Source organism: Streptomyces triculaminicus, assembly GCF_017349075.1.
Classification (GTDB): domain Bacteria; phylum Actinomycetota; class Actinomycetes; order Streptomycetales; family Streptomycetaceae; genus Streptomyces; species Streptomyces triculaminicus.
Genome location: NZ_JAFMOF010000007.1, coordinates 1 through 115343 on the forward strand (window position 1 = coordinate 1; position 115343 = coordinate 115343).

At 67.2% G+C, this 115343-nt stretch carries 105 protein-coding genes, 4 pseudogenes and 7 CRISPR repeat arrays (1 of these 116 running past the window's edge); of the genes and pseudogenes, 53 read left to right on the top strand and 56 right to left on the bottom strand.

Annotated elements, in window-relative coordinates:
* From J1792_RS32040 to J1792_RS32050, 3 genes are all read right to left on the bottom strand, one after another.
* Positions 1-615: SDR family oxidoreductase (locus J1792_RS32040; protein WP_207248769.1), on the bottom strand; the 615-nt coding region annotated here is incomplete at its 3' end.
* A gap of 52 nt (positions 616-667) precedes the next feature.
* Positions 668-1129 carry a hypothetical protein gene (locus J1792_RS32045; RefSeq protein WP_207248770.1) on the bottom strand — a complete coding sequence of 154 codons (462 nt, stop codon included), beginning with the start codon at positions 1127-1129 and terminating at the stop codon, positions 668-670.
* Positions 1130-1248: 119 nt separating this feature from the next.
* The gene (locus J1792_RS32050; RefSeq protein ID WP_207248771.1) at positions 1249-1770 is read right to left on the bottom strand and encodes a MarR family winged helix-turn-helix transcriptional regulator; all 522 of its coding nucleotides are present in this window, start codon (positions 1768-1770) and stop codon (positions 1249-1251) included.
* 396 nt (positions 1771-2166) lie between these two features.
* Here J1792_RS32050 and J1792_RS32055 point away from each other — a divergent pair, with 396 nt between their 5' ends.
* On the top strand, positions 2167-2418 hold the full coding sequence (locus J1792_RS32055) for a hypothetical protein (protein ID WP_207248772.1): 252 nt from the start codon (positions 2167-2169) through the stop codon (positions 2416-2418).
* A 72-nt stretch (positions 2419-2490) separates the two neighbouring features.
* Here the strand turns inward: J1792_RS32055 and J1792_RS32060 are convergent, their stop codons facing one another.
* From J1792_RS32060 to J1792_RS32075, 4 genes are all read right to left on the bottom strand, one after another.
* Positions 2491-3804: an outer membrane protein assembly factor BamB family protein gene (locus J1792_RS32060; protein ID WP_207248773.1), complete on the bottom strand. Its 1314-nt coding sequence runs from the start codon at positions 3802-3804 to the stop codon at positions 2491-2493.
* Between the two features lie 950 nt (positions 3805-4754).
* Positions 4755-4964, bottom strand: coding sequence for a hypothetical protein (locus J1792_RS32065; RefSeq protein ID WP_207248774.1), 210 nt, complete (start codon positions 4962-4964; stop codon positions 4755-4757).
* 168 nt (positions 4965-5132) lie between these two features.
* Positions 5133-5741 (bottom strand): restriction endonuclease, encoded by a 609-nt coding sequence (locus J1792_RS32070; RefSeq protein ID WP_399542153.1) that lies wholly within the window; start codon positions 5739-5741, stop codon positions 5133-5135.
* 414 nt (positions 5742-6155) lie between these two features.
* Complete coding sequence (locus J1792_RS32075; protein ID WP_207248776.1) at positions 6156-6353, bottom strand: hypothetical protein; 198 nt, start codon at positions 6351-6353, stop codon at positions 6156-6158.
* 165 nt (positions 6354-6518) lie between these two features.
* Between J1792_RS32075 and J1792_RS32080 the strand changes: the two genes are divergently transcribed.
* The gene (locus J1792_RS32080; RefSeq protein ID WP_207248777.1) at positions 6519-6884 is read left to right on the top strand and encodes a hypothetical protein; all 366 of its coding nucleotides are present in this window, start codon (positions 6519-6521) and stop codon (positions 6882-6884) included.
* A gap of 177 nt (positions 6885-7061) precedes the next feature.
* Here J1792_RS32080 and J1792_RS32085 read toward each other — a convergent pair whose 3' ends face one another.
* The 3 genes from J1792_RS32085 to J1792_RS32090 form a co-directional block, all read right to left on the bottom strand.
* Positions 7062-7418: a hypothetical protein gene (locus tag J1792_RS32085; RefSeq protein WP_207248778.1), complete on the bottom strand. Its 357-nt coding sequence runs from the start codon at positions 7416-7418 to the stop codon at positions 7062-7064.
* A 12-nt stretch (positions 7419-7430) separates the two neighbouring features.
* The gene (locus tag J1792_RS35215; protein WP_278186467.1) at positions 7431-7559 is read right to left on the bottom strand and encodes a hypothetical protein; all 129 of its coding nucleotides are present in this window, start codon (positions 7557-7559) and stop codon (positions 7431-7433) included.
* 551 nt (positions 7560-8110) lie between these two features.
* Positions 8111-9628, bottom strand: a complete 1518-nt coding sequence (locus tag J1792_RS32090) for a serine/threonine-protein kinase (RefSeq protein ID WP_207248779.1) — start codon at positions 9626-9628, stop codon at positions 8111-8113.
* Positions 9629-9830: 202 nt separating this feature from the next.
* Here J1792_RS32090 and J1792_RS32095 point away from each other — a divergent pair, with 202 nt between their 5' ends.
* From J1792_RS32095 to J1792_RS32115, 5 genes and pseudogenes are all read left to right on the top strand, one after another.
* A complete protein-coding gene (locus J1792_RS32095) occupies positions 9831-10481 on the top strand; it encodes a hypothetical protein (RefSeq protein ID WP_207248780.1) in 651 nt (216 codons plus the stop codon).
* Positions 10474-11379, top strand: a complete 906-nt coding sequence (locus J1792_RS32100; protein ID WP_207248781.1) for a hypothetical protein — start codon at positions 10474-10476, stop codon at positions 11377-11379. The genes J1792_RS32095 and J1792_RS32100 overlap by 8 nt, the downstream gene beginning before the upstream one ends.
* Before the next feature lie 963 nt (positions 11380-12342).
* A complete protein-coding gene (locus tag J1792_RS32105) occupies positions 12343-12735 on the top strand; it encodes a hypothetical protein (RefSeq protein ID WP_207248782.1) in 393 nt (130 codons plus the stop codon).
* 15 nt (positions 12736-12750) lie between these two features.
* Positions 12751-12921 carry a hypothetical protein gene (locus J1792_RS32110; protein ID WP_207248783.1) on the top strand — a complete coding sequence of 57 codons (171 nt, stop codon included), beginning with the start codon at positions 12751-12753 and terminating at the stop codon, positions 12919-12921.
* A gap of 173 nt (positions 12922-13094) precedes the next feature.
* Positions 13095-13717: pseudogene (locus J1792_RS32115) on the top strand (SDR family NAD(P)-dependent oxidoreductase); the annotation flags it as partial.
* Between the two features lie 116 nt (positions 13718-13833).
* Here the strand turns inward: J1792_RS32115 and J1792_RS32120 are convergent.
* Entirely contained in the window at positions 13834-14679 is an 846-nt protein-coding gene (locus J1792_RS32120) for an SMI1/KNR4 family protein (protein WP_307843157.1), read from the bottom strand.
* On the opposite strand from J1792_RS32120, the gene istA reads away from it, so the two are divergent.
* Together istA and istB are read left to right on the top strand one after the other, a co-directional pair.
* A complete protein-coding gene (gene istA / locus J1792_RS32125) occupies positions 14645-16312 on the top strand; it encodes an IS21 family transposase (protein WP_372446211.1) in 1668 nt (555 codons plus the stop codon). The genes J1792_RS32120 and istA overlap by 35 nt on opposite strands.
* A gap of 65 nt (positions 16313-16377) precedes the next feature.
* Positions 16378-17151 carry an IS21-like element helper ATPase IstB gene (istB, locus tag J1792_RS32130; RefSeq protein ID WP_207248882.1) on the top strand — a complete coding sequence of 258 codons (774 nt, stop codon included), beginning with the start codon at positions 16378-16380 and terminating at the stop codon, positions 17149-17151.
* Positions 17152-17256: 105 nt separating this feature from the next.
* Here istB and J1792_RS32135 read toward each other — a convergent pair whose 3' ends face one another.
* Positions 17257-17997, bottom strand: coding sequence for a hypothetical protein (locus tag J1792_RS32135; RefSeq protein ID WP_242646991.1), 741 nt, complete (start codon positions 17995-17997; stop codon positions 17257-17259).
* A 728-nt stretch (positions 17998-18725) separates the two neighbouring features.
* The gene (locus J1792_RS32140; protein WP_207248784.1) at positions 18726-19088 is read right to left on the bottom strand and encodes a hypothetical protein; all 363 of its coding nucleotides are present in this window, start codon (positions 19086-19088) and stop codon (positions 18726-18728) included.
* 704 nt (positions 19089-19792) lie between these two features.
* On the opposite strand from J1792_RS32140, the gene J1792_RS32145 reads away from it, so the two are divergent.
* Genes J1792_RS32145 through J1792_RS32165 form a run of 5 tightly spaced genes read left to right on the top strand, consistent with a single transcriptional unit; the run spans position 19793 to position 24087 of the window.
* On the top strand, positions 19793-20155 hold the full coding sequence (locus tag J1792_RS32145) for a DUF418 domain-containing protein (protein WP_207248785.1): 363 nt from the start codon (positions 19793-19795) through the stop codon (positions 20153-20155).
* Positions 20156-20181: 26 nt separating this feature from the next.
* Positions 20182-20577 carry a hypothetical protein gene (locus tag J1792_RS32150; RefSeq protein ID WP_207248786.1) on the top strand — a complete coding sequence of 132 codons (396 nt, stop codon included), beginning with the start codon at positions 20182-20184 and terminating at the stop codon, positions 20575-20577.
* A complete protein-coding gene (locus J1792_RS32155) occupies positions 20570-21304 on the top strand; it encodes an ABC transporter ATP-binding protein (RefSeq protein WP_207248787.1) in 735 nt (244 codons plus the stop codon). Before J1792_RS32150 ends, J1792_RS32155 begins: the two co-directional genes overlap by 8 nt.
* Positions 21301-22824 carry a hypothetical protein gene (locus tag J1792_RS32160; protein ID WP_207248788.1) on the top strand — a complete coding sequence of 508 codons (1524 nt, stop codon included), beginning with the start codon at positions 21301-21303 and terminating at the stop codon, positions 22822-22824. Before J1792_RS32155 ends, J1792_RS32160 begins: the two co-directional genes overlap by 4 nt.
* A 54-nt stretch (positions 22825-22878) precedes the next feature.
* Positions 22879-24087: a cytochrome P450 gene (locus J1792_RS32165; RefSeq protein WP_207248789.1), complete on the top strand. Its 1209-nt coding sequence runs from the start codon at positions 22879-22881 to the stop codon at positions 24085-24087.
* A 229-nt stretch (positions 24088-24316) separates the two neighbouring features.
* On the opposite strand, the gene J1792_RS32170 is transcribed toward J1792_RS32165, so the two are convergent.
* Positions 24317-25345 (bottom strand): transposase family protein, encoded by a 1029-nt coding sequence (locus tag J1792_RS32170; protein WP_242646992.1) that lies wholly within the window; start codon positions 25343-25345, stop codon positions 24317-24319.
* On the opposite strand from J1792_RS32170, the gene J1792_RS32175 reads away from it, so the two are divergent.
* On the top strand, positions 25328-25654 hold the full coding sequence (locus J1792_RS32175) for a hypothetical protein (RefSeq protein ID WP_207248790.1): 327 nt from the start codon (positions 25328-25330) through the stop codon (positions 25652-25654). The genes J1792_RS32170 and J1792_RS32175 overlap by 18 nt on opposite strands.
* A 110-nt stretch (positions 25655-25764) precedes the next feature.
* Positions 25765-26490: a TetR/AcrR family transcriptional regulator gene (locus tag J1792_RS32180; RefSeq protein WP_207248791.1), complete on the top strand. Its 726-nt coding sequence runs from the start codon at positions 25765-25767 to the stop codon at positions 26488-26490.
* Between the two features lie 49 nt (positions 26491-26539).
* Here the strand turns inward: J1792_RS32180 and J1792_RS35580 are convergent.
* A pseudogene (locus J1792_RS35580) lies at positions 26540-27286 on the bottom strand (Tn3 family transposase); the annotation flags it as partial.
* 13 nt (positions 27287-27299) lie between these two features.
* On the opposite strand from J1792_RS35580, the gene J1792_RS32195 reads away from it, so the two are divergent.
* Entirely contained in the window at positions 27300-27581 is a 282-nt protein-coding gene (locus tag J1792_RS32195; protein WP_207248793.1) for a hypothetical protein, read from the top strand.
* Positions 27582-27628: 47 nt separating this feature from the next.
* Here the strand turns inward: J1792_RS32195 and J1792_RS35220 are convergent, their stop codons facing one another.
* Positions 27629-27757, bottom strand: coding sequence for a hypothetical protein (locus J1792_RS35220; RefSeq protein WP_278186474.1), 129 nt, complete (start codon positions 27755-27757; stop codon positions 27629-27631).
* A 699-nt stretch (positions 27758-28456) separates the two neighbouring features.
* Here J1792_RS35220 and J1792_RS32200 point away from each other — a divergent pair.
* The 10 genes and pseudogenes from J1792_RS32200 to J1792_RS32245 all read left to right on the top strand — a co-directional run.
* Entirely contained in the window at positions 28457-29632 is a 1176-nt protein-coding gene (locus J1792_RS32200; RefSeq protein ID WP_207248794.1) for an RICIN domain-containing protein, read from the top strand.
* A gap of 457 nt (positions 29633-30089) precedes the next feature.
* Entirely contained in the window at positions 30090-30587 is a 498-nt protein-coding gene (locus tag J1792_RS32205) for a hypothetical protein (RefSeq protein ID WP_207248795.1), read from the top strand.
* 63 nt (positions 30588-30650) lie between these two features.
* Entirely contained in the window at positions 30651-31397 is a 747-nt protein-coding gene (locus J1792_RS32210; protein ID WP_207248796.1) for a hypothetical protein, read from the top strand.
* A 117-nt stretch (positions 31398-31514) separates the two neighbouring features.
* Positions 31515-31922 (top strand): hypothetical protein, encoded by a 408-nt coding sequence (locus tag J1792_RS32215; protein WP_207248797.1) that lies wholly within the window; start codon positions 31515-31517, stop codon positions 31920-31922.
* Positions 31919-32686 carry an endonuclease domain-containing protein gene (locus J1792_RS35585; RefSeq protein WP_207248798.1) on the top strand — a complete coding sequence of 256 codons (768 nt, stop codon included), beginning with the start codon at positions 31919-31921 and terminating at the stop codon, positions 32684-32686. Before J1792_RS32215 ends, J1792_RS35585 begins: the two co-directional genes overlap by 4 nt.
* 9 nt (positions 32687-32695) lie before the next feature.
* Positions 32696-33283 (top strand): hypothetical protein, encoded by a 588-nt coding sequence (locus J1792_RS32225; protein WP_207248799.1) that lies wholly within the window; start codon positions 32696-32698, stop codon positions 33281-33283.
* A gap of 357 nt (positions 33284-33640) precedes the next feature.
* Positions 33641-34954, top strand: coding sequence for a site-specific integrase (locus J1792_RS32230; protein ID WP_207248800.1), 1314 nt, complete (start codon positions 33641-33643; stop codon positions 34952-34954).
* Between the two features lie 258 nt (positions 34955-35212).
* Positions 35213-35509, top strand: coding sequence for a type II toxin -antitoxin system TacA 1-like antitoxin (locus J1792_RS32235; RefSeq protein WP_242646993.1), 297 nt, complete (start codon positions 35213-35215; stop codon positions 35507-35509).
* Positions 35506-35892, top strand: coding sequence for a fic family toxin-antitoxin system, toxin component (locus tag J1792_RS32240; RefSeq protein WP_307843148.1), 387 nt, complete (start codon positions 35506-35508; stop codon positions 35890-35892). Before J1792_RS32235 ends, J1792_RS32240 begins: the two co-directional genes overlap by 4 nt.
* A 142-nt stretch (positions 35893-36034) precedes the next feature.
* Positions 36035-36426 (top strand): annotated as a pseudogene (locus J1792_RS32245) (NUDIX domain-containing protein); the annotation flags it as partial.
* A gap of 50 nt (positions 36427-36476) precedes the next feature.
* Here J1792_RS32245 and J1792_RS32250 read toward each other — a convergent pair.
* Positions 36477-37031: a hypothetical protein gene (locus tag J1792_RS32250; protein WP_207248801.1), complete on the bottom strand. Its 555-nt coding sequence runs from the start codon at positions 37029-37031 to the stop codon at positions 36477-36479.
* 44 nt (positions 37032-37075) lie between these two features.
* Between J1792_RS32250 and J1792_RS32255 the strand changes: the two genes are divergently transcribed.
* The 8 genes from J1792_RS32255 to J1792_RS32285 all read left to right on the top strand — a co-directional run bounded on the left by J1792_RS32255 (position 37076) and on the right by J1792_RS32285 (position 46710).
* The gene (locus tag J1792_RS32255) at positions 37076-40333 is read left to right on the top strand and encodes a hypothetical protein (protein WP_207248802.1); all 3258 of its coding nucleotides are present in this window, start codon (positions 37076-37078) and stop codon (positions 40331-40333) included.
* A 363-nt stretch (positions 40334-40696) separates the two neighbouring features.
* A CRISPR array of direct repeats spans positions 40697-42250; the repeat unit is 29 nt; unit sequence GTGAGCTCCGCGCGAGCGGAGGTGAGCCG.
* A 451-nt stretch (positions 42251-42701) separates the two neighbouring features.
* Positions 42702-42887, top strand: coding sequence for a hypothetical protein (locus J1792_RS34835; RefSeq protein ID WP_242646994.1), 186 nt, complete (start codon positions 42702-42704; stop codon positions 42885-42887).
* A 5-nt stretch (positions 42888-42892) separates the two neighbouring features.
* Entirely contained in the window at positions 42893-43135 is a 243-nt protein-coding gene (locus J1792_RS34840) for a peptide deformylase (protein WP_307843149.1), read from the top strand.
* A gap of 273 nt (positions 43136-43408) precedes the next feature.
* Positions 43409-43837, top strand: coding sequence for a hypothetical protein (locus J1792_RS32265; RefSeq protein ID WP_207248803.1), 429 nt, complete (start codon positions 43409-43411; stop codon positions 43835-43837).
* Positions 43834-44049, top strand: a complete 216-nt coding sequence (locus tag J1792_RS32270) for a hypothetical protein (RefSeq protein ID WP_207248804.1) — start codon at positions 43834-43836, stop codon at positions 44047-44049. Before J1792_RS32265 ends, J1792_RS32270 begins: the two co-directional genes overlap by 4 nt.
* Positions 44050-44463: 414 nt before the next feature.
* Complete coding sequence (locus J1792_RS32275) at positions 44464-44748, top strand: hypothetical protein (RefSeq protein ID WP_207248805.1); 285 nt, start codon at positions 44464-44466, stop codon at positions 44746-44748.
* Between the two features lie 338 nt (positions 44749-45086).
* Entirely contained in the window at positions 45087-45311 is a 225-nt protein-coding gene (locus tag J1792_RS32280; RefSeq protein WP_207248806.1) for a hypothetical protein, read from the top strand.
* A complete protein-coding gene (locus J1792_RS32285; protein ID WP_207248807.1) occupies positions 45304-46710 on the top strand; it encodes a zeta toxin family protein in 1407 nt (468 codons plus the stop codon). The genes J1792_RS32280 and J1792_RS32285 overlap by 8 nt, the downstream gene beginning before the upstream one ends.
* Before the next feature lie 307 nt (positions 46711-47017).
* Here J1792_RS32285 and J1792_RS32290 read toward each other — a convergent pair whose 3' ends face one another.
* The 4 genes from J1792_RS32290 to J1792_RS32305 form a co-directional block, all read right to left on the bottom strand.
* Positions 47018-47578 (bottom strand): XRE family transcriptional regulator, encoded by a 561-nt coding sequence (locus tag J1792_RS32290; protein WP_242646995.1) that lies wholly within the window; start codon positions 47576-47578, stop codon positions 47018-47020.
* Between the two features lie 289 nt (positions 47579-47867).
* Complete coding sequence (locus J1792_RS32295) at positions 47868-48314, bottom strand: hypothetical protein (RefSeq protein ID WP_207248809.1); 447 nt, start codon at positions 48312-48314, stop codon at positions 47868-47870.
* 219 nt (positions 48315-48533) lie between these two features.
* The gene (locus J1792_RS32300) at positions 48534-49013 is read right to left on the bottom strand and encodes a hypothetical protein (protein ID WP_207248810.1); all 480 of its coding nucleotides are present in this window, start codon (positions 49011-49013) and stop codon (positions 48534-48536) included.
* Positions 49014-50088: 1075 nt separating this feature from the next.
* Positions 50089-50955: a hypothetical protein gene (locus J1792_RS32305; RefSeq protein ID WP_207248811.1), complete on the bottom strand. Its 867-nt coding sequence runs from the start codon at positions 50953-50955 to the stop codon at positions 50089-50091.
* Positions 50956-51411: a CRISPR direct-repeat array (repeat unit 29 nt; unit sequence GTGGGCTCCGCGCGAGCGGAGGTGAGCCG).
* A gap of 492 nt (positions 51412-51903) precedes the next feature.
* On the opposite strand from J1792_RS32305, the gene J1792_RS32310 reads away from it, so the two are divergent.
* Positions 51904-52527: a hypothetical protein gene (locus J1792_RS32310; protein ID WP_242646996.1), complete on the top strand. Its 624-nt coding sequence runs from the start codon at positions 51904-51906 to the stop codon at positions 52525-52527.
* Between the two features lie 23 nt (positions 52528-52550).
* Here J1792_RS32310 and J1792_RS32315 read toward each other — a convergent pair whose 3' ends face one another.
* Positions 52551-53039 carry a hypothetical protein gene (locus J1792_RS32315; protein ID WP_207248893.1) on the bottom strand — a complete coding sequence of 163 codons (489 nt, stop codon included), beginning with the start codon at positions 53037-53039 and terminating at the stop codon, positions 52551-52553.
* 169 nt (positions 53040-53208) lie between these two features.
* Positions 53209-53643 carry a DUF6228 family protein gene (locus tag J1792_RS32320; protein WP_207248812.1) on the bottom strand — a complete coding sequence of 145 codons (435 nt, stop codon included), beginning with the start codon at positions 53641-53643 and terminating at the stop codon, positions 53209-53211.
* A 186-nt stretch (positions 53644-53829) separates the two neighbouring features.
* On the opposite strand from J1792_RS32320, the gene J1792_RS32325 reads away from it, so the two are divergent.
* Positions 53830-54219: a hypothetical protein gene (locus J1792_RS32325; RefSeq protein ID WP_207248813.1), complete on the top strand. Its 390-nt coding sequence runs from the start codon at positions 53830-53832 to the stop codon at positions 54217-54219.
* A gap of 388 nt (positions 54220-54607) precedes the next feature.
* Positions 54608-55430: a CRISPR direct-repeat array (repeat unit 29 nt; unit sequence GTGAGCTCCGCGCAGGCGGAGGTGAGCCG).
* Positions 55431-56128: 698 nt separating this feature from the next.
* On the opposite strand, the gene J1792_RS32330 is transcribed toward J1792_RS32325, so the two are convergent.
* The 15 genes from J1792_RS32330 to J1792_RS34845 all read right to left on the bottom strand — a co-directional run bounded on the left by J1792_RS32330 (position 56129) and on the right by J1792_RS34845 (position 74120).
* Positions 56129-56659 carry an HAD domain-containing protein gene (locus J1792_RS32330; protein ID WP_207248814.1) on the bottom strand — a complete coding sequence of 177 codons (531 nt, stop codon included), beginning with the start codon at positions 56657-56659 and terminating at the stop codon, positions 56129-56131.
* Positions 56660-56682: 23 nt separating this feature from the next.
* Positions 56683-57048, bottom strand: a complete 366-nt coding sequence (locus J1792_RS32335) for a class I SAM-dependent methyltransferase (protein WP_207248815.1) — start codon at positions 57046-57048, stop codon at positions 56683-56685.
* Between the two features lie 68 nt (positions 57049-57116).
* Positions 57117-58010, bottom strand: coding sequence for a phosphotransferase family protein (locus J1792_RS32340; RefSeq protein ID WP_207248816.1), 894 nt, complete (start codon positions 58008-58010; stop codon positions 57117-57119).
* Between the two features lie 15 nt (positions 58011-58025).
* Positions 58026-58769, bottom strand: a complete 744-nt coding sequence (locus J1792_RS32345; protein WP_207248817.1) for a hypothetical protein — start codon at positions 58767-58769, stop codon at positions 58026-58028.
* A 149-nt stretch (positions 58770-58918) separates the two neighbouring features.
* On the bottom strand, positions 58919-60145 hold the full coding sequence (locus J1792_RS32350; RefSeq protein ID WP_207248818.1) for a helix-turn-helix domain-containing protein: 1227 nt from the start codon (positions 60143-60145) through the stop codon (positions 58919-58921).
* Positions 60146-60185: 40 nt separating this feature from the next.
* Positions 60186-60635, bottom strand: a complete 450-nt coding sequence (locus J1792_RS32355; RefSeq protein WP_207248819.1) for an NUDIX hydrolase — start codon at positions 60633-60635, stop codon at positions 60186-60188.
* Positions 60636-61524: 889 nt separating this feature from the next.
* Positions 61525-61731 (bottom strand): hypothetical protein, encoded by a 207-nt coding sequence (locus J1792_RS36145; RefSeq protein WP_443742784.1) that lies wholly within the window; start codon positions 61729-61731, stop codon positions 61525-61527.
* Positions 61732-61933: 202 nt separating this feature from the next.
* Positions 61934-62938: a CRISPR direct-repeat array (repeat unit 29 nt; unit sequence GTGAGCTCCGCGCGAGCGGAGGTGAGCCG).
* Between the two features lie 107 nt (positions 62939-63045).
* Positions 63046-63402 carry a hypothetical protein gene (locus J1792_RS32365; protein WP_207248821.1) on the bottom strand — a complete coding sequence of 119 codons (357 nt, stop codon included), beginning with the start codon at positions 63400-63402 and terminating at the stop codon, positions 63046-63048.
* 188 nt (positions 63403-63590) lie between these two features.
* The gene (locus J1792_RS32370; protein ID WP_307843150.1) at positions 63591-64997 is read right to left on the bottom strand and encodes a replicative DNA helicase; all 1407 of its coding nucleotides are present in this window, start codon (positions 64995-64997) and stop codon (positions 63591-63593) included.
* Positions 64998-65183: 186 nt separating this feature from the next.
* On the bottom strand, positions 65184-65609 hold the full coding sequence (locus J1792_RS32375) for a hypothetical protein (protein WP_207248822.1): 426 nt from the start codon (positions 65607-65609) through the stop codon (positions 65184-65186).
* A 147-nt stretch (positions 65610-65756) separates the two neighbouring features.
* On the bottom strand, positions 65757-66434 hold the full coding sequence (locus J1792_RS32380) for a hypothetical protein (RefSeq protein ID WP_207248823.1): 678 nt from the start codon (positions 66432-66434) through the stop codon (positions 65757-65759).
* Between the two features lie 864 nt (positions 66435-67298).
* The gene (locus J1792_RS32385) at positions 67299-68357 is read right to left on the bottom strand and encodes a ParB/RepB/Spo0J family partition protein (protein WP_207248824.1); all 1059 of its coding nucleotides are present in this window, start codon (positions 68355-68357) and stop codon (positions 67299-67301) included.
* Positions 68354-69571 (bottom strand): ParA family protein, encoded by a 1218-nt coding sequence (locus J1792_RS32390; protein WP_207248825.1) that lies wholly within the window; start codon positions 69569-69571, stop codon positions 68354-68356. Before J1792_RS32390 ends, J1792_RS32385 begins: the two co-directional genes overlap by 4 nt.
* A 1035-nt stretch (positions 69572-70606) precedes the next feature.
* Positions 70607-71368: a CRISPR direct-repeat array (repeat unit 29 nt).
* Between the two features lie 312 nt (positions 71369-71680).
* A CRISPR array of direct repeats spans positions 71681-72075; the repeat unit is 29 nt.
* Between the two features lie 230 nt (positions 72076-72305).
* Positions 72306-73427, bottom strand: a complete 1122-nt coding sequence (locus tag J1792_RS32395) for an IS630 family transposase (protein ID WP_207248826.1) — start codon at positions 73425-73427, stop codon at positions 72306-72308.
* A 333-nt stretch (positions 73428-73760) separates the two neighbouring features.
* Positions 73761-74120, bottom strand: coding sequence for a hypothetical protein (locus J1792_RS34845; protein WP_242646997.1), 360 nt, complete (start codon positions 74118-74120; stop codon positions 73761-73763).
* Positions 74121-74507: 387 nt separating this feature from the next.
* Here J1792_RS34845 and J1792_RS32405 point away from each other — a divergent pair, with 387 nt between their 5' ends.
* Positions 74508-74918 carry a hypothetical protein gene (locus J1792_RS32405; RefSeq protein WP_207248828.1) on the top strand — a complete coding sequence of 137 codons (411 nt, stop codon included), beginning with the start codon at positions 74508-74510 and terminating at the stop codon, positions 74916-74918.
* A 412-nt stretch (positions 74919-75330) separates the two neighbouring features.
* Here the strand turns inward: J1792_RS32405 and J1792_RS32410 are convergent, their stop codons facing one another.
* Positions 75331-76122: a hypothetical protein gene (locus J1792_RS32410; protein WP_207248829.1), complete on the bottom strand. Its 792-nt coding sequence runs from the start codon at positions 76120-76122 to the stop codon at positions 75331-75333.
* Positions 76123-76646: 524 nt separating this feature from the next.
* Here J1792_RS32410 and J1792_RS32415 point away from each other — a divergent pair.
* Positions 76647-77437 (top strand): IS5 family transposase gene (locus tag J1792_RS32415; protein ID WP_372446212.1). Its coding sequence is split into 2 segments (ribosomal slippage): positions 76647-76968 and positions 76968-77437, totalling 792 coding nucleotides; the frame shifts between segments, so codons are not numbered across the junction.
* Between the two features lie 137 nt (positions 77438-77574).
* On the opposite strand, the gene J1792_RS32420 is transcribed toward J1792_RS32415, so the two are convergent.
* Positions 77575-77913, bottom strand: coding sequence for a DUF6193 family natural product biosynthesis protein (locus J1792_RS32420; RefSeq protein WP_207248831.1), 339 nt, complete (start codon positions 77911-77913; stop codon positions 77575-77577).
* 307 nt (positions 77914-78220) lie between these two features.
* Between J1792_RS32420 and J1792_RS32425 the strand changes: the two genes are divergently transcribed.
* Positions 78221-78865: a hypothetical protein gene (locus tag J1792_RS32425; protein ID WP_207248832.1), complete on the top strand. Its 645-nt coding sequence runs from the start codon at positions 78221-78223 to the stop codon at positions 78863-78865.
* Here J1792_RS32425 and J1792_RS35230 read toward each other — a convergent pair.
* Entirely contained in the window at positions 78840-78974 is a 135-nt protein-coding gene (locus J1792_RS35230) for a hypothetical protein (protein WP_278186469.1), read from the bottom strand. The genes J1792_RS32425 and J1792_RS35230 overlap by 26 nt on opposite strands.
* 1016 nt (positions 78975-79990) lie before the next feature.
* Complete coding sequence (locus tag J1792_RS32430; RefSeq protein ID WP_207248833.1) at positions 79991-80134, bottom strand: hypothetical protein; 144 nt, start codon at positions 80132-80134, stop codon at positions 79991-79993.
* A gap of 1524 nt (positions 80135-81658) precedes the next feature.
* On the opposite strand from J1792_RS32430, the gene J1792_RS32435 reads away from it, so the two are divergent.
* Positions 81659-82336 carry an SMI1/KNR4 family protein gene (locus J1792_RS32435; RefSeq protein ID WP_207248834.1) on the top strand — a complete coding sequence of 226 codons (678 nt, stop codon included), beginning with the start codon at positions 81659-81661 and terminating at the stop codon, positions 82334-82336.
* A 960-nt stretch (positions 82337-83296) separates the two neighbouring features.
* Here the strand turns inward: J1792_RS32435 and J1792_RS32440 are convergent.
* On the bottom strand, positions 83297-83575 hold the full coding sequence (locus J1792_RS32440) for a hypothetical protein (protein WP_207248835.1): 279 nt from the start codon (positions 83573-83575) through the stop codon (positions 83297-83299).
* 268 nt (positions 83576-83843) lie between these two features.
* On the opposite strand from J1792_RS32440, the gene J1792_RS32445 reads away from it, so the two are divergent.
* On the top strand, positions 83844-84365 hold the full coding sequence (locus tag J1792_RS32445) for a hypothetical protein (RefSeq protein WP_207248836.1): 522 nt from the start codon (positions 83844-83846) through the stop codon (positions 84363-84365).
* 2 nt (positions 84366-84367) lie between these two features.
* Positions 84368-84499, top strand: a complete 132-nt coding sequence (locus J1792_RS35235) for a hypothetical protein (RefSeq protein ID WP_278186470.1) — start codon at positions 84368-84370, stop codon at positions 84497-84499.
* Between the two features lie 34 nt (positions 84500-84533).
* Here the strand turns inward: J1792_RS35235 and J1792_RS32450 are convergent, their stop codons facing one another.
* The 4 genes from J1792_RS32450 to J1792_RS32465 form a co-directional block, all read right to left on the bottom strand.
* Complete coding sequence (locus J1792_RS32450; protein ID WP_207248837.1) at positions 84534-85757, bottom strand: cytochrome P450 family protein; 1224 nt, start codon at positions 85755-85757, stop codon at positions 84534-84536.
* Positions 85754-86944: an MAB_1171c family putative transporter gene (locus J1792_RS32455; protein WP_242646998.1), complete on the bottom strand. Its 1191-nt coding sequence runs from the start codon at positions 86942-86944 to the stop codon at positions 85754-85756. Before J1792_RS32455 ends, J1792_RS32450 begins: the two co-directional genes overlap by 4 nt.
* On the bottom strand, positions 86937-87446 hold the full coding sequence (locus J1792_RS32460) for a hypothetical protein (RefSeq protein WP_207248838.1): 510 nt from the start codon (positions 87444-87446) through the stop codon (positions 86937-86939). The genes J1792_RS32455 and J1792_RS32460 overlap by 8 nt, the downstream gene beginning before the upstream one ends.
* A 62-nt stretch (positions 87447-87508) precedes the next feature.
* Complete coding sequence (locus J1792_RS32465) at positions 87509-88027, bottom strand: helix-turn-helix domain-containing protein (RefSeq protein WP_207248839.1); 519 nt, start codon at positions 88025-88027, stop codon at positions 87509-87511.
* A gap of 4188 nt (positions 88028-92215) precedes the next feature.
* Here J1792_RS32465 and casA point away from each other — a divergent pair.
* The 6 genes from casA to cas3 all read left to right on the top strand — a co-directional run bounded on the left by casA (position 92216) and on the right by cas3 (position 99912).
* Positions 92216-93796, top strand: coding sequence for a type I-E CRISPR-associated protein Cse1/CasA (gene casA, locus J1792_RS32470; protein ID WP_207248840.1), 1581 nt, complete (start codon positions 92216-92218; stop codon positions 93794-93796).
* Positions 93793-94416: a type I-E CRISPR-associated protein Cse2/CasB gene (casB, locus tag J1792_RS32475; RefSeq protein WP_207248841.1), complete on the top strand. Its 624-nt coding sequence runs from the start codon at positions 93793-93795 to the stop codon at positions 94414-94416. Before casA ends, casB begins: the two co-directional genes overlap by 4 nt.
* Positions 94413-95669, top strand: coding sequence for a type I-E CRISPR-associated protein Cas7/Cse4/CasC (locus J1792_RS32480; protein ID WP_207248842.1), 1257 nt, complete (start codon positions 94413-94415; stop codon positions 95667-95669). The genes casB and J1792_RS32480 overlap by 4 nt, the downstream gene beginning before the upstream one ends.
* On the top strand, positions 95666-96406 hold the full coding sequence (gene cas5e, locus J1792_RS32485) for a type I-E CRISPR-associated protein Cas5/CasD (protein ID WP_207248843.1): 741 nt from the start codon (positions 95666-95668) through the stop codon (positions 96404-96406). The genes J1792_RS32480 and cas5e overlap by 4 nt, the downstream gene beginning before the upstream one ends.
* Complete coding sequence (cas6e, locus tag J1792_RS32490; RefSeq protein WP_207248844.1) at positions 96403-97065, top strand: type I-E CRISPR-associated protein Cas6/Cse3/CasE; 663 nt, start codon at positions 96403-96405, stop codon at positions 97063-97065. Before cas5e ends, cas6e begins: the two co-directional genes overlap by 4 nt.
* Before the next feature lie 75 nt (positions 97066-97140).
* On the top strand, positions 97141-99912 hold the full coding sequence (gene cas3 / locus J1792_RS32495; protein ID WP_207248845.1) for a CRISPR-associated helicase Cas3': 2772 nt from the start codon (positions 97141-97143) through the stop codon (positions 99910-99912).
* Positions 99913-100047: 135 nt separating this feature from the next.
* Positions 100048-100381: a CRISPR direct-repeat array (repeat unit 29 nt; unit sequence GTGCTCTCCGCGCAGGCGGAGGTGAGCCG).
* Positions 100382-100743: 362 nt separating this feature from the next.
* Here cas3 and J1792_RS32500 read toward each other — a convergent pair.
* Positions 100744-101343: an ALF repeat-containing protein gene (locus J1792_RS32500; RefSeq protein WP_207248846.1), complete on the bottom strand. Its 600-nt coding sequence runs from the start codon at positions 101341-101343 to the stop codon at positions 100744-100746.
* A 625-nt stretch (positions 101344-101968) separates the two neighbouring features.
* Between J1792_RS32500 and J1792_RS32505 the strand changes: the two genes are divergently transcribed.
* The gene (locus tag J1792_RS32505) at positions 101969-102622 is read left to right on the top strand and encodes an SMI1/KNR4 family protein (RefSeq protein WP_207248847.1); all 654 of its coding nucleotides are present in this window, start codon (positions 101969-101971) and stop codon (positions 102620-102622) included.
* 8 nt (positions 102623-102630) lie between these two features.
* Here J1792_RS32505 and J1792_RS36025 read toward each other — a convergent pair.
* From J1792_RS36025 to J1792_RS32540, 7 genes and pseudogenes are all read right to left on the bottom strand, one after another.
* Positions 102631-102887: pseudogene (locus J1792_RS36025) on the bottom strand (ISKra4 family transposase); the annotation flags it as partial.
* A gap of 288 nt (positions 102888-103175) precedes the next feature.
* Positions 103176-103736 carry a GNAT family N-acetyltransferase gene (locus J1792_RS32515; RefSeq protein WP_207248848.1) on the bottom strand — a complete coding sequence of 187 codons (561 nt, stop codon included), beginning with the start codon at positions 103734-103736 and terminating at the stop codon, positions 103176-103178.
* A gap of 131 nt (positions 103737-103867) precedes the next feature.
* Positions 103868-104224 carry a hypothetical protein gene (locus J1792_RS32520; RefSeq protein WP_207248849.1) on the bottom strand — a complete coding sequence of 119 codons (357 nt, stop codon included), beginning with the start codon at positions 104222-104224 and terminating at the stop codon, positions 103868-103870.
* A gap of 208 nt (positions 104225-104432) precedes the next feature.
* Positions 104433-105596 carry an NAD(P)/FAD-dependent oxidoreductase gene (locus tag J1792_RS32525; RefSeq protein ID WP_242647000.1) on the bottom strand — a complete coding sequence of 388 codons (1164 nt, stop codon included), beginning with the start codon at positions 105594-105596 and terminating at the stop codon, positions 104433-104435.
* A gap of 347 nt (positions 105597-105943) precedes the next feature.
* Positions 105944-107215: an MAB_1171c family putative transporter gene (locus J1792_RS32530; RefSeq protein ID WP_207248851.1), complete on the bottom strand. Its 1272-nt coding sequence runs from the start codon at positions 107213-107215 to the stop codon at positions 105944-105946.
* Complete coding sequence (locus tag J1792_RS32535; protein WP_207248852.1) at positions 107208-107843, bottom strand: hypothetical protein; 636 nt, start codon at positions 107841-107843, stop codon at positions 107208-107210. Before J1792_RS32535 ends, J1792_RS32530 begins: the two co-directional genes overlap by 8 nt.
* A gap of 820 nt (positions 107844-108663) precedes the next feature.
* A complete protein-coding gene (locus J1792_RS32540; protein WP_207248853.1) occupies positions 108664-109404 on the bottom strand; it encodes a helix-turn-helix domain-containing protein in 741 nt (246 codons plus the stop codon).
* A gap of 956 nt (positions 109405-110360) precedes the next feature.
* Between J1792_RS32540 and J1792_RS32545 the strand changes: the two genes are divergently transcribed.
* From J1792_RS32545 to J1792_RS32555, 3 genes are all read left to right on the top strand, one after another.
* Positions 110361-111713, top strand: a complete 1353-nt coding sequence (locus J1792_RS32545; RefSeq protein WP_307843152.1) for a helix-turn-helix domain-containing protein — start codon at positions 110361-110363, stop codon at positions 111711-111713.
* Positions 111714-112528: 815 nt separating this feature from the next.
* Positions 112529-113107 (top strand): hypothetical protein, encoded by a 579-nt coding sequence (locus tag J1792_RS32550; RefSeq protein ID WP_207248854.1) that lies wholly within the window; start codon positions 112529-112531, stop codon positions 113105-113107.
* A 294-nt stretch (positions 113108-113401) separates the two neighbouring features.
* Positions 113402-113563 (top strand): hypothetical protein, encoded by a 162-nt coding sequence (locus J1792_RS32555; protein ID WP_207248855.1) that lies wholly within the window; start codon positions 113402-113404, stop codon positions 113561-113563.
* 1414 nt (positions 113564-114977) lie between these two features.
* On the opposite strand, the gene J1792_RS32560 is transcribed toward J1792_RS32555, so the two are convergent.
* A protein-coding gene (locus J1792_RS32560; protein WP_307843153.1) for a PIN domain-containing protein crosses the window boundary here: on the bottom strand, positions 114978-115343 show its 3' portion. It continues 15 nt past the right edge of the window; 366 of the gene's 381 nt are visible here — the last part of the coding sequence; the start codon falls outside the window, past its right edge — the gene reads right to left on this strand; the stop codon is at positions 114978-114980.

Sequence of the window (115343 nt, forward strand, 5' to 3'; positions counted from 1 at the left end):
GGCGAGCTCGGGGTGGCTGAAGGCCCGCGGGCCGGTCAGGGTGTAGGTGGCGCCGGCAAGGCTGGGGCGCAGGAGGGTCTCGGCGGCGACGTCGGCGATGTCTCGGACGTCGATGTAGTTACAGGGCGCCTCGCGCATGGCCCCGATGAGTACGCCCTCGGCGATCGCTGGGGCGTTCAGGAGCAGCTTTTGCATGAATGCGTAGGGCCGGAGCAGCGTAGCCGTCATTTCGGTTTTCGCCAGGTGTTCCTCGACCCGCCAGTGGCTGCGCGAGATGGCCACCGGTGAGGCGGGCTCGGCTGCTGGGGCGGAGAGTTTGACCACGTGCCGTACCCCGCAGTGGGCTGCGGCGTCTATCACGTTGGTCTCAAGCTCGGCTTGACGCGGGCTGTTGGCCATGGCGAGGAACAGTTGCGTGGATCCCTGGAACGCGTCGCGGAGCATCTGAGGGTCTGCGGCGTCCGCACCGACGATCTCCACTGGCGTGTTTGTGCCGATGGCGGCGCGCAGATTGTCGGGCGTACGGCTGACGGCGCGGCAGGGGACTTCGAGTTCGATGAGCCGCCGGAGCAGGGCGCTGCCGGTGGCGCCGGTGGCGCCGATGATGGTGATCACAGTGTGCCTTTTGTGGGTGAGGGGTCTGGAGAATCGGGTGGGAAGGGCTGGGTCAGGCCGGTTGCCGGGATGTCGTGCCGTGCCACCGCCAGGTGACGATGGCGGCGGCCAGGCTGGCCGACAGCGGCAGGTCGATCCGCAGCCGCTCCAGCCATCCGGCATCGGGCACCGGTGTGTGCGACGGCAGCCAGTCGGATCCGAACCATCCGGCCAGGCCGGCGATTCCGGCCGCTGTCATGGCAAGTCCGAGGGTGAGTACCGGTCGCGGCGCCGAGGCTGTCCAGCGCCGGGGTCGGCCGCGGCGGTGCAGCCACACGCCGACGATGCAGGCCACCAAGGCCGATGTGGCCCCGATGGAGGTGAAGGCGGCCCTGGTCAGTTCGGGCTGGCCGCTGAGGAATCCGCCGAGCCCGGCGGTGAGCGCAGGGGCCAGGTAGGCGGTCGCGACTTCCTTCCACAGCGTGAACGGACGCGTGGCGAAACCGCGCTGGGCGGTTCTGGGAGGGGGGCTCATACGACTCCTCCAAAATAAATTAGCTGGCTAACCAGTTGATTAGGCGGCTAACTACCGGGGCGCAGGAAAGGGTGCCGCGCGGTCGAGGCAGCCGCCCCCGCGCGGAGGTGATGCCGCAGCTATTCGGCAGTCAATGCGTCGATCCGCTGAGTGATCCGCTCCAAAAGGTCGAGGAACAGCCCGCGTTCGTCGGCGGCCAGTCCACCGACCAGCGCCTCAAGCCGTGCGAAGTGGTCCGCGGCCATATCGCGCAACCGCTGGCTGCCGCGCGCCGTGAGTACGACTACTGCGCCCCGCCCGTCCTCCGTTGAGGCGCGGCGAGCCACCAGGCCCTCTCGCTCCAGGCCAACGACCAGGCCCGTCACTGTGGCGCGCGAGACGCCAAGAGTCTTTGCGAGCTGCGACGGCGACTTCTCCCCGTCACTGTCCTCGAGATCCACCAGGAGGCGGTAGCGCCCGGTCGACAGCCCGGAACGCGCAAAGTGCACTTCGGACGCCCGGTCCAGGCGCGCCCCGGCAGCCATCAGGCGCACCGCGACAAGCACCGCCTGCGGGTCGGCCTCAAGCCCGTACCGCGTGATCTGCTTCCGCGCCTGTTCGAGCGTGGGTGCAGCGCCGGGGTTCGCATCCTCGTCACTCATGAGAAGTAATATGGCGGCTAACTATCTGCCAGTCAATTCGCCGAGAGCCTCGCAGCCGCAGACTCCGGACGGCTCCGCCCCCGACTACAGCCCGCCGCGCCCGGGGGCCTCACCGCAGACCTGGTCATCGGTGCCCTGAACGAGCGTGACGTGCCCGGTCGTCTGCGGTACCCGGCCGACATTTGCGCGGGGCTGTCTTTCGGCACCCGTATCGGAGGCAGGGCGCCAGACCCCGCCGCCGCACCCCGGTCAGCGATCCAGCCGCCCATCGGCGACGCCGGGGGTACGGGCCTTCACGGATGCCGGCCCTGTCGCCCCGTACGCGACCGAACGGCTGGGCGCCTCGGGCGCAGTGCGGGAGCCGGGCACCATGGCCGATGCGGCGGAGAGGTCGAGGTGGGAGTTCATGTCCAGCTCGAACCGGGCCTCGCTGACGTCGGCGACGAGGCCGTCCGCGCGGCGCTCGCCTCCGGCCGGACCATCCGCCGCGGCCAGGGCCACTCCCTCCGCATCACCGCGCCGCTCGAACTCCACCGCACCGCGCTGCGGCAGGCCGCCGCCCTCGCCGCCGAAGCCGCCAGCTCCGCAGAGTGCAAGGCCCACCGGGTCTACGCCGCCCGCATCACAACCGCGGCGACCGCGCCCTGATCATCAGGTGCTTACCGCTAACCACGGCCTGATTGATCCCCGAGGCCGGATCTGACGGCAGGGGCTCGTGCGTCAGCCGACCGCGCGGTAGGCGCTGAGGCCGCGGCCGTCCTTGGTCTCGGTGATTCCCACGTAGCCGTCCGTGAGGTGCGGGGCGACCCCGGGCTGGTTTTCCTTGTCCTTGCCGCTGGCGGCGTCCAGGACGACAGGGTTGCCGTTGGCCATTCCGTATATCAGTCCCGCGCGGACGAGGTTGATCGACGGTGCCACCCGTGTGCCGGCCGCGTCGGGCAGACGCCATACCTCTTGGCCATTTTTGGGGTTATAGGCGGCGACCTTTCTGTCGGAACCTCGCCCGTCTGTGCACACGGTCACGGCAGCGCCGTCGTAGGCGCAGCCGGAGCTCGGAGCGTCCTTGGGAAGGATCGCCTGAGTCTCACCGGTGGCGGCGTTGAGGAGGTGGTGCCGGTCGCCGCCTTGCTGCTCCGCCTTTTCGTAGGTCATGACGGTGTCTGGCCCCGCGACCGAGAGCTCGTCCCTTGCCGCGCGTGGCGATGTCCACAGGTCCTTGCCGTCTGCCGTGCTGATCCCCACGACCTGATCGCCGCCCTCAGGTCTGTCGCGCAGCGCGATGACGCGGTCCCCGATGACGACTGCACCCTCGTCGTACGTGCCCTGGGCGGTCCACAGATGCCGGCGACTGGTGAGGTCGACGCCGAAGAGCTGGCCACGGGAAAGGATGACGACGGTGTTCCCGCCCCGGCCGACGACATGGGCGTCGCCCCGGTCCCTGGAGTACCGGTCTTCCACCGTCACTTTGGTCTCTGTGAACCAGGCTTTGGTTCTGGTGTTCGCGGTGTCTACCGCCATCAGCTCCACTACGTCGTGAGACTTGGTTGTTCCGGAGCCGGTCACCTCTGCCACCACCGCGCTCAGAACCCACGTCTTTCCACCGAAGGACGTGATGAGCGGCGCATGGGCGGGATTGTTGCCCACGAAGCCACCGCCCGTGCTCTCCAGCCTCAGTACAGGGGAGTGCTCAGGGGTGATCGTGGCCGGGAAGCTCTTGCCGTAGCTGCTCACCACATCGAGGCCGTCCGGCCGCGAGATGAAGACCGTCCCTTGATGCAGCGCTATCGGCAGCGGCGGCAGGTCACCGCCGATGTAGACCTTGCCCTGTGTCGCGGAGTCGGGCAGCGCGATGACCGGGTCCGGCGAGAATTTGGTCGGCGCGGTGAAGCCCTTAGGTGCAGGCGAGGCGTTGAGCTTCGCCTCATCGGAACCGCCCGGCATGTCTGGCACACCGCCGTCCCCGCCACTGCACGCGGTGAGCATGGTGAGCGTGATGGCTACAGTCGATAGAGCGATGATTTTCCGAAGCTTCATGGGCCCCCCTTGCATGATCATTTACTGGCCCAGGGAGCCTAGACCACACAAGTACCTGCGCTCGCACAGCTGCGGCAAAGGATATGCAGCTGTCAAAACCCGAACGGGAGCGGCACCTGGGTGAAGGCGGCAGGCCGACGGGATCTGTCACAGGCAGCCGTGGATCACACCCGAGTCCGCTGTCCGGCCCCTTCACCCGTGGAGTCAGTCGATCGTCAGGCCCCCTTGCCCTACGGCGCTGCAAGTCCAGCACTCCACAAGGCTCCCGACTGCGCCACAGCCGCCAGAGCGCGGCCAGAGGAGCACAGGGCGCCAGTCGCGCTTGCGGAGCACGTCGACCACGGCATTGCGCAGGATCTTGAACCATAGGCGTCAACGCTGTCGCTGCTGATCACTGTCGTCCACTGCACGTAGATGCGGTAGCGCCGTGTTCGCCGCCTCCCTCGCGTCCTTCCACGAGTACAGCCGTGAGTACCCCCATTTCACGTACTCCGGCGTCTTCTGCCGAACATGGGCCTGGTACGCCACCAGGTGGGCGCGGGCGGCCCTACCCTGCGCGGCGGATCGGACACCCATTTGGCGCCCGTCGCCGACGGGCGTCGCCAGGTCATCGGCGACGGGGGGCTGTCGGCCGGACGCCTAACTGCCCCGACATCAAAGCCTCCAGAACTGAAGCTGCCATGACTTTCGAGCGCTCGGTGCGTTCCCACATCCGCGCCGAGCGCCTCCACGACCGCGCCCTGCACAAGGCGGCTTGCGCCCTTGTACACAGAGGCCACGCGTTCGAACGCGGGGAGGATGGAGCGGCCATAGCGATGGTGATCGACATGCTGACCAACGCCATCGCGAACTGGCACAACAAACACCAGCAAGCGTCGAGTCGGGCACTCGAGCACCAATTCGGTCGGGTGCGGGTGCCGATGCTCGACAGCAGGGGACGATGCCGAAAGTCAGAAGCCACCGGACTGCGAGATGCTTCGCGCGAGCTGACCCACGAAACTGAGGATCCCTTGCCCGAAGCTGGTCGGAGCGACCAACACACCGAATACCAGCACGATGACCACCGTCAGCTTCTCGTCGAACCGGCTCCTGGCTTCCGTGCGCCGACGCAGTCGGACAACGATGATCACGGCCAGTAAAACCGCCACATTGATGGTCACCCCACCAGCCCTCCCCTCGGCACTTACTCCCCGCCTTTCTGCATAGCCCAAAGCGGGCACTGCGGCAGCCCCATCAGCAACGGATGGCCACAGGGCACTGGTCCCGTGGCTGGTTTCACGGCATACCGGCGCAGCCCCCCTCCGCATCCGCTGTTCCACCCCCGTGAGTCAGGACAAGGCAGTCGGACGACGTGGGGGCGGTATGCGGTCCAGCAGATCCCACAGGGGACGAGAGCCCGCAGCCCACTCAGCGAGCACGCGGCGATCGACGAGATGGATCCGGTGATCCTTCCCCCAAGGGATGGCCTTGGAGGTGAAGCGGCCGTTGGTCAGGATGACCGCGATGTCCGCCCCGTGAATCTGCCGAGCGGTGCCATTGACCTGCTGCAACACCCCAACACCGACAGCGGCGCCGCCGTCCCCGTCCCGCCGGTGTTTGCACTGGATCGCCCAGACGCGACCGGCAGGGTCAACAGCACGCACGTCGCAGGCGTTGTCGCCCGCACCTCCGAGCTGCTCGGCTTTACAGCCGTCCCGACGCATCAAATCCCGTATGGCGAACTCGAAGGCCCGGTGGTCCAATGCGTCGAGCTCGGCGATGCGCAGCCGCAGCGCCCGCGCCCGCACACGTTCCCACTCGGCCCGCTGCCGCGCCTGCCGAAGCCAAAGGCCACCGGCGACAACGATGACAACGGCAGCGAGGAGCAAGAGCCACCAGTGCGCGAGCAGCCACCGCACCACGGCAGCCACAAGGCCGACGGTCACGACCGCGGCCACCAACAATGCAACCTGCTCGTCCTTCTTCCTGGACCGGCGGGACGGCCGACGCCGCGCCGTACGCCGTACCGGCCGGCGGCTCATCGGGCACCGCCTGACTCAACGGGAGCGGCGAGAGTCCGCCGGTACCGCGGTGGGACTTCGAACTCTCCCTTGAACTTGCCGCCACCCTCCCGGGCGCCCCAGCCCAGGATCCCGCTGATGCCCATGATCGTGAGTTGACGTCCCGATCCGAGACATAACCGAGTATGCGCGGCCCGCACGGGAACGCCTCCCCGTACCTGCGTCTTCCCCTGCACCATCATGAAGGCGCCCCCACCCCAAGGTCATCGGCACATCCGTGTGCAGGTCGTATGAGAGCACGCACCACTGACAACCTGCCCCGCAAAGATCACCGACGGTAGCGATTTTCGGTCACTCAAACCCTTTGCCCCCTGCATACGACCACCGGCTACCAGCGCATTCACCGGTCACCCGACCAACTCCAGCCGTTTCGCAATGTGCGCCGGACATGGTGAAACGGATCAGGAACTCGTCCTCCTCCCGGACGATGTCGTCCTCGCTGAAGTCCTCAAGACGATCCCCAACCGCGCACAGCACCGCTGCGGTCATCAGAGCCTCGGCCCTTCTCCCCGGCCAGCAGCGCGAGCGTCCGAGCACACCGTGACGAGGCCAGGTGCAGGCCTCTTGTCCTGGTTCGTTGAGTACTTGTCGGCAGCCCGTCATGAGTACGGGGACGGATGTGGGTGATCAGCCACGCGGTGTGAGGTGTTCACCATGGACACCACCGCACCTACTTCCTGCGACGCCGTAGCAGGTCAGCAGCACGACGCACAGCCGGCCTATGTCCCCATGGGCCGCAAGATGGCCGCCATCGGGCTGCTCTTCTTCCTGCCCGCTCTCGCTCTGCTGGGCCTGGCCGATCTCACCAAGCAGGTATCCCACGACCGCTGCGAGTATCAGGGCTGCACCATCCCGCTGATGGAGGCAGCCCACGTGGCCTGGCGTGTGATGTGGCTGGCCGGCGCCACGGGTATGGTCGCCGTCCTCCTGCCCCGGCGCGTCGCTGCGCTCCGCTTCGGCCTGGCCTGCCTGCACATCACGCTGCTGATCGCCCCCTTCTTCATCCTCGGAGGGGTATGACCGACCCCGCGGCGCGCCAGCGGGCCGCCCGGCCGTTCCACGGCCCCCTGCCGTACCAGCCGGAAAGCACAGGCAACAGCAGCCCTGCGCCGTCCTCGCAGCCGATCCAGGTGGCGCAGTGCCTCGGGCGCGGTCGGACCTTGCCCGCCCGGGGCAGGGTGTGGTCCTGTGGTGACGTCAGTCGGTTGTGATCTTGCTCAGTGCTTTTTCGATGTGGTGGTCGACGAGCCCCGGGCTGCCCATGAGGAGCACCGACACGTTGCCCTTTCGGATCGCGATCTGCTTCATGATCATCGTGCCTCCGGGGCCGCTCATGGTGACGGTGACGCCGTAGCGCTCGTCTCCCAGTTCGGGGACGGTGATTTTGACGGCCTTGGCGCCGATCGGAGAGGAGCCTGAGGTGATGGTGAAGGACGGGCAAGCTGCGTAGGCGTCGCAGAGCGTGTGGAGCTGGGCGGACAGGGCGGTAGGAGAGTCGCTGTCGAGCTCCTCTCTCATGCCTGCCTCGCCCGCATAGGCGAATCCGGTCTTCACCTGGACCGCGGACTACAGCTCGCCATCGCCAGACAGCTTTTCCAGGGCCGGGCAGCCGGTGATGCCGTACTCATCCTTGTCGCGGCTGTCGCCGGGCTCCTCGGTATATCCGGCGCCCAGGTCGGCCGCCTTCAGCAGCATGGGCTTCAGCCGGGACTCGGAAAGGGACCCTTGGGACTGCGGAGCCTTCTGCGGGTCCGTAGCCTTCGCCGTCCTCGCGGGCTCAGCCGTTCCAGCGGATCCGCCATCACAGGCACTGGCGGCCAGGAGCGCCCCGGCGAGGGCCGGAAGGCCCCACGCCCTGCTGACGCGACGGCGACGGTGCATGTGCGGTATGCCCCCCTTGTTGATCACCAGACGACCCTGTCGCGGCCCCCGCTTCACGATTCTGCCCGCGCGGGCGGTACCGGCTGCGGTGAGATCAGCCCGTGTTTGCGCCGGCCATTGCCATCCCCGTCGGTACGTACAGGCGACCTCCATCAGGCCACCCTGCGGCAGGGGAGCCGCTCAATACCCGACTCGCAGGTGCATCACAAGGCGCTCGGCACGGTCCAGGGCATCCGCGCGGGTCGCAGCAAGGCCGCGTCTGAGCGGGCGCATGCACGTGAGCCCCGGCAGTGACCTCACCCGGCGACTACCTCACCGAGACCGGGCGCCGCTGTGCTTTCCGAGCGGCTACGGGCCGTCCGGTCTCAGGAGTCGGTCCATGCTTCCACGTGGAAGTCGACGGACGCCTCGCGGATGTCGGCGAGCGACTTGCTCTTGATGGTGAGCAGGCCGGCCCAGCCCTGCTGGTTGCGCACGCAGATCTGCGAGCCTTTGCTGAGTGTGTCGGTGTTGATGGAGGTGGTGGAGTCGGTCTTCTTCCGGCAGGTTTCGCGGGATCCCTTCACGCGGCTGTCCAGCCGGGTGAGGCGGGAGGTATCGGTGCCGAGGTAGCAGCTCCCGGACTCCGGGCAGTGCAGGAAGATGTCGTCCGTGTATCCCTGGCGCGGTGTGAGCGAGGTGTCGGCCAGCTCGAAGTGACTGCCGGCGGGCAGGGTCATCTTCTGGTAGTCCACCTGCGACTTTATCCTTGTCGTATCGTCGGAAGCAGTGCTGCCGCTGATCGTCAAGGTGTATCCCGCCACCACACTGGCGGTCACGGCGAGTACGCCGAGAGCCACGGACAGGACGGTACGCGTGGTGCGTTTCCGCGGCGGCTTCCGGGCGTACGAGGACGGCTTCGGGACGTACGAGGGCGATGGTGTGGGCGGGGACGGCGGCACCACTACGGTGAGCGGGGCCGTGAGCGCCGGGCCGGGAGCCGGTGGCCGCTGCGCGATGCCCGCCGCGACCCCGGCCGGCAGCCAGCCCTCGCCGCGGCGCAGCTGGGTGTCGTCGCCCGCGGCGCGGCACAGCTCGATGACCGTGGACAGCGCCGGGCGCTGTCCCGGGTCCTTGGCCAGGCACCGGGCTACGAGGGTTTGCAGTTCCGCCGGCACTGCGGACAGGTCCGGTTCCTGGTGGACGATGCGGTAGAGCACGGCGTGCGAGGGGCCGTCCCCGTAGGCGGGGGCGCCTGTCGCGGCGTAGACGGCCACCTGGCCGAGGGCGAAGACGTCCGTCGCTGCGGTGATCTCGGCACCGGATGCCTGCTCGGGGGCCATGAAGGACGGCGTCCCGACGGCCACTCCTGTCGCGGTCAGCGCCGTGGCGTCGGCGGCCCGCGCGATGCCGAAGTCGATGACGCGCGGGCCGTCGGGGGCGAGCAGCACGTTGGACGGTTTCAGGTCGCGGTGCACCAGGCCCGCGCCGTGGATCGCCTGCAGCGCCTCGGCCATGCCGGCGATGAGGAGCAGCACGGTGGGTACCGGGAGCGGGCCGTGGGCGGTGACCGCGGAGGAGAGCGTCGGGCCGGGCACGTATGCCGTGGCCAGCCAGGGCCGTGGGCCGTCGGTGTCGCTGTCGAGTACCGGTGCTGTGCACAGCCCTTGGACGCGTCGGGCGGCTGCCACCTCGTCGGCGAACCGCCGCCGGAACTCCGGGTCCTCGGCGAACTCCGGCCGGATCACCTTGATCGCCACAGGGCGGCCGGCCGGGGTGTAGGAGAGGTAGACCTTGCCCATACCACCGGAACCCAGCCGCGCCACGAGCCGGTAATCCCCGACCACCAACGGGGCGCCGTCCTCCAGTTCCTGGAAGACTCCCGCGGACCTGCTGTTTTCCATGATCTCCATACCCCCGGCCCGCACCCTAACCAAGCGCCTCGTCCGCCTCAACTTCGGGTGGCATCCGTTGGCCACCGGGCGGTCTTGTGGGCCCCTGGATCATCGGGCCGTGTCCGATGATGATTAGGCGATCGCCACCGCGGTCTCGCCGCGTCGCCGATGCCGGCGACGCGGCGCTCGGGCGCTGACCAAGCTCGACTAGGTGATCGACGATCAGCTGAGGGCACGCGGCCTGGACCACTCCGAGCATGACAAGCTCCGGCTCACCCGGACCAACGAGCTGAGCGAGGCGCAGGCCCGCGAGGTCGTCGGGGTCCGTGACGCGATCAAGCTCGACAAGGGCCGTATGGTGACCAAGGTGCTCCAGCCCGAGGTCGCGCAGGCCTACCTGGAGAACGTCACAGAGCTCGGCACGGACGAGTTCAATCCCGGTGAGTTCCGCGGCTCCATCGCGCGCGACACCGCCGACCTGCGCAGCATGGACCAACTGCGCGACGGGCTCGCTCTCGACGATGGCGGGGTCGGCTGGACCCCCATCCCTCCGGGCGCGTCCGAGGCGTACCAGCTGCGCTTCCCGGCACCGCACGACATGCGTGCCAAGCCGTCCCTCGGCTCTGTCGGCGACCAGGAGCTGGCCAACCACGTCGCTGGCATGGCTGGCCAGAGCGAGGGACGGGCCTGGCCTCATCCGTTCCTTGGCACCGGCTACACCGGCGGGGGTGTCCCGGAGTGCATTGCCCAGGGCACCGGCTTCCCCCACCATGCTGAGATCTGGCTTATGCATGACGACGGCACCGAAGAGGCCGTCGGCTTCTTCGACAAGAACGAAAGGCTGTGGAAATACTGTGGCTGACCCCGTGGGCCACCCCTCCCCGGTCAAGGGCGAGGTCGCTGTCTTCCGCGGCGAGCTCTACCGGGCCCGTGGCGCCGAGGGTCTGTGGCCGTGTGTCGAGCTGCTGCCCGAGCCCAGGCGCCCCGCACCCGAAGGGGTCGCGCCGCGCGAGGCCGCCGACGGGTCGGTGGGATACCCGGTTCCGCTGGAGCGCCTGGAAGCCTGGTACGCCGTCACGTGGACGTTCCGCTGGCGCCGCGAGCTCTTCGAGTGCACCGCCGCCACGCCCACCACACTCTCGGGCAACTACCTCGGCTCCGACGAACACTTCGCCAAGGAACACCTCAAGCGCCGGGTCATCGGCTACCGCGGCGTCTTCCCACGCGACGAGGTCACCGAGCTGGAGCAGCACCGCAAGGATCGCCTCCAGCCCCGGCACGCCCTGGTGCAGCGTCTGGCCGAGGTTGACCACTTCCGCCCCAAGACCTACGCGGTCCACCGCGGCCGGACGTATCCGGCCGCTGCCGAGGCCGACGCGTCGGGCCTCATCACACTGACCACCGGGGACGACCGACCTGAGGATCTCATCGCCGATCCCCGGGACCCGAGCGGCGAGCACTTCCTGGCCACCCCGGAGCAGCTGGACACCTGGTACCGGACCCACTGGACCTTCCGCTGGCAGCGCGGCCCCTTCGACGCCGTCGGAACGGTGGACGGCAGGATCAAGGGCGTCTACACAGGCGACAGCTGGGGCTTCGTCGCGAACAGCTTGCAGCTGACCCAGGAGACAGGTCCCGACGGGGTCCACACCCAGTACACGATCAAGGCGGGCCTCAAAGGCGTCACCGACCTCGAACAGCACCGCACCGACCTGTCGGCCAGCCCTTCCGTCTCTACGATCCGGGTCATTGCTCCTTGAAGGGGCGCCCTTGACCAGTTCCGGCCAGGGCCGGAATGGACCCTCAGCCAGCCGGGCTGAAGGGCAGACCGGCTGAGGAGACAGGGAAGGGTGACCTACTTGACGGCCCTTTGCGCGTGCGTGCGAGGAGCCAGGCCAGCCGACGGCGGTCGACGCGGCCGCGGGCGGCGGCGCGACGTCGGCTGGCACGGGCATAGGCACGGACTCGGGCGCGAGGATCCGCACCGCCTGTACGACCGTCCAGCCTGCTGCCGTGTTCGCGGCCTCGATCACGCAGGCCTGTTCCAGGCGTAGCTTCGTTGCTCAGGCCGTCGATTCCGGGCACAGGGTGAGCCGGCCGGAGTCCGCGTCGTAGCTGACCGCTGCGATATGCCTGGCGAGATCGGGGGCGATGGCCGCCCACCGCTTGCGCAGGATGGCGCCGGCTGCCGGGAGCTCCCAGGCCCGTTCGGTGACCAGTGTGCCGATCGGCGGCGCCCAGGCCCGTCAGCTCGCGCCCGTCGCGCCGCACTGTACGGACCACGCGTGATGGTTGATCAGTGTGTTGGCACCCACAGCCCTATTCGGTCAGGTCGTGGCGCGCAGCGCAGTAGTGGGCTGCGGGACGGCGGCCACCGTCCCGGCTCGTCGTCGAGTGCTGCAGCTCACACCGGCTTTGGCCACACAGTCGAGCCGTCGATGGCTGAGACGACACCTCTACCTTGCCGTTCCGATGGGATTGCGAGGCGCCCGTCATCCAACCGAATGGGGCAAATCCGAAATGGGGGTCACGCTAGGCATCCAGCGTGACCGCCCGATCTGGAATGGCGCAGACCTCTGAGGCGGCAATCCAGCCAAGATCGGATGATCCTCCGGTTCCCCTTCCTTTCTTGTCGATCTTGAACCTAGAGTCTTCGCTGTTGCACGGGAGCGGAGTCCCTGACCAGACCCGCTCCCTTGAAAAGGAATAGGGGAACTCCAGATATGAAGCGCATTTTATCGAGCGTTGTTTCCGCTGCCCTGCTCAGCGGTGCTCTCATCACCGGCGCTGCGGGCACCGCATCCGCCGCCACGGATCCGCTGCCTGTAGCGGAGACCGCCCCGCCCGTAGTTGAAGTTGCGCCGCCTGTCGTCCTGGTCGACCCGATCGGCGAGCAGCGGACGATGTGCACCTACTACAAGCAGAAGAACGCTTGCGCCTCTCTGCTGTCGGACCACAAGATGACCGGCATCGTCCAGAACTGTCTTATCAAGGCCGGCATCGGTGGCGCGGGCGCATTTGTCGTCGGCCGGTACGTCAGCAAGGACGTGGCCAAGGACATCGCCGCGAAGGTCGTGGCCGCTGGCGCGACGGCTTGCCTGGCCTCCCTCTCCTAATCTGGGGCACCACAAATGATGGCCAAGATCATTGCAACACTCGTCTGGGCAGCAGTGCTCGTCGCCGCCAATAAGCTGCTGAGCGGCACCGACTGGGCCCAGTACGCCGTCACGTTCATCCTGGGCGGCGTCTATGTCTTGCTGATCAATAAGATGCGCTCACCAAGCGCCCGGGACAGACACTAGATCACGGCCGTCAAAGTCGCTGCCCGGCACAGCGCCGTCCGGCTCTCCATGAGGCGAGCCGGACCCTGGCCGACAAAGAGCCCCGGATCGCCATCGGCACCCGGGGCTCATCTCGCTTCCCCTCGGCAGCTGCTCTCCGATCACTCTTTTCAAGCACATCTCCCCTGACACACGTCAGCAGCGTCCTGGCCGGCCTCGACCGCCTGGACGCGTTGGTCAACAATGCCGGCGCCGGCCACGTTGGCACGCTGGAGCAGGAGAGCATCGAGGACGTGCGCGTCGTCATGGAGGTCAACTTCTTCGGCGTCCTGCGCGTCACCAAGGCGGCCTGCCCATGCTGCGTGCGAGCAAGGGCCGCGTGCTGACCGTGACCAGCATCGGCGGCGTGGTCGGGCAGCCGTTCAACGAGGCGTACTGCGCGGCCAAGTTCGCGGTCGAGGGCTTCATGGAGTCGCTCGCCCCGGTCGCCGCGACGGTCGGCGTGGCCGTCAGCGTGGTCGAGCCGGGCGCGGTGGCCAGCGAGTTCATCAGCAACGTGGGTGACCGCGACGCCCTGGTGGCGCAGGCTGGCCCGGACGCGCCCGCGCTGGCCGCTTACCAGGCCCGCGTCCGCGACGCCTTCGCCACCGCGCAGACGCCGCAGGGCGCGGCCGCAAAGATCGTCGAGCTGCTGGAGACCGAGCGGCCCGCCTTCCGGGTGCAGACGTCGGATGCCACGCGCGCGTTCACCGCCGTGAAGCTCGCGGACGGCGACGGCTCGGCCGTGCAGGCGCTGACTGGCGCGTGGATCGCCTAGAACTGATGAGCTAGGGGATCGGGCAGCATCGGCTGGCGACGCGAAGGCCCCCACACCGACGGCTGGACAACGAAGCCCGGAAGGAAACCCGGGACGACCTCCGCAGGGACCGCAACTCAGCCTGCCGCCGGGACCGACGCCAGCTGACGTTCAACCTTCTCAAGCCACGTCAGATACCAGCGTGCGAAGGTCATCGACGCACCGTTGTCATCGAGGAGCGGCTTCAGGTCCTCGTCGTCTGCCCTGTTGTCGGACCAGATTCGCCCACGCTCCGGGCCACTGATAATCAGCCACTCGCGGGCGGCACACTCCAGCGTTGAGATCACGACCGCGCCGACAGTGCGGTCCGCCGACCACATCACGGACTCCCAGCGCTCTTCCCATGCCTCAATGGCGTCATCGAAGTCCTCGATGTCCTCGAAGCCGTCCTCTTCGGGGCGCTCGGACAGCAGCAGCTGGACAGCTTCAGGATCGGCACCTTCACGCTGAAACGGCTCGGCCAGTCGGGACAGGTCAGCCAGCTCGGCTCCATCTCCCTCCCACCGCCAGCGCCCCTGGATGAGTCGTACCGGGTACACCCCATACGAGGGCCCGGCACCTCCGGCGCCGACCTGTAGGAGGAAGTCGCGGTACTCCCCGGGTAGCGACACACCTGTCTGATCTTCGAGGTCGGCCAGCTCTGCCGGCGTCAGAGGGTCCTCGAGGAAGAACTTGTGCCCGATCGCGCCAAAAACACGGTTGTTTTTATCGGGGTGAAGTAGAGCCGCGACTCCGGTCTGTTCGGGAGCCGGTGGTTCTTCGGTGAGTTCGGGAGCCAGTCGGTGTGATGGTGTGGAACATGCCGCTTTCGGAGTTATCGCGGCTGCTTGGGCTGTTCGGCCGTCACGCTGTGCCTGTTGATCATGGTCCAGGTCAGGGAGACCACTGGTGCACAGGTCACGGGAGTGGCTGTTCGAGAGGATTCGCCGGGCTCATCGCGAGCAAGGGCTGTCGGGGCGGGAGCTCGCCGTACGGTTCAAGGTGTCGCGGAACACGGTGCGGAAGGCGTTGGAGTCGCCGGTGCCGCCGAAACGGAAGTCGCCGCCGCCGCGCAAGAGCGTGCTGGAGCCGGTGAAGGGCTTCATCGACGCGATGCTGCGCGAGGACCTGGACGCGCCAGCGAAGCAGAAGCACACGATCCCCCGGATCATGGAGCGTCTGGCCGCGGAGCACGACTTCGAGCTGGCCCGCCAGACCACGGTCTGGGAGTACGTGTCCAAGAGGCGGCCGCAGATCCGGGCGGAGGCCCTGGAGGGGCGCCGGCATCTGGACGGGATGGTGCCGCAGGCGAAGAGGCCGGGCGAGGAGGCGGAGGTCGACTTCGCGGACTTCTGGCTGGACCTGGCCGGGCAACGGCGCAAGTGCGTGCTGTTCACGCTGCGGCTGTCGTATTCGGGCAAGGCGGTGCACCGGGTCTACGCGACCGCGTCCCAGGAGGCATTCCTGGAAGGGCACGTGGAGGCGTTCACGGTGCTGGGCGGAGTGCCGTCGGTGCACATCCGGTACGACAACCTCAAGCCTGCGGTAAAGCAGGTGCTGTTCGGCCGTTCCAGGCTGGAGTCAGCCAGGTGGGCGTCGTTCAAGTCCTGGTATCAGTTCTCGGCGTTCTACTGCGCGCCTGGTGAGGACGGCGCCCATGAGAAGGGCGGGGTGGAGCACGAGGGCGGGCGTTTCCGTCGTAAGCATCTCGTTCCGCCACCTGAGGTGGACTCGCTGGCGGAGCTGAACGAGCGACTGGCCGCGATCGACGTCGCCGAGGACGCCCGGCACATCCACGGCCGGCCCACCTCGATCGGGTTCGACTTCGAGGCCGAGCGCGAGCGGCTGCGGCCGCTGCCGGCGGACGACTACGACTGCGGGATCGACCTGACGCCGACGGTCGCGCGGAACTCCCGGATCACGGTGAGGCAGTGCTACTACTCGGTGCCGGCGAAGTTCATCGGCACGAAGGTGCGCGTCAAACTGCGGGCGAACGAGTTGTGGGTGTTCGAAGGACGCAAGGTCGTCGCTCGCCATCCGCGGCTGACCAGGCGTTACACCTACCACGACATCCTGGACCACTACCTGGAGATCCTGCTGGTCAAGCCCGGTGCGTTCGCCGGAGCCTCCGCGCTCGCCCAGACCCGCGCGGAGGGCGGCTTCACCAAGGTCCACGAGGCGTTCTGGGCGGCGGCGAAGAAGAAGGCCGGCGACCGCGAGGGCACCCGGATGCTGATCGAAGTGCTGCTCTTGCACCGCCAGCTGCCGGACGAGGCACTGGTCACGGCGATGGAGACCTGTCTGCGGATCGGGTCGGTCTCCACCGACCTGGTCGCCATCGAGGCCCGCAAGGTGATGGAAGGCACCGACGCGGACGACGCCGAGCTGCTGGCCGACGCCGACGAGGAGCCCGAAGGCTCCGTGCTGCTGGATCGGGGGGCGCAGGTGATCTCCCTGCACGCTCGTCGCCTGCCGCCCGACCCGCGCCAGGGGATGCCCGACATGAGCAAGTACGACCGGCTGCTGAGCCCGGTCGCCGGCCGCGACAGCCAGACCCAGAAAGGCCACGGCGCATGAACCCGACCATCACCGTCACCGACCGGGACGACGAGCAGGACACCGGCAAGGTCCCCGCCCGCAGGATGTCGCTGCCCGGCGACCCGGAGGACATGCTCATCGACGAGGCATGCCGGGAGCTGCGGCTGCCGGCGTTTCGCGAGCGGTTCATCGACCTGGCCGCCACCGCCCGGCGCGAGCAGGCCACCTACAAGCAGTTCCTGCTGGACATGCTCCAGGCCGAGCAGGCCGACCGGGACCTGCGCCGTCAGCAGCGGCTGCTGCGGCTGGCCCGTTTCCCCAGGCCCAAGCGGCTGGAGGACTTCGACTTCGCGAAGAACCCGAACGTCACCCCCGAGGTCGTCGCCGATCTGAAGTCGCCGACCTGGGTCCGTGAGGGCCGGCCGCTGGTGCTGATCGGGGACTCCGGCACTGGTAAGTCCCACCTGCTGATCGGGATCGGCACCGCGATCGCCGAGACCGGCCTGTCGGTCCGCTACACCACCACCTCGGCGCTGGTGAACGAGCTTGCCGAGGCCGACGCGAACCGCCGCCTGTCCTCGGTCATCGCCCGCTACAGCAAGATCGATCTTCTCTGTCTGGACGAGTTCGGCTACCTCAACCTGGACCGCAAGGGCGCCAAGCTGCTGTTCCAGATTTTCACCGAGCGTGAGGAGCGCAAGGCCACCGCGGTCGCTACGAACTCACCCTTCACGGAGTGGGACAAGACCTTCGGCGACGCCCGCCTCTGCGCGGCCATCGCCGACCGGATCACCTTCCGCTGCACGCTGATCCAGACCGGCACCGAGTCCTACCGCTACCAGGCCACCCAGGAATCCCTCTTCACCGCTCAAAGCTGACAACCCGCCAGGCAGCACGAAGGACTGGCCCCCACTAATGGCTGGCTCTGCGTGTAAGAAGCGGTTCTGGCTCAGCTTTTGTTTGCGCCGTGAGGCGCCGTTGGTTCAGTGCTGGAGAGCGCAGTCATCCGCTGCCAGGTGCAGGTGACGAAGGGTTTCCAGTTCGGTGGTGGGGAAAGCGTGCAGGCGCCACTTCTGGAGGTAGCCGTCCTCGCCGTGGGTTCGCCGCACCTTCTCGGCAGCCATCAAGACCGCATGTGCCAGGGAGGTGCGAGGACGTGTGGACGTCCACACGAGGGTGCCCTTCCCGTCCGGTGCGTCGAAGCTCGTCGACATGTCCGGGAAGCGACGGATCGTGATGTGCACGTCGCTGTTCCGACGACGAAGAATCCACCGCGCCTCTGCCGGTTCGAGGTCGAACGAGAACCGCTGGATGCCATGGAGGCCGTAGAGGCCCGTCACGCCTTTCAACAAGTCAGCGAGCGCGTTTGTGCAGTAGCTGACGATGTCCCGGTGCTTCGTCGAGCCGTCCCAGATCCTGCACGTCGCCCAGCCGGAGCCGCTCAGTTCCCAGCTGAAGTGCAAGGACCTCGTCACTGAATCCCCCTGATCGTTTGCGGACAACGCTACAGCGGTGCTGAAGAGGTGGGATGGCCGGGTACGCCACTCATCCGTGCGTACCCAGTCGCCCTTCGCGGCTTCCGTGTGCAGTTCGGTGTCGCCGCTTTCGGGCATGTCGAACCAGTAGAAGTGGTCCGCCGCGTTCACGTTGCGGAAGTGCGCAACGATGATGGTCCTCTGCGACAGCAGGCTGGACCAGTGCGTCAGTCGCTCCGAGGAACCCACCGGGCTCGATCACGACCTGCTGTCGCAGTGCTCTCGCTTCGCGTGGGGCGGGCCCTGGCCACGACTTGTCAGGGAGGCAACCCGGGCCCGCGACCACACGCTATCGACGATACTGCCCGGTCTTTTCGGACACTCCGCCCAGACCCGCCCGGTCACCCGATCAGTGGCTCTCAATCCCGCCGAAGTGGCTACCGAACTCACCGAAGAACACCCGCCCCGGGCGAGTACACCACCGCCACGAACGGCCTACACCCGGCTCCCGTTCACACCGAAGCAGTGGCTCTCATACGACCCGACAAAATCACACGGTCACCGGCTGGCGCGGCGATGAGAGACTGCACCCGCTCCCGCACCCCCACCCATATCGAGTCATCCATGGGCCGAGCCTATGCGTGGCGAGGGGGGCCCTGGCGCAGCCTGTCTCCACATCTTGGTGCCGTTCCCACCCGGGCGCAGCATGGGCCGCTGGCCTGCGGGCAGGTGCGTCATGGGCAGGCCGGCGACCGGGCCGTCGTTGTCGCCTTCGTGCGATCTCGCGCTCGGATGCGGCCGCTGGAGGCGCTCTTCGCTGTCCCGCGGAATTTCGTCTCCGGCGGTCTCGCAATGGGACGGACGGCAGATGGTGTGACTCGACGACGGCGCAGGGCTGCTGTTGCCCGTGTTCTCCGGCCGGTACGGCAGAGAGCCGTGGAACGGCCGGGCGGCCCGCTGGCGCGCCGCGGGGTCGGTCATACCCCTCCGAGGATGAAGAAGGGGGCGATCAGCAACGCGATGTGCAGGCAGGCCAGGCCGAAGCGGAGCGCAGCGACGCGCCGGGGCAGGAGGACGGCGACCACGCCCGTGGCGCCGGCCAGCCACATCACACACCAGGCCACGTGGGCTGCCTCCATCAGCGGGATGGTGCAGCCCTGATACTCGCAGCGGTCGTGGGATACCTGCTTGGTGAGATCGGCCAGGCCCAGCAGAGCGAGAGCGGGCAGGAAGAAGAGCAGCCCGATGGCGGCCATCTTGCGGCCCATAGGGACATAGGCCGGCTGTGCGTCGTGCTGACCTGCCACGGCGTCGCAGGAAGTAGGTGCGATGGTGTCCATGGTGAACACCTCACACCGTATGGCTGATCAGCCACATCCGTCCCCGTACTCATGACGGACTGCCGACAAGTACTCAACAAACCAGGACAAGAGGCCTGCACCCGGCCTCGTCACAGTGGAACGCGCAGTCTGATTGATGGCGCGGTCGCGGGGGGTGGCGTGGCGGTCGGCGGCTTCTTTGAGACGGAGCATGACGGCGGCGTCTAAACTGCCGGGGCGTTGGTCGGGGTGAGACGTTGCTAGCTGCGCAGGAGTTCGACGCCCGCACCGACGCCACCCTCACACTCGGCCTGGCATCGTCCTGGCCACCGATTGGCCCGGGTACCAGCAGGCCAACCAACCCCGCACTCCTCATTGAGCTCCCGGCCAGCTTGCTGCTCGTCGACTGCCGCACCAACCCCGCCCCCAAGCCCTGGCGCGCGACGGGCTGGACCGTCCACCAGATCGGACGACCCGGCAAGGAGAACCGAGCCCGGCATGGTGGGGTTCTTGCGGGATGCCCCACCATGCGGGGCCTCATCAGGCGGTTCCGGTACCGCAGCTCAATCAGCGGCACCGGCCGCATCCTCGCGCATGCCCTCGACCTGCTCTGCCTGGCTGCCTACTCGACAGCGGAGAAGACAGCCGCCTGCTGTTGAGCCGGGCCAGCTCACCTCGCACGGTCTGGTGCTGGAGATGGCCCGGTTCCCGTATGGCTACGGCAGGTGGACGTGCAGCAGAAAAGCCGCTGCGCAGGAAAGATGGCTACGGACGCCACTGGGCAGTGGGCCGGGGCGCGGCCGACACCAAACGGCGAGCGGCTCACGCGCTCGCATGCCGGTCGCCGCCTGGCCGCCATCGGCCGGTACTCCCTCACCACTTACCTGGGGTGCAGCATGCTCGCCACTGCCGCGGCCTACGACCTGGGCCTGTACGGGATCGTCCCGTTGTGGATGCTGCAGCTCTTCGTCGTAGCCGCCATAGTGATCGCTGGAGAGCTGGCCCTGCCTGCACGAGACCGCGGCCGCACCGGTCCTGTGGAGGCAGTGGTCCACGCGTTGACCACCGTAGAAAGGCGATCCTCTTGAACGGGTTGAGCCTGTTGCAGGCCTCCGTGTCGCGTTCCCGTGCCCTGGCTGCCGCGGAAGGCACGAAGATCATCACCGCTGAGCACTTATTACTCGCCTGGCTCACCGACCCCTTGGCCGGGGACGGCCCGGCCAGGCGGCATCTGGCCGAGAGGATGTCCGGGCATCCCCGCTATCGGATGTCCGTGGGGGACATCGCTGTTCCTGGTCTGCTCACCCGCCTGCGTATGCGTCCCGAGCCGGACCTGCGCAGGGAATTGACCGCGGTACTGAGCCGGCCGGACGCCGCCTCATGCCCCAAGGTCCTTACGGCCTGCGCCTGGGCAGGACACCTGGACGGCTTGTTGTCACAGGCGGGCCTGGGGCGGGGCAAACTGCTTGACGTTCTGGCCACGGCGGCGCGGGACGGCGCCGATGGCTGAGGAAATCTCGCTGGTTGTGACCGGCCTGTGCAAGGACATCGATGGCGCCACCATCCTCGATGAGGTCGGTTTCCGGGCAGGTCCGGGAATCACCGGTCTGGTGGGACCGAACGGCGCGGGCAAGACCACCTTGATGCGGTGCATCGCGGGAATCCTCGCCCCGACCCGCGGAGGCGTCGCGGTCTGCGGACAACCGGCGGGCAGCGACCACGCCCGGCAGCTGACCAGTCTCATGCCGGAACACCCCGACCTGTACCCGGGCCTGACCGTCGCTGAGCACGTTGCCTTCATCGGCCGATTACACCGGGCGCCCCGCTGGAGGGACCACGCGGCTCAGCTTCTGGAGCGCTACCAGTTGACGGACAAGGCCGACAAGCTCCCACGTGAGCTGTCACAGGGGATGTGCCGCAAGCTGGCCCTGGTACTGGCGCTCCTCAAAGGCGCGCGCGTCCTGCTCTTCGACGAGCCGTTCAACGGGCTCGACCCGGAAGCTGCCATCGACCTGCGCGCGGAACTGGAGGCCTTGCGCGCCCAGGGCGCGCTGGTGCTGCTGTCGATGCACGCCCTGGCCGACCTGGAGCGGCTGGCGGACCGTCTGGTGTTCCTCCGGGAGGGACGGATCCGTGCCGCCGGTTCCCTGGACGACCTGCGGGCCGAAGGGGGTGCCGCCGGCCTTGAGGAGATCTATCTGCAGGTGATGCGTTCCGCTACCGGCGAGACGCGGTGAACGGCGCCTGGGCCGCCGGGCGGGCGGTGACGGAAGCGCGGATGCGGGCGCGGGCACGGCTGCTCGGCCAGGCCCTGCGCAATCCTTTCCTCCTGCTGGGATCCGCCCTCGGATTCGTCTTCGCCCTTGTCGTGCAGTACCAGTCCCGGCCCGGCACCGGGAACGGCGGCACCGACCCCCGGACGCTGAGCCTGTCAGTCACCGCCGCCGGCGTCGTGGCCGCACTGGTCATCCTCACCAGCCGCAGCAGCTCCCCTCTGCGGTGGACGCCCGCCGACGTCGCCTGGCCCCTGATGGCCCGCAACGGGCCCCGTATCCTCGTCACCGAGCAGGTATTCGCAAGCTCCGCCCTCACGCTGGTCACATCGCTGTGCACCGCCCCGGTGTCGCTGGCCCTCCAAAGCCGCAGCCCCTGGCACGGCCTGGCAACGGCCGTGGCCATGGCCACCGGAGTGCTCCTGCTGCGCTGCCTGTCCCTGACATCCCATCTGCTCGCCCTGCGCTCCCGGCCCGCTGCCCGGCTGACGACCGTAATGGCGGTGCTGTGGTGCGCGCTGTGGGCCGGCCACCGGTTCATCCCCGGCAGCCTTCCGGAACCGCTGGCCGACACGCTCGCCGTCGCGGACGACAAACTCGTGGGCATGCTGGTGCGGGCAGTCCTCGTCCCCGAGCACGCAGCGGCCTCGCCCATAGCGCTCACAGCCGTGACCGCCGTGCTGTGGGGGCTGCTGCTCACCCGCCCGGCCAACGCCTTCGTGGAACCAGCCGCTCGCGCCGCCTACGCCGGCGCCGAAATCCGCGCGGCCCTGTCCGAACGCGCCGGAGCGGGCACCACCACCATGGCAGGAACCGGCATCCGCACGGGCATCCCTTCCTGGCAACGCTGGCCCGAATCACCGTACGCGGCCATCTCCCTGCGCGGCTGGTGTCACCTGCGCCGGCGCCTGCGCACCGAACTGGGCTTCGCGCTCACACTGACCTGCGCCACAGCCGGGGCAGGCCTGGTGGACCCCAAGGCCATGGCAGCGCCGCTGGCGCTCGCCATCGCCGCCCGTTCCCTGGCCGCACCCTCCGACTCCCTGGCAGAGGACGTCTCCGCCCATCAGCACGTGTGGCTCGCCGGGCTACGACCCGTTCCCGTCACGGCTGCCGCGGCCCTGCCCGGCGCCGCCACGACCACGGCAGTGCTCGCCGTACCGGGATTCGCCGCGGCCATCGCCCTGGGCACACCGGCATGGGCCGTACTGACCGTCCTTGCCGGTGCACCTGCCATCGGAGCGCTCATCGTCACAGCCGGAGCCGTATCGGCCGTACTCACCCCCCACGTGCTCCTGCGCGCGGCAGCCTCCCTGATCCTGTCCACCGCACCGGTCGCCATCGCCGTCCTGGCACCGCTGGGCTACCGCACCTGGCAGACAACCGGCGTACTCGCGGCCACCCTTCTGCTCTGCTGCGGCCTGGCCACGTCCCTGTACGGACTCATCGTCACAGCGCACCTGCGGTCCCCGCTCCACCACTGACCCTCGCCAGCCCGTCACGACGCACCGGACCACAACCGACCGGCAAGGACTCCCATGCTCGAATTCAGCACGGCGCTGCTGGCCAGCCCAGCCTTTGCCAAGAACCCCTACCCGGCTCTCGCCCGTCTGCGCAGTCACGCACCGGTCGCCGCTCTCCACGGCCTGTTCCCTCGCACCTGCTGGTTCGTCGTCGACCACGAAACCGCCACCACGGCCCTCACAGACTCCCGCCTGGGCAAGACCCCACCCCCGTGGATGTCCGACGTCCTACCCAACTCCGGCAGCAACGCGGCGACGCTGCAGAACACCGACCCACCCGAGCACACCCGACTGCGCAAGGCCCTGCATCCGGGATTCGCTGGCACCCGCGTCGCCGCCTTGCGACCCCGCATCCAGCACCTCGTCGACACGGCACTGGACCGCGTCTCCCGGCAGCAGACATCAGACCTCATGACAGATGTCGCCCTGCCCGTCGCCCAGACAGTCATCGGCGACTTCCTCGGCATCGACGCCGGCGATGAAGGCCGCCTGTCGGCCCTGACCGACGCCCTGCACAGGCTGGACGGCGGAGCCGGAGATCTCGAGACCTACACCCAGGCCCTCCGGCAGATCCGGGACCTGATGCAAGACATCGTCCAGCGGCGGCGCTCCCGGCCGGGCAACGACCTCGCCACGCACCTCCTGCACGCGAGCACCGGCCAGGACCGGCTGAACACCGCGGAGGTCACCGCTGCCCTGGCAGGCATCGCCGTCGCCGGATACGCCACCACGGTCGCTCTCATCGGCACGGCGACGCACACGCTGCTCACACACCCCCAGCACCTCGCACATGTGCGTGCCGATCCAGCACTCGTCGGTCCGGCGGTGGAAGAAGCCCTGCGCTACGAAAGCCCCGTGGGATCGATCCTGCTCTTCGCGTCCGCCGACCTCCAGCTCGCCAACGCAGCGATACAGACCGGAGACCCGGTCATGATCTCCGTCCACGCGGCCAACCGCGATCCCCGGCGTTTTACGGACCCCGACGCCTTCGTCCCGGACCGATCACCCAATCCACACCTCGGAATGAGCCACGGCGCCCACTATTGCATCGGCGCCGCCCTGGCACGCCTCGAGGCGACCAGCGTCATCACCAGCCTGCTGGACCGCTTCCCTCACCTGGCTCTCGCCCCGGGCCGCGAGGCCCCGCGCTGGCAGACCAGCGGTCCCATGCGCTGCCTGGCCTCACTGCCCGTATGCCCGGCGCCGGCACCGGTCTCCGCTTGACCGCCCAGCAGTCAAACGGGCGGTCAGGCCGCCTCACCATCGTCATCTTCACCGACTGGCCGTGCCCGGGACGCGCGCGGGCCGCGGCCTATCGCGTGACTGGCGGGAGAGAACCACCGTCTCCAGACAATCCAGAACCGAATGCAGCAGCAGAACCAACCCGCTGCCCCACTAACGATCTCGTGCACGGTTGGCCGTGGCGCGTCGTCGACCGCGGACGTACCCGTCTTCAGGCCGCGTGTGTGAGGGGCCTGGTTGCGTTTTGCTGGTGAGATACCAGGGCGGCGACGGCTTGGACGGTCTCGGGCAGTTGTTCACGGCGGCCGTGGTGGCGGGCGAGGGCCTTCCAGTTTTTGAGGTGGGCGATGCCGTGCTCGACGCGGATCCGTCGGGAAGAGTGCGCGTGCTTGGCCTGTGCGTGCATCTCCTCGTACCAAGGCGGCGGGTTCTTTCGGAACTTGCGGTGTGGCGGGGTGACGACCTGGCCGCCGGTCTGGGCGCCGAGTCCCTGGTAGCCGGCGTCGGCCAGGATCTCAACCCAGGGTCCGGTATCGAGGAGGTCGATGAGCCCGGATTCGCGGGCCTGGGTGATGTCCGGGCAGCTGCCGGGCCGGGTCTCGCCGCAGAACAAGAGCCTGCCGGCGGCATCGGTGAGGACCATGGTCTTCACGGCGTTCTGCTTGCTCTTGCCCGAGATGAAGCGGTCCCGGCCGTCCGTTCCCTGGGCGGGGCGGCGGACCCGGATCTCGGTCGCGTCCAAGATGGCCGTGCGACCGCTCTCGCCCAGGTGGCTCACGACATCGGCCAGCGTTCGCAGCCGCATCCCGGGAGCGATAGTGCAGCCTCGCTCGGCCAGCAGTGGCCGGACTTCGCCGATCGCCCTGGTGATGGTGGAGCGGTCCACGCCGAACCAACAGGCCAGCACGTCGTGCGTGGCGCCGTGCCGGAGATGCACGAGTGTGGCCAGTAGCCGGTCGACGAAGACCAGCTTGTGCCGGGCCCCGGCACCCACAGCCCGCTTCCGGTCCCGGGAAACAAGCCGGGCCTGGTGTCGCTCGTGCCACAACGGCCCGAGCTCGGCAACGAGTTCAGCCAGCACCGTCGACGACAGGCCCGTGACCCGCTGGTTCCGAACGATCGCCGCCCTGATCCCCACCACGCTGAACACAACGATCAAGAAGCCGACGCGCCACGGCCAACCGTGCACGAGATCGTTACATCGGAAAGCAGGTCGGGTGACGTGAGCAGCAACTTCCATATCGGTGACTCCGTCACCCAGTACGGCGACCACAGCACCGGGATCATCAAGTACGAGGCGCCCGCTGACCCTGCTGCGGCGCTTCAGACGCTGGTCGCAGCGGTCCGGCTCATGCACGACCAAGTCCCCGCTGAGGACCAGCAGGTCATCGACGACGCACTCCAGACGATCGAGGCTAGCCCGGACGTCCCTCGCGGCACCCTACGCCGGGCGCTCTCGAACATTGCTGGGGTCGCCACGATGGTCGGAGGGGTCGGCGTCCCTGTCATCGAGGCTGTGAATGGCGTGAGAGCCGCCCTTGGGGCCTGATTCGTGACGGCCTGCCACGGTCCTACCCGCGCCACGCTCCAAGGCTGCGGGCCGTCAATGCACTTCTACGGTGCAATTGTCGCGAATTAGAGATCAGGAGGGGCGAGCGAATGGCGACACCGGGGCGTCGTGAACGGCTACGGGCCCAGATGTCCGCGGAAGTGCGATCCGCTGCTCGCCACGTCATCGCGCACCAGGGCGTCGAGGCCCTCACCTTGGCCGAGATCGCTCGGCGTGTCGAGGTGACCCCTGCTGCCCTTTACCATCACTTCGAGAGCGGACTTTCGGAGATCGTCTATCGGGTCGCCGAGGACATCGTCGACGACCTGGTACAAGCCCTTCAGTCCGCAGCCGATTCTCACCCCGCGAACAACTACGCGATGCGGATGATCGAGCCGGTGCGTGCGCTCCGCAGCTGGGCAATCACGCATCAGCCCGAATTCAACCTGCTGTTCGGTACACCATCCACAGCCGCCGGTGAGGCCCATGCCGAGCTGACCAGCGCCTGGGTGCGGCGGCTCGCCGCAGTCTGGGGTCCGATCTTCGTGCAGGCGTGGACGGAGCGCCAGTTCCCGGTTCTCGCTGAGGATGAGATGGCTCCGCGACTGCGGCAGCAGATGCTGGACTACCGGGAAGACACCGGCGTGGACCTTCCTCCCGGCGCGATGGTGGTGATGCTGAGCTGCTGGCGGTCGCTCTATGGCCAGATCGCGCTGGAGGTCTTCGGGCACTTTGCCCCCCTCTTTTCTGACCAGGAGCCCATGTTCGAGCTGCTGATGCAAGACCTGATGCGTGGCATGGGCCTTGAAGACCAGTACCAGCCGCCGACGCGATAAGCCGACAGCCTGGAATCGCCACTGTCACACCGGGGCGCGGCCGAAACGCGACGAAGCGCAGGCCGTCGACGGAGGCGAGCAGCCCGTTGCCCCAGAACTGGACGATCGGCACCTGGGACTGGGCCTCGATCAGGGCGGCATTGGCCGCGGCGATGGTGTCCGCGCGCAGGTACTACTGGTCGACGTGGACCAGCCGCGAGCGGGTCAGTGCCTCGTGGCCCGGGTTGACCACCGGGGTCATGCCGATGTTGCACGCCTCGGAAACCAGGAGCGCGACGACCGAGGTCGTCAGGTCCTTCATGCGGGTCTTGCCGTCGCCCAGGTGCACGAAGGCGTCCAGGAAGCCGGTCCAGGAGTGCACCTCAAACAGCAGGTCCGGGAGGTCGATCTTCGGGAGCATCCTCTCCACCCGCTTGCGCAGCCAGCTCAGCGACTTGGGCACCCCTAGCGCCCCGAGCGCGTCCACATTGAGCTTGGCCCGCCCGTTGGGCTGCACCTCGATGCTGACCTTCGCATCCGCGCCGGCCTCTTCGAGGCGTTCGGCCATCTGCTTCCACGCCGCATCCAGCACCCGCACCAGCTCCGCCAGATGCTCCTCGACCGGACGGTCCAGGCTCAGACCGGCCAGCACGTCCTCGCGCACCGCCAGCCACGGCTTGCCGTCCAGCAGCCGGGCCCGCGGATTGGAGAAGCGATGCGAGGGGGAAGCGAAGATGTCGCGGCTCATCAACGCGCGGTACAGCTGCTCCAGCACGCACACCACGTAGGCGTCGCGGTCCACCGCGCCCTGCGGCAGGGACCTGCGCCGGATGCCGGGGCTCGACGTCTCCTGGCGGCTGCGGGTGGACATCGCCTCCCGGTCCCTGGTCTGTCTGACCCACGTCACCGAGGAGGGCGACGACGTCCTGCCGCACCTGTGGGACGTGGCCGAGACCGTTCCCCTGCCCGAGCACTGGTGGGACCTCCTCGACCGCGCCCAGCACGTCCTGGTCGCCGGACCGGTCAAGGACGCCGCCGACGAGACGGTCCTGACGCAAGCGGCCCGCACCGGTGAGCTCCTGGCCGTCGTCGCACGTGTCTCTTTCGGGTGAGGGACATCGGGACGAGTCCCTGGTCAGCCTCTCGCATGATCGCGCGGCTAGCCGGCGTCGGCCGCGCCGCCGTGGGCCAACTGGCGCCGCCACCACGTCGACTTCCCGCCCGCCGTCGGCGGTACGGAGGAAAGCCCCCGGTTCCAGCTCGCCGCCGCTGAGGACTGGCTGCGCATCCACGGCAAGATCTTCGAAGCTGAGCCGCCGCCGGAGCCGGCCACGCTCGCCCTGGAGGGCGGGCGGACGATCACTCTGCACTTCCCCCGCCTGTCCCACTCCCCGTACGGCCAGGAGACGTTCGAGAAGCTCGGCGGGTTCATCGACGCAGACGCGCCGGTGCGCTGGCCCCGCGACGATGTGCAGCGGGCCGACGTGCCCGGCCACCCGCCGTTCCAGGTGGACGGCGCCGATGTGGACATCAGCTACGCCGCATCCCCGACGCACCGGCAACGTGAGCGGTGCGTCAGCAAGACGTGAGCGAAGCGTCAGCGGGGAATGGGAGTCTGATTTCTCTGTGCCAGATTGGCAGCTCACATCGGTACCTGCCAATCTCATGCACGCCGCAAGGAAACAGCTGGGACGGGAATCCTTCCGCGCCTGCCCTCCGATGCCGACCCGTGTTCTATTGATACGCATCTGAAGGTGGAGGCATGAAGTATAAAACCGCCAGGGAGAAGACGGCCCCGGGCTCTCGCTCGCCCTTTCCGGGCCCCTGCTCGTATTGCCGAACCTGGCACGCCGAAGGGGATCCGGTTTCCACGCCCAGTGAAGGATAGTCTAGTGCGGGATTTCTGGAGGGACTGGATTTGAGAACGACTGGATTGTTTTACATGCAAAAAAATACGAGAATTGTTGCCCTATTGGCAGCGTTCACAATGATCATCGGTGCGTTTGTGGGGTTGCCGACTTCTCCAGCGTACGCCGCAGACCTGAAGCCAGAGCAGATCAAGATGGCCACCTATAATTCTCAGGGTGCCAGGTGGACCGAGGTCGAGGTACTCAGCAGGGAAAACAGCATTGTCGCGGTGCAGGAGGCCGGAGCCGATCCCCGTCTGATGATGGTGCACCAAAACGACTACCAGATCCACGGATTCACGGTCAGACATTACCTCTGGCGGACAGGGCGGGGGGACCGGCACGTTTACTACCTGAATCCGTTCTCGGACGGTCGGGTCAACCTGGCAATGGTTACGCACCAGGCTGCCGATAACGTCCTGGTCGCTCCGGGACTCACCTCCGGGCGCGTCAGGGGTCGCCCTGCGCTGGGCCTGGTCTTCGGCACCAATGCCTACTTCAACCTGCACGCGCTCGCCAGCGGGGGTGGGGACGTTGCGGTGTTGCTGGACAGCATTCGGACCGAGGCGTCGATAGCTCATGTCTCGGCGTGGCATGCAATGGGCGACTTCAACCGGAGCCCGGATGAGGATTCGTTCGAAAGAGTGCTCCGTGACCTCCATGCGCATGTCTATCGCAGCGGAAACCCTACGCACCAAAGGGGTAACGAACTGGACTACCTGGTTTCATCGCAGGATATCGGAGGTAATTACTCCGCCGAACGGATGGGCGGCAGGGGGTCGGACCATTATCCAGTGCAGTTTTCTGCTCGCAGGTCCTCGGACGCCGTTGCTGTGACCAGCATCAGTAATAACGGACGCGTATTGGATGTGGCTGGCCAGTCAAGTACCAACGGAACACATATCATCACCTACGATGACCATCACGGCGGGAATCAGCAGTGGCGAATCGGTCAGGGCTCAGTATCCAGGTCGATGAAGTTCGTCAACAAGCAGACCGGCAAGTGCATTGACGCTTATGGCGGGCCCGATGCCGTAAGCGGTACTTACCTCAACGAATGGGACTGCCAGGGACAGAAGACCCAAGACTGGCGACCCGTCCCCGACCCTGTCCAGGTAGGCGTCTACTCGTACGTGCATCTCGCCACCGGCTTGTGCATGGACGTACTGAACTACGCGATGAGCAACGGTGCCTGGCTCGGCCTGTACAAGTGCAGCGGAGCCCCGAACCAGAAGTTTCTGCTTCAGTGGCGCTGACCGTGGCGTTCAGCACCGAGTCGGCGTAGCGGGCCGAAGTAGGAGTCGGGCTCGCGCAGGACCTGCCGCAGGCCTGGTGCGCGGTCGGCGAGCAGATCAAGCAGGGCAGGGTAGTTGACCAACGAGGCCCCCGAGCAGCGAGATTGAGACGTCAGACATCTCGATCAACAGCACGGGGGCCTCGCGCGTTCCGTCTCACCGCCCGTCGCTCGATCGGCGGACAACTCGAAGAAGCTCAGTGCAGGAAGCTCGGGGTAGTGCTGGGCGTTGCCGGATTCATGCACCTCGGGCCGAGCCGCGTCCGCGAGCGCTGACGTCCTGCCGATCGAGTGAACCAACCCCTGGTTGCAGGCCCCGGTGTCCTAGCCCAGACACCAGCTGCAAGGTAGCGAGACTTGCAGTCGAGTGTCCGTGGTGGCGCCTGTGTCCTTCGACGGCTGGGCGTTATGCCTGCGGCATGGCTACCTCCTCACAGTGGCCGCGGGCCCGGGGCTGGGAGGTCGAGGACCAGTTCACGGACTGGTGCGCCACCCGGCTGCGCAAGCGCGTCGACGCGCACGAAGAACTGCTCACCGGTGAGCAGCTGTTCCGCTACGGCTCGCACAAGGAGTACGACCCGCCCGGCCGCGGCGCCCCCGAAGAGGGTGGTCCAGCCGTAGATCAGCCGGCGTCAGGAGCGGAATCGGGCGCGGGTGGTCCAGGCGTGGGCCAGGATCCGTCAGAGGCGGTGCCGTCGGCGGCCGGTCTGGACGTAGACCACCCGCCGGGCGTGGAGGACGCGGTGGCCGGCGTGCTCGCCGCCAGAGCCGCCGAGGCGCGATGGCTCGAGCTGCTCGGGGTGGCACTGCGGGCGGAGGACGCGCCAGGCAAGCGGCGGGAACCCGCGCGGCGGGCGGCGCCGGCGATGTCGCGCACCCTGGTGCTGCGCGAGCTCGGCACGTCCAGCGGGGCGTAGAGCCCGGTGGTCGGCTTCGCTCGCCGGGGGCTGGGTGTCGGAGGCGGGCCGTAGGGTCGGCTCGTGATCGCCCCAAACGGCACATCAGATTCTCCGCAGGCACCGGGCCTTCCTGATCCCGAGACTGTCCTGCGCGAGGCGGACTGGGAAAGCCTGTGGCATTCCCAGGGCTCTGCCGTGGCGATACCGGACGCCTTGCGCGCGCTGCTCGACGCCGACCCCGCAGTCCAGGCCCGCGTCATGGACGAGGATCTGGCTCCTCTTCGGCTTGAAACCTTCATCTATCCCGCCGCCGTGCCAGCCGCCCAATACATGGCCGCGATCCTCCCCGATCCGCGCATCGCAGCCATCGGCGTGTACCGGCACGCGGTCGACGAATACCGGCAGCACCCGCTGCGCGCCATGCTGCTCATCTGGCTGGGGTATCTCCTCAGCCACACCGACGATAACGTCAAAGCCCGCGAGGAATTCGGAGGTAATCCTTCGCCAGATGAGGAAACCCTGTTCGCGCTCCGCCCGGCGTTCTACCAACAAGTCGCCGCGTTTCTCCACGACGATGAACACGAAGTGCGATACGCCGCCCTTTTCGCGGCCATTCCTCTCGCCGAGGCCCCTGGACTCACCCGCCACCAAACGGAACTCGCCGGCTGCGCCCGGCGCCTCCTGGCCACCGAGGAAGACACCTACCGTCGCGTGCGCGTTCTCAACGGCCTCATGGCCTGGGGCCATGACACCGCGGGCCTGGAGACCGATGACGACCGCCGTCTGCGCACCTTGCTGAACTCGATCACCACCGAGCCCTCGTTCTAAAGGGCCCGTCCCTCTGTCCGGGTGACGCGCTGCCGCGATATCAGCGGGGCGGCCATGTTGCGTCGGCGCCCGGCGGCCTCGCGGCGGTATGCCTGCGGGGTGACAGTCCATTCACAGATGTTCCGCCGCGAGATGGGCGGCCGTATTTTCGCGGAGTTCAGGGATCGCGCCTGCTGGCCTTCCGGCCTCGGGGCGGCCGCCTGGGTGTTGTGCGCCTTTTACGATCAGATGGAGCTTCGGAAGTTCTGCATCCTGATGGGCATCGCGGAAAAGGTTCCGCCGGAATCAGAGAAGGCATCCGGGGATCAGGAAGGGGATCTTCTGCTGGCCCGGGCCTTCCTTGAAGCTGCCCGTCAGACGCTCAGCGGAATTGCATTCGGCGTTCTGGTCAAGTATGCCAAAGAAGCCCTGGAGGTCGTTGTGAAGGAAGAGCAGCGACAGATTCAGTGGCGGTTGCGGGCCAGGGCCCTGCGCGAGCAAGGGCTGGTGGACGCCGCGCAACTGGAAGGAATTTTGGCACCGTGAGCAGGAAGAGCAGCGCGCAACGATCGGAGTTGCGGTGGGTCTGCCAGAACGTCATTTCCGAGAGATGGCCGGGGCGTCTGTGCAGTTTTCCCGGGATCGGCGGCCCGGACAAGCCCGGTCCGGTGAATTGCGTGCGTCACCGGACGGATGAGGAGCGGGCCCGCCACGGTTCGGCGACACCGGGCCCGGGCGATAACTACAACCTCCTGGATGAGGGATGGATGCTTCCCGAAGAACCGGCCTGCTGGTCGTGGGAGGTCCCGCCCGATCCGGTGGAAACCCTGGTGGCCGGGTACCGGGCCGAGTTCCGGATGGGGGAGGCACTGGCGAGGATGCTCGGCGCGGGCGGTGATCCGGAATTCCGGGGCGAAATGGCGCTGAATTTCTGGCAGGACGGCTGCTGTGCGGTGTGCAGCCGCCGGGACACTCTGGTCACCGACCACTGCCATACCAGCGGGCTCGTCCGCGGGCTGCTGTGCAAGTCCTGCAATGTGAAGGAAGGCCACCACTTCAGCGGCGGGGCAGTGTTCCGGCACTACCGGCAGCGCCCGGCGACGGTGCTGCTCGGCGTCCGGCTGCGCTACTACAACTCCGTCACCGGCTTCGCCGAGCCACTGCCGCCCCGCTACCGCCGCAGCGTGACCCCGTGGTGGGAGCAGCTGCCGCCCCCGCCGGAGGAATCTGGCACTGAAGAGGCCGAGACGTGCCGCACGGCACCGCAGGTCAGGCGGGGCCCGTCCAGGCCGCGTCCAGGGCCTCGGTGAGAGGACGCCATGTCAGCTACTGAAGCCGAGTTCGCCCGCGTGCTCGCTGCGGTCATCCCCCTCGTGCTGCTCGCCGCCGTCGTCGAAGGCCGAGGCCCCGGGCAAGCCCGTCAGAGCCTTGATGCGCGTGGCTGGCGGATCGTTTGGCCCTTCCTCAGCTCCGTTCTCGTGCTGACTTTCCTCGCGTTCCTTGAGGTAGCGGTGCTTCTCGCGGCGGCGGACCAGGTGGGGCCGTGCGTGAGTTGGCTGGCAGGCCCCCCTGGGGCGATTGGCGTGGGCATCATCATCGTCCTCACCGCACGCCTCGCTGCCGAAAACCTGGCTGCCGACAAATCCAATTCTCTCGATGCATTTAGCACCGCCCAATTTCATGAGATGGGAGCCGTCCTCTTGACGCTTTCCATTACCGCAGGCGTGTCGTGCATCATCGGTTATTGGCCGCCATCCACCGTCCAATGCAAGTCGCCCTGGCTGGATCAGGAATGCCTCGTTCTGTACGCGGCCCTCCTTGTCGGGTGGCGCATCTTCCAGCACATCAGATACTGGCCACGGCGAATGGACAAGCCTCCAGTGAATCCTGGAGACCACGGAGGCTGATCAGCTCCCGTTGGCCACCGAGGCCGAAGCCGGGTCCGGCGACGCCGGCACGCAACGGACTTCCAAGGGGAGCCGGGATGAAGATGCCCAAACATCCATTTTCGCCCGAGACCGCCAGAAAAGGTGGCCTGCAAAATGACCCCTCTCGCAGCCGAACGCGCGCGGCCCGGTGTGATCGAGTCCGGGCGGCCCCGGGAGCCCGCCAGCGGGCCGCACAGCGGTTCCGACCCCCTGGCGGGGCATCAGAATCGCGCCCCGCACCAGTTACTGACGAGTAGCCGGGTATTCTGCCTGGAATAACCGCCAACTCGCCGGACGGCGAAATCGCGGCGTGGACATGCCACTTCCGGGGGTTGTGTGAGCCGGCAGGACGAAGACGAGCAGACGAACGAGACGGGCCGTCCCGTCAGCGCCGGGGAACCGGCCGTCCCCCTCCAGCGCCTCGAGGTGACCGGGGCTACCGACGGCGACATCATCGACGCGGAACTCGTCCCGGCCGACCCGTCACTGCCCGCCGCGACGCCGGACGGCATCGCGGGTGCCGGACCGCGGTACCTCGTCACCCAGCACACCATGCTCGGCCCCGGCCAGCTGCCCCCGCTCGCCGACGCCCGCCCGCCGTGGACGGATGCCGACTTCCGGCTGTCCGAGGAGGACGTGGCGGACCTGGAGGAAGAGGACCTCGCGGAGAACACCCGCATCAACCGCGACTCCACGGTCCGGGCGTTCGAAGCGTGGTGCGCGACGCAGGACCCGCCGCGGCTGGCGTATCCGTGCACGACCGCCACCTACACCGCCTACGGTCTCCACCTCATCCGGCGTGGAAAAGCCGGGGAGTTCAAGCCGGATTCGGTCGGGCAGTACATGTCCCGGATCTACAACTGGCAGCCCGTCGACCTGCGCCCCGACCCGTCCCGCATCAAGGGCCGCATCCGCGCATGGAAGAAGACCTGGACCCAGGCCGGCGGCACCGTCGACCGCTCCGCCGCGGTCACCCTCGAGTACAACCTCCGCATCATCGCCGCCATCGACGAGTCCACGAACATCGGCAAACGCGACGCCTTCCTCGCTGCCCTCGCCTACTCCAACCTCCACCGCGAGATGGAGCTCGCCGACCAGCTCAACAAGCGGATCAGGGTCTACGACACCGGGCTGCTCGTCACCACCGCCGTCTCCAAGACCGACCAGGCCGGCCGGGGATCCAGCCGCTTCATCGAGGACCGCGAAGACCTCCAGCTCGTCCGCCGCGCCCGCGCCTGGCGCGCCGTACTCAAGGACCTCGGCGCCGCCGGCCCGGACGATCCGCTCTTCAGAGCGCTGACCCGCGGAGGCAACCTCGTGACGTACCCGGCCGACCGCAAGCGCGGCAACCGGATGCGGCCCGGCTCGCTCAACGAGCGTCTGCAGCACCTCGCCGAACAGGCAGGCGTGCCGTACATCGACGACAAGAAGGTAACCAGCCACTCCTGGCGCGCCGGCGCCAACACCGACCTCGCCGAAGCAGGCGTCCCCCTCGCCGAGCGCAACATCGCCGGCCGCTGGGCCGACGGCTCCCACACCGCCGACACCGTCTACGACCGCCGCCACGGAGTCGGCAAGCGAGACCCGCTCCAGCAGGTGCCGCTGTACGGCAGCCAGGCCAAAATGCCCCGTTTCATCCCGGAAACGTGAGCCTATCCGGAATCCATCGCGATGGCCGCTTTCTCCCCCATCGACAGCTCATTTATGTCCCGTCTCGGCGAACCTGCTCCGGTGTCACGGAATCTGCACCGGCTCGCGAACATGGGCCAGGTTCGGTGACACCGGCCGCGCGGTCGACGCGAGCTGGGGGGCCAGAGCAGCGTCGCTTGTGGGGGAGAACCGCCGGAACGGAGCAGATGAAGTAAGACGGGCTGGCAGGCCACCGGTATCACTGGTACCGTCGATATCATGGCAGATCCGAAGGCTATGAGCTTGCGTTTTCCTGACCCGGAGCAGCGTGCAGCTATCGCGGCTGCCGCGAAGGAAGCCGGGGTGAGCATGCAGGAATACATCCTCTCGGCTGCTTACGAGCGCGCTACGGCGGTCGAGGCGAGGTTCCTGGAAGCTTTCAAGGCCTCGGTCAGCCGCAGTAACGAGGCCTTCACCACTGAGCCGGGGGCGTCCGATCCGACTCCTGAGCAGCGTGCCGCCGAGCAGCAGGCCCACAGCACCCTTGAGACTGAGGGACAGGGTCGCGCCGCGTGAGTGACGAGCAGCAACCACCACTCCGGATCGACGTCCCCTTCCTCCTCCACGCCGCGGAACTCCTGCCCGGCGACCCTCAGGTCGACGACTACGGACCACTGTTCGGCGCTGTAGCCCGCATGTACGCCAGAGCGATGGACCGGGACATCTACAGCTCCGAGCACCTCAAAGCCGGGGCACTGCTGCACAGCCTCATACGGATACCGTGCCTGGAACACTCCAACGACGCATTCGCCTGGCACGCCACCGAGGCCTTCCTCGCACTGAACCGGCACCACCTCGAGTACCGGCCCAAGGACGCAGTCGCACTCGTCCGCGAAGCCGCCGCAGGCACCGCCGGCGTGGCCCAGATCGCCCGCCAACTGCACGCCTGGACCACCTAAGGCCAGTGCCGCCCATCGAAGTCGGCGCCATGGACGCCAACAGTCACACGACTTCCGCGTCAAGTACGTGTCGGCGACGAAGCTGATCAACGGGCTTCCCGAGGCAGTCGACAAGCGATCTGGTCACCGTCACGGCCTCACGCAACCCGACGGTCTCCGCAGCGACTATCACGTCGTTCGGCTTCGGGACCGCACCGTAGCAGCGGCCGTCGACGACCAGCAGCGCGTCCTGATGATGTGGCGCCGCCGCTTCGTCACGGACACCTCGCCGCCGCCCGGGAACTGGAGGAAGAAACCGGGCGGCGCCCGAAGAACTGATCTACGCCCAGCCTGCAGCAGGGATCACCGACTCCCAGCACTTCGTGTTCCGCGCGGACGGGGTCCGCTGCATCGGTGAACCGACGGAACGCAACGAGGTCGGACCGACTGGAGTGGATCCCGCTGGCTGACATCCCCGCCGGCATGATCACCCGACGGGAGATCGTCAGCAGCGCCACCCTGTTCGGCCTGATGGTCCCCTGCTGCTGGGCCTGAAGGCCTGATCCCCGTTTTCAGTGCCCGTCTGAGCGGCCTTGAGAGCCCTCTCAGTCTTGCGGCGGACTGAACCGGTCGATGCCGGCGAGGATCTCCCGCTTCAGCTCGAGGTGGGAGGTGATGCGCTTACGCGTGAACCGTGACGGGTCCTTGGCGTACATCTCACGCCCTCGTTCGGAGGTGAATCGGTCCTCCGGGATGCAGTCGGCGCCTTCGGGCAGGAACTTGGCCACCTCCTCGAATGCAGCGATCGCATACGCGGTGGCCGGACGGATCTCACGGTGCTCGGCAGGCGGAGTGTTCAGCAGCCGCAGCCCGGACTCGGTAGACACTCGGTCGCCGATCCACATGAACTCGCCCGGGTCGATGATTCGCGAGGGCTCCGGGCCACCGAACGCGGGTGGTGCGGGCGGACGCTCGCTGGACATCGTGAACTCGAACAAGCGCGTGCGACCGCACTGTGGGCACACGCCCTCGTACACGGAGGTCAGGACCCCATCACGGTCCTCCAGGCGGTGTTGCCGATCGAACTCCTCCGTGCCACACACACAGGGATGCAGATCCATGTACAGGTGGGCTTCCTGCATCGAACGAGTGATCAACATGCCATCATCCTAGGGGAAAGAAGACGCCAAACGGGGGGACGTCAGTGGACCAGGGTACCGACGCAGAACGGCTGCTTACCGAAGCCGAGGCCGCCCTGCCCACGGTCCTGCGAGCCTTATACGCCGACCGACTACGTGACAGCTTTGTGGCTGAGGAGAACGGCCGGCGCTTCTACGCACTGAGCGACTCCGAGGGCAAGCAGGTCGAGCTGCGCCTGGATACAGCCGCCTTGCCGCAGCCGCTCCTGGCGCGCACCTTCACCAACACAACGACCGATCGGTACGTCGTCCAGCTCGCCGACACCCTGGCGCCGACACGCGTCGGCGAGGTGCTCTCGCGCGAAGTGGGCGAGCTTCTCGCCGTGCGGGGACGGACCGCGGTGAACGGGAAGCCACCACTACGCAACCTGCTTGCCCCTGGCGCCGCGCTGCCCGCGCATCCGGAGCTGTCCGATCAGGACCTGGGCCGGGTGGGCCAGTTCAACTACCTTGCTGCCAGGATGAACGACGCGGCGCTCACCGCCCCGGAGCGTCGGGAGGCCCGTGACCGGTTCTCGACACTCATAGATGAGTCGGGGCTACGGCCGGTGGTGCCGGCCTCCGACGAACAGAAGCACACTGCCGAGACGTACACGGCCAAGGTGCGTATGGATATCGCGCTTCCGCATCTGCAGGCCCAGGCGAGTGATGCGTTGGAAGAACTCGCCATTCCCCTCGAGCGGTTGAGTACGGTGGACGCGCGGGCGCTGGGCGAAGCGAGGGCGACCCGGGCCGCTCAGGAACAGGCTCCACAGCCTCTGGGCGAGTTCCCCATGCCCGGGCTGCGGCCGGACGGAACGCCTCTACCGCGGGAGGAGCTGGGGCAGGCTGCCTCTGTGGCTGCCGAACAGCGGACCGCGCTCAGCCACCGGACGCTCGACCAACTGCGCGCGGAACAGGCCACGCTGCCTGAGGGCCGGTACCCGCAGCGCGAGGTCATGATCGGCGGCGGGGCCGTGTTAGCCGGGCGTGACCCGGACGTGTTGCTCGTCGACGCGCGCGGGCGCTGGCATGTGGATCCCATCAAGGCGATCGTCCAGTCCGCTGACCAGGTACGACATCTTCGGCAGAGCGGTATGGGCGATCCTTACCAGTTCGCGGATCCCAAACAGCGAGTGCCGCTCCCGGCTCTTCAGCTCTGGGAGGACACCGCCGCAGCCCGTGGTCCACTCGTCGACGGGCGGGCGAACCTGAGCATCAACGCGGCAGGCCGATTGATCGCCGAAATCTCCCCGGCCGACGGCTCGGAGCCCATCAGGATCGAGGTGAAGGGCTCCCCGCTCGTCGCCACCGGTATCCCGCCCGAGATCATCCCTGGCGCGAACCGCCAGGTGCCGACCGTGCCGGAAGCGACCGAGGTCCTCGCGGAGCACCTCAAGGCCGCAGGCACACCCCAGGCCTTCCGCGCCCGCGAACAGCTGCTCGAGCTGCCCCATGGCGAAGGCCGGGCAGCCTCATCACTCGCCGTGCTCACCGACCCGCTGGTGGCCGACGTCCTGCAGTCCTCGGGCGATCCGCGCGTGGCGGGCGCCGCTGAGACGCTCCGTGCCACCGCAGCGTGGGAGCACGCCCGCGCCGCGGCACCGGAGCGTGTCCTGATGGGCGACGAGGTCGGTGACGGCGCCTACGACCCGCTCGTCGCCAACGACTGGGTCATCGCCGGGGTCGGCGGCGCCGCCATCGCCAATGCCGAGATCATCCTGGAGGCCAATCCTGAAGCCAGGGTCTCCATGGTCGGCAAGGATGCGCCATTCGTCCTCCACAACGACGCCCAATACACGGAGCTGCGTCGCAAACACGACGCCCAGTACGGCGGAGACGGGCGCCTCGTGACGTACTCCGACCGCTACCTCGGTGCGGTCGGCACAGTGCCAGGACCCAATGGCCAGGTCCGTCTCGCAGCCCTCGACAGCGCGGGCAACCCCCTCGGCATCGAGGGAGACGCATACGTGGCGTGCCTCGGCCGGATCTCCCGGATACCCCAGACCCTCGACTCCCTGGAGTCCTGGGCTCGGTCGTCGGGCGGCCAGGTCCAAGGAGAGCTGCTTTTCGACAAGGATCGCCAGTACCTCGGCTACCGGCTGGAGTTCGAAGCAAGCGGCGAGCGTCACTCAGTCGACGTGACCGGCGCTGCATCCCGCATGCTCCCCAGCAACGTCTTCAGTCGAGACGACATGGCCCGTCTTGCTCTCCTTGACGCGAAGACAACCCCACCGGAGAGCGGCAACGTCGCAGCCGGCTTCATGGCCACCGCCCTGCAAGGATCTCACCTGGCCAGGCACCGCGCGACGGAAGGCGGTCTGGACGGCCCGCCCACGCAGCCTGGCCCGGATCCCCAGCAGACAGCGGAACGCCCATCGGTTCCAGCCTCTGCATCAGGCTTCCGAGCGTTGAGCGCTGCCGCCGCGCGGTCCAGGTCGACGACCACCCAAACCCCTGCTGAACAAGCAGAGAGGGCCGCCGCCCGCGCACGCGAGTCGGCCCGGCGGCTCACAGCCCAGGCCGATCAGCTGGGCGCGGTACTGGGTACCGACGCCGCCCCAGGCCGTCGGCAGTACGCTCTCGTCGTCGCTCGTCTGACCTCCGCCGAGGACTGCCTGGTCCGCGCCGATGCCGCCGACCAGCGCGCCGATACCCTTGACGGCCAGGTCCAGGCTCTACTTGACGCCAACCGTGAGCAGGCACGTCGCGAAGAGGACCTACGGGAGCGCGCCGCGCTCACACGGTCAGCGCTGCTCGGGCAACGCAAGAGGATGATGGCCGAAGCCGACGCACTCGCGGGGCAGATCTCCCAGCGCACCGAGCAGGTCAAAGCTCTGAGTCAGCAGGCCACCGACCAACGCGACGAGGCTAAGCACCTGCGGGGCCAGGCCCATGAGCACGTTAGCGTGGTCGCAGGCGGCACCTCACACCAGCCAGTGTCGGAACGGATCGCGCAGGGTCGCGCCCGGCTGCCAGAAATCGCCAAGCGCACTGAGCAGGTAGACCGTCAGGATTATGACCACCTGCTCAAGCAGGCCGCCGCCCAGAACCGCACCGCCGAGGGGCATACCCGCCGCGCGGCTGAACTGCGAAAGGAAGCCGCCCGGCAGGAGCAACTCCCACCCGCCCAACGTGCCCGGGAAGCCGCTCAGCACTCCGAAGCGCTGCGACAGCAGGCCCAACGCCGCGCCGCCGAACAGGCACGCCAGGTGCCAGGACCTCATCGCCGCCCCCCGGACTACGGCTCTGGAAGGGCAGGCTTCAAAGGCATCAGCCGGTAGAACAACTGGATCGAGGGAACGCAGCAGTGACGTCCGCAACGCATCTCCACTCGGCATCAGAGCGCCGCCCCCCTGACCAGGCACTCCCTGCTCATCGGCCTCGCCTTCGTCGGCCGCAGGAAGAACTAACGTGGCCCGTACGACGTTGGGCGAGCGACGGCCAAGTAAGGCCGGTCGGTGACCGGGACAAGCTCCGGGTGGCTATGCCGAAGGAGCTGAGCTTCAAAGGACCACTCTCATAACCATCCGCCCCCAGGCCCTTGAGTGTGTAAGCGTGTATCCATCATGTTCATGGATGCTGTGCCATATGCAGCTAAGCGTCAAGAAAGAGCAAAGCCCTTACAACGCTGCAGGTCGCGAAGGGTGAGCTCCGCGCGAGCGGAGGTGAGCCGGCCAGCATTCACCGCGCGACCGGGGTGGCCCGGTGAGCTCCGCGCGAGCGGAGGTGAGCCGTCCGTAAAGGGCCCTCTACGGGCCCCGCGTACGTGAGCTCCGCGCGAGCGGAGGTGAGCCTGACGGGTCCTGGTCCACACGTGGACCAGTCGGGTGAGCTCCGCGCGAGCGGAGGTGAGCCGACGACGATCAGCGGCCAGAGCAGCATGACCACGTGAGCTCCGCGCGAGCGGAGGTGAGCCGCCTAACCAGCGCTGACCGCTCCGGCTGGAGCCGTGAGCTCCGCGCGAGCGGAGGTGAGCCGCGGGCCACCGACCTTGACCTGAAGCTCATCCTGTGAGCTCCGCGCGAGCGGAGGTGAGCCGTAGCTGCGGATCGAGTGTGCACCTTCGCTGGCGTGAGCTCCGCGCGAGCGGAGGTGAGCCGCAGTGGGCCACCTGGGGCCAACCTCTCGAAGAGTGAGCTCCGCGCGAGCGGAGGTGAGCCGCAACAAAACCGCAGGTCACACCTAATGCCTCCGTGAGCTCCGCGCGAGCGGAGGTGAGCCGTCGTCGTAGGCTTCCCACCCGAGCTCGCTGTAGTGAGCTCCGCGCGAGCGGAGGTGAGCCGGCTTCAGGCTGTTTGCCGACGGCGGGGAAGCGGTGAGCTCCGCGCGAGCGGAGGTGAGCCGGCGACCGCCTCCTCGCCGAGGGCCGCCAGGAAGTGAGCTCCGCGCGAGCGGAGGTGAGCCGACGGCCACGGCGACGACAAGCACCACGCCGTCGTGAGCTCCGCGCGAGCGGAGGTGAGCCGGCCGACGACATCACCAGCGTGTTGGCAGGCCTGTGAGCTCCGCGCGAGCGGAGGTGAGCCGGCGGGGGCGTTCTTCTACCCGTTCACGGGAGCGTGAGCTCCGCGCGAGCGGAGGTGAGCCGCGCCCGGCTGTTCCGGGTGGACACGCCCCCTAGTGAGCTCCGCGCGAGCGGAGGTGAGCCGACCGTCGTGTGGCAGGGACCGAGCAACCTGGGGTGAGCTCCGCGCGAGCGGAGGTGAGCCGGTGGAGTTCATCCAGGTGACGGGAGGCTGATGGTGAGCTCCGCGCGAGCGGAGGTGAGCCGGTTTGTTGGGATGTCACTCGACGTCAGTTACCGTGAGCTCCGCGCGAGCGGAGGTGAGCCGCTGCTGTGCGGCTGCTCGGGCCTCGTCCCGGCGTGAGCTCCGCGCGAGCGGAGGTGAGCCGCAGCTTGGCCTCGTCGAGCCACTGCCTGCCCAGTGAGCTCCGCGCGAGCGGAGGTGAGCCGCGGGCGGCGGCCAGCGCGGCGAGCCCGAATACGTGAGCTCCGCGCGAGCGGAGGTGAGCCGACCCCATCGAGGCCGCCCGGCACGGCGGATGGGTGAGCTCCGCGCGAGCGGAGGTGAGCCGGTCGCCCAGTCCGCCGCCCGCCAGGGAGTCGAGTGAGCTCCGCGCGAGCGGAGGTGAGCCGTGGGTCAGCACGCCCGTGCCGATCGAGATTCCGTGAGCTCCGCGCGAGCGGAGGTGAACCAGCCGACAAGGCCCCAGAGTCCGCGGGGGCTGACCTCGCTGTTCTGGTCGAACATCAACCGTGCGACACCTTCAGCCTCGACATGGACATGCGGCTCGAACTGCTGTTGTCCGCAACCGTGCCTGGCCCTGCGCTGCGCCGAACCGCGCGCCGGATGATGGGGGCCCGCTGCGGACTGCCCCCGTCCGGCGGGACGAGAACGGAACGCGGTTGTTCTCCTGGACGACCTCCACACCGGCCCCCTTCACGCCCGGTACCGTCTCGAGTGGCAGTTCCGAGCCCGGCCCGAGACCAAAACGAGCGGCAGGGAGCCGGCGTGACGGCGGTGCGGCCCAGCGATCAGATGCGTGACCTCGGTGTCGCGCAGTACGGCGCTCCCCTCCTCGCCGAGGCCAGCTGGCCCTTCACCCCTGCCCGCTGAGAAAGAGACCGCCGAGCACACCGTCGAGACGTTGTTCACCTCGATGAAGCGCATCGCGCGCGTGCACCCCTTCGCCAAAGGCATGGGGATCGCCGCCCCACACACCGGCATCGGCCGGGCGGCGGCCCTCGCCCAGCCGGCCGACTCCGCCGCCGCGCCGATCGTCCTGCTCAGCCCTCGCATCGCCGCCCGCTCGGAGCAGACGGACGAGCAATAGGGGGGGTGCTTGTCGTTCTTCGACGTCCGCGGCATGGTCCCGCGCCCCCTGATGATCACGGTGGTGACCACCGCCTGGACGGCACCGAGGTCACCACGGTCTACGAGCAGGGCCTCGCCCGGCTAGTCGCTCACGAGATCGATCACCTCGACGGCCTGCTCTACACCGCCCGCATGCGACCCGGCGTCGAACCGATCCCAGCGGAGGAGTACCGGCAGACTGGCCGAGCATGGACCTACGACCAATAGCCTTCTCACCTCTACCGCCCTACCGTCCAGCGCTTCCTCCGCGTTGGGTGAGTCAGCGCGTCGTACCTGCCGCTCCGGCAGTCGTGCCGACACATTCACGTCCCCGGCAAGCCCGGTGCCGCCGCCGGCAAGCAGGGTCTCGGTCTCGGGAGGTTGGTCTTGCTCCAGCAACTGGACGTTGGCGAGAACCAAGAGCGAACCTACGCAAGCTTGGCTGATTTCGAACGATGAAATCTGTTGCGCTCATCGCAAAACATTGCGCAGGCTGAACCTATGAGTATGTACGAAGAGATTGCTGCGATCCTCCACCCGACGCCCGACCTTGAGGACTTCCCCGAGGAGGTCAGGAGCGAGGCCTGGACAGACATCCTTGAGGCACGCGAGCGCACCGCCTTCAATCTCGAAACCGCCTGGGACGCGCACGGCGACGACGCCGAGCCGCTGCTGTCAGCCCTCGCCGGTGCCCGGCGCCGCCGCGAAGAAGCCGAAGCCGAGATCCGCCGGCTCGTAGCCTACGGCCGAGAGTTCACCCGGCCCCGCCCCTACAAGCTCGCTGACCTCGCTGCAGCGGCCGGCATGTCCATTTCCGGCGTCCGCACCGCCTACGACCACGCCGAGGTCGCCGCCGTCCAGCACGCCACCGGCCTCAAGCCCCGCGAATGGCGAGCCGCCGACCCGCCCAACGACGGGAGCGACGAATGACCGCGCCGACTGACGAGGCGTTACCACCCGCCTGCACCTGCCCGACCCCGTGGACAGAACTCCTCGCCGTCATCGAGGGGCAGCGCCTACACGCCCGCCCGGCCGACACCCTCGGGCCGGCCGCCGCCCTCTACCGCGCACAGTGCGCGACTTGCAGCGCCGAATACCCGGGCCACTGGCGACTCGTCCCCGGCCAGCGCCGCATCCTCTGACCTGCGGTGAAGTCCTTCGCGCTCAGCAGTAATACCAGGGAGACCCGCAGTGACCACGACACGGTCGGGTGTCACACAGGGCTACTTCTCCTGGGGACAGATTACGAGTCCGAAGCCCGACAAGGCGAAGGCCAAGCTGGTCGAAAGTGAGCTCCGCGCGAGCGGAGGTAAGCCGAGCGTCTGGGCGCCGGGGCCTCAGCAGCGCAGATACAGAACCCGTCGAAGCGGGCGGTGATGGGCCGGGACCGGCGGGAAGCAGTCCGGCATCAACCACATGCCAAGCCTGCCTTGTCCCTTGTCCAGGGCCCGCCTTCTGCCTTCCGCCCCGCGTTCCGCAAGATCAACAGCTGGCAGCTGTGCAGCCGCCACCCCCGCGCTGTCCTCCGCACCACTATCGGCCCAAGGAGAACACCAATGAGCACACGCACCCAGCACTCAGAGCCCGATGACCCGTACCCCAATGTGCCGACAGCCATGGTCTACGACACCTTCGCCGAGACCGCTTCCCAGCTCACCGGCGCATACGTGGCCCGCATGGATGCCGCCGCCACCGAGCACGAGAGCGAGGAATGGTGGCAGAAGGTAATGACACTGCGCAACACCAAGCGGGCGGTGCCGGCTTACGACCGTGCCCAACTGATCGCGCACATCCGACTGTGGGCAGCTGAGCTGGCGGAACTGAAGGGTGAGCGCGGCTGAGGCAAGCGACTACTACCGGCGTACCGGCCGCGCATGGGCGTACAACCAATAGACCCTGTACCTCGCCGGGCTCGTTGGATGTCGAAGCGGGCGGTGATGGGGCCGGGACCGACGGGAAGCAGTCCGACATCAACCACATGCCGAGCCTGCCTTGCCCCTCTTGTCCAGGGGCCGCCGTCTGCCTTCCGCACCGCGTTCGGCAAGATCGACAACTGGCGGCTGAGCAGCCGCCGTCCCGCACGGTGCTGCGCACCACTACTGCCCCAAGGAGAACACCAATGAACACACACGCCCAGCGTCCAGAGCCCGATGACCCATACCCCAATGTGCCAACAGCCATGGTCTACGACACCTTCGCCGAGACCGCTTCCCAGCTCACCGGCCAGTACATCGCTCTATCGCGTGCTGCCTCCACGGAGGAGGAAAGCGAGGAGTGGTGGCAGAAGGTGATGACGCTGCGCGATACCCAGCACGCAGTGCCAGCCCGCGACCGAGCTCAGCTGATCGCGCATATCCGGATATGGAGGGCGGAGCTTGAGGCGCTGAAGGCTGCACGTGGCTGAGGCAAGCGACTACTTCCTAGCCGAGTCCGAGTTAGCGGCGATCTTCCACGAACGCCGCGGTGTCAAGAACTTCCTCTTCTCCAGGTTCTCACCGCAGAGCCAACCGGTGCTGGTGTTGCTGGGAGGACAGCCGGCGGCAGGCAAGAGCCAGGCGATGAAATCCGCACAGCAGCGGCACGCCGACCGCCAGCTGGTTCCGCTCACTGGCGATGAGCTCCGCCCCTTCCATCCTCAGCACCACGAGATACTGGAGAAGGAGCCTTGGCTCTTCCCCGATGCCACCGGACAGGCGTCCGGCGCATGGGTGCGGATGAGCATCGACCACGCGCTGGAGAACAGGTACAGCCTGATGCTCGAGGGGGTCTTCCGGGATCCGGCCATGACGCTCTCGACCGCCGAGCGCTTTGCTGAGGCCGGATACACCGTCGAGGTCGTCGGCTTGGCGGTGCGCGAGGAGCGGAGCCGGCTCGACAGCCTGCATCGGTACCTGGAGGGCGGGCGCTGGACGCCGCCGGACCTGCACGACCTTGCGCTGCGGATGATGCCCGAGACGATCGCGGCCGCCGAGGCCAGCCCCGCGGTGCACCGGATCACCATCACTGACCGGTCCGGTGCCGATCTGTACGTCAATGAACGCGGACCCGACGGCCTCTGGACGGGTGAGCCCGCCGCGGTGCAGGCTCTGGCGGCTGGACGTGCCCGGCCGTTACCGGCGGACGACGCAGGCAGATGGATGGAGCGCCGGCGCGAAGTCGTCATCGACTTGGCCGCTCGTGGGCAGATAGATGCCACTTCCCGGCCTGTTCTGCAGCGTGTGTCCCTCGACGCCGAGGCCGTCGCTGTGATGGCCGACCCTGATCCCCGCAGCGACCTGCGCGTCGCACACACCGCTGTCCAGTCCATGCTGGAGGCAGTGGTATCCGAGCCGCCGACGTCCGATATACCGCTCAAACTGGTGCCGGACGCACAGCTCGTTCAGTTGCACTCCCAGCTGGCGCGCGCGGAAGAGGCCGCCCTTCGGGTCGCCCGCCCGCCGGCCGGTCAGGAACCACTCGATGCCGTGCAACTACTCACGAAGCAAGGAGCAGCCCCGGAGGTCATAGACCGGGCCCGTAAGGCCGCCCAGGAAGACCAGCAGTACGCCCGGGGCCAGGCCCGGGCCGCACAGGCGCGGTCGGAGCAGCTGGGTGGTCACCGGCAGCAGGCAGCCGCCGAAATCATGAGGCGTAGAGGCCTGTCGCCTGTGCAGCGGCAGGCAGAGGATGGGCTGAGGCAGCAACTTCACGCTGCCCTGCGGCCGGCTCGGCCTTCGCAGGCCACGCCTCCGCCTCAGGCGGTAAGTGCTCCTCGTCTTCGGGGTCCGCAGCATCCTCCCCGTGGCCGGGGCCGCTCGCTCTAAAGCTCCACCAAGCGACATCGCAGTGGCGCTGGCCTGGATACACCTCAGATCAGCGCCACTGTTGCGTCACCACGCCGGGGTTCGGGGGGAGCGAGCCGTCGGCTGCGGAGCACCCGCCGCGCGCGGGCAGGGCGGGCCCTGTTGCTGAACAGCGTCGACGTGAGGTGCCGCGATGCGGCGGGGTGCGGTTGCGGCCGACGCTCCCCCAGCGGCGACGGGCTGTGTCGCGGCCAGACGCTTTGAAAGGACCATGGCAGCTACCTTTGGCATACCGGCAGGCGACTCTACGGCGACCAGTGGACCTTGATCATTCGCCAGTCAGCGTGGCAGGGCAGCCGCGCTCCCAAAGCTCCTCGACATGCTCGGCAAAACGGTCGAAGAGGCCGCCTTCCTGGAGCTTGCGCAGGTGCAACATCGGCGAATCGTGCCCAACCAACCGTGCGAGGTGCGGCGTAACAAGGGCCTGGTCGTCGAACCGGAAGACCGACAAGCCGACATGGTTCGTGGCATCCTCCTCGGATGAGAAGCGTACCTCCAGGCCCGGGAGGTCTGGCAGCTTGGCCAGCTCGTCCAGGCTGATGCGGATGCGCGTGGACACCTTGAAGGCCACGTCCTCGATACCTTCGCGCTGCTGAGTCACCCGGCCGTCAGGATCACCGAGCAGGAACCGTACGCGGCATCCTGCCTCGGCTTTCGCCCGCAGTGTGGCGTGGAACGCGGGCTGCTCGATCCAGAAGAAGTAGTTCGTGTAACCGGCGAGGACGATGTCCCGAGTGCTGTCGCCGATGAGCTGCCGCCACACGGAAGACGGGCACGTCGAACGGTACGGATAGGCCGAGATGATCTCTCGGTCCGGGCCAGTCTTCATGACTGCCCCTACTGCCTTGGGCCACAACACCGCTTCATCCACTCCCAACACACCTGATGCGTCCACGCGGTTTCGCGCGTGCGGGATCAGCTCCCCATCTGGCACGCGGCCGACGCACGCCACAGAGGCCCCGGCTGGCGAGCCGGGTGACCCTGCCTGGGACGGTCACCCGGCGGGCTGACCACGCGAGCCGTTCAGGGCAAGTGTCGATGTATCTCAGCCCAGACAAGAAGCTGATCCCGTGATGGGCTGGGGCGCAAGTGCTTCACAAGCCTGTCCACGTGGGCAGTCAGGTTCTTGTGCCGCCGTCTAGCTCGCCGATCTGATCGATGGCGAGGCTACGCCAGTGGCCTGCGAGAGCACGGGTATCAGAAGGGGCGAGAGTAAAGACCGCGGCAGTATCGGCCGCCAGTCTTTCTGGGTTCCAGTCCGGGTCCTCATCATCGGGACCGAGCTGGTCGATCACCCACATTCGGAGTATGAAATTCTGCTGCGCGAGGCGTGCTCGGTCCCACTGGGTGTCGCTGGGCAGCAGCTGGTTGACCTGCAACGAGAGCTTTGCCCACTGGCGTCGGGTTTCCTGCGGTTCCTCGCACCGGTCGGCGTGTGCCTGCGCGATGACACGCGCTGCCTCAAGCTCCTGGCCCTGAGCCTCCAGAGCGAACGCCCAGAGGCGTTCCATCGGCCAAGTACTCAAAGCGCGGCTCGGTTCTTCACGATCCGCGTCGCTGCTCATTGCCGCTTCGCTCCCGGCGGTGGGTATGTCAGGATCGACGGTGGTTGCCGTTTTGGGCACGCTGGTCGGCCTGGGCCATGGTGCCGCACCGCCCATAGGTGGAGGTCTTCGCCCCAGAACGTCGCCTTGACCTCATCGAGCCCCGCCACACACGCATCCTGAGGACCATCCGGCACCACACCGGGATCCGATCGGCCCCACCCCTGTCCAGACGCGCAGTTACCCGGTCTTCGATGCTCGCGACCGGACCTTGTCGAACGCTGTCGGCAGGGCGCTGTCTACTGCGGCGGGATCGCCGCTGAGCATGAGGATGACGCTGCCTTCTCGGATCGCCAGCGCCTTGATGGCGGTGGTACCGGAGGGCGCGGCTATGGTCATGACATAGCCGAACCGCTGGTCACCGAGTGCAGGTGGATCGATGACGTTGATGGTGGCTGTGACGCCGTTCACCGTGAACGACTGGCAGCTCCGGTAAGCCTGCGAGATCTTGCTGAGGGTCGCGTCCAGCTTCGCGGGGGTGTCGCTGCCAAGCGTCTCGTCAACCTGCTGGCGTGAGTTGCCTTGAGCGGAGAAGTCCTGCTCGACCTGAGCGGGGAAGGTGATGTTCTGCTGGTCCATTGCCTGCAGCGCCGGACAACCGTGGGCCTCGCTGCTCTCGTCGTCGGCACTGGGGGTAGCAGGATCGGCCAGCTGGGCCACGTAGCCGGGTCCCAGGTCGGAAGCCGTCAGGAGGAGAGGCTGTAGCGCTGAGCGGGTCAGCGGTGCGGCAGACGCTGCACTCTTCTTCTCCTGGCTACTGCCTGGGGCACCGGGGGACGGCGAGGCGGCCATGGGGTGATTTTGCGTTTGCGTTGTGCCGCATCCGACCGCTGCCATGCCCAGGGCCATAGCCGCACAGGCTGTTCGTGCGATCTTTCGGTACGGATTCATCGTGGACTCCCCCGCCTGTCTCTCAAGCCGGGCCACCCTATCGCCGACGCTGCGGCGGCGAATGATCAGCCTCGGCGGCGCTCCTCAGCCGTGAGCGGTGTGAGCGGACACCGGCACCTCCTTCCCCATGGACAGCTCGATCCCGTTCAGCGGACAGATCTGCTGACATGGTCCGGTTGCCGTTGGGGCGTGCAGGCGGTACAGCGTGGACGGGCTGATGTGGGTGTATGGGGGACCGGCGTTCCTAGCCGAGCAAGTGGCTGATGCCGCCCTGGCCGTCTTCGCCATTCCACAGCACGGCCACTAGCCAGATCGGTGCCCAACCCACAACCTCGCCGGCCTTTCCTGGCAGGAAAGCAGCGGCAAGGACCCAGACAACGGGTAAAAGGATGGGTAGCAGGCAGCACCAGCCACGCTTCCCCGCGGTGGGCTGTGATGATGTCGAGTCTGTGGGCACCCTCCGAAGGTAGGCGACACCAGCAGTCCCGCACATGAGTACCCGTACCTATGAGCCTGCCACTGACGGCGTCGGCGTCCTGTCCTACGGATGTGCCGACACGCGGGCGACTCATGTAGGGGTGCGGCCTGGTCACCAGCCTCTGATCCACCGCGAGCAGAGCGTGACATTCGAGGATCAAGCTGCGGGAGCCCGTCAGCGCCGGCCACCACCTGAATGAATCAGTCGACGGGTTGTCCGCTGAACGGGATCAAGCTGTCCATGGGGAAGGAGGTGCCGGTGTCCGCTCACAGAGCGGCAACGGCCTCTCGGTTCGCTGGTGATCGCTCCTTGTGTGGTGCTGGTCGGTGAGCTCTGCGGACCTCCGACCAGCACCACATGCCGTTGCTAAGCCGAGATACGAGGCGAGCTCGCCGGGGCTGGCGGCGGGGCGGTCGCCGCGCGCGGGCGCGGCGGTGCTTGCTGGGCGGCTGTGGGCATCGTGGCTGCAGCCTGCCGGGAGGGGGCAGCGGTCGCCGCACCACCGACAGGGGGTGCAGTGGCTCCCAGGCGCTGGGAGTGAGCTCTTGCCGTGTCGGCGATGGCACGCAGCACCGTGAGGTCGGCGTCGGCGAAACGGCCCGACGCTGCGGCCTCGCGCCACAGAGACCGGGCGCTGGCCGCTACATTCCCGTACGGAGCGGCGGCAGGGCCCGGTCCGTTGGGCATGTCTGCGGGTGGGAGTTCCTTCCACGCGTCCCGAAAGGCCACGAGCCTTGGGTGGTCACCGTGCACGAGCTCCTGCCCCATGGGGGTTTCGCACCATGCGCGGAAGTGGCGCACGATCTCGTGCGTGGCCTGAACCGCTTCGGCCTGCGAGGCGTACGGGGGCGGTCCTTCCGGCCGCTGGGCCTGGTGTACCTGCTGAGGTTCGACCGTCGCCTGATGAGGCTGATCGGCTTGCTGGACGGTGGTACCGGCCGCCATCTGCTGCGTGCCGACAGTCTGCTGGACCTTGGGCTGTTCCTTCGTCTGCGGGGCTGGTGCCACGCTCTCGCGCGCCGCGGTGCTGTAGGCGAGGCTGGTGTTGCTCAGCGTGAGAAGGGCGTCGGCGGTGGGGAGGTCGCCTGCGGTCGAGCGGTGGATCCGGTCAGCCGCGCTGATGGCGATCTCCGCGATCTTCTCGCATGCGCGTATCGAGACGGTCTTCCAGAACGTCTCGAAGCGGACGTCTTCACGGAAGGAGTTCCAGTACTCCCCGGCTCTCCCCTTCAAGTGGGCTCCGCGCGAGCGGAGGTGAGCCGCCGGGGCACATCCTCGGGGCTTGTGGTGCGGCGTGGGCTCCGCGCGAGCGGAGGTGAGCCGCACGGCAAACCGACTGAGAACGCCTACACCTGGTGGGCTCCGCGCGAGCGGAGGTGAGCCGTGCCGACGGGAGAAGGCGCAACGCATCCTCGCGTGGGCTCCGCGCGAGCGGAGGTGAGCCGTCGAACTCCAACGCCCGTGCGGCGACGAGGACGTGGGCTCCGCGCGAGCGGAGGTGAGCCGATCCTGGCCCCTCACCAGCCGGTTCTCCCCGAGTGGGCTCCGCGCGAGCGGAGGTGAGCCGACGAAGGCCGGCACCCGGTTCGAGGACGGAAGGTGGGCTCCGCGCAAGCGGAGGTGAGCCGGCGGGCAGGGGGCGTCCGACGGCCCCGGCGAGGTGGGCTCCGCGCGAGCGGAGGTGAGCCGTCGACCACGACGTCGCAGGTGAGATCGGCTGGGCCATCTCGGTCGACTCCACAATCGTCCGCGCATCAGTACGCGGCTGGCGCCCGCACCGCGCCGCCGCCAACGCCTGCTTCAAAGAGGGACGAAGTACTGGAACACCAGGGCGAAACCGTGGCAGAGCCTCATCGCCCGCCTGGTAGAGGTGGTGCTGAAAGAGAGGGCCTCAGCCACTCGCGTGACGGCTTCACCAGCAAGTTCCATCTGGGCGCGGAGAACGGCGCTGGACGGTGACCACCAGCTCCATGCCCGCCCTTTGAGCAGCTCATGTGCCATGGCCGACCACAAATGTATTCTCCGTCGCCCGCCCTGGCTTTGTTGATGAGTTTCGAGAGCGCCTGTAGCTCGGCGGCGAGAGCGGCTTCTTCCACGGGAGAGTGATGTCGTCGAGTTTTGAAAGCACCTGGATGCTTGCGTCGGGGCCATGGTTGTGCTCTGCACGACGAGGGGGCCCGGGTGCTGCCGAAGTCCAAGGTCGATCTGTACGCGGCGATCCGCTGTGATGCGCGTCAGGGGCTGTCGAACCGTGCTCTCCAGCGGAAGTACGGTGTCGGGTTCCTGACGGTGCAGAAGGCGTTGTCGTCGGCTTGGCCGGAGCCGCGAAAGCCGCTTCCGCCAAGGGTGACTCGGCTGGATCCGTTCAAGCCGTTGATCGACGAGATGCTGCGGGCGGACCTGGACGCGCCGCGAAAGCAGCGCCACACGGTGAAGCGGACCTTCGAGCGGCTGGTGGATGAGCACGGCGCGAACGACATTCCCTACCAGATGGTCCGCGGCTACGTCGCTGGCCGTCGTGAGGAGATCCGGGTTCAGGCCGGCCGGAGTGTGGTGGAGGCGTTCGTCCTGCAGACCCACAAGCCCGGGGCTGAGGCGGAGGTCGACTTCGGGGACGTGACCGTACGGTTGGGCAGCGAGGTGGTGACCTTGCTGCCTGTTCACGTTCCGCATGTCTTACTCGGGCAAGGCAGTGCACCGGATCTTCGCCCCGGCGGGGCAGGAGGCGTTCTTCGAGGGCCACGTTCACGCTCTCAACGTGCTGGGCGGAGTGCCGACCGGGAAGGTCCGCTACGACAACCTTAGGGCCGCGATGGCTTCGTTCACGTTCAGCAGCAGCGTTTGTCTGCGAGTTCCGGCAGCAGTTGGCGGGTGTCTGGCTCGTGGATGTTCACGAGAAATGACGGCATCAGGGTGTCGCCTCGGCCGAGCGCCGGCCTGGAGACTCCGATGCAGTCGGGGTCTGGCCTTGGTGCGATGATGCGTTCGTGGTGGCAGACGCGGAGTGGGCTCGGATCCGGGAAGGCCTGCACTTCGGGCAGGTGTTTGAAGGCACTGTTGTGAAGGTGCCCAGTCCAGGTGTGATTGGGATCTTCGTGGACATTGGCCTGAGCGTCGGGGGCTTCGTCGACGTCCTGCTGTTGCCCGAGTGGAGCGAGTCCTGGCCGACCGAAGGCACTGTGAGCGACTTCGAGGTCTGGTGGGCTGACAGCCGCAAGCAGATCCGGTTGAAGCCGACCGATCCCCAGTATCTGCGTGCGGACTTCGCTGACTTCGTAAATCGCGTCCGGCCCGGATGGCCATCCGAAGTTGGTCATCCGGTTCGGGATCCGGGGCCCCCGATGCTGGATGAGTTGCTGGCATTGTCTCGCCGGGGCGGACCTCCGGACGGGGAAGCCCGCCCTTCAAGAGCGGGGTGAGAGTCAGCCGGCCTTGGCTGGTTCCTCGGCTCGTGCCCGGGTGCTGGCGAGGCGGAAGGGCGATGGCCTACTCTTCGCGCAGGAATTCCCGCAGGTCAGCCGCTACAGTGGCCATTCCTTCACCGGCCTCGATCACGGTCGTCACGGTGCAGTTCCAGTCGCCGGGGAAGAAGCCAGATCGCAGGGTCCAGCTCAGATGCACATGGCCACCCGAGCCGAACGTCGCGGTCACAACCAGGTGGTTATTGCCCCAGACCCGCTCGCCCTCCCAACCACGGAAGTCGCGCGCGAGGCCATCGAAGAACTCGCTCATGTTGTCCCAGACCGTCACGGTCACGGTCTCAAGCCGTGCGCGCACACCGTCGTCGATGGCCTCCACCGCGAAAGCGAACTCGTACTCATCCGCCCGCGACCATTCAGACAACCGGACCGACGGCGCCTGCGCCCCCGACCCCCGAACGACGAGCTCGACCTGCCCTGGATCTACTTCGATCAGACTCACCCAGCGAAGCATACGGACGCCTCCGAGCCGACGTCACCAGCATTCCCGGGCGCCGGAGCCGCTGCTGCTTCTCATCAACATTCGACACGCCCACGGCCGCCTGGTGCTGCCAGCTCTCACCAACAAGCGCTCTTCTTTTTCACCTACGCAGCCACCCGCCCGGACGGCTCATGCGACGATCGTGCGGTGGCAAGCACTGATGATGATTCGTTTCGTTGGCGGCTGTTGTTCGAGTCGCTGACCGCGCTCTCAGCCGAGTCCTCAAGGCAGAGGGCCTGGGTCGAGGAGCACGGTGTTGCCGCCGACGAGTTGGCACTCGACTTCGATCACGCGTTGCGGACCGCCGCACCATTGGCTGAGGAAGGACGTGTCGAAGTGACTGTCATGGCTCGCCTGAGAGCGATCGATGCCCTCTTTACCGAGATGAGCGGCCGGAAGAATGCAGACCGCTGGACCCTGGAAGCCCTGGAGACGGACTCCGGCTGGAGCGAAGTCCGCGCGCTGGCCCGCCAGGCCATGCTCGAGCTGATAGGCGCATGGGATCACCTCATGCCAAAGATCGACGTAATCCGGTGACCCTCACCGCGGCTACAGTCCTCGTCACAAGATCAGCGCCAGACCCCATCGATGTCCACCCGTGGACGGCCGACGAGTATCCGTCGTTTCTTAGCGAGCAACTCGTGCGAGGTGTCGGGCCCTGCAGGCCTTGGGGTAGAAGGACGTTGCGTTTCGCAGAAGGAGGCGTGATGTGCCCGCTGGCAGAGTTGAGGGGCCTTGAGTGAAGTTCATGACGTGGGTGCCTCCTCGAGCAACTGGGAAGCGAGGCAAGGTCAACAGGCCTGCATAGTGGCGACTTGCCTCACCTCAGCAAGAACATGGGGCCATCGTGTTCAATGAGTGTGAGCCAGGCGTAGCTCTGCATCAAGGAATGGCAAAGCCATCACAACCCTGCAGGTCACGAAGGGTGAGCTCCGCGCAGGCGGAGGTGAGCCGACGCCGAGTGGCACCAGCTCCTGGCTGCCGTCGTGAGCTCCGCGCAGGCGGAGGTGAGCCGGCTTCGGTCATTTGCCGACGGCGGGGGAGTGGGTGAGCTCCGCGCAGGCGGAGGTGAGCCGCGCCGGCCGATCCGGCCCCGGCCCAGATCCCGGTGAGCTCCGCGCAGGCGGAGGTGAGCCGTCGGCACGGACGCGGCTGGTGTTCTCGGGCAGGTGAGCTCCGCGCAGGCGGAGGTGAGCCGGCACAGAAACACGCCCGAGGTGACCACGAGTAGTGAGCTCCGCGCAGGCGGAGGTGAGCCGCGGGAGTACGGGGGGGCCGTAGGGCGTGCCGCGTGAGCTCCGCGCAGGCGGAGGTGAGCCGGACTCTCTTGCAGCGCTCCATCGCACGTTTCGGTGAGCTCCGCGCAGGCGGAGGTGAGCCGCCGCAGGCCGTGCCCAGATGGCCCTGACACCTGTGAGCTCCGCGCAGACGGAGGTGAGCCGCGCAGCTCGACCCAGGTGACGCTTCCTGACGTGTGAGCTCCGCGCAGGCGGAGGTGAGCCGGGTGACGAGGTCGTTGACGGTGTCGAGGACAGGTGAGCTCCGCGCAGGCGGAGGTGAGCCGGAGGCCGCCCTGCTACTGAGGGGCTGGGCAACGTGAGCTCCGCGCAGGCGGAGGTGAGCCGTGAACGAACAGCTCACCGTTCGGTGCGAACCTGTGAGCTCCGCGCAGGCAGAGGTGAGCCGGCCCTTCTGCTCGGCCGAGATCGGCACGGTGACGTGAGCTCCGCGCAGGCAGAGGTGAGTCCCCGGATCCCTACATCGACTACCTGGAAGCCAGCTGGCAGGGCACGAAATGCGCAGTTGACGAAGACCCTTCTCGAAATGCTGCTGCCCGGCGTCGGACTGCCTGCCACTATCGCCCCGGGCAGCGTCGTCGAGGGCCGCGAGCTCGTAGAGGCGCGGCCCGGCTGCGCCCCGTAGTCACTCACCGTGCATACACCTTCGGGAGAGTTTCACTACGGGTTCCGCGCACCGGCCCGCACCTTTTGGCGCCTGCAAGCCGGGGCGCTCGGCTGGTAGCTCGACGTGCGCGCTGAATGTCCTACGCCGTGGCACCGGGCGCCGTCACCTGCGGTGGGGCCTGCTCGGCACGGCACGCTGGAAGACCGGACGGCTGCGCCCTCATCACCTGTTTCGCGCTCGTTCCTATCCAGCACGTCCAGGCTTCCGGACCAGGCGATGCGACGAGTGAGCGTTGCGACCGGTCGCAACGCTCTACGCGCGCGGGAAAGCCAGCATCAGAGGGCGGGAGGCTGCTCATCCGGTGTCGTGACCGGAACAGGCCAGGCATGCCCTACCCCATGGCTACTCAGGTCTTGCTGGCCGAGCGCTGCAAGGAGGACAAGCCCTGCGGCATTGCCCGCAGCCCACAGGGCGCTGAGGAATGTACCGAGCCTGTCCTGTCGGTGGGTCGACGCTCGGTGGCGAGGCCCGGTCGCCGTCCTCATGCGCTGCGTCGCAGGTCGCCCGCCGCAACCCATGACCGGACGGCGTACAGATGCTCGGGCAGGATGCCGACGCGGTGCTCGGGTTGCATGAGGAGCGTCGGGTGGCCGGCGGCGGTGCGTGCTGCTGCCCAGCCATGGTCGAGGGCGGTGAAATCGTCGTCTATCCAGGCGAACGGGGCGCCGGCCGCATGAACAGCGACGTGATCCCTTTTCCACAGGTACCCATCGGGGTGGCTTGTCGTCAGGGGTAAGCGCGGCAGCGGCACATGGGGCCAGACCGGCAACCCGAGGCGGGGACCGATCAAGCCGGACGCATCGGCACGCCAACTGCTACACCACACCGGCTCCAGGCCGGTGGCGTCGAGCAGTTCGAGAATCTGCGGCCCGTGATCGGGGTTGAGCCAGATTTTGACCGGCTCCGTGTACCCCTCGGGCGTGACGTTGTCGAGGCGGTGCGAGGCAGGGATGTGTCCCTGGCGGTCAGGGCCCGGGATGAGGACCCCGTCGATATCGAGGTACAGCAGCATGGGCGGGTGATCCCTTCCGGTGATCAACGACGCTTGAGCAAGGTCACTCGGTCGTGACGGTCGTCGGCACGGATGGTCATCAAGAGCAGTCCACCGGGTCGCAGGGTGGCGGCGGAGGCGATGAGCAGCGGCCGAGGGTCCGAGAAGCTGAACGCTCCGAAGATGGAGAGACAGGCGGTGACCGAGTGGGGTGGGAGATTCCGCAGATACTCGGCGGCATCCGCGCGGACGAAACTCAGCCGGTCGAGGTGGCCGTACAGGGCGCGTGCCCGGTCGATCTTGTGGGGGTCGTGGTCCACGCCGATGCCGACTGCTCCGGCGTGGACCACGAGGTGAGCGAGGTTGTGCCCGCTGCCGCAGCCCAGCTCGACGACCAGGGAGCCGCACAAGTCGCCGAGTAAGGCTGCGTCCGGGCCGATGCCGGGGGCTCGGGTGAGCTCGAGGCGTCGGGGTGGTTCTACGGTTTGAGCAGGGCGACGGCTTCGCCCACGTGACGCCTGATGGCGGTCATCCACTTGTCCTCGGCTCCCTTGGCCCAGCCGCGGTCGAGTTGCTCGGTGAACCACTCGGCAGCCCAGATGCGATGCCATCCGAGCGCCCATGAGGCGGCATCCAGCCCACCACGGACGTCCAGTGCTTCCCGGGCGCCGCCGGCTTCGACGTACCGTTCGAGTAGAGCGCTGGTGCGGTCAGGGTCCGGCGCGTCCAACGTGCCGTGCCAAGACGCAAGGTCGATCAGGCCAGGGCCGATGAAGGCGCGCGCGAGATCGAGAATGCGCAGCTCCCCAGCACCGATGTGGACGCTCGTGGGGTGGAACTCTGAGTGCACCAGGCCGAACGGCGGGAGCTGCGCACCCTGCGCCCTGGTCTCAGCGGCGCGGTACAGGGCGTCAGCGGCCCTGCGCAGCTCTTCGGCTGCTTCATGCCGCTCGAGGCGCTCACAGAGGCGCGTGGGGAGGGTCGCGAGCGCTGCCTCGTCGAGCATGCGCAGCCCAGGGTCATTGCTGACTCGGTGGATCGCTGCTGCTGCCGTAGCACCGTCGAGGTCGTCGGCGTCCCGGACCGAGGCGCCGAGGTCTTCGATCAGCATTCCGAGCAGCGGCCCGCGGTGCTGCGCGGCGTACAAGGCGGGGACAGGAAGCCCAGCCGCAGCAGCCACACCGAGGGCGTAATCCTCGCCGTCGAACGGTTCCTCGGCATACTTGAACACCGCGGACGCACCGTCCGGGAAGGTCAGGCGCTCCACGCCGGATCGGGCCCATACCCGGATGGGCGTTCGAGTGTGTGAGGGTTCGAGGCCGGCGTCTGCCAGCAGGCGCGGCAGCAGGGCGGTGACGTCCGTGGTGTCCACTGTCGTTCTCCCGTGTCAGCTCGTCGTGCCGCAGGCGTACACGGCGGTCAGCCACTCGGAGCGGAAGGCTCGCAGGTCCTCGCGAAATCGGTCGATGGACGCGCCGTAGGGGAGGCAGGCGCCGCCGGACTGGTCGGGCACGGATTGGCAGCCGTGCACCAGCCGGCCGCCGAGCGCAGCGTGCGCCTTGATGGACTCCACGCGCCGCGACTCGTTGAACCATGTGGAGTGGTACACCTCGTCGAGCATTCCGCCCGTTTCCTCGTCGAGGTCGAAGACGACCGAGGTCGCGGCGGGGAAGAACCAGCACGGTCCGACGTTGCTGATCGTGCCGTCGAGCTCGACCTTGTTGAGGGCCATGAGCGTGGCAGCCTCACGGAGCATCCGAAGCTCAGCGGAGCCGATCTGTTCGAGGCCGGCGACGGGCAGCAGTTCGTCACGGAAGAGGTAGGCGTAGACCTCCCATGCCGTGGTGAGAACCTTTGCCGGGTCGGTCGTGGTGCGCCCGTTGGCGCGGATGAAGTCGAGGGCATTCTGCTCGAGCGCTGCCTCGGCTGTCTCCTTGACGCTGAGGAGGCCAGCGCGGACGTGCTCCCAGTCACACACGAGCCACGACGCGGAGTCGAAGCGGAAGAAGTACTTCGCGGGGTCGATCGTGATTTCCGTGCCGTGGAGCTCGATGCCGGGCAGACGGGCCCAGCGCGGGTCGAATGCTTCGGGCAGTTTGACGCTGATGGGGGGCGGGGCGGTGACGGTCATGACGCAGCCTCCTTGCCGGTGTTCGGTGCGCTGCTTCGTAGCAGCACAACGGACCGTAAAGGCGCGCCCAAGGGCGAGTAAGGGACAGCCCGGCACAGTTTCCGCAACTCAGGCCGTGTAGGTATGCCGTATTGGCCTACTGACGCTGGTCAGACCCGCGCACCAAGGTGATCGGCAAGAAGACCAAGTTCGGGCATGCGGCGTCGTCCGCGCCGGTCGAGCAGCTCAGCCACCACGTCGCGGCCGAGGGGATGGTAGGTCATCCATTCCGGTGCCAATGTGCGCACCTGCATCAGGGTGGCAACTGCTTCGGCGTCCCTCCTGGCCTGCTGCTGAACGTATGCGACGTTCAGCAGGTAGCGGGCGCGCCATGTCGCGGGCACCCGTCCGTCTTCCGGCACCTCGTCGACCAGGCGCAGTGCCTCGTCGAGATCGCCGTACTCGACCGCGTCACTCACTGCGGACATGGCCACGACGCTCGGCCCGAACACGGCTTGCCTGTCGGCGTGGTCTACCTGATACCGGGCAGCGGCAGCCCGCGCTACCCCGTGCAGGTCACGGCAGGACGCGGCACGGTCGTTACGAGATGCAGCGGCCGAGGCGTTGATGAGCAGTGCCCCGAACACGGCAACATGCAGCGCATCTGCGCGTGAGAGGGACGGCTCGAAGTGCTGCGCAGCGCGAACCGCGAATACCTCAGCCTCATCGTACCGGCCTTGTCGACACAGAATCCAGGTAGCGAAGTTCGCCGCACACGCTTGCTGTAATTCGCTGCCCGATGCCTCGGCGGCGGCGACCGCGCGTTCGACGGCGATGAACGCCAGATCCTCCTTGCCAAGTGCGATGGCAACACCCGCAGCAATCTCGCAGGCGGTCGCCATGGACTCGTTCAACACCACTTTGCCAGCGTCGGCAGAGTCGCGTACCGCATGCCGTAACTCGGCAATCAGGTCAGGCAGGCTAGCGACCACTGCCGAGTAGCTGCCCGCCTGATACAGCCCCCACGCCTCTTCAATTGACGCGCTCAGAGCCCCACGGGCCAGCGCACCGACATCTGCGTCCCCATGGGCGGCAAAGCCTGTCAGCGCGTCCGAGGGAGTGAGCACGCGGCGTAGGTCGAGCATCCCCTTGCCAGCCGGGGACGGGCTCGACGTGGTGAGCACGTCCGGTTGCGCCATGAGCGTGGGGAGACCGACATCGAGCGCCTTAGCCAATCGTGCCAGAGTCGCAAGCCGTGCGGTCGAACGCACCCCCTGCTCCAGCCGGCGCACTACGTCCACACCGACCCCTGCACGCGACGCCAGGTCTTCTTGGGTCAGGCCGCGCCGGGCACGCAGGCGCGCGAGCTGCTCGCCGATCGGGGAGGGCAGGCCCACCGTGTGCCTCCTGTCTCCGGCGCGTCACCGGGGCGGTTGGTCACCAGCCGTGCAGAGACAGCGTCTTGCCCGCCCGGATCTCGGTCAACACGTTCGCCACATATGGGATCGTCTTGTCGGGAAGGTCTGCCAGGTCGACCCAGTGCAGGCCGGCGCAGAGCTCAGGCTCGCGGTTCACCGGTTCGCCTTCCCAGGCGTCCGCTTCGAAAAAGAAGCCGAGTCGCGCACCCCACTCTTCGCCGTAATGGTGCGCAACATGTACGAACTTCAACGAGTCAGGGTCGACCTGAACCCCGACTTCCTCAGACAGTTCCCGCGCCGCACCCACAGTGAGGGACTCACCAGCTTCCAGCCGCCCGCCGGGGATACCGAGCAGCCCATCGGAGAACCCCGTGTTCGCTCGCTTGGAGAACAACACCCATCCATCGGCGCGGCGCAGCATCACGCAGACGTCGACAACGGCGGTGTAGCGGTCCGGATGCTGCCCCACGATCTACTCCTCGCGACGGAATCCTGTTCCGTCAGCGTAGACGCGTCAACGGTGATCACCTACAGGCTCTGCGCCTGTTTAACGTGCATCACCTCGGCAGCCCGTGCCACCGGTCTGGCACTGAAAGCTGGGCTGCTCTTCCGTGTCCCGAGGACACACCCAGGGCACAAGAACCAGGAAGCCCCCGGAAACGGCGGCAACTACCGAGGGTAGTTTTCGCGCGTCAGCTGGGGCTTCCTTGGGGCAACGCAGGTCAGACGATCACTCGAGCGGTTCGTCGAATACCAGTAGTTCTTCGACGGGCGGCGACCGACCGGTCCCGGGCGGGCACCAGCGTTCCGCCCACGACGAGCCCGTCATTACCGCCCGGCCCGCATTTGGCGGGCGCGAGGGTCAGCAGCGGGCCGTGCCGCTTGATGATCTAGCCGACCGTCGCCGTGAAGATCCCGGACAGCGGGGCCAGCTGCGACATGGACAGCTTCGTGCGGCAGTACATCGCCACCAACAGCACCCGGTCCTCCAAGGATAGCGACCACGGACGGCCTGGCCAGCCGGGATCCAGGGCCTGCCCACCAGCCCGGTGGACGGCCCTAACCAGCTTCTTTGGTGGGGACCAAGTCGGCTTACCTCCGCCTGCACGGCGCTCACCATCACGAACGACGTCGCGCCCGCGGGCCCGATCGGCTCACCTCCGCCTGCGCAGAGCTCACTGCGAGGGCATCACCGGCCGCCGCCTGGCACCCGGCTCACCTCCGCCTGAGCGGAGCTCACCCATACCCACAGTCACCGTAAGCGGACGGTTCCGGCTCACCTCCGCCTGCGCGGAGCTCACACGGTCGCCCATTCAGTGCAGCTGATCACGCTCGGCTCGCCTCCGCCTGCGCGGAGCTCACTCCTCGGCGATGTCGCGGGCGGTCGCGGCGGCCGGCTCACCTCCGCTCGCGCGGAGCTCACCTTCGCGACCTGCGGTGTTGTAGCGGCTTTGCTGTTTATTGACGCAGCGCTCTGAGCGGAACAAATCCCTATTGAACAGGGCGACTGGCTGTTCGGCGAGGGCGGCCGGATGAAAAGCGTCAGTCGGTATGCGGAGGCTCACGAATCGACGATGTCGCTGCGGCTGACCACCTCGGCGAGGGCAGTGATGGTGGCGAGGGCGACGCGTTCGGCGCCAACCAAGCCGCAGTCGAGGACTTGGAGCTCAGTCCTCCTGGAGAGAAGACCGTCGTGTTCAATGGGCTGTATCGAGCGTCCCTAGTCAAGAAAAAGCAAAGCCGCTACAACACCGCAGGTCGCGAAGGGTGAGCTCCGCGCGAGCGGAGGTGAGCCGAGCGCGGCGGCGCGCTCCAGCACGTCCTTCTGGTGAGCTCCGCGCGAGCGGAGGTGAGCCGCGGCCGAGGGCACCGTCGTAGCGACGCCCGAGGTGAGCTCCGCGCGAGCGGAGGTGAGCCGACACGGCTCGGCAGGAACGGCTCTGGCGCGAGGTGAGCTCCGCGCGAGCGGAGGTGAGCCGCGGCGGCGGACGTCGCCGCGCCCGCCTCAGCCGTGAGCTCCGCGCGAGCGGAGGTGAGCCGCGCCTTCTACGCCTCTACCAGCAGCGACCTGCGTGAGCTCCGCGCGAGCGGAGGTGAGCCGCCACTTGGTGCGGGGCCGGCACACCACTTCCTGTGAGCTCCGCGCGAGCGGAGGTGAGCCGGCGAACAGAGTCCCGTCGTAGGCTGTCTGGATGTGAGCTCCGCGCGAGCGGAGGTGAGCCGGAACCCTCGTGACCGACACCGCCGAGATCCGCGTGAGCTCCGCGCGAGCGGAGGTGAGCCGATGACGATAGGCGCTCCCCTCGTCCGAGCGGGGTGAGCTCCGCGCGAGCGGAGGTGAGCCGTTCAGGAGGGTCTTCGCGGCGTCCTTGATGACGTGAGCTCCGCGCGAGCGGAGGTGAGCCGTGCCCGGTGACGAAGAGGTGAGAGAGGGGTTGGTGAGCTCCGCGCGAGCGGAGGTGAGCCGGTCGGTGCTCCAGGGTCCGGTCCGGCGGTAGCGTGAGCTCCGCGCGAGCGGAGGTGAGCCGTCGCCCGGTGGGCCGCCGGAGTCAGCCCCACCGTGAGCTCCGCGCGAGCGGAGGTGAGCCGCATGGCGGCTTCAGCTTCTCCGACGACATCCGGTGAGCTCCGCGCGAGCGGAGGTGAGCCGCACCCTCAGTGCGTGGATGGCCGCCCCGTCCAGTGAGCTCCGCGCAAGCGGAGGTGAGCCGTCCTGCGGCAGCATCGCCAGGCGCGCCCAGGCGTGAGCTCCGCGCGAGCGGAGGTGAGCCGCCACCGCTCGCCCTACCCGTGAACTCCACACAAGCGGCAGTAGGCCAAGGACGTAGGACCCCCAATTCTCCGCAGCCCTTATGTGCTACCGCTAACTCTGCAGGCTTTCAGGGTCTGAGCCGCTGTTCCTGGGGGTCGTAGCACACAAGCCTCATCGATGAAGCGACGTGCGCAGCATAGGCCGATGCTTCGTCGGCCATGCTATACCGCACCGGGAAGTAGATCAGCGGGCCACGAGCCTCGCTGATCAACGGCTCGGTGCTCCACGGCGAGGCGTCGTCTTCATCTTCTGTGAGATCAGGCCACCGGCTCAGCAAAGCGGCAACGTACCCGGCTATGCGTGCGGTTGGCGGGTGCTTGGTGCCGAGGCCGATGTAGTGCTCGTACAGGTCACGGAAATTCCGGCCCGCAGTGGCGTCATCCGCCGGGTGTTCCCCCTCCCAGACCGCAATGTCGTAGCTCATGGCCGCAGCCTGTCACGCGCAACTGACACTCATGTCCCGCGCAGGGCATGGGGCTCACCAGAAGCTCACAGCTGCAGACCCGTGATGCTCCCTTCGCAGTATCGGCCCGGTCCCCGGCAGCTACCCCAAAGAAGAACATTCCCCGCAGGGCCGTGCCACAAGGTTCTGTGTATGTCCGCGCGCTGTGGTCAGCGGGCGAACGAGGCCAGGCGGGCCATGTGGCCCTGGAAGATCAGGCTGACGATGCGGCCGCTGGCGCCGTTGCGGTTCTTGGCGACGATGGCTTCGACTTCGCCGGCCTTGGGGCCGGTGTCGGTGCCGTCTTCGGCGAGTTCGCGGTGTAGCAGGACGATGATGTTGGAGTCCTGTTCGATGGCGCTGGATTCCTTGAAGTCTGAGACGAGGGGGCGTCGGCCGACTGCGCCGCGGTTGAACTGGGCGAGGGCGACGACGGGGACCTGGAACTCCATGGCGATGAGCTTGAGGCCGCGGCTGATCTCGGCGACTTGCTGGGCGCGGTTGTCGGTGGCTTTGCCGCCTTCGGGGGTCATGAGCTGGAGGTAGTCGGCGACGACGATGGCGGGTGGGTTGTCGCGGGCGGTCATCCAGCGCATGCGGGCCCTGATTTTTGACAGGGTGAGGTTGGCGGAGTCGTCGAGGACGAAGTTCTTGGCGTTGGCGAGCTGGTCGGCGACTTTGGCGATGCGGCCCCAGTCGGCTTCGGTGAGCTTGCGGCGGACGAGGTGGTCGAGGTTGACGCCGGCTTCGGCTGCGGTGAGGCGGGCCATGAGCTCGTTGCCGCCCATTTCCATGCTGGCGACGAGGGCGGGCTTGTTGCGCTTGAGGGCGACGTGGGCGGCGAGGTTCATGCCGAAGAGGCTCTTACCGCCGGCGGTCGCGGCGCCGATGGTGATGAGCTGGCCGGGCTTGAGCTCGATGATTTCGTTGAGGTCGCGCCAGGGGGTGTCGAGGGCCTGGGGGTCCGTTCCTGCTTGGAGTTCGTCGAGGAATCCTTCCCAGCGGTCGGCGACGGAGAGCAGGGGTATGGCGTCGGTGGTGCCGGTGGCGGCGGCCTGGACTTCGGCCATGGCCCCTTCGACGATCCGGTCGGCGTCGTCCAGGCCCGCGTAGGCCATGGTGACCATGCGTGTGCCGGCTTCGATGACGCGTCGGAGTGCGGCTTTCTCGCGGACGATCTCGGCGTAGTACTCGGCGTTTGCGGCGGTGGGGACGGTCTGGACGAGGGTGTGGAGGTAGGGGGCGCCGCCGACCTTGGCGAGGTCGCCGCGTTTGGTGAGTTCGGCCGTGACGGTGATCGGGTCGATCGAGGTGCCGCGAGTGCTGGCGGCGTACATGTCGAGGATGGTGCTGTAGATCGTCTGGTGGGCGGGCCGGTAGTAGTCGGTGGGGTCCTTGATGACGGCTGCGACGGTCTCGATGGCCTGGGCGGAGAGCATCAGGGCACCGAGGGAGGACTGTTCGGCCTCCAGGTCGTGTGGTGGTTCGCGGTGGAAACCGCCGTCCTCCGGGGGCAGCTCGTCCGCAGGCAGGGCGGAGTGGCCGTTGGCGGGTCGGGGGACCTCGGCGATGCTCACGTTGGGTGGGTCCGTTTCTGAGTTTTCGAGCGGCAGCCGGGGCTACAGGGGGCTGGACCCATAACGGCGTTATGGGTCCAAGGGTCCGGGGGGCACTAGCCGGTGAGTTCTCGGGTCACTCCTCGGTCTCGCGCCCGCCGTCTCCGCTGGTGTGCGACGACGGCGAGTGGGGTGGGCGGGCAGGGGTCAGGAGACAGCTGACAGGGGTCGTGCAGCGGACGGGTGGCATTGGGGGCACGGGCTGACCACGGTGCAGCCTTGCTCGTCCTCGGCGCTGCGCAGGCGTGAGACCTCGTCGCATTCCAGTGCCCCGCAGTAGGGCCGGATACCGGGTTCGCGCTGGGCTGGGACGGGCATGGCGGCTTCCTGGGTTCTGTCGAACCGGGCGAGGCGGCGCTTGCAGTCGGGGTGCAGCGCGGCGCGGCCCAGGTCGTGCCAGGTGCGTTCGCCGGCGAACCGGGCGATGGTGCGCAGTGCCTCGGGGGTGGGGTAGTCCTCAGCGAGGTCGGGGAGCTGTTCGGTGAGCTGGCGGCGGGTGGAGGCGGGTGGGCGCGGGCGGTTGGCGCCGTCGGCCCATGCCTGCAGCACGAGCTTGACCAGCTCGGGGTCCACGGAGTGGTCGGTGTTCGTGCTCTCCGGCGCAGCCGAGGTCTCTCTCTTCTTCGTGGTGCTGCTTGTGGGGGTGGTGGAGGCCTCGGTGGTGGGTGCGGGAGAGGGAGAGCTTTTTGGGGGCTTCTTTGGGGGCGGCGTTTTCGCTGGTCAGAGGCTTGTCGGCGTTTTTCCGTCCGGGTGAGGCGGATTTCCGTCCCGGCTGGTCGGAAATCCGTCGAGGGTGGGCGGATTTCCGACCATCGATGTGAGCTGGGGTTTCGCTGCTGGGGGCTGGTCGGTTCGATGGTCGGAAATCCGGCCTTCGAACTTCTGCACTCCGGTGGCGGTGCGGGTGTGGGTGGGTGGCTGGGGCGGGTTGTCCCGCCAGTCGGGCACGTAGGCGTCCAATTTGTCCCAGACGTTCCGCCAGCCCGTGTAGACCTCGGGGGGCAGGTCATTGACCTGGTAGCGGCGGAAGCTGTTCTGGATGGCGCCCTTGCCCGCCGAGGTGACCAGTCGGCCGCCGTCCGGGTTCACCACCAGGTCGTGGGTGGCGAGCAGGCGCAGAGCGTCCTTGACCATGGTCGGGCTGGCGGGCTTGCCGTTGACGCCGGGCAGCAGCCAGCACAGCTGGTCCAGGGACATACGGCGCAGGCCGCCGCCCACACGGCGGGCGGTCTCCGAGACCATCGACCGCAGCAGCAGGTACAGGTGCAGTGCCGTCCGGGTGAGATCGGGCTGCAGCAGGATCCAGTCGCGGACCTGGGTGTAGGACCAGTAGTCCGTGATGTCGCCGGTGAACTCCAGCAGCTCTTCCCCGGCGAACGGGTCCGATGTCATGCTCATCGCCCCTCCCCCGCACACTGCGTAGGGGCGGTGACGGCGCTGGTCCCGGCCGCGGCGAAGAGGCCAGAGAGGAAGCGGTGCAAGCCCGTGTCGTACGGGCCGGTGCTGGGTAGTGTCGCGTCGTACATGGTGGCTGTGGTCACCCCGAAAGTCGGGGAGCCATACGCCGGCGAGCGATCACCAGATCAGTGACACAGGACACGCGTACTGCACCGCGTCCGGAAGTCTGGCTATTCTGGTACCGGTGACCGCGCCCCCGTGGGGACGGGAGCCTCGGTTTACCGCCGACGTACGACTCAGGCTGTGGAGGCTGGGAGTCGTCTTCTTTGATGGCCGTTCCTGTTGTGGCGACAGGAACGGCCATCGGCGTTACGGGGCCCGTACGGTCATGGTGGCTCCCACAGCAGAATCTGCAGGGATGACCGGCCGGGGCACGGCGTGGCCGTGCCCGGTGATCCCGCGCCCGGCATGTGGCAGGGCAGGGCGCGGAATCATGAGGGGCGGCGTGCTGAGGTGGCGTTCTCTTGAGGGGTACGGCCGGCGGTCCCGTGACGGAGGACGCGCCGACGTGCCGCACGGTGGCGGCTGCCGACGGATGCCGGTCGGCATCTGTACCCTGCTCATTGCAGGCACCCTTCTTCAGACGCAGCTGGAGTGTCTGATCGTCCGTCGGGCTTCCACACACCGACGAGCGACCGGCCAGGCCCCCACATACGGGGCCTGATCGCGTTTACGGACTTATCTTCCTCCATCGGGCTGACACTCCCGGCACACATTCCCCTCCGGAGTGTCGGCGAGGCGGCTGGCGTTACGGCCATCGCGTTCCCTTTCGTCACCGAAGCTTGTACCTGACAGCCCGTGGGGCTAGACCACCTCGAGCAGAGCCTCTGCCAGTTGCCGCAGATCCGCCGGACGCATGCGCTCACGCAGGATCCGCAGCACCTCCGACGGGTCGTCCCACGGAGCCTCCGCACCGTCACGAGCCGCGACGGGCCGGGCATCCTCGGACCGCGGAGCAGCCGTACGGGCGGCCGGCAACGGCGAGACCTGCGGCGCAGGACTGGCCTCCGTCGCAGAGGTCGCCACACTCGGGCCGCTGGGAGCCGACTCGCTGCGGACCTCGGAGGCCGCAACGCCGATAGGCATGGTGTCGACACCTGCCCCTGCGGAGACCTTCGCCCGGCGTCGCTGTTCCTTTTCCTCCGCCTTGCGCTGCGCCTCCGCAGCGCGGGCATCGGCCTTCTGCCGCTGCTCGTCGGGAGAGAGCCTCGACAGGCCGCGCACGTGCTCGACCTTGCGCACGCCGGCCTCGAGGTCGGCCTGCAGCGAGGGGTCCAGCTCGAGCAGGGACAGACGCTGGGAGATGAACGGCTGGGTGACGCCCAGACGCTTGGCTGCCTTGCCCTGGCTGCCGTAGTGCTTCACCAGCCGCTCGAGAGCGGCCGCCTCCTCCAGATCGGAGAGCCCCTCGCGCTGGTAGTTGGCGACGAAGGCCGCCTCGAGCATCGCCTCGTCGGACGTCACGAAGTCGTCGTTGACGACGTACTTGACGCTCTCCAGGCCGACCTCACGCGCAGCGGCGAGACGACGGTGACCATCGACCACGACATACCGCGCGCCGTCCTCGAGGTCACCCGCCCGCCCCGGATGACTCCTGAGGTAGGCATCGACAGTGGCCACGGTGATGGCCTGGACGAGGCCCACCTCGCTAATCGTTGACGCCAGATCTGAGACGTCTCCGACCTTCTCGCGAGGGTTATCCGGGTTCTGGCTGATAAGCGACAGAGAGAGCGTCGCAGGCATCGCCGGCGCAGCCCCCGCAGTGGGCGCCTCCGTCACAGCGGCGATCGCCGCGCGACGCGCGCTGACAGGACGGGCCTGCCCGAAGGAGCCGGCTCCCAGACGGTCGGCTGCCCTGGTCACGCGACCTCCCTCGCCAGCGCCCGCATGTTCGCCGCCTGCTCACACGACGGCGCATACGACAGAAGCGGCTGCTTCATACGCACTGCCTCCCGCTGCTCACGGAGCTCAGGGATGACACCGACGACCCGCGGATCCTTCAGGCTCTTCCACGACTCCAGGGAGGAGGTGGTGACGTAGCCGCGCCGTGCGTCGTAGAGATTGACGATGAGTCCGAGGTAGTCCAGCTCGATCTGCATGTCATCGCGCAGGTCCTCGATCTGCGCGATGAGGAGCTCGTAGGCATCGGCCGAGCTGTCCTCGGCCTGCACGACGATCCCGATACCCGAGGCCCCCGGGGCCTCGCCGTCCCGGCGCCGGCCGTAATACACCGCGGCGTCCATGCTCATGCCCAGGCTGGGGGGGCAGTCGATGACGATGACGTCGTAATCCTGCTCGAGCGGAGCGAGGGTGCGCTCGAGCGCGGCCTCACGGAACCGCACCCGCGACAGGAGGACATCGAGGAGGAAGGCATCGGTGCAAGCGGGAAGAAGGTGCAGCCGACCGCCGAAGTGGTCCTCGTCGATCGGGATGATCAGATCGCGCAGCTCGCCCTTGGGCTCACCCGCCATGTGGTTGGCCAGGCTGTCGCCACCGATGGGCAGACGGGCGTGACCGAGCTGCTGAGTCAGGTGGCCCTGCGGGTCGAAGTCGACCATAAGGACCCGGAGCCCCAGACCCTGCAGCTTCGCGATCTCCGCGTCGGTGCCCGAATCGGTCATCGTCCGGTGCACACGGACCGGACGGTCCTGGGCGGGGTCCTCGGCGTAGGCCTCGGCGATGCCGGCGGTGATGGTGGTCTTACCGACACCGCCCTTCTGGTTGCAGATGATCTTCCGCTTGGCGATGGACGGACGCGCATCGGACGGAGCGGGGTTCTTGTCGAGCCACAGCTGGACAGACTGCGCGAGCCCTTGGATAAGGGACACCCCGCGCTGGCTGGAGTCGGCCCGGAACCCCTCCCACTGGCCTTCCGGCAGCCAGGTGGCGAAGGACTCGGCGCCACTGGTATCGATGGACGCGGGATTCGAGCCCAGGCTCCGCCACGCGGTGATGCCGGCTTCCACCGCATCCTGGATGTCGATACCCAGCTGGGCGGTGCGGATCTTCAGGCTCTGCCGAAGCGCCGCCGGCAGTTTCGATACGACCTTCTCGCGGTCGCTCTGAGGAGACGTCATGCGGGGCAGCTTACTAACATCGAGGGCTGTAAGTGCCCATGGGGCGTTAGTGTCTGATGATTCGCCTGAATGGACGGTGTCCCGCTTGGGGCATCCCGCCCTCCTGGAGGAGAGACGAAAGTGACATTTCTGCCACAAATCACTGAATCTGCTGCTGTTGTTTGTAGTCCTGCCTGAAGCCGGAGGACACCTAAGTTGGGACGTACTCAGGCTGTGCGGCGCTCAGATCGTGCACCCGTCAGAGCAGTGCCCCCCGCCTCGCCCGAATCAGCTCACCTCCGCCTGCGCGCAGCTGACGCATCTGGTTGCTGCCCGGTTCTACGACCCTGGCTCGCCTCCTCGTGTTCTGAGCTCGCATGCACTTGCGCAGTTCACGCTGGCTCGGAACAGGCACACCGCCGCATGTGCGGAGCCAGGTCATGGACGAAAAACCGACCGTCGAAGAAACCGCCGCATCTCCGCTTATGCAAAGCTCACATCGGCGACCCCGACTCATGCTCGTTTGCCACCTCCGCTCGCCCGGAGCTCACAGACCACCGGAGAACAGTCTCCGGTGGTCATCCGACTCACCTCCGCTCGCGTGGAGTGGCCTTGCAGACAGGATCCCGTCTCAGGGTGGTCCTAGCGCTGCGAGAGCTCAGGCCATAACGACGTTATGGGGCTGAGGCTTAGGTGATGACGTACCTCCATGCTCGGAGCTGCTGCTGCGGAAAACCGACCGTCGAAAAGGAAGACTCACCTCCGCTCGCGCGGAGCTCACGCGGACGCGGTCACCGTGACAGACCTCGCCAACGGCTCACCTCCGCTCGCGCGGAGCTCACGACGCCTTTCTCCTCGACTCCGCGCTGACCCTCGGCTCACCTCCGCTCGCGCGGAGCTCACCACGTGGCCCACCGGTGGAACCCGAACGGGTACGGCTCACCTCCGCTCGCGCGGAGCTCACGACATGACCGACTGGAAGAGCTGGGCGGAGAACGGCTCACCTCCGCCGCGCGGAGCCCACTTGGACCTGCTGCCTGATGGGTCGACCGTCGGCGGCTCACCTCCGCTCGCGCGGAGCCCACAAGAAGGGGATACTCAGGCCGACGGCCAGGAACGGCTCACCTCCGCTCGCGCGGAGCCCACGACGATGTCCGTCAGCTGGGCGGGGGAGAGGGCGGCTCACCTCCGCTCGCGCGGAGCCCACAGCTTCTCTGTCCCACTCGACGTCGGCGGGGACGGCTCACCTCCGCTCGCGCGGAGCCCACCGGACCAGCCAACTCGCGCCTCAGCGTGCGGACGGCTCACCTCCGCTCGCGCGGAGCCCACGACGCCCTCGGACTGGTAGAGGGCAAGGGCGCCGGCTCACCTCCGCTCGCGCGGAGCCCACGCGTACGGGCGCTCATCGCGGTTCACCCGGCTCGGCTCACCTCCGCTCGCGCGGAGCCCACAGGCCACTGCGGCGCCCAACCCCGGACCACCCCGGCTCACCTCCGCTCGCGCGGAGCCCACTCGTCTAGAGAGACCACCATGCAGCGCGACGGCGGCTCACCTCCGCTCGCGCGGAGCCCACGCCCGGCCGGTCTTCGACGGACTGGTCCCCGACGGCTCACCTCCGCTCGCGCGGAGCCCACATGATCTCGCCTTCGCCTACCGAGTACCGCACCGGCTCACCTCCGCTCGCGCGGAGCCCACGGGGTGTACGGCGCGCTGTTCTCCACGCGCGGCGGCTCACCTCCGCTCGCGCGGAGGCCACTAGATGGGCGTCGGTCCCGGCGATCGCGAGCAGGGCTCACCTCCGCTCGCGCGGAGCCCACCCTTCGCGACGTGCGACGTTGTGGTGGCTTTGCTCTTTCTTGGCGCAGAGATGTGCTTGCCACAGCAGTCATTGAACACGATGGCCACGCGCTCGGACCGCTGTGAGACAAGCTTCCCCCAAGAAAGCGCGAGCTGCCTTGCAGGCCGTCCATGCTTCCAGCCATCCAGCAGGATTCCGTCTCACGATGGTCCTAGCGCTGCGAGAGCTCAGGCCATAACGACGTTATGGGTCTGGGGGCTTAGTGACCTACCTCCATGCTCGAAGCTGCTGTTGCCACACCCGAGTGCGGAAAACCGGCCGTCGAAAGAGGAAGACTCACCTCCTCTCACACGGAGCTCACTCCACACGTCGCATCGGCCCCTTCCCCGTCCGCGGCTCACCTCCGCTCGCGCAGAGCTCACGCGGTGATCAGCTGTCCCGGACGCTGCTGCGGCGGCTCACCTCCGCTCGCGCAGAGCTCACCCGGACACGGACCTGCCGATCGTGAGCTTCGACGGCTCACCTCCGCTCGCGCAGAGCTCACCTGTGGTGGCCGGTTTCGAATTGCACGAGGGGCGGCTCACCTCCGCTCGCGCAGAGCTCACCGCGGCGTGCAACTAACGCACGCTGCGTGCTTCGGCTCACCTCCGCTCGCGCAGAGCTCACCGCGGCGTGCAACTAACGCACGCTGCGTGCTTCGGCTCACCTCCGCTCGCGCAGAGCTCACCCTTCGCGACCTGCGACGTTGTGGCGGCTTTGCTATTTCTTGACGCAAAGACATGCTTGCCACAGCGCCCATTGAACACGAAGGCCACATGCTCTGACAGACCTGAAACAAACCTCCCAGGGCGTGGAGTGTGATCTAGTGGGCTGCTCCGTGCTCCGTGTCGCTCAGCAGGAGCGCGGCCCCCAGATGCTCCTAGTGCTGTGACCGCGAAGGTTCGCCGGGTTGGGTGGTCAGGCCGCTGTTCGTAGTGGCTTGCCGCCCCAGCGAAGGCCTTTCTCGCTGCGGATGCGGGCGCGTTCGCGTCTTTGTGCCGCCAGGACGTCGGGGTGGCGGGCGTTCTGGTTGCGCCAGCGGAGGTAGGCGTGCAGGGCCCGGGTCTGGACGGTGTGGTTGGGGTGGTTCGAGTTGGCAAGGGTGAATTGCCGCAAGGGGCCGAAGTGGGCCTCGATGGGATTGGCCCAGGACGCGTAAGTCGGTGTGAAGCACAGCTTGACCTTGTTCTTCACTGCCCACCTGCGGATGCGCCAGTTCGCATGGGCGGAGAGGTTGTCGAGGATCACGTAGATGGGGGCGCCGTCCGGGCGGGCCGCGCGGATCGACCGCAGGGCTGCCCAGGTGTGGTCGATGCCCTTGCGCCGCCGGTTGACACCCCACAGCTGGTCGTCGCCAACGGAGTAACAGCCGTGGAAGTAGGTGATCCCGTGAGTGCGGCGGTAGGTCGCCGGCAGCCGGTCCGGGCGGCTCCGTTCGGCCCAGCACGAGCCGGCGGTCGGCCGGATGCCCAGGGGGCCGAACTCGTCGAAGGCGAAGGTGCGGTCCGGGCGCTCGTTGAGCGCGTACTCGATCCGGTCCAGCTTGGCGTCGAAGGCCGGGTCGGGGGACTCTTTCCAGGTCTTGGTCCGCTGGAAGGTGATCCCGCGGCGGGCGAGCAGGCAGCGCAGGGCTTCCCGGCCGATCCGCACTGGCCGGGCGATGCTCCGGCGCAGGTGCTCGGCGAGCTTGCGGATCGACCAGCGGGTGAACGGTTTGCCGAGCACGTTGGGGCGGGTGGTGGCCGTCTGGACGACGAAGTCCTCGTCGTCAGGGGTTAGCAGGCGGGGACGGCCTCCCGCCCACCGAGGGTCCAGGCATGCGAGCCCGATCTCGTTGAACCGGTGGATCACGTCGCGAACGGTGTCCTCGTCGGCCTGCACCAGTCGCGCAATCACCGGGACTGGGCTGCCGCCAGCAGAGGCCAGCAGCATCATCGCCCGCCGGAACCGCACCGAGCTGGTGCTGCCCCGCCGCACGATGTGCTGCAGCTTCTGCCCCTCTTGCTCGGTCAGCCTGCGAACCCTGACCAGTTGTGCCAATGCCGCCCCCGTGCCGTCGAAGTCAACGCGTCACCCAGCACAACGAGCAACCCGGCGAACCTATGCGGTCACAGCACTAGCGTTCATCCCCGCATGCTGGTGTGGAGATCCGATACCTGACGTGGTCGGGACCTTGGCGCTGGACCACGGCAGGTGCCCGATGGCGTATGCCAGCTGCCTGACGTTCGTCGACGCGCCTCGGTCTGCGGGGTAGCTCACCCATAACGCCGTTATGGGGCTGGGGCTTGGTGACGGCGTACTCATGCTCGGATGTCCTGTTTCAACGAACCTTGACCGGTCTCACCGAAGTTTGACTGGCGGGGACAGCCGCGGTCAGTGGCCGCCGCTCGGGGGCTCGCAGCCGGTGCCGTCGGGGTAGCCGCCGAAGGCATCCGCCTTGGTGGAAGCACTGCTCATCGTGCCCTCCACGCACCAGGGAGAGGCGCCGATGTCGATGAGGAAGCCGACCCTGGAGGGGCCGTCCTGGTACGCCTGCACCTTCCCGGCGGAGTAACCGAGGCTGGTGAGCGCACTGCGGACGCTGCCCGGGGCGAAGTCGCCGCGTCGGCGCAGTGGTTCGAGTGCACTCTCGACGCGTCCGACGGTGGTGAGTCCGTCGCAGCGGCTCTGGCCGTGGAGCGGGATGGGAACTCTGAAGCCGTGGTTTTCGGCGTAGCGGTCGGTGGGCGGCACGGTTGAGGTGGGGGTAGTGGCGGCGGTGGGCGCCGTCGGCTTGGGGCTCTCGCCAGGGCAGGGGAAATCTGCTGGTGTACTCGGCGTCGATATGCCGGTCGGCGTTGGATGCGAACGCCGGTACTCGTCGGCGGTATCCCCTGCCCGCTGCGTTCCGCACCCCGCCGTCAGCAGGACCATCACCGCCAACGGCAACATCCCGAGCCGGGCTCTCGTCTTCCTTAGCGTCGTCATCCCCCGATCCTCCCCCGCAGCTCGGTGGGCGTCATGAGTCCTTTTACCCATCGGGCCGCAACACCCCGTCAGCCTTCGGTGGCAAACCATCGAGCTTCGGTGGCACAGGCCAGTGGGGGTGTCTTGTGGATCGGCCCGCGTACCCTCGGCTCCGTGCCCCGCAATCCGAAGAAGCCCCGCCGGCTGGTCGCCGACGGGCGCGTGTACTTGTGGACGCTGCGCCACAGCCACCGCGTGCTGGAGGGCGGCCGGTCCACGGACTGCCGTGAGACCCTCACGCTATACCCGCAGCCGACCAGTACCGGCGGCCCGCTGCGCATCGTCTTCGCCGAAGGCCCGGGCTGGTACGTCCCGGGCGGGTTCCCCCTGGGCTCCGGGGACGTGGGGTACGTCCGGGGCGGCTCCCTGAACCTGCACGAACCGGGCGCCGTCCGGGCCCTGCTCGACGCGGCGTCGGCCCGAGGGTGGCAACCGGGAGAGCGGCGGGCGGTGGAGGTCGACGGCTGGCCCCTGCTGGAGGCGGCCGCCGCGCGAGCCGGTGACGCCAGCCCCGCAGACTCTTAGAGGTGACTCCGACCTCGACTCGGAACCTGGCCGCGATCAAACTTCGGTGAGACTGGTCAAACTCTGTTGAGACTGGACATCGGATCCGCTACTGCTAGTACCCGAGGCGGACGCGTTCACGGCTCCCCAGTTCTTGGGTAGCTCATCTCACCGGGCGGAAAACCGACTGTCGAAGGGATCTGTTCCCTCCGCTTGCTCGGAGTCCGCTGAGCCGTTTGCACTCGCCGTTCCAGCGTCATCGGTTCACCTCTGCTGGGCGGATCCCCATAACGACGTTATGAGTGTGGACGTCGTTGGCCTCCCCGTTGGGACTCGACGGGCCGCTCTTGTCAGTGGTGCCGACTGATCCTGTGGTTGGCCGGCGGCGGCTGCAGACTCTCGTGGGCAGTAGTTCCCAGTTTGGGAACGCTGTCTATCGGGGGACCGTAGGTCGCTCCTGGATGGCGAACTCGGTGGCCAGAGCGAGAGCGTGCCGGGCTCCGTCAGTCGTGGTGGTGGGCTGGTTACGGTCGCGGGCGAGCTGGTGGGCGCTCCGGACGAAGCTTTCTAGGAAGCCGCAGAAGTTCGCGCGGTGGAAGGCCGTATCGCAGTCGTCGATCGTCGTGGAGAGTTCGTCGAGCCAGTACTCCGCCATCCCATCGACCGTGAGGCCGTCGCGGTGCTCCAGCAATTGGCGGGCAATCCTCTGAGCCAGAGTGAAGCGCCGTGCCTGGGAGGTCACTCGCACGTACTCGGCTCGCTGCTCAGCCAGCCGTCGTTTCTCGTGTGCATGTGCGGTCTCCGGAGAACGGCGTTCGTGCGGCTCGCGTACTTGCTCGGCTCTTAGCCGCAGTGCCTTCTGGTAGGCGCCGTGTCGAGTGGTGACGCACAACGCTTCGTTGAAGCTGTGCCATGGCACCCCGACTTCGCGGCCGTCATTGACCGCCCTCAATTGCCCGGCATCGGCCTGCTCCCGGATGTACTGCCACAGGGTCGCGCGCAGCACGGCTGCCGCTCCACGTGCTTCTTCCGAGAGGCTGCTGGCTTGCCGTTCTGTGTAACGCAACACCAGGAACAGCTCACTGGGGTCGGGAAACCGCTCAAAGTTGGGGTCCCCGCCGGCTTCGTGCAGCTTCCGCAGCTGGTCTGTCATCCCGAGCGCGTCGATCTGACCCACTCTGATGACAGACCGGTTCTTTCTGCTGTTCTCAGTCTTGTTGGCCATATCCCGAGTCTTCGCCAGGCGGTGGTTCCCAAACTGGGAACCGGTCTGCAGTCGCTCGAATGACACATGGCGATGAGCGCTAGGGGGCATCTCGGTCAGCGCGGGGAGCGGGGGTAGAGGTGCCTCAGATGCGTTGCTGCATGTGGAGAGGGACCGCCCTCATCGCCCACGGAGCATCCCCCGCCTGGGGGCGGGAGCAGTTGATGGTCGACGTACAGAACCACCGTGTTGGGTCTTACTCGAGCAGACGCTGCTCATAACGGCGTTATGACTCCAGAGGGGGCTACCTCCTTGGGGCCGTGGGAGGCGAACGCCCTTCAACGCTGAGGACGCCGAAGCTGGAGGATATCTCCGGACGTGTAGAGCAGGCCGTCGATGCCGCAGGCTACGCAGGTCAGCAGGATGCGACGTCCAGATAGGACAGGTCCATAGAGCTCGTAACACGATCTTGTTGGGTTTGGCCGGTCAGCCGTGACCCGAGCGGTGTTTCGGTTGTTCGTGACGGTGTGAGTAAGCGGCCGTGGATCGTGGACGACGAATTGTGGGCAGTGGTCGAGCCGTTGCTGCCGGCCTGGCCCGAGCGGGCGCCGGGGCCGAGGCCGGTGTCCGACCGGCTGTGCCTGCAGGGCATCCTGTACGTGCTCTACCAGGACATCAGCTGGCAACTCCTCCCGGTGGAGCTGGGGTTCGGCTCCGGGCAGACCTGCTGGCGCCGGCTGGGCCGGTGGCACGAGGCCGGTGTCTTCGACCGGCTGCACCGTATCCTGCTCGCAGAACTGCATGCCGCCGACGAGCTCGACTGGTCGCGGGCCTGCGTGGATGCCTCCCACATCCGCGCGAAAAAGGGGGAGCCGCAACCGGCCCGTCGCCGGTCGACCGCCGGAAGACGGGCAGTAAACACCACCTGATCTGCGACGGAAGAGGAACACCGCTCAAGGTCATCACCACCGCGGCCAACGTCAACGATGTCACCCAGACCCTTGCACTCGTCGACGGCATACCGCCCGTCGCAGGCCGGCCCGGACGTCCGCGCAAGCGCCTGGACGCTCTCCTCGGCGACAAGGGCTACGACAGCAATCCCAACCGGCGTGAACTGCGGAAACGAGGCATCCTGCCGGTCATCTCCCGCAAGGGATCACCTGACATCCACGGCCTGGGCAAGCTCCGCTACGTCGTCGAGCAGACCTTCGCTCTCTTCCACCAGTTCAAACGCCTCGCAGTCCGCTGGGAACGACGTCTCGACCTCCACGACGCCCTCGTCTCCCTCGCCTGCAGCCTCATCTGCTGGCGACGCCTCAACAAGCACAGACCATGATCCTGTTACGAGCTCATAGGAACGAACCAGGGGCATGCATGCACACGGCTCCCAAGCCATGGTGTAGGCGCTGGCCTGTGCGAGTGGAACCGCTGAGAACAATGCAGGGGCGGGGCAAGGCCTTTTGTCCTGCACTCTCACTGCCACCTCTCGTAGGAGGCCCTCTCATGCGCGGCCAGTTCTGCCGGGGTGCCGATGAAGGCGGGACCGCAGGTCGCCGGCAGCCGCTCGACGACCATTGCGACTGCCTCTGCGGCAGTGACGGCCATGCCGATTGTCTGCGCGCGTGATGGCCCCGAGACGTAGTACAGCCCACTGTGTTGCCGCCCGGCAGCCGAGGGCCCGCTGTACGGCACGTCCCACGTCCAGCGCTTCTCGGTACACCGACTGAAGTGCAGCTCCCACATACCGACCCACGGATAGAGCTGCCGCAGCCGAGGCTCGGCGTAGGCGGCGGCTACAAGCTCCTCACTCACGTACACCTAGCCGAAGAGCTTCCGCCAGGCCGCTTCGACGACTCCCGCGTCCTCTCCCACTGAGTACATGATCGGATTCTGCCCAACCAGACGACTGGCCTGCCACGTCATCCCGAAACGATCCGGGCGAGGAGAAGAAGGCCGGCACGAGGGACCGCGCTGACCGGGCCTCGCTCCTGCTGGAGGGCTGGCACGGAGTGTCTGATCGCGGAACGTAGTCTGAAGATCCCTATGTAGTGATGACGGAGAGACCGTGTCTGAGTCCTTACCGCCCCTGCCGGGGTACCAACCGCTGGTGTGGTCCCCCATGGATGAGTATCTGTGGCACACGTGCGACATCCTCGCTGACCTAGTTGAGGGCCGGCTGGATCGGCGTCCGCTGATTGCCTCCACCGCGAGGCTCGGGTACGGCGACCGCGTTCTGGCTGTGGGGCCAGGACAGCGAGTGAGCTGGAGGGCTCTGGGTGACGGCAGCTACGTGCATGAAGGCGGCTTTGCGGTCGGCAGCCCCGCCTTCGTGCTCGCCAGCATGGCGGCTACTGCTCTCACCAACTCCTCCCGGCGCAACCAGGCGTGGCGTAACGCCCAACCCCGGTGGGTGGTGGACGGCACGAGTGAGATCACCATTTCCGTACAGGGCATGTTCTCCGCACACCCGACGAGCGCACTCGGCTTCTACTGGCAGTCAGATGGGTGGAGGGAGATCGACCTCGTGGGACCCGATGTTTTTCAAACGAGCTTCGTCGATACCCGTGGGCAGTACTCCACCGTTCGCATTCACACACCCTGGGCTTCGCTCATTTTCGCTCTGGTCGCGCGCGCATCGTTCCCAGCCCATCCGCGACTACTGGGCCGCAGCTGGCTGCCGCCGGACTTCGAGGAACGCTGCGCCCGCATGGGACGCCCGTGCCGCCCCGCCGCCAAGCTCATGTTGAATGACGGTGGCACCTGATCCAGCGGACAAGTCCGGCGGCCGCCTTGTCGAGCAGCGCCGAATCCACGGCTCGCTCGGTGGACAACAGGGCGATGCTCTCCTCCACCTGCTGCTCGGCGTCGGTCATGCCGTCGCCGCCAGCTCACCTCCGCCTCGTGGAGACCACTCCGGCCGCCGCTGGCGCGACGCAAAGAGACCACCGGCTCACCTCCGCCGGCGGAAACCACTCGGGGTGCGGGTGGTCACGCGGTGGGGGGTCTCGGCCCACCTCCGCTCGCGCGGAGCTCACCCCTCATGACCTGCGGCGTTGGAGCGGCTTTGCAGTGAGATCGGGGAACTGCTCCAAGCCAGGGTCTCCACCCGCTTCGTGCAGTCCCCGTAGTTGGTCTGCCGTCCCCCGGCGCATCGATCTGCCCCACCTTGATAGCAGGGCGACGAGGCTTTCTTCCCTTCTTCGGGCTGGAAGCGATGCTTCAAGTCTTCGCTCGGCAGCTGTTCCCAAACTGGGAACCGGCCAACAATCATCCAAAGCGACGACGCAAGCGGGCGTGGGGAATAGCTACACACCCGGTCCGTTGAGCGGTGCTCAGGGACGTTCCCGCAGGTACAGCGCGCAAGGCGTTAGTCGGGTAGCCGGGTCACGGCAACGTGACCCGGCTACCCGACTTGGTCTCGACTACCTGCTTGATGGATGAGTCCCACCTGCGGGGAACTCACTCCAGCATCGCTGCGGCAGTCCGCGGATGGCTCGACCCATCGGCTGCCTGACCCATAACGCCGTTATGGGTCAGGGGAAGGCGGATGAAGATTCCGTCTTCGTAGAGCGGACAGTGTTCTGTCTCCAGGTGGACGGCTACCCAGGCCAACTGCACCAATGCATGAGTTGTCAACGAAGCCGACGGCTGGTCAGCAGAGGCTGATGAGGGAGAACTCGGGCCCATCCGCGTCAGCTGTCGAACGGAGGTATGTGAGCCTGAGACCTCTGGTGCCCTCAGAGCTGGACATGTCCATGGACAGGTCGGGAGAAGGCTTGAGAGTAGAGCGCCGTACCGATGGACCTATGCCCGTTCGCCACCACAGTCGCTGGGGCTGGGTTCAGCGTTTTGCGGCCTCGCCGGTCTTGTTGTAGGCCCTGGTCGCAGATCAGAGTTCGTAGGGGTAGATGGCGACGTGGTCACGCTCGAAGCGGAGCTCTACCCATGTGCCGTCGGTCTCTGTGGGCAATGGGTCTGCGGTGTCGAGCAGAATCTGCGAGCCGGCCAGCTCGAGTACCGCGATGCCGTCCATCTCGAGCGTGACTCTCCCCCGTAGACAGACCTGGCTGCCCTCAGAGCTCACTCTTGGCTGCGCGAGAGCGGCAGGGCTCGCGTTATGTCCCCAGGCGATCTCCTCGTCGATGGTCCACTCGATGTGGTGTGGGCCGTCCGCAGCTGCCGGGTTACCGCACCACTGCACCACGGCGCTTCCGCACGACGTCCGGACCCGGACCAGAACATGGTTCTGCCGGGACTCTGAACTTCTCTCCACATGAACACGCACCTACTGATCATCCGTGACTTGAACAGCGGCAGGTACCTGGGCTTCAACTCTGATCCGCACGTGACGTGACGCGCATCAGAGTGGGTTGGGGCTTCCAATGCTGGAAGACCTCGGCACCAGGCTCTGTGCTGGCAGGCAGCACGGTCACGCTGCCTGCCAGGATCTGCGGGAGGCCTGGCAGGTGGCGCACTCCATGGACCGGTCTGCTCGCCCCAAGCCGTGCGCTATCGATAGACGTCGATGTCGGGGCGTGCCGAGAGTTGTGACACGTGCCGGTGCCAGCCGGCGCGGCGAGGCATGTGGTTAAGGAACGGGGAAGAAGGCCGTGTCAAGCGTGGCCGCCCCCTGCTGCCCACGTGCGAGCAGAACCAAATTTCCCAGGAATCCTCTGTGCTTAGGATCGCTCCCACAGAACCCTTTGAACCTAAAGTCTTCGTACTTTTCTGCTTCGCGTAGGCAGAGATGAGCCAACGCGCCGGACGTCCAACACCACCACTGTCCCGGAGTAGCTCACAACTGGCACGGTCACCGCGCGCCCCCAACTACGACTAACCTCTGGCCTGCACAGAGCTCGCCGCATTGCATCGCCTGCTCTATCCGTCGCGCCCAGCTTGCCTTCGCCTGCGCGGAGCCCAAGTCGCCCCGACTTTCGATGACTACGCGGCGCGGCCTCGGCTCACCTCCGCTCGCGCTGAGGTCAGGTACATGCGGCCTACGCCCGTACCTCCGAGGATGGCTCACTCCACCTGCGCCGATCTCACAGGTTGCCCATGATCGTGTCGAGCGCTAGCTGCGGCTCTCCGCTCAATGCGTGCTCGTGCGTGCTGTTCCAGATTGCCTCCGCCTCTGTGGAGCTTGCTCAACACGTTTGGTGGTCGTTCGGTGACGGGTCGGAGACAGGGCTCGTGGTGGGCCTGCCCTCCGTGATCGGCGAGCGGCTCGCCGGCCTGCTCGCCCAGCACCCGTTGTCAGCGAGTAGGAGTCCGCGGATCGTTGCGTCCTTTGCCGGGCAGTGAGCCGTGCCGAGGGCACGGCCAGCATGTTGCTGCTGTCGTTCCTGGTTGGTGCCCCCTGCGGTGTGTTCGTTTGCGGAGCAGTGGCCGCTCGGCCCCCGCCCGTGATGCAGTCGCGGCAGCGTGCCCAAAGTCGCCTCGAGGCCTAACCTTCGTCTGAATGAAGCTGCCACGATGCACGAGGTGGAGTAATGAAGGCTGACTCACTTCCGCCTATGCAGACATACGTCTCAGCGATCTTCGGGTGAGAGTATGCGGCATGAGTAGTGTGGAACGCTCTTGGGAGCGCATCGAGGAGTGGCTGCGTGTCAACGCTCCGGACTGCTACGCGGAACTACCGGGTCCGGCCAGTGACTCCGACATCGCATACGCGCAGCGCGTCGTGGGAGTGCCTTTCCCTGACGATCTGATCACTTCGCTGCGGCGTCATGACGGATCCGAGGGCGTCGTGGTGATCCCACCGGTAGACGCGATGGTCACGGCGCGCGAGATTGCCGAGGTGTATCAAGCCGCGAAGAGCGACCTGGCGTACCTGTGTGAGCGTGGCGGCCTGTCGCCTGACGAGACGGCCCGTGAGATGAAGAAAGTCCCCAGAGGTGGCGGGGAGCGCACGTTTTGGCATCGCATGTGCGTGCCCTTCGCACGGACCGACGGCCGTTCCCACTATTTCGTTGACCAGGCCCCCGGTCCCACGTGCGGCCGGATAGGTACGTACGACCGGGACGACAACAGCACCTACCTCGACCCTTCTTCTCTTTACGCCTCCATAGCTGTCCTGCTGGAAGCTGTGGCCGATGCGCTGGAGAGCGACGACAAGATCATCGAGTTCGCTGACGATGACATCTGGGAAGCGACCGTCGAGGACGGCAGACTCTGGTGGGAAGAGTGGCTGGTGGGATGGCCAGAGGAGGCCGGCGCTTCAGACGCCCAAAGCTAGGCAACTGGGCTTGCCTGCTCGGTGCTTCCCTTCCGTGCAGAGGGAACAGACAGCCGTGACTGCGTTGATCCTGCGGGGCGCCGACTCACCTCTGCTCGCGTGGAGCTCACAAGTACGCGCCGGCTCTCGCGGAGATCAGGGTCCGTACGACTCCGCCTATGTGGAGCGCGCGTGCCTGACTCCAAGGGCAACTACCTCCCCCACGGCTTGCCTTCGCCTGCGCGGAGCTCACGCCTCCTTGGGGCTGGGGGTGCCGGGATCCCAACTTGCTTGTCCAGCACGGAGGTTGTCCTGCCGTACACCCCTGGGTTGCTGGTCAGTAGTGTGTCAGGGCTGTGTCAGCGGGGGATGTCAGTGTTGTCTTTGTGAGCGGGCCGGGATATCCGGCTCAGGTCACGGAGAGGTGCCCGGAGTGGCTTATCGGGGACCAGAGCAGCAGCTTACGGTCGGGTTATGCCCACGCAGGTTCGAATCCTGCCCTCTCCGCCAACAGTCGAGTCGACGCGCTGGCCGTCGCCCGGTCGCTGTACAGCTGGGAATGGCGATCTCGATTACATCGCTCCTGCTCAGCCGCGTACCTCCTAAGATTGCTTCGCCTCTTGCCTCGAGGTCCAGCATCTTGACGCGACTCACATGAGGCCCGTACCGCTTCGCAATCTTTGCCTTGCAGACAGCTCAAATCGGCACAATTTGTGATGCTTCCTCTGATCTCGGCTTACCGCTGCCTACTCGGCACACGCGCGGTGCGGACCGGGGCGGTGGTGTTCTGGAATGACTCACCTCCGCTCGCGCGGAGCTCCGCCGAACGCCTGGCCACTCCACCACCCGAAGTGTGGCTCACCTCCGCCTGCGCGGAGCTCGAGAACTCTCCGGCGCGACACTGGTGGGTCCACCGGCAGCTCTCGGGCGCCCGGCTCTTCAGCAGGGTCGGGCACCATGCCTTAGATGAGGGCTGAGTTCTCAGAAGAGCCCACGGTCCATGAAGTCATCCGCTTCGGCCCTGGTGATGAAACCGCATTCCCCCGTTTTGAGATCGACGCAGACCGGATAGTTCCCGGCGATCCGTTCCATCTCGTCGTCGTGGTCGAGGAACCTGATGGTGTTGAAGGGTCCGATGAACCGGTCACCGTCGATGAAACAGCTCTCCAGGATGAGCCGGACGTCGTTGGACGGCCAAGACCGGCTCTGCTCATCCAGGTACCTCGCGGCCAGTTCCTGGGCTTCCTTGCGATCGAGCATGTCAGTTTGTCCTCATGAGGTAGTAGATTTTCCATCGAGGGTCGGCTGGATTAGCCCGTCCTTGCTTGAAGTCGAGAAAGACCACCTTGCCGTCGACATTCACTACGTTGAAGTAGTGGCCAATCCGTCCTCTCTGGGTCGGGAAGCCACCGACGATCCCCGAGCTCCGGGGCCCCAGCTCAGCACATCCCTGACGATGGGGTCCAGTCCCCTCTTGCCTACGAACGGGCGTCCAGTCAGCGCCGCAACTTGGTTGGGGGGTCATGATGTGATCAGCCCCGGGTACGGAGTTGGGGTTCTTGCCGACCATGAGGTCGTCACCGGCGGCGAGACAGGCGACCGCTGGGGCTACCTGCGACGCACTGCAGACCTATGGAACTGGCTCCTGACAGGCAGCCCCCCGATAGCCAGCCCCACCCAGATACCCAACGGCGACACCATGAGGAACTGGATAGCCCACTACTCCACCGTCCTTGCCGACACCTGTTCCTTCACCGACCAGGAGATCGCTGACGTCCTCACCGAGTCCCTCATCCCACCGGACGGCACCATCACCGCTGACATGCTCGACGCGCTCCTGCGGCTCCAAGCCGAAGGCACCGCCCCCGAAGGACTGACCCGACACGTCAGCTCCTTGGCACCCATCTCAGCCCAGCCCCTAGACGGCGGACTGTTCAAGTTCGACTGCACCCAATGCGACCGCTCCGTGCAGTGCGTCCGGACCGCACCGGGGTTCTTCACGGTGTCATGCAGCTCCTGTCACGCAGGCAACCTCGTCAGGGTCTCGTAAGAATGGAGGACCAGATCGATGCGCTCGGCCTGATGCTGAACACGCTGGTGCTGCTCACCACGCGTTCCATGGACCCCGTTCAGCAGCCGTACGGATGGATCCGACGTCCTGCTACCCAATCTTTCTCCTGGTGAAGATTGACCGACCAGGCCGGGGCGGAGTCTCTCCTCAGCCCACCCGTGGCGGACCGGTGACCGGCAGTGCGGTCAGTGCGTGGGAGCGGAACGAAGAACGCCACGAGAGCTGTGTATCGGGGACGGCGAGAGCGATTGTGGGCAGTCGGCGGAGCAAGGTGCTCAGGCCGATCTGGATCTCCATGCGGGCCAGAGGAGCGCCCAGGCAGTAGTGCATGCCGTGGCCGAGCGCGAGATGCGCGATGTCCTCACGCCGGATGTCGAAACGGTCTGGGTCGGGGTACCGGGCGGGATCCCGGTGGGCGGAGGCCAGGCAGAGCATGATCGTATCGCCGGCAGGGATACGCACGCCGCCGATCTCGACGGGCTCTGTGGGAAACCGGCGGATGGCCATCTGGTTGGGATGCGCGTAGCGCAGCAACTCCTCGACAGCCGCGGGAAGCAGGCCGGGGTCCGCCCTCAGGGCGGCGAGCTGCTCCGGATGGCGGAACAGAGTGAGCAGGCCTGCGCTGATCATGTGCTGGGCGTTTTCGCTGCCGGCCATGAGGATGAGAAAGGCCAGGGAGACAAGTTCGTCCTCGGTAAGCCTGTCCCCTTCGTCGCGGGCCGCGATCAGGTCCGACAGCAGGTCATGGCTGGGGCGGGCCCGGCGCTCGGCCACCAGGCCGACGAGGAAGTCATGGATGCGGTTGATGGATTCCGCCGTCTGGCCCGGGTATTCGGGGGCGAACATGCTACCCACCCACGCGGAGAAGGAACGCCTGTCTCCTTGCGGAACGTCGAAGAGGTCCCCGATGACCACCAAGGGCAAGGGGTTGGCGAACTCGGTGACCAGGTCGACGCTGGACTCGCTGGCCAGGCGCTGGGAGAGGGCGCCGGCCAGAGAATCAGCGGCGGCCTGGACGCGTTCGCGCAGAGTCTCCACCCGGCGGGGGGTGAAGCCCTGGGAGACCAGACGTCGAAGCCGCAGGTGGTCACTCGAGTCAATGTTGAGGAGATTGGCGTCCAGTGCCGGAGGCAGCGAAAAGCCCCTGTAACCCGTGCCGGAGTGCGCTTTGTTCACTGACAGCCTCGCATCGGTCAGCAGGGCGCGCACATCCGCCTCCCGGACCACAAGCCACACCGCGGAACCGTCCGGTAGTGCTATGCGATGGACCGGGCCGGCGTCACGCAGGCGTGCATAGACCGGGTAGGGGTCGGCGAAGAACGCTGTGTCGAAGGGCCGGAGGAGGGCCGGTGTGTCGGAGTGAGCGGTCACGCGTCCTTCTTCGCTGGTTCGGGGGTGTGCGGCGTGTGCGCCACGGCGGGTGAGGCGTGGTCGGATGCGGTGAAAGCGCGGGCCAGCTTGCGTTGGAAGGAGAGCTCCGCCGCCAGGTCCTCCGGTTCCGCAATCCGCGGGTTGGTGACGTGGGTAGTCGGCTGCTTCTGCTCGATTTTGGCCTGCAGTGCGGCCTTGAGTTGCGCTGCTTCGACGGCGGCGGCCAGATCGATGCCGTTGAGTCCGGCCGCTTCGCCGCGTTGCGTGGCGAGGGTGGCGACGGAAGGAGCCATCCATGTGCGCAAGGCCCACTGAGCGTCACGGATTTCCACCAGGCATCGATAGAGGCGGGTCCTGAGGTCGGCCTCCTGTCCCAAATCAAGAACGACTTCGGGCAGATGAGAAGTGACGTCGCGGTGGAAGGGGGTGATCTCCCGGTAGGCGCGGTGCCGGTCAAACCATTCGTATGCGGTGGTGAGGTAGCGGCCCCAGTCGGGCATCGTCCAGCCGACCGTCTTGAGGACGGTCCCCGCGATGGCGATCTGGGCGACGGGCTCCCACGGGTGGCCGGTGACACCGAACTGACCGGCAATGATGTCCGCGACACGGCAGCCTGTGTAGATCATGGCGAAGGGCATGGACACCGCAACGAGGCGCAGCCCCCGCCGTAGCCAGGGAGTAGGAGCCATACGTGCGTAGCGCCAGCCCATGATGCCGATGTCGATCTGGTTCGCTGCGTGTCCGACCAGGTAGATGGTCAGGTATGCGGGGTAGTACTGCGCCTTGGTCAGGGCGAAGTCGGTGGGGCGTTCGCCGATGCTGGTGGCGGCGGAGAACAACGTGATCATGCCGAGGAGCACCACGCCCAGGCCGATCAGACGTGGGATGGCCTTGCGCCAGGCCGTGCGGCGTTCGTACGACAGGTGCAGGAGCACGAGTTGTTGGCAGGCGGCCGACAGGATGACCGTGCTCTGGGCGAGCAGCCCAGAGAAGTTGACTATGCCGACGAACCTGCTCGTTGCGATCCATACTGCTGGTGTCGAGATGACGAACGTGGCGGTCAGGAAGAAGAAGTTGCCCACGAGTGCGAGCTGTGTGGGTGAGCGGTCGGTGCGCGTAACTCGTAGCTTGAAGAGTAAGGCTAATAAGGACACCAGCGCACAGGCAGGATAAAGTGTGCTATTCATTTTTCCCTTGATGGATGGGGGCCTCCAGAGCAGCGAGTCTGGCGACCAGCTCCCGCGCCTCCGGCGGCATTGCGCAGGTGCGCTCTACGGACCAGCTGCTGATTTGCCGGCCGATCAGCGAGCCGACCAGCTCGGCCTCGACCTCTGCCTCGGCTTGCGAGTGTTCCCGCCCCAGTACCCGACGGACCATGTTCGGGTTGAGCGACGGTAGGAGGAGTGTGGACGACTGTTCCGTCATCACAGGCGATGCGTCGTGATCGCAGATCACGTGGCCGAACTCGTGCAGGATCACCTGTTGCTGATGCACGGGGGCAAGACGCTGTTCGAAGAAGACATAGTCCTGGCCCTCCGCGGAGACCCAGAGGCCGTCAGGACTGCCGAGTGGCAGCTCGAGAGGGACCAAGTGGATGGGGCGGCCATGAAGTCGGCCCACATGCTCACAAAGAGTCTGCATCGTCACCTGCGCCTGAGCGGGCAGGCCGAGTGCGTGCACTCGTTCCACGCACCGCTTTTGAAGACTGTCCGGCTTCCCGCCGTCAGCCCGAAGTCGCCAGCGCACCACAATCACTTGAGATCGTCATGCGGATCCTGACGCGCGCCGGCGTCCGCGGACGGTGAGGAGCTCCGCAAGGACTCCTGAACCTGGGAGGCTGCATTGATGATCCCTTTGAGGAGCTCGGACATCTGATCTGCGGGAAGGCCTCCAGGAAGCCGTGTCCGCGTACGTAGCGAAACGTTCTCCACACTGCGCCGGCGCAGTTCTTTGACCGCTTCCAGTTCGGCATTGACCTGCTGGAAGACCTGCTCGTCGAGAAAGTATGCCCATCTCTCGATGCCCAGGCTGTGAGCCACCTTGACCAAGGTCTCGATGGTGAGGTTCGTGCCGTCGGCGGATTCGGCTGATGCCAGGGTGCGTTTGGAGACGCCTGTGCGATCGGCCAGCTTCGCAAGGCTGAACGGGCCTTCGGGATGGTGATGCCGGAGGTGTCGCATTCGGGTCGCGATCGCGGTCTTCGCCGCGTGGACCTGAGCCTCGAGGCCGTGCCCCGCGTCCGTGCTGGGTTCGTCGCGTCGGTTGTTCATCGTTCACCACCTCCCCTGGTGCAACATGTTGCACCCTGACGCAGGATGTTGCAACGGTGTGCTGTGAGGCCTATCGTCCTCGTTACGGGGATGAGCCTCAAGGGGAGGGGCTGGGGGCATGCTGATCCGACGTCAGCACGACGGCGACAAGAATACCCATGAAGTCGTATACACCTGTTCCCAGGGCGGCGCGCCAGATGTCCTCGAGTCGGGTCATGGGAGTGCCACGGCACTCGGACATGAAGCCGCGCTCCGACCGCCTCGCCAGCGAGTGGCCGAGGCCTGGCACCCGCGGTCATCCCGACCAGTGGTTCGTTCCGTCCGGCTAATGCGAGACGACCGCATCAGTCTGTCTGCCGACGGGGTCAACCCGTCGCTCAAGCCAGCATCTCAGATATGGGCTATCACCCCACGTGTTGGCTCCGGCCGCACTTACGGCGGCGAGGAGGCCCGATCGTCATAGGCCAACCATGAGGCGCGGCCCGAGACATCGGACCATCCCGCCGCCCGGGCGCCCAGCCTTTGGTGATGGCAGTCACCGCGGCTTACGCCCCTTGCACTCCGCTCAGGCCTGGCAGGGCCCTCGCGGAGGTTCCGTCCGACCCGACATGGCTTCGGACGGTTCACAACGCGGTTCTGGCACGAACCTGGGCCCAGACGAGGGCCCCTTTCATGTCCACGTACAGCAACGAGGACCACCACACATGATGCAGTACAAGGCTGCTTTCTGTCAGCTCCTCCATGTTCAGCCAGCTCAGCTCAGCCCACACTTGAACAGTGGTGGCTGCCGCACACGAGGCGGGTGCTCTCTCAAGGCCTCCCCGACCCCTCCCGCGAGTAGAGGACGCCTCACCCGCAGGGCCTCTCGATGAGAAACGAGGCAACACGTGAGACCACCTCGCCTGTGGCCCCGCCTCTGCCACCCCGGCGCCGGCAACGCGTAAAAGTGCCATGGCGCCTGGTGGCATCCCCTTACTACTCCGATGCCGCGCTGAGCGTGTACATAAAAGTGAAAGCTCTCGCCATGCGTCCGGAGGGTTGCACCGCAGGAACCGCCGTACTGGCCTCCTACCTCCGGACATCGCCGTCGACGGTGTAACGAGGCCAGGCTCAGCTCAGCCGCCCCGCCCCGGACGGAGTCATCGAACTGACATCGCAACGCAGAACGCTACCCGGCGGGCGGGGCACCACTGCGGTACGTCGCGTACGTCTGCTGAGCCAGAACGAACGATTCGTATGGCTGCCTGTAGCAGCAGCCGAAGACCTGACACCACGACAGTTACGCGCCTACGCCGTCATCACCTATGCAGCACTACAAGCCATCCCTTTGACCGAAAGCGAGCTCGCCGGCTACCTGCACCACCACTCGGGCACCAGACCCGGCCGTTCCCTCACCCCGACAGCAGCCGGAAACATCATCGACAGCCTTGAAGCGACACGATGGATAACAGTGCACCGCCGAGCCGGCGAACGCGGCCGGCATCAGTTCATCGCGCACGACCTACCACCCTCATCGCGTGCAGTGGGGCAGTGCCCCACTGCACCCAGCCCGCCTCCACCTGCGCAGGTCAGCACCAAGCCGACACCCGCATGTGATGACGCATCGGCTTCGCACATTGATGAAGCATTCCTCGCGTATAAGGAATCACCTAGGACTGACCGACCCGAGGACGAGCGAGCGCTCGACACACCCGCCGTAGGCGAAATACCGGTGAGTGACCCCGCACCCAGCCCCACCACCTCCACCCCGCCGGGAAACAAAACGGCTGGGCTCGCGCTGCGCGCGGCCGGGCAACTCTCCACCGTCACCTCCCGGCCGCGACGCCCCAACCGCCACGTCACAGGCAACCATCACTACAACGGCCCCGCCCTGACACTGAGCACCCGCATCTACGCGACGCTCGAACCAGTCCACTGGCTGCTGAAGCAAGTCGACCGTGTTTGGGTACAGCGCCACATCGCCCGCGAGGTCGGTCGCCAGCTACGCGAGGGCATGGACCAGGACCGGCTCCAGCAGCGATTGACACGGAGGCTCGCTGCCACCTCCCTTGCCGAGATCCGCGATCCGGGCCGGTGGCTGCTCGGCGTGGCCCTGCCACGCTGGGGCTGCAGCCTCATGGACTGCGAAGAAGGCATCCTGTGGCCCACAGGCGTCCGCTGCCCTGTATGCCAAGAGATCACCATCGAACGCAAGGCCACCAGGCGACACACGCAGCATTCCGGCCGGGACCACGAAAACACACCTCGCTCGAGCGCCAGCCGCTCCGGTCGCGAGACAGCCGACCCGATGTTGATCCGCCCCGCTGCTCCGATCACTCAAGAGCCACGCGGTGCCGAGCGGGGCACATGCGGTGCATGCGGTGTACGAATCCTGCTCCTCGGCCGCGCCCTGTTCGACCTCCTATGCCGACTCTGCCGCGAAGAACAAACCGAGCAGTTCTCTGCTGCAGGCGTCGACGACGGTACATACCCACCTTCAAGGTCTGGAAAGGGATCTTTCTCAAGCGTGCAACCTTGCACACCACTCGCGCGCAGTCGTAGGTAGGCCGAGGAACTGACCGCCCCCGCTTCAACGCCATGGCCGTCCCGGCAAAGCCAAATCCGCCGCCGATCCATGGGGGCCTTGTGGGTGCAGGGAGCAGGCATGACAACGTCGGCACCACCACGATGATCGGCGAGGCTTCAACCGCCTTCGCGGCGTTCTCACACCGCGCGGTCCGCCAGGGCATGGAGATGCCGCTGGCTCACCTCCGCCTGCGCGGAGCTCGCGAGCGCGGTCGCCCGGAGCCGACCCTGCCTGCGCCTCACCCTCCGCCGACGCAGAGAGCACGCCACCCATCCCGCGGACGTCGAAGTCGATTACGACCTACCTCCGTCGGCGCGGAGCTCATGGGGTGGTCAACTATGCGCGGAGTCGCATAACCGGCTTACCTCCGCGGCTTACCTCCGCCTGCGCGGAGCTCACTTCTGGCCGGTCCGTGAACGAAACGTGCTGAGCGGGGTACCTCCGCGGTTGCGGAGAAGAGCTGGCGGGGCCGGCTATGAGCGAACCGTATCTCTGTCAGTCACCTGACGGGCACTCATGAGACTGGAGGCGTCGGCTCTTCCTGCATGCGAACAAGAGGAAGCTCAGGACGTTACGGCCTCAGACTGGCTGAGCGGTTCTAAACATACGTACTGCCGAGGTTCCAGATGCTTCAAGACGGGAGCATGGAAGCCTGTCGCTGTCACAGTTGCTGATGTGGGGCCGCGTCTCACGGATGACTCCCGACAGTCTGTGACCAGAACACACAGGAGGCCCTGCCTTCGCGCTCCGCAGCGCGAAGGCAGGGGTGTCCCGTTCAGGCGACCCTCCGGGTAGCTGGTCCCGGCACATTGTGAGTGTGCCGGGGTCAGCTACTTTGCAACCCAGAGCCTGAAGATCCCTGTGGCTGCCGTGATGGCAGCTGCCAGAGCTTGGATCAACCGGCTCCGGCGCTCGATTCGGTCGAACGTGCGTTTGGTGAATTCGAGCATCCGGTGGGGTAGCGCCCTCAAGCACTGCAGCACGGTGTGGCTCCTTGTCCCGTCGTTCTGGGTCACGAGAGACCCAGGGATGGCGTGAGGTCAGGGGCCAGCGCTGAAGCACGCGGTGAGCCTATGGGGTAACGGACGTGCAGGGCACCGGAGTTGGTGAACTTACGTGCATCGCGATGCCGCGGCCTGACCGAGACTGTGACGTTCTGAGCTTGTTTCGTGCATGGCGGGTACGTCTCGGCTTCCGGCCTGGAGGCGGTTGTGTCGCTGGGCGGCATGTCGTTGTGCCGAAGGGCTGACAGATGTCGTAGCTGGTTGTGGGGGCTGGCGCCGAACGTGTGCCTTGGTGGGCGATTCATTAGCTATGGGCAAGATGTCCGGCAGGGTGGCGTTGGGTTCGGCGGTGGATCACGTCCCCAATCCGGGTGACGCAGCCGAGAGGGTTCACGACCTACCTCCGCCGGCGCGGAGCGCAGTGCTTTCGGCGCTATTTGTCCGATAAACGCGCGGGGGACCTCCGCGTGGGCGGAGCGTGCGCGGTCCGACTGTAGCGGGCACCACTGACAATTTTTTCGAGTTCACGGGACCGTGTTGCGCGCCTTCGATAGACGCGCTTAGCTCGCCTCCTCGGGACGCCTCGGCGACCAACAACTTCCCTGCGTCAGCGATCCGTTGGCGTTCATCACCGTGATGGAGGGCAACTTGCCTGTCTGGAATGCGGCTGACCAGCCATGCCTCATGCTGGTCCTCCGCGAGGACGCGGACCGGGAGGAGCTTGAAGCGCTCTTACCCGGTGTCGCACCCGGCGCTCACTATGAGACCGGGCTACGAGGCGCGCTGCTGGGCGCGCATCTGGCGTCCGACCTCGAGGTGCCGAATCCGGCGGTGGAGTCGATGCTCCGCCGGCTGCTGACCGCGCTCGCCATCCGTGTCGGCAGGCTCGATGTGGCGGACCTGTCGGTGTGGGAGGACCGCTTCGATACCCTTCTCGCTGTCGGACGATTCGATGCGAAGGCTGTCAACGATTACATCGACCGATGGCGGCACCGCTTCGACCTCTACGACAGCAAGCGTCCGTTCCTCCAGGACCCGCGGCTGGCCGAGCAGTGCTCTCGGCGCGCGGCGCCGGGAAAGCTGGTGATGCCTCGCCCGTCAGGGGCGAACCAGCCGTGGCTGGACCACACGCCGCAGGACGAACCGGTGCCCTCGGGGGAGGCTCTCGGATGGGTGCTGGCCTGGCGCGGCTACGGCCCCTCGGGTACGGGCGCGCAGCGGCAGCACGGCGGTGTGAACTCGAAGAACATGAAGGCTGCCCCATTGAGGTCGCTGGTGTCGTTCCACCCTCTTGGCACGAGCTTGTTCACGTCGCTGCTGCTCTCCTGCCCGCCACCGACGGGGACTGAGGATGTCGCTGGCGACCTGGCCCCCTGGGAGCGGGACGAGCTGGAGGACCCGCTGCTGCCTGCCCCCGCCAAGGGGCCGGTGTCGCTGCTGACCGGCAGGACCGCGCATCACGTGTTGCTGGCCCCCGACGAGAGTGGCGGGGAGGCGGTGGGCTGTTGGGTGGCGTGGGGGAGTCGGGTGGATCTGCCGGCAGCCCGGGATCCGTTCGTCGTCGACCGGGTCAAGGCCGGCCCGGTGCGGGCAAGCTGGCGCCGTTCGCTGCTGCGGGATTTCGACTCGTTCATCCACGCCAAAGACCCTGCCGCCGTCGGCATCAAGGGCGTGATTCTCCCTGGCTGGCTGTCGGTCTACGCGGACCTGCCGCAGGAGGCCCTCAAGACCCTGTCGAGCGTGCGGGTCAGAGCGCTCGGCTGCCACCAGGAGAAGCAGGACCGTAACGAGCACTGGTATGGGGTGACCACCCCGGCCAGCATCGCTCCGTATCTTCCCTCGCGGCATCCGCAGCGGGCGGCCCGTGTCGCCCAGACCCGCCTCGCCGCGGAGATGGCGGCTGCGGACATGGCCAAGTCCCTGCGGTCGGCGTGGAAGCAGATGTCTCCTGGCGAGAAGACCTGCCCGTGGGCAGATGAAGGCACCGCCCAGTTCTGGGACCGGGCGGAGTCCCTCTTCTGGGCCGCGATCTCCGACGACGATGCGCCTCCTGTGCGCTTCAGAGCTCTGGCGCTGGAGATCTACGACGCCATCACCCAGCCGGTAGCGACAACTCCCCAAGGGATGCACCCGATCGCCCAGGCCCGCTCGGCACTGGCGTACCCCCGGACCGGAAGGAAGAAGGAGAAGGCCGCATGACCGCCGAATCCCTGCCTGCGTCGCCGGCGCCGGCCGTGGGGGCAGCGACCCCGGGCCCGTTGGAGCGATACGAGAAGTTCCTGCGCATCGTCCGCAAGGCGTGTTCCACGCCGGGCGGGCGGGCCGCCCTGCGCCAGGGCCTGGCCGATGACCTTTCCTCGCCCTGGCAGCTCTACATGCATCTGCTGCCGGCCGGCGGCATCCCGGCCTACGCGGCGACCCGTGAGGCCGAGCGGCCCTACCTGCTCGTGGCGTGCCTGTACGCGGTCCACGACGCCCCCAACCCGCGCACTGCCAAGACCACCCCGTCCCCGGCCCCGAAGCCGGCCGACGTGCGCAAGAACCTTGGCTGGTCCTATGCCCGCGCCGCGACCACCGGTGCCATGCGGCAGCAGAACGCCGCCGACGCCCTCTCCTACCTCGCGCAGCTCGACACCGAAGGTCTCTACCGCGACCTGCCCGGCGCGATCTCGCTGCTGCGCTCCCACCGCATTCCCGTGCAGTGGCCGGTGCTGCTGCGCGACCTGACCCGCTGGCCGAACTGGGCGGACGACGTCCGCATCGATTGGGTCCGTGCCTTCCACACCCCCGCCCGCTCCACCGAGGAGAACACGAAGTGACCACCCCTGCGCCTGGCAATCTCTACCTCGACGTCCACCTGATCCAGTCCTACCCCTACTCGAACCTCAACCGGGACCGGCAGGGGGCCCCGAAGTCCGCCAAGTACGGGGGCGTGATGCGCGCCCGGCAGTCCTCGCAGAACGGCAAGCGGCACACTCGCCTCACTGTGGAGAAGGCCACCGGTATCCGTGCGCTGCGCACCCGCGGTGTCCCGAAGGCCGTGGCCAAGCGGCTGACGGACCGGGGATGGAACAAGGAGGTCGCGCTCGTAGCTGGCCAGATGCTCATTCTGGCCGCCGGGGTCAAGGGCCTGGGTATCGCCGACAGCCAGGGCACCAACGCCCTGCTGTTCCTCCCCGAGAGCGCCCTGGACGCCCTGGCGGAACTGGCCGACTCCCACCGCGGTGAGATCACCCAGGCCGCGTACGACATCGAGGCGGAGGCAGAGAAGGCGGCGAAGAAGACCACTCGCAAGACCGCCGCCGCGGAGGAGGGAGCGGAGGACGACAACGAGGACGAGCCGGCCATCGGTGAGAACAGCCTGCTGGCCAAGTACGCGGCGAAAGTTCTTCCCAAGGCCGAGGTCCTGGCCATTCTGCAGAGCAGGAACGCCTCCGTCGCCGCGTTCGGCCGGATGCTCGCCAACGAGGCCGGCTCCACCGTCGACGGCGCCGTCCAGATGGCTCACGGGCTCAGCACCCACGCCGCCACGCCCCAGCTCGACTATTTCACCGCCGTCGACGACATCCTCGAGGACGAGGGGACGGAGACCGGCGCCGGGCACATGGGCGACAACCGCTACACCTCCGCCACCTTCTATCGGTACGCCTGCCTGAACGTCAGTGAGCTCATCGGCAACCTCGACGGTGACACCGAGACCGCGCAGACCGTGACCGCCGAGTTCCTTCGCGCCTTCGTCAGCACCGTGCTGCCGGCGAAGTCCTCCGGAACCGCACCGTTCACCGTTCCCCACCTCGTCTACGTCGCCGTGCGCACCGACCGCCCGGTCAGCCTGGTCGGCGCGTACGAGACGCCTGTCCCCGACACCTCCGACGGCTACGTCCCGGCCTCGCTGACCCGGCTGGCCGACCACGCCGCCGCCCACCACCGCTTCCTGGGCACCGACGGCCTGCTCATGCACGCCCACAGCGGACTCACCGACCAGACCTTCGAGGCGCTCGGCGACCGGATCGACGGCCTCAATGCGCTCGTCGCACGCGTGGCCGGCACCGTGGCCAAGGGGAACGCGTGAACGGCCTGCTCCTGCACCTGTCCGGCCCGCTGCAGTCCTGGGGAAGCGACGCGGACTTCGAAGTCCGCACCACACACCGCTGGCCCACCCGCTCGGGCCTGACCGGTCTGCTCGCCTGCGCCCTGGGGCGCCCGCGTGACAGCGACAACAGCGACCTGGCCGAACTGAGCTACACCATCCGCGTCGACCGTCCGGGCCAAAGGGAGATGGACTTCCACACCATCGGCGGCGGCTACCCCCGCCACCTCACCCCGCCCACGGCGGACGGGAAATTCAAGAAGCTCGGCGAGGGCACCATGCTCACCGAACGCTGGTACCTCACCGACGCAGCTTTCACCGTCGCCGTCACCGGCCACCCCGGAGTCATCCACGTCTGCGGCGCCGCCCTGAAACGCCCCACATTCGGGCTCAGCCTGGGACGCCGCTCCTGCACCCCCGACACCCCCATCCTCGTGCGCTCCGCCGTGCCCGACGCAGTGGGCGAACTCGACCGCCTGCCGCTGCACCGGACACCCACCCGCGGCACGCCGGAGCCGGTGACCTTCATCTACGACACCGCCCCCGAGCCGGGAGCGCGGCCGGACACCGAAGTCCGTGACCGGCCCGGCCCCCGTCGAATCTTCACCCGCAGGCCCGTATGGCAAAGGCAGCGCTTACTGCCGGACGCCCCGGAAGCCGGCCGCGGCACCCAGTGGATCGACGCACTCACCGCATACCGAGAGGCAGCCGCCGCGTGACCACCGCCCCCGCCGCCCCCACCCGCACCCTGCACCTGGCCCAACTGCACCTGGAAGCCCGCAGCCGCGCCGTCCACCAGGACTTGAACGACGCCACCAAACTGCACAACACCGTCCAGTCCCTCTTCCCCGACACCCTCGGGGACACCCCGCGCGCCGCAACCCACACCCTCTTCCGGCTCGAGCGCGAACAGGCCGGCGCCGTCCTGCTCATCCAGTCCACCCTGCCCATCAACCGCAACGCCCTCCCGCGCGGATACGCCCACCACCTCGCCCACCGGGACCTCGGCCCCCTCCTGGACTGGATCACCGAGGGCCGGCTCGTGCGCTACCGCATCGACGCCAACCCCATCAAAACCACGTTCGTCCGCGGACAACGAGGCAAGCGCACCCCGGTGACCGGCGCCGAGGCCCTGGCATGGTGGGAACGTCAGGCCCACAAGGCAGGCCTCGCCAACCAGCTCGCCCTGGACCTGCCCCAGCCCCCCGTACGGGGCACCCGCAACAACTCCAAGCCGATCCTGCTGCGAGCCATGCGCTTCGAAGGCGTCGCCACCGTCACCGACGCCGACGCCCTGCGCGCCGCCATCACCGTGGGCATCGGCCAGGGACGTGCCTACGGCCTGGGCCTGCTCTCCATCGCCCCCTACCGCCCCTGACACACACCCGGCCAGCACCACACCCGGGTCCGGGACGCACCGGCCCGGGCCCGCCACGACGTAAGGATCCCCGCATTGCTGCCCCGTCCGTTTGATGACCGTCCGTGGGGAAAGGAGCGAGGCCTCGACCACCCCTACTCCCTGGGCTGTCACGCCATCGACACAGCAGTCATGGCCGCCGCCTTATGGGACCGCTATCTCACCCCACGCCAGCGCCACGTCATCGCCCACGGCTGGGGCCTGAGCGAGACCGAAGCCCGCCAGTTCCTCATCTGCCTCGCCGGGCTCCACGACATCGCCAAGATCACCCCGGGATTCCAGGCCTGCGCCCCCGCAGCCGACCAGGTCACCGGACTCCCCGGCTACGACCCTCTCCCCGCCACATTCCGGTCCCCCAGCCACCAACGAGCGGCACACCTCGTGCTGCCCGAACTCCTCAACCGAGTCCAGGGCCTGCCCCTGACCGGCCGCCCCCTCAACCTGGTCGCCCACCAGATCGCACAGATCATCGGCGGCCACCACGGCACCTATCCCCCCGCCCTCTCGCACCAGGGCGACGCGCTCTCCTGCCCCCTGGCTGCAGTGCCAGGACTGGGAGACAAAGAGTGGGACGCCCAGCGAGAAAATCTCATCCACCTGATCCACCACCTCTTCGGCACCCCTCGCTACCCCACGCGAACGGCCCGTGGGCCCGCCGCCGTCGTCACCACAGGCCTGATCGTCCTCGCCGACTGGCTCGCCTCCCAACTCCCCTGGATCCGCGACCGCCAACGCCGCTGGGACACAGACCGCACCCGCAGCTGGGAAGCCCACGTCCGCCGCGCCCGCCGCGCCGCGCCCAAAGCACTCCGCGAGGCTCAGCTCACCCCGCCCACCTGGCGCCGCCGCAGGACTTTCCCCACACTCTTCCCACACCTCCGAGGACAGAAGCTGCACCCCGTCCAGGAAAGCCTCGCCAAGGAACTGCCTGACCTGGCGAGCGGCCCCGGCCTGCTGCTCATCACCGCACCCCCCGGCGAAGGCAAAACCGAAGGCGCCCTCTTCGGCGAACGGATCATGGGACCGGCCGCCGGCACCAAAGGCCTGGCCTTCCTCCTGCCCACCATGGCCACCACCGACGCCATGTGGACCCGCGTACGCGACCACACCCGCGCCAACTGCCACACCCCACCACCAGTCGCCCTGCTCCACGCCATGGCCTGGCTAGACGCCACCTACACCCCCGACGACCTGCACAGCGCCACCTGCGACCCCGACACCGTCGCCGAATGGCTACGCGGCCGACACCGCGGCTTCCTCACCGGCATCGCCGTAGGCACCTGGGACCAAGCCGCCCTCGCCGTCCTCCCCCACCGCTACATGGCCATGCGCTGGCTCGGCCTGTCCGGCAAGACCATCATCATCGACGAAGTCCACGCCTACGACGCCCACGGCCACGCCCTCACCCTGCGCCTCCTGCAATGGCTCGGCGCCCTCGGCGTCCCCGTCATCCTGCTCTCCGCCACCGTCACCGGAGACACCGCAGCAGCCCTCGTCCACGCCTACCGCCACGGCGCCGGCCACACCGACACCCCACCCATCCCCATCAGCTACCCCGGCTGGACCTACACCGACCACGCCACCGGCACCATCACCACCCCCAAAGAAGCGCTCGGCTCCCACCGCGCCCACACCCTCACCGTCAACACCGTCGACTGCACCCACACCCACAACCCAGACAACACAGACGGCCGCGCCCGCGCCATTCTCAACCTCCTCAGCCCCCTTCAGGAAACGTCCACCGGCTGCGCACTGATCGTCTGCAACACCGTCGCCGACGCCCAGGCCACCAAAGACCTCCTCGCCACCGCCTGGAGCACCACCGACCGGCCGCCACTGGTCCGGCTCCTGCACGCCCGCATGCCCGCCCGGCAACGAGCCGCTGTCACCCGCCGCATCCAACGCTGGACCGGCCGCCGCGGCAAACGCCCCACCCGGCCCTTCGTGGTCATCAGCACCCAAATCGCCGAACAGTCCCTCGACGTCGACTTCGACCTCGTCATCAGCGACCTCGCCCCTCTCGCCCTCCTCCTCCAACGCGCTGGCCGCGGCCACCGCCACCCCCGCAACGACCGCCCCACCTGGGCACCCACAGGCAAGCCACGCCTCGCCGTCCTCGTCCCCACAGGCCAGCTCCCACCCCGCCACTGGGGCAAGGTCTACCCCCAGTCCATCCTGCGCCGCACCCGGGACCTTCTCCGCACACTGCATGACGCGGACGACGATCAGCAGATCAAGGACAGCATCCAGACCAAGCAGATCAGCGTCCCCGAGGACATCCAAGACCTCGTCGACAAGGTCTACAGCCCGGAATTCGCCAAAGCCGACGACATCCACCGCATCGCCGAGGACATGCAACTCGCAGCCACGGCCACCCTCTATACGATCGACCCGCCCAACAGCGTCCGCGACCTCCACCCACTGACCAACACCGACCAACACCCCGACAAGATCGCCACCCGCCTGGGCGCCGACAGCACCCGCGTCCTGCCCACCTACCTCACCGCCGACGGACGCCACTGGCTGCACCCCACCCACCACACCCACAGGACAGCACTGCCCCGGCAGGTCGATCCCGGGGACCGGCAGACCATCAGGCGACTGATGAATGCCACCATCCCGATCAACAGCGAATGGCTTGCCGGCCACGATCCCGCCACCGACCCGCCGGCCACGTGGTCAGACGTCCCAGGACTCCGGGACCTCGTTCTCCTTCCCCACCCGGTAACCCGCACCACGATCGGCGCGTACCGGGGAGACAGAAAAACCCTCATCGTCGACCCGGAGAACGGCCTCGTCAGCCGCTGACCGTATGACGATGATGCTCTCCGCGCTGCGCGGAGGTGCCCCGGCCACTTACCCCGACGCTGCGGTACAGATGGCGTCCGCTCTGCGCTGCGGAGGTGAGCCGGTCAGCGCCATACAGATACCGTCATGGGGCACGTGCTCTCCGCGCAGGCGGAGGTGAGCCGGCGGAGACGTGCTCGGTTTGGGCGAGCGCCATGTGCTCTCAGCGCAGGCGGAGGTGAGCCGGTGCCGGGTTCTTTGCCGCCGTCGGCACCGAAGTGCTCTCCGCGCAGGCGGAGGTGAGCCGCTCACCAAGGAACACGAGAAGCGCATCGCCGCGTGCTCTCCGCGCAGGCGGAGGTGAGCCGGAGACCGGTCAGGCCGCAGACACCATCGTGGTGTGCTCTCTGCGCAGGCGGAGGTGAGCCGAGCCGACCGGCCGGAGGGACCACCCACCCCGCGTGCTCTCCGCGCAGGCGGAGGTGAGCCACGGTCGTTTGAGCTGAATAGCGCCGGAGGTCGTGCGCTTTCCTTTCTGATGGATGCGAAGCGGGCCCGAGGCACGGTGGCGGCCCTGGAATGGCGTGAGGACCACGAGTGCGGATCTCGCAAGGACAACCCGTCTGTGGTGTACCCGGTGGACGCGATGGCAGGCCGTCAGGTGCCATTGCTGCTCCCGCCCTCCGGCATGGTGCATCGCTGGCAGCTCACCGGATGGCCGAGTGGCGGGTGGAGCCTGTGACCAGGGCGGAGCAACGGCCTCTGCTGGGCCACCAGCGGCGTCGCCCGCATGCCCGACCGGCCCTCGCTCGGCCCGGACCTGATCACAGCACCACGAGACAGTCTTGAGCTCTAGGCCTTCTTGTCCTTAGCGCGTGCCTCGAACTGACCGGTCTGGAGGAAGGCGACCCGATCCTCCGGAGTGCCCTTCAACGCCGCCTTGGCCGCAGCCTTCACGAAGGGTCCCCCCTCGTTGAAGATCCGCGAGATGAGGACATAGTTGTCCTCGTCCAGGGCCTTGAACTGACCGGCCTCCAGGAAGGCGACCCGGTCTTCCGGAGTGCCCTTCAGCGCGGCCTTGCCGGCCTCCTTCACCCCAGGACCACCGAAGTAGATGATCCGCGAGATGAGGACCTCGTTGTCGGTGTCTCTTTCCTCGAACTGACCGGTCTCGAGGAACTTCCTCATGTCCGCGGGCGTGCCATCGAGCGCCGCCTTACCCGCAGCCTTCACCCCCGGGCCTCCGAGGCTGATGATGCGCAGGATCTCGTTCCGGTCCTTCTCCACCTGCTGGTCCTTGCCGGTGGGCTCTTCGCTCTGCTGCACGGCGGTCTTCGTCACCGAGCTCTGGGCCGACGGTGTAGACGAACCCGTGGCGGCGCCATCAGCGAAGGCCGACGAGGTCAGCAGGACGGCCGGAGCGATGGCAGCCACGGTGATCACCGCGGCCATACGAGATAACTTCAAGGTATTCCCCACCCTTTTCGTGATATCTGTGCGTCGGCCAACTATAGGAGCCAAACCCGACTTGATCCACTGGTTAGATCCAGTGCTTGGCGGCTCCTTCCCATGGGCGCGCCGGCTATGGCTCCGCGTGCCCGCCGATCCTGCAGCCAACGAGGCAGGAGGTCTGAGCCTGCAGTGGACGCCCCTGAACGGTGTCTCGTGTCCGGGTGGTGGATCTGCCGTCGCGGGTTGGAGCTTTGTATGGTGCGGCGGCATGAACTGACCAACACGCAATGGGAACGTATCGTTCCGCTGCTGCTGGCGACCGGCGGGCCGGGCGGGCGGTGAGCCGATGACCGCACGGTGGTCAACGGAGTGCTCTAGCGGACGCGGACCGGGATTCCCTGGCGTGACCTGCCCGAACGCTACGGCCCCTGGTAGACCGTCTATGAACGCCACCGCCGCTGGTCTGCCGACGGGGCCTGGAAGATCCTGTGCGCCCTCCAGGCAGGCACCGATGCCTCCGCCCGAAACACGGACGGATCCTGGGTGGTCAACGCCGACGGGTGTAGCTCTGCTGGAGGGAGTCGCGACAGGGTTGGATGTCAGTGCTGCGTTTTAGGTTCGCTCCATGACTCACATAGACCTTGGCGACTTCGATCAGGCGTGGGATCGCTTCACCTCCTGGCTGGCCACGAACTCGCCGGATGATTACGCCGCGTTGCGGCCGTCCGCCACCGCGCAGGAGATCACCGGGCTTGAAGCAGACCTTGGTTTCTCTCTTCACCCGGAGCTGAGAGCACTGCTTGAGCGGCACAACGGTGTCGCCGAGCTCCAGGCTGGTGTTGCGGTGGGCGACCAGCCAGGCGGCTTTCTGCCGCTGGGTCACCGGCTGAGCTGCACCAGCCGGATCGCTTCGCAGCACGTGGAGCTCGTCGAGTTCGGTGAGGAGAACCTTGCGTCCGAGCTGTGGGAGGAGGACGACCTCAGCGGGCATGCCCACCAGTGGGTCCCGTTCGCCCTCCCCATCGACGGCGGCGTCGCCTTCGTCGACCACCGTCCCGGCCCGACGTACGGCCGCGTCTATGAGATGGGCATTGGTTCGGGCGCCGTCGACGCAACCGAGTGGGCGCCCAGCCTCGCTGGGCTGTTCAATGTTCTGGCCGACGCCCTTGAGACCGGGGCACCCTTCAGGTATTACTGGCCGGAGTTCCGAAGCACATCGTCGGATCTGAGATGCCTCGAATGGGATATTCGGACTCGGACGTCCAGCAGTGGGACGTAGAGCGTTGATCAGGTTGCGAGACGGTATCTGCCCTGGTCAGGGGACGGGTAGACACGGCAGTTCTCGCGCGCAAGGTGGAAGCGCCAGTAGTCCTCGAGGTCCTGTTGCTGATGAGCGCGCGGAGTTTCAGGACGGCTTCGGCGCCCTCGAGACCCCATTGGGCGCCGGTGATGTCGAGGCGGTCGGTGATCAGATGCCGGCAGGCGCCCTCGGTCACGCCGGTCGCGATGGGCCAGCCTGCCGCGAGGGCACGGTCGTAGCGCAGGAACGCTTCCTTGCTGGTGAGTAGCGGATGCAGACGTCTGCGCCATGCCGCTGAGCTGGCGTCAGCTCCGCGGCGCCGGCCTGGTCTCCGATCGATTCGGCTGCCTGCAGGGCACCGGTGGCCAGGATGGTGAGCGCGTGGGCGGCGGCCCAGTCCTCGGCGGCGGGATCACCACTGTGGTGGAAGGACCAGGCCGCCTGCCACAGGTATTCGGGAAGGGTGTGGCTCGCCGGTAGGGACTGCTTGAGCTGGGGAGACGCGCGGCGGTCTGGGGTATCGCTTGCTCTCCTACTCAAGGCTGCCTATCGAGTGCAGTTGGGCGAACTCGTCAGCGAGTATGCCCATCATGACGAGGTCGTGGTGCCGGCTGGCGAGGAACACGTGATCGCGGAGGCGGCCCTCCTCGACGAAACCGAGCCGGCGATGAAGCTCCAGCGATGCCTCGTTATGGGCGAAGATCCGCGCTTCGCACTTGTGATAGCGGCGCTCGGCGAACATGAAGCGCAACAGCAGCACCACAGCCTCTGCCGCGTAGCCTTTGCGGCGATGCTCAGCGCCGATCGTGACGCCGTACTCGAACCAGCCCATCCGTGGGTCAGCGTGATGCGAGCCGACGGCACCGACTATTTCCCCCGTGTCGACTGCTTCGATCGCCAGCTGGAAGCAGTCACCGTCAGGTTTGGCAGCGGACTGCTCCTTCGCCCAGACGCGACAGCCCTCGGCGGACCGGGGTGGGTGCAGAACGTCTCCCAGTCGCTCCTCGTCCTCAGCGAAGCGCATGAACGCGGACCAGTCATCGGGCTCAATACCGCGCAGGCGTACCCGCTTGCCCGTCCAAAACGATGTCATCCCCTATTGGATCAAGGCCTGACATCTCATGTCCATGCTTTCGGGAACCCTGGATAACCTGCACTTCGGGACCGCAGATCCCCATGACTGAAAGATGGTATGGATCAGGCCGTGGGGCGTATCCGTCTTGGTCAGGGGGTGGGTGGATGCGGCGGTGCTCGCGGGAGAGGTGAAAGCTCCGCCAGGGGTCGAGCTCCCTGCTGCTGATGAGCGCCGTAAGCGGCTTTCCGGGGCGCGGGCCGTGGGGCGTCCGGGCGCATGACGATGCCCTTGCCGTGCACCGAGAAAACCAGCAGCGTCTCGGCAGTGCACGGGGCGGGAGTCCGCGCGCGGTGGAAGGCGCCGATGTCCACCGCGGTGCCGATGACCAGGTCTGCGACCTGGTGGTTCCGATGGCGGGCCACCGCGGTCGTGGCGTCGAACGAGACCCGCACCGATTCCAGCACGGCCAGCCGCGCCAGCGCGTACGAGTGCGGCTGCGCTGGCAATGACAGGGCTGTGTCGCCGGGTAGATGGTGATGGTGCCGGGCCTCCGCCAGGCGCCCCGGCGGACAGTCACGGCCCCGAACAGCGACCGTTGCCGAGCCTGAGCACCCAGCCGCCCTGTGGTGAGCCCCGCCCCTGGTGCTCGCCAGGGTGCGGGACCGGCTGTCGGACCGCTGTGCTCGGTGCGGGGCAGGCAGCGCGAGTGTCTTGTCAGGCGGCGGGTATGGCGAAGGCTCGTGCGGCGCGCTTGAGCAGTCGTGGATTGGTGAGTGTCCTGGGGTGAGCCTTCATATGGAGGACATCCATGAAGGCCTGGTTCACGACCGGGTCGAAGATCGAGGCGACCATGACCTTGTCGCCTGCCCAGCGAAGGAGGCGGTACCCCGGCGGGTAGGGACCGGTGACATGAGGCTGGGCGAGGTCGGCGGTCGAGGACAACTGCCAGGCGGCGTCGACGACTGCTCTGGCCCGCCTGAAGTACCCCCACATGCTGTCCTGGGGCCGGCCTCCGGTTTGGAGGTGGGCGGAGAGGCATGAGGCCTGCAATGTGGCGAGGGTGAGGCCTTGGCCGTAGATGGGGTTCACCGAGGCGAGTGCGTCACCTATGGCCATCAGGCCTCGGGGGAGGCGGCCGAGGCTGGCGAAGTCACGCTTGATGCTTTCCCGGAAGTGGTAGGTCTTGACCTCGTTGTCCACCATGGCGCACTGGTTCGCAACCTCCTGCAGAGGGGGGACGCACCGGCGCATGCGGGTCAGGAACTGTTCGGGGTCACGGCTGGGGCGGTAGTCGGTGTAGCCGGCCAGGACGACGCTCCACCGGTTTCCCTCTACTGCCGTCAGGGCTCCCGGCTCGGTGATCGCGGGCCGGTAGCTGCTCGCCGGGCCTGGAGTGGCCTGCGCCATCTGGGTGCCGGGAAGCTCGTCACCGCGCTGGAAGAACGCCGTGGCATAGCCGAGGTCCACGCGCAGACGGTGCAAAGGGGGCTGTTCCCAGCCGTGGTGCTCCAGCCAGCTGCTCAGCCGGCTCGAGCGCCCCATGGCGTCGACCACCAGGTCGGCGGCGAGCTCCCCGTCGGGTGTGGCGGAGTGTCGGCCGTCGGATGCCGATGAAAAGCGTACGCCGCGGACCTGATCGCCGCTGATGATCAGGTCGCGTGCCTGAGCTGTCCTGAGCTCTACGTTGGGCAGCGCCGCAACGCGGCTTCGGAGATGGGCTTCGATGAACGGGCGTGTGGCGCCGATCATCTCGGTGTCGGGGACAGGGACCTTGAGGATGTTGTCGACGTAGAACTGGATGGCTGTGCCGGTCCCCAGTTGCGCGCCGTCCGCGATGAGCTCCTTGACGATGCCGGGGAACCAGCGCTCGAGCTGCATGTGCCCCATGGCGAGGAGTGCGTGGAGCTGAGCTCGGTGGGGCGCTCCTGGGCCCAGTCCGTTCTCGGATATCTCGTCTTGTTCGAGGATGACGACTTCGTCGGCGTGGTCGCTTAGTACGCGAGCGGCCATTAAGCCGGCGAAGCTTCCACCCATGACAACTACTCGTCGCATGAAACCCCCACTCGGCGGATGGTGTCCGCATTGTCGTTAGCGCCGGAAAGAACTCCGTTGGTTCTTTGCGGTGTTGGGACACTATCGCGGTGTCTTGGCCGGGCATTGCGCGGAGGCAGGCGGTGTGACGTTTGCGTGGTGTCCGGCTGAAGCGCTCGCTGGTCTGGTCCTGGTCAGGGCATGGCAGGCTCGGTCCCCTGCGTGCAGGCGTGCAGGGCCGCGGTGACCAGCGGGTGGTGCAGGGCCTGGGCCACGCGCAGCAGCCGGGCGCGTTCATCGGCGGCGGGTGTGTTCTCGCCGGGGATGGGGGCAGCCTTCTGCTCCGGTGGCGTGAGCCGGCCCGGTCGTCCTGCTGTGCTCGCTGCTTGTCGGGCGGCCTGCAAGCGTTCGGAGGCGAAGCAGAGGGCCGCGGCCGTCGCGATCGCTTCGAGTTCGTGCGGGGGCAGGGGCTTGCCGTCATTGCTCTGGAAGTCGCGGGCGTGCAGCGCGTGGACGGCTTCGACGGGGGCCTGGGATCCCCAGCGGCGGAGTGCCCGGATGCCGTCGAGGATTTCGATCACCCTGCGGTGCAGGTTGAAGCCGGCGTTCCATCCCAGGCGGTGGCTGCGGGCGCTGTGCTCGGAGAAGGCGAGTTCGTGATCGACGCCGGCCACCACCAGCTCCCACAGGGGCTGCAGTGCCCGGATGTCTCGCCATTCCTTGAGCCAGGCGCTCACTGCCGCGCCCGATAGCCCGTAGCTGGCGATCAGGGCTCCGGTCGCGCCGAAGGAGGAGCCCAGGACGCCGACGGTGTCCAGGGCATGGCTGCCCAGTGCTGCGCAGATGATGGCCGGGGCGTTGCACACCGCGTAGGCGAAGTAGAAGAGGTTGGCGACGCCGATGGCGCGGACGGCGTGCTGCAGGGTGGGGTCGTCCAGCGTCATCTTGTGGCAGTGGCGCCAGGCGCTGAGTGTGCCGCAGGTGAGCATGGTCAGGAAGATGGTGAGGAAGAGGAGAATCAGCGGGTCGTGGGCGAAGTTCGTGTTGAATTTGAGCGGATCGGCCGGGCCGCTGAGGTCGGCGGAGCAGAAGGTGACGGCCATGACGACGGCGGCTGCCACGTACGCGGTGCTCCATGCCGTGATGGTGCGGCGGACCTTTCCTGGTGTCTGCCGTAGTCGCGGATTCCACAGCAGGGCCAGCAGGTGGAGGTGGGCGAAGCAGGTGAGGATGCCGATGTAGACCGGCAGGGTTGCGAAGCTGGGCTGGCCGACGGCTTCTCCCAGAGCGCGGTAGCCGACGGGAGCTGCCGTCAGGTAGACCGCGACGCAGCACACGAAGGTTGTGGTGATCAGGACCAGTGTGGGGGTGGGGTCGCGCAGGGCGGCCAGTCCTTTCCAGCAGGCGATCACGCAGGTGATGAGGCAGATGGTCAGGTAGGCGATGTTTGAGGCGTGCTCAGACACCCGTTCTCCTGTGCGTAAGGGTTGAGGTGATGAGGCCGTCGGTGTTGCGGTCGCGGCGGAGTCGTAGGTGTCGCTGCAGCATGACGGTGGCGAACGCCTCGGCTCTGCGCTCGTGAGCGCTGTCGTAGTGCGATCGGGTCAGGACTTGAAGGACGGGGCCTGGTTTGAGCCCTGGGAGGAGTCGGCGGACGGTTTCCTCGGTCATGGGTTGGTCGTTGTCGTCGCCGCTGGGATGTTCTTCCCAGAGGTGGAAGAGCTCGTGAAGTTGTGCGTGGAGGCGTGTGAGCTCGGCCGCGTTCGCGTCGACGACGATGTGGTCACGGTCTCTGCCTCTGGCGCAGAACGCGGAGACCTCGGGTGGGAGGGGTACCGCGGTCACGGTGATGGGCTTGGCGCGCTTCGTGGCGACCGCGTCCACGAGATCTTGTATGTCCCTGATGCCGGAGAGTCCGAGGTCTCGGTGGATGAGCCGGGTGATCGACCAGGTGGCGACGAGTATGGCGCACTGTTCCCGCAGGGCTCTCCAGAGGGAACCGGGCGGTTGGTTCGTATCTGTGCCCGGAGGCTCCCGCTCCGGCTCGGGTGATGGGTCGTCAGCCCGGCGTCGCCTGCTGAAGGGCTTGGACATGGTCGGTTGACTGGCCTATTTCCGCGCGATTCCGCAGCGACACATCGAGGAACATTTGTTCGTTCTGCGGCCGTAAACCTACCTGTCTGTGAACAGCTGGCAGCGCAACGTGCCACATCGTGTCCGAATTTGCATATATGAGCTGTCGCGGGGTGAAGGTGATGGCCGAGAAGAGACCTCGCGTCGGGGCCTCCCGGTCCCCGGCCGCAGTGGTGGGCGGTGCCAGCCACCCTCCAGGACCGGAGTCAGGCGGTCCGGTTTGAGTTCGTGCGGAACTCGTCGCCTCGGCAGGGGCAATGGGTCCGGACGGACAGCCGCCATTGTCTGCGCATCCATCGGACGGGTTTGAGTACGAGTACTCACGACGCCGTGCACTCGCTCAGGAGAACGTGGCCTGGTGAGCACAACAGTCGAACTCAGAGGCGGGCGTGCCCTGGGCGCCGCCGGGCCGCCACTCCCTGCCCAGGCCTGCCTGCCCGGACTCCCTCTGCCGGGCCACAAGGCTTGCGCCACCTCTGCCGTCGGCCGCACCGCTGGTCGGCGAAGTGGGCGTCGTCTGCGCAGGCCAGCGACTGGTCCCCACAGGTGGTCCCGGGAGCCGGAGCGTGTGGGCACTCGGCATCAGTCAGGTCGTGATGCACGCCGCCGGCGGCTGGTTCACGTTCGGCCTGAGAAGCGCCAAGTGGGATGCCCACCAGCTCTTTCCGCAGGGCGCCCGCCGCATGGGCGCGACCGGCGACAGACTGCTGCTCGCACAGTGTCCCGTTCACGGAACCGGACATCGCTCGCGCCACGACGGCCACCGCTCGTCGATGGTCGCTCAGACCTCGGCGGCCGAGGAACGGGCGGGTTTTTCCTCCTCTGGGCGGGCCAGGCCCAGGAGACCACGAAGCACCGGGAAGATACGCCTGCGGCTCTTGGTGGGCAGTGCCCGGATTTCCTCCGTGAGCTCACGGAGCTCAGGGTCCTCCCTGTCCCCCTCCGGCTCTGCCAGAGCGACGGTAAGAGCCGCGCGAAGCTCACGGTCGAGCTTGCTGTCCTCACCGCTCGCTCCACTGCGCATGGCGAGCCGGGTGATGCCCTGGCCTTTGAGCAGCGCGAGATGGGTGAGCTGCTCGTGGATGGGCTGCAGCGCCCGGCGAAGCGCTTGCCGGTCGGTGGCGGTGAAGAAGCCTGGCTGAACCGCGAAGAACCGCTCGAGCTTGCTGACGCCTGCCAGCCCAGGCATGCGCTGGCCGTTCAGCAGGAATCCGACCTGCCCTTTGGAGATGCCGGCTCCCTGGCCGATCTCGTCGAGGGTGTACTTCTTGCCATTGGGCTTGCGGCGGGTTTCCCTCAGGAAGATGAGGCGTCGCTGGAACGTCTGGCTAAGGTCTTCGGGGCCGGCTTCCTCTCCGGCGAGGAGGCCGCGTACGCGTTCGACGGTGAGTCCTGTGTCGTAGGAGATCTTGTCGAGGTCGATGACCTCGCGGCTGAGGCCGAGCACGTGCAGTAGCTCGTCGACCGATGCGATGCCCCTCTCGAGATCATCCGCATGAAGCGCGTCGAGGGCGTCGGTCATGGCCGGGGTGCTCTCCTGGTTCGGGCGTAGGTGAAGTGCTCACACGCACAAGTTCGTCAGAGGTTATCCGGCGCTGGCCGCTCACGCCATGCTGCACATACACGATGGTGGCCCCGGAGTGAGGTAGACACGCCCAGCTCTACAATTGTTGACATTGTGTCGCGGGCCCAGCATGATCCCGTACGTCGACAACCCTGTGTGGAGGCGCTCTCCAGCGCCTCCACCGTCCGTGCCGCTGCGGGGGGCTAAAAGGTGATCAACGAGTCGTGCTGGGCGGGACGGTGTCTGACCTCCGTCGGCGCGACCACCGCTCTGCCTCGGACAGTCAGAGGCCAACCGCACACACCAGGAAACGTGCCACCAGCGCAATGCAGGGCAGCACCGAAGGCGGCCACCGCGCCGCACGCGACCTGACACCCCGCACGACCGCTGGGCAAGAAGACGCTCACCCTGCCGACGAGTAGTCGGCAGTGCGAGAGAACGCCCGAACGGCCGCATCAAGGGGGGCTAGCCGATGAGCAGCGACCGACGGAAGATCCAGCGTGCCGTAAAGCGCCCGGGGTTCGATAACACCGCTCACAGGGAGGCTGCGGCGATCGGACTCCTTCACCAGGGGGTACTCGGAATCGGTGTACGACTGCGCAACCATCTCTCCGCCGCTCACATGAACGTCCCGACCCGGCTGACGGCGGAAGAGGACAAGATTCCACTCAACCTGCGCGGTGCTCTTCGCCACTCCCGCTCCCACGGCGGCTCGCATCCTGAGCCCCCGCAGCACCAGTGACTCCTGCCATCGCGCAGCCGCCGGCGGAGCCCCAGGCAGTCGGCTCTCACCCTCTGGTAACCACGCGGGCCGTGTAACGGCCTCACATCACTGGCACTTCTGCCAGCCGTAAGGCCCGTCTTCGTCTCCCGGCGCGACGAGCCTACTTCGCGCTACCCCGAAACGGATCGCCGTGCACTCTGCCCTGCCCTCGGCCCCCGCCCAGGAGAAGCCGGCAACTCTGTACCCTGCCCCAGAACAGTGGCTGGCCACGACCCCGGGGCGTATCGCCACCGACGGCTTCAGCTGGATGCAGGCCGTCTGCTGGTTCACCTTCACCAGCGCCTACGCCTCCGACCGCGACCACGGGCCCCGCCGCGTAAGCGAGACAACCGTACGTCTCGCGGCAGAGCTCACCCGCCTCAGCCCCTGCCGCCCCGGCATCACCTACCTCGTCCGCGTGCTGAAGCTGTCCAAACGCACCATCCAGTACCACCTCGCGATCCTGCGAGAGACCGGCCTGCTCACCTACCGAGCCAAGGGAACTCGAGTGAGCGGCCAAGGCGGCCAGGCCAGCGAATTCGCCCGCACCATCCCACCGGCCTTCGACCGCGCCTTACGCCTGCGGACAGGCACGTCCGACCCGTACATCCGCACCGTACGCGGGATCGAGGACGCCGGCCGGCCCCTGATGAAGCGCCTCGCGAAGATGGCGCAGCGAGCCTTGAAACGCCCTCGCCGCCCCCGTAACTCCAAGCGGCCACAGAAGCCTGTGACGCCGGCCCCACGTTGCACCCCAATGGGGGGTACTTCCTCAAGTCGTTCGACTGCGGGTAGTTCTCCCCAACCCCCTGAGAGCAAGCTCGACCCGGGAAACAGGTCTGCTACGAGGTTGAAGAAGCCCAGGCCGGCCCGCAGGTTCAACGCGGTCGGCCGCCGTTACCAGCTCGCCCGAGATCTCATCCGGCAGGTGCCGTGGCTCCACCGCGCCTCCATACCCCGCATCGCGTGGGTCGTACGTGACGTCTCCGATACCGGATGGACCACCACCGAGGTCATAGCCGTGCTCGGCGTCCACTCCCCGGCCCGCATCATCCACCGGCCTTCCGGATTTCTCGCCCACCGCCTCCTCGGTGCGCACCTGCTCTACGACACGCCTGCCAAGCGGGAGGCACTGGTCTGCTGGTGGCGCGAGTCGCGACAGGCAGAGACCGACCGCCACACCGAATGGGAGGGCACCTGGCAGACTCCGCGGAGTCACGCTGTCGCCCGTCTCGTCCGCCAGGCCATCACCAGGCTTCACCCGGGCCTGGTCGGCACCGAAGAACTGGCCGACGGCGACCAGCAGTCACTGTCCGACGACGACCTTCGCGAACACGCCCGGGCGGTTCGCCAGGCGTTCATGCTGGGGGATACAGGCCTGGTTACTTCCACCGTCGATTTCCTGGGCCGCGACGAGGCAGAGCGTCTCTATGGGGCCGAGATCGTTGCCAACGCTCTGCGCCTGGGGCGGACAAGTGGTCGCATGAGCTTGGGAATCCAGTGATGCACCGGAAGTGAGCCGACGACCGATGCCGAGGTACGAGGTCTCGAGCTGACGCCATGCCGGCCAGGGCGGATAGCGATGGCGCGATACATGTCGGTGAGGCGCCGACCACTCTTCACCTATCACGAGTGCTCCAGAGAAGCCCCTCACCGCGGCGGCCAGGGCTCATCTCGGGCGAGACGGAAACCAGGCTCAGCTGCGATCCTGTCGACAAGACGCAGGAACTTCTCCCGATCCGTGGTCGGCATGTAGTGACAGAACCGCACGACCTGCTCGGTGAGCTGCACGCGTGCCCTTCGTCGAGGCGGGATTCCACGGACACGGCGAAGGTCCCTGCCGGGAATATCGGCCGGACCCAGTAGGCCGGTGGCCGGTCCGCCGGAGGACTTCGAGGTCGGCGAGGAGATCACTGTCGTCGTCACGGACATTGGGGGTCGCCAAGGTCGACCGCCTGACCATCGGGGAGTACATCCCATGCGAGTTCGACCTCAGCAAGCGCGATGGCGAGCCGATACCCCCGCGCACGAAGCCGGATACCTGACGGCAACCAGGACCTTCTTCCGGGACTGCCGGATCGGGAGCGGATCCCAAGCGCTTCGATGCTCCGCAGCAGCCAGCTGACCTGCGGCAGCGCGGGCAACCTGAGCCTTCTATGCTCTACTCAACGCTTTGAGACGAAGGATCAGAAGGGGGGTCTCGTGCGACGCCTCTGGTCTGGATCGCGCTCTCGCGCGTGGGTGCTGGCAACGGGGTTGATGGTGTCCGTGACCGGATGCGGTGGAGGTGAGGCCGGTTCCCACGAGGGGACAAGTCCTGTGAGTGACGCGCGAGGCGAAAGCCGCCAGAGCGGTTCCGACACCGTGCTCGATGCCGAGGCCCTGAGAAAGGCTCTACCGGATCTTCAGAGCATGCCAGTGGGCTGGAAGTCGGGTCTGACGCAGCTCAAGGCCCGGGAAGTACCCCGAGAGAAGCGGTGCTCCAAGAACGGCGATGGCCCTGAGGGCTGCTGGTGGCACTGGAGTACCGGCACTGTGCAGTACAGGGCACCTGGCGATTCCGGCGCCGTGAACTGGGACCTGCTGGCGTGTCCCGGCCGGGAAGTGGCCAGTAGGGCATTCAAGAACCGCAAGAAAAATGGAGCAATCGGGGCCGCCGAGGTCTCCATGCGGAGAGCCGGCGACGAGAGCGTCGCCTACGCCGATCCCCGGGCCCCCTACGCCGGTCCGCGGATCACGATGACCGTCCGCGTGGGCACCGTCATCGCCGTCCTGACATACCAAGACTCGGACAAGGACCCGAACAGCGCCCAGGTGCTGGAGTCCCTGGCCCAGATGCAGGCAAAGCGCCTGCGCCAGGCAGAGCTGGGCCAGGTGCCGACCGCCAAAGCAGGCTGAACGTCCGTCCAACAGGCGGGGGCAGTGTGTCACTCGCCCCCCGTCATCATTCTTGCCTCGCCCACTGCCCAGGCTCTTCCGGAGCGCCGACAAGCGCCGCGGATTCCGCATCGACCCCGAATCGGTTGCTGGAGGCCACTGGCCTGACGTGCCGCACGTGCACTTCGAGATCTTTGACGAAGCCGGGAAGCCATTGGTCAATAATCACGTGCCACTCACACTGAGCCATAAATGACGAAAATCAGACTGGAGAGATACGGGCGCATCCTGTCGGGTTTTTGCGAAGGTTACTTCGTGAAACTCCATGACGATTCCGCTGTTACGGGCGGATACTACGTCTTCCTCGTCAACGATCTGTCCGCGCCGACGGATGGAGGGGATTACTGGGTAGAGGGCATAGCGGAACTCGAATCATTCGTAGAATCGTCTCAGTGGGAGATCGAGTGGGTCGAGTGAGACTCAACCGCCACAGATGATGCGGCTATAAGCAAGACCCAGTGTTTCGCCTGCTCCCGGCCCGTCATAGTCCTCCAGATCCCGAGGTGGCGCTTGACGAGCAGGTGCTCTGCTGGCGGGTGCCAGGCATCGCCCCGGCGGCTTACCTGCCCGAGGCGTCCAACGGAGGCGCCAGGTCCTGTGGGAGGAGTCCTCTCACAGGACCGCATTGCCTCACTGCTGAGCAGGGTGACGATCCCACCCAACTTCTACAGTCCGTCGGTGATCTGCGTGGCAGGTGGTGTCATGTGCGGCCGCTGTGCCTCCACCCGCAGACCCGAGGGTTTTGCCGGGCTGTTCCAGGTATCACACGCTGGAACCCAGAGGAGGCCCTGGAGTCAAGCTGGAACATTGCTCGCACCGACGAGGTGTGGGCGGTGCTGGAACGTGGAATCGGCTCGGCGGCAACCTGTCTGGCGGGTCGGGTGCTGCCGGCAGCCGGGGACGCGGCTACCGCCAGGAGAAGACGAAGTTCGCCCGGCAGGGCAGCCAAGACCTGGTCACCCAGACATGGCCGGCGGACAGGCCCAGCTCGCAGCCGGGCGGCGATCCAGGTGGGCATCCTGCTCGTCCCGCGGTCACTTGCGGGCCGGGGGACGAGGCGTTCGCGCCCGCCCCAGGGCTGGGTGAGCAGCTCAACTCCGCGCCACAGCGGCTTCGGATACCGACTCTGCAGGCGGATCGCCATCACACGCACGGCCTCAGCGGACCGGCTGGGCCCCTCCAATCACTGGCGCTCGGCCGACGGGCCATTGCCGTTCGGTGCGGCCGCACGCGGCCCGGATCTGCGCGCACCTCAGGCAAGTCCACGACTTGCATGTGTCCCCCGGGGGAGCAGTGCGGACGACGAGCGCCACCGTTGCTCATGGCAGTACTGGGCCGCGCGCGGATTGAGGTACCACGGCAAGAGCTCTGCGGAGGGCCACTCGGGCTGGTGCCAGCGTTGCCGGGATCAGCTCGTCGGCCAGCAGCCTGCAGGCCTCTTCGGCTGCGGCGCGTCCTGCCACCACACCGGGTAGCTCGTGGATCGGAACCAGGATGCCTCGCTGCAGATCAGCAGCGTCTGATTCTTCTCGCCACGCAAGGAATTTCGGATTAAACGTTCCATATCGGACTAAATGACAGTCGACTGAGGGAGGGAACGCGCGGACACGCCGCGATGCGGCATCAGCCTCGCCCGCGCGCCCCGCTTGGGCGGGGCTGATGCCGCTCGACTGCTCCCCCGCACCCCATGCGGTGGCCACATCCGGTCGCAGAAACCGCGAGTAGGACGGGGAAGGGCCCGAATCCAGGTCACGTAGATTCGGGCCCTTGAGATGCGTCAACCGCCGAGTGGGCGCTCAGCTGACGTCCGGAGACACCCGCAAGCATCGATTCAGGGATTGAGATCCAAAACGCGGACCGGTTCGCCTTCCCAGCGCTTCGGCACGGTGGTCGCGATGATCGCGCCGTCGGGACGGTCGGGCGTGGGCTGCGCTGCGTACTGGCTGTGCGCGGCGGCCCACGATGCCTGACGCGCGACGGCCAGGGCGGCAGGCAGGTCGAGGTCGAGCACCGTGACGCCGGGCATGGCCACCAGGTGCTCGGCCGTGCCCGGGCGGTCGCGGTCGGCTTCCACCAGGGCGCAGGTCGGCGCGTAGAGGTACCAGCCCGCCTCGGCGTGGGCCCGGTGGATGAGGCGGGAAGCAAGGATGTTGCCCTGGCCGGCCGCGGTCATGGCGGTCTCGTCCAGGATGATGTG

Excerpts from the sequence above, each read along its gene's own strand:
- J1792_RS32330 (WP_207248814.1), bottom strand. The coding sequence starts at position 56,659 with ATGCTGCTGTACCTCGATATCGACGGGGTCCTCATCCCGGGCCCTGAC.
- J1792_RS35235 (WP_278186470.1), top strand. The coding sequence starts at position 84,368 with ATGGAGGACCAGATCGATGCGCTCGGCCTGATGCTGAACACGCTGGTG.
- J1792_RS32275 (WP_207248805.1), top strand. The coding sequence starts at position 44,464 with ATGAGCACACGCACCCAGCACTCAGAGCCCGATGACCCGTACCCCAAT.
- J1792_RS32425 (WP_207248832.1), top strand. The coding sequence starts at position 78,221 with ATGGATGAGTATCTGTGGCACACGTGCGACATCCTCGCTGACCTAGTT.
- J1792_RS32465 (WP_207248839.1), bottom strand. The coding sequence starts at position 88,027 with ATGAACAACCGACGCGACGAACCCAGCACGGACGCGGGGCACGGCCTC.
- J1792_RS32380 (WP_207248823.1), bottom strand. The coding sequence starts at position 66,434 with ATGAGCATGACATCGGACCCGTTCGCCGGGGAAGAGCTGCTGGAGTTC.
- J1792_RS32540 (WP_207248853.1), bottom strand. The coding sequence starts at position 109,404 with ATGACCGACGCCCTCGACGCGCTTCATGCGGATGATCTCGAGAGGGGC.
- J1792_RS32265 (WP_207248803.1), top strand. The coding sequence starts at position 43,409 with ATGAGTATGTACGAAGAGATTGCTGCGATCCTCCACCCGACGCCCGAC.
- J1792_RS32315 (WP_207248893.1), bottom strand. The coding sequence starts at position 53,039 with ATGACCAACTTCGGATGGCCATCCGGGCCGGACGCGATTTACGAAGTC.
- J1792_RS32155 (WP_207248787.1), top strand. The coding sequence starts at position 20,570 with ATGGCTGAGGAAATCTCGCTGGTTGTGACCGGCCTGTGCAAGGACATC.
- J1792_RS32365 (WP_207248821.1), bottom strand. The coding sequence starts at position 63,402 with ATGAGCTACGACATTGCGGTCTGGGAGGGGGAACACCCGGCGGATGAC.
- J1792_RS32090 (WP_207248779.1), bottom strand. The coding sequence starts at position 9,628 with ATGGAAAACAGCAGGTCCGCGGGAGTCTTCCAGGAACTGGAGGACGGC.
- J1792_RS32195 (WP_207248793.1), top strand. The coding sequence starts at position 27,300 with ATGCCGGGGCTCGACGTCTCCTGGCGGCTGCGGGTGGACATCGCCTCC.
- J1792_RS32535 (WP_207248852.1), bottom strand. The coding sequence starts at position 107,843 with ATGTCCAAGCCCTTCAGCAGGCGACGCCGGGCTGACGACCCATCACCC.
- J1792_RS35220 (WP_278186474.1), bottom strand. The coding sequence starts at position 27,757 with ATGCGCAGCCAGTCCTCAGCGGCGGCGAGCTGGAACCGGGGGCTTTCC.
- J1792_RS32045 (WP_207248770.1), bottom strand. The coding sequence starts at position 1,129 with ATGAGCCCCCCTCCCAGAACCGCCCAGCGCGGTTTCGCCACGCGTCCG.
- J1792_RS32525 (WP_242647000.1), bottom strand. The coding sequence starts at position 105,596 with ATGCAGCTCGAGCGCTGGTTCCCCGGCATCGTCAAGGAGCTCATCGCG.
- J1792_RS35215 (WP_278186467.1), bottom strand. The coding sequence starts at position 7,559 with ATGCTGCTGAAGGCGGCCGACCTGGGCGCCGGATATACCGAGGAGCCC.
- J1792_RS32075 (WP_207248776.1), bottom strand. The coding sequence starts at position 6,353 with ATGACCGCAGCGGTGCTGTGCGCGGTTGGGGATCGTCTTGAGGACTTC.
- J1792_RS32170 (WP_242646992.1), bottom strand. The coding sequence starts at position 25,345 with ATGGAAGTTGCTGCTCACGTCACCCGACCTGCTTTCCGATGTAACGAT.
- J1792_RS32050 (WP_207248771.1), bottom strand. The coding sequence starts at position 1,770 with ATGAGTGACGAGGATGCGAACCCCGGCGCTGCACCCACGCTCGAACAG.
- J1792_RS32165 (WP_207248789.1), top strand. The coding sequence starts at position 22,879 with ATGCTCGAATTCAGCACGGCGCTGCTGGCCAGCCCAGCCTTTGCCAAG.
- J1792_RS32515 (WP_207248848.1), bottom strand. The coding sequence starts at position 103,736 with ATGACATCGTTTTGGACGGGCAAGCGGGTACGCCTGCGCGGTATTGAG.
- J1792_RS32270 (WP_207248804.1), top strand. The coding sequence starts at position 43,834 with ATGACCGCGCCGACTGACGAGGCGTTACCACCCGCCTGCACCTGCCCG.
- J1792_RS32390 (WP_207248825.1), bottom strand. The coding sequence starts at position 69,571 with ATGACGTCTCCTCAGAGCGACCGCGAGAAGGTCGTATCGAAACTGCCG.
- J1792_RS32235 (WP_242646993.1), top strand. The coding sequence starts at position 35,213 with ATGGCAGATCCGAAGGCTATGAGCTTGCGTTTTCCTGACCCGGAGCAG.
- J1792_RS35230 (WP_278186469.1), bottom strand. The coding sequence starts at position 78,974 with ATGACCGACGCCGAGCAGCAGGTGGAGGAGAGCATCGCCCTGTTGTCC.
- J1792_RS32200 (WP_207248794.1), top strand. The coding sequence starts at position 28,457 with ATGATCATCGGTGCGTTTGTGGGGTTGCCGACTTCTCCAGCGTACGCC.
- J1792_RS32140 (WP_207248784.1), bottom strand. The coding sequence starts at position 19,088 with ATGGACACCATCGCACCTACTTCCTGCGACGCCGTGGCAGGTCAGCAC.
- J1792_RS32290 (WP_242646995.1), bottom strand. The coding sequence starts at position 47,578 with ATGAAGACTGGCCCGGACCGAGAGATCATCTCGGCCTATCCGTACCGT.
- J1792_RS32500 (WP_207248846.1), bottom strand. The coding sequence starts at position 101,343 with ATGGCCGCGGTGATCACCGTGGCTGCCATCGCTCCGGCCGTCCTGCTG.
- istB (WP_207248882.1), top strand. The coding sequence starts at position 16,378 with ATGTCGCTGCCCGGCGACCCGGAGGACATGCTCATCGACGAGGCATGC.
- J1792_RS32280 (WP_207248806.1), top strand. The coding sequence starts at position 45,087 with ATGGTCTACGACACCTTCGCCGAGACCGCTTCCCAGCTCACCGGCCAG.
- J1792_RS32295 (WP_207248809.1), bottom strand. The coding sequence starts at position 48,314 with ATGAGCAGCGACGCGGATCGTGAAGAACCGAGCCGCGCTTTGAGTACT.
- J1792_RS32110 (WP_207248783.1), top strand. The coding sequence starts at position 12,751 with ATGATGGCCAAGATCATTGCAACACTCGTCTGGGCAGCAGTGCTCGTC.
- J1792_RS32250 (WP_207248801.1), bottom strand. The coding sequence starts at position 37,031 with ATGTTGATCACTCGTTCGATGCAGGAAGCCCACCTGTACATGGATCTG.
- J1792_RS32080 (WP_207248777.1), top strand. The coding sequence starts at position 6,519 with ATGGACACCACCGCACCTACTTCCTGCGACGCCGTAGCAGGTCAGCAG.
- J1792_RS32205 (WP_207248795.1), top strand. The coding sequence starts at position 30,090 with ATGGCTACCTCCTCACAGTGGCCGCGGGCCCGGGGCTGGGAGGTCGAG.
- casB (WP_207248841.1), top strand. The coding sequence starts at position 93,793 with ATGACCGCCGAATCCCTGCCTGCGTCGCCGGCGCCGGCCGTGGGGGCA.
- J1792_RS32430 (WP_207248833.1), bottom strand. The coding sequence starts at position 80,134 with ATGGACGGCATCGCGGTACTCGAGCTGGCCGGCTCGCAGATTCTGCTC.
- J1792_RS32440 (WP_207248835.1), bottom strand. The coding sequence starts at position 83,575 with ATGCTCGATCGCAAGGAAGCCCAGGAACTGGCCGCGAGGTACCTGGAT.
- J1792_RS32410 (WP_207248829.1), bottom strand. The coding sequence starts at position 76,122 with ATGGCCAACAAGACTGAGAACAGCAGAAAGAACCGGTCTGTCATCAGA.
- J1792_RS32225 (WP_207248799.1), top strand. The coding sequence starts at position 32,696 with ATGTCAGCTACTGAAGCCGAGTTCGCCCGCGTGCTCGCTGCGGTCATC.
- J1792_RS32345 (WP_207248817.1), bottom strand. The coding sequence starts at position 58,769 with ATGACCGTCACCGCCCCGCCCCCCATCAGCGTCAAACTGCCCGAAGCA.
- J1792_RS32435 (WP_207248834.1), top strand. The coding sequence starts at position 81,659 with ATGAGTAGTGTGGAACGCTCTTGGGAGCGCATCGAGGAGTGGCTGCGT.
- J1792_RS32215 (WP_207248797.1), top strand. The coding sequence starts at position 31,515 with ATGTTCCGCCGCGAGATGGGCGGCCGTATTTTCGCGGAGTTCAGGGAT.
- J1792_RS32105 (WP_207248782.1), top strand. The coding sequence starts at position 12,343 with ATGAAGCGCATTTTATCGAGCGTTGTTTCCGCTGCCCTGCTCAGCGGT.
- J1792_RS32060 (WP_207248773.1), bottom strand. The coding sequence starts at position 3,804 with ATGAAGCTTCGGAAAATCATCGCTCTATCGACTGTAGCCATCACGCTC.
- J1792_RS32505 (WP_207248847.1), top strand. The coding sequence starts at position 101,969 with ATGACTCACATAGACCTTGGCGACTTCGATCAGGCGTGGGATCGCTTC.
- J1792_RS32180 (WP_207248791.1), top strand. The coding sequence starts at position 25,765 with ATGGCGACACCGGGGCGTCGTGAACGGCTACGGGCCCAGATGTCCGCG.
- J1792_RS32455 (WP_242646998.1), bottom strand. The coding sequence starts at position 86,944 with ATGAATAGCACACTTTATCCTGCCTGTGCGCTGGTGTCCTTATTAGCC.